This window comes from Streptococcus sp. FSL E2-3488 (assembly GCF_038003585.1).
GTDB lineage: Bacteria > Bacillota > Bacilli > Lactobacillales > Streptococcaceae > Streptococcus > Streptococcus thermophilus.
In genome coordinates, this window is sequence record NZ_JBBOPL010000001.1 from 1,614,800 (window position 1) to 1,730,142 (window position 115,343).

The 115,343-nt window shown below is 38.9% G+C and carries 105 protein-coding genes, 1 other RNA gene, 14 pseudogenes and 1 riboswitch (2 of these 121 running past the window's edge); of the genes and pseudogenes, 24 read left to right on the forward strand and 96 right to left on the reverse strand.

The genetic code is table 11. From position 1 onward, the window contains the following. Together MHH90_RS08295 and MHH90_RS08300 are read right to left on the reverse strand one after the other, a co-directional pair. On the reverse strand, positions 1–90 hold the beginning of the coding sequence (locus MHH90_RS08295; protein WP_084828484.1) for a response regulator transcription factor. 600 nt of this gene lie to the left of the window's left edge; 90 of the gene's 690 nt are visible here — the first part of the coding sequence; it begins with the start codon at positions 88–90; its stop codon lies beyond the left edge, outside the window. A gap of 156 nt (positions 91–246) precedes the next feature. Then, the gene (locus tag MHH90_RS08300) at positions 247–783 is read right to left on the reverse strand and encodes a DUF177 domain-containing protein (RefSeq protein WP_084828483.1); all 537 of its coding nucleotides are present in this window, start codon (positions 781–783) and stop codon (positions 247–249) included. A gap of 296 nt (positions 784–1,079) precedes the next feature. On the opposite strand from MHH90_RS08300, the gene rsmG reads away from it, so the two are divergent. From rsmG to MHH90_RS08315, 3 genes are all read left to right on the forward strand, one after another. Then, a complete protein-coding gene (rsmG, locus tag MHH90_RS08305; RefSeq protein WP_064355625.1) occupies positions 1,080–1,793 on the forward strand; it encodes a 16S rRNA (guanine(527)-N(7))-methyltransferase RsmG in 714 nt (237 codons plus the stop codon). 69 nt (positions 1,794–1,862) lie between these two features. After that, a complete protein-coding gene (locus tag MHH90_RS08310) occupies positions 1,863–3,227 on the forward strand; it encodes a TrkH family potassium uptake protein (RefSeq protein ID WP_081247984.1) in 1,365 nt (454 codons plus the stop codon). Positions 3,228–3,266: 39 nt separating this feature from the next. Continuing rightward, entirely contained in the window at positions 3,267–3,938 is a 672-nt protein-coding gene (locus tag MHH90_RS08315; RefSeq protein ID WP_064355629.1) for a potassium channel family protein, read from the forward strand. Between the two features lie 16 nt (positions 3,939–3,954). Here the strand turns inward: MHH90_RS08315 and MHH90_RS08320 are convergent. The 12 genes and pseudogenes from MHH90_RS08320 to MHH90_RS08375 all read right to left on the reverse strand — a co-directional run. Continuing rightward, positions 3,955–4,125 (reverse strand): annotated as a pseudogene (locus tag MHH90_RS08320) (ascorbate 6-phosphate lactonase); the annotation flags it as partial. Between the two features lie 61 nt (positions 4,126–4,186). Further along, positions 4,187–6,163 (reverse strand): transketolase, encoded by a 1,977-nt coding sequence (tkt, locus tag MHH90_RS08325; protein ID WP_064355631.1) that lies wholly within the window; start codon positions 6,161–6,163, stop codon positions 4,187–4,189. 209 nt (positions 6,164–6,372) lie between these two features. Further along, positions 6,373–7,203, reverse strand: coding sequence for an energy-coupling factor transporter transmembrane component T family protein (locus MHH90_RS08330; RefSeq protein WP_011680733.1), 831 nt, complete (start codon positions 7,201–7,203; stop codon positions 6,373–6,375). Next, positions 7,196–8,872 carry an ABC transporter ATP-binding protein gene (locus tag MHH90_RS08335; protein ID WP_084828482.1) on the reverse strand — a complete coding sequence of 559 codons (1,677 nt, stop codon included), beginning with the start codon at positions 8,870–8,872 and terminating at the stop codon, positions 7,196–7,198. The genes MHH90_RS08330 and MHH90_RS08335 overlap by 8 nt, the downstream gene beginning before the upstream one ends. Before the next feature lie 65 nt (positions 8,873–8,937). After that, on the reverse strand, positions 8,938–9,483 hold the full coding sequence (locus MHH90_RS08340; RefSeq protein ID WP_002946071.1) for an ECF-type riboflavin transporter substrate-binding protein: 546 nt from the start codon (positions 9,481–9,483) through the stop codon (positions 8,938–8,940). Between the two features lie 9 nt (positions 9,484–9,492). Next, a complete protein-coding gene (locus MHH90_RS08345; RefSeq protein ID WP_084828481.1) occupies positions 9,493–10,341 on the reverse strand; it encodes an SAM hydrolase/SAM-dependent halogenase family protein in 849 nt (282 codons plus the stop codon). Between the two features lie 152 nt (positions 10,342–10,493). Continuing rightward, positions 10,494–11,702, reverse strand: coding sequence for a serine/threonine transporter SstT (gene sstT, locus MHH90_RS08350; RefSeq protein ID WP_014621156.1), 1,209 nt, complete (start codon positions 11,700–11,702; stop codon positions 10,494–10,496). A 122-nt stretch (positions 11,703–11,824) separates the two neighbouring features. After that, entirely contained in the window at positions 11,825–12,517 is a 693-nt protein-coding gene (locus MHH90_RS08355) for a methionine ABC transporter permease (protein WP_002949605.1), read from the reverse strand. Beyond that, positions 12,517–13,584, reverse strand: a complete 1,068-nt coding sequence (locus tag MHH90_RS08360) for a methionine ABC transporter ATP-binding protein (RefSeq protein WP_002949604.1) — start codon at positions 13,582–13,584, stop codon at positions 12,517–12,519. Before MHH90_RS08360 ends, MHH90_RS08355 begins: the two co-directional genes overlap by 1 nt. Beyond that, positions 13,577–14,950, reverse strand: a pseudogene (locus MHH90_RS08365) (M20/M25/M40 family metallo-hydrolase). The gene MHH90_RS08360 and the pseudogene MHH90_RS08365 overlap by 8 nt, the downstream one beginning before the upstream one ends. A gap of 61 nt (positions 14,951–15,011) precedes the next feature. After that, entirely contained in the window at positions 15,012–15,914 is a 903-nt protein-coding gene (locus MHH90_RS08370; RefSeq protein WP_340725883.1) for a MetQ/NlpA family ABC transporter substrate-binding protein, read from the reverse strand. 160 nt (positions 15,915–16,074) lie between these two features. Continuing rightward, complete coding sequence (locus tag MHH90_RS08375; RefSeq protein WP_340725884.1) at positions 16,075–16,923, reverse strand: amino acid ABC transporter substrate-binding protein; 849 nt, start codon at positions 16,921–16,923, stop codon at positions 16,075–16,077. Between the two features lie 128 nt (positions 16,924–17,051). On the opposite strand from MHH90_RS08375, the pseudogene MHH90_RS08380 reads away from it, so the two are divergent. After that, positions 17,052–17,407 (forward strand): annotated as a pseudogene (locus MHH90_RS08380) (transposase); the annotation flags it as partial. A gap of 222 nt (positions 17,408–17,629) precedes the next feature. Here the strand turns inward: MHH90_RS08380 and MHH90_RS08385 are convergent. From MHH90_RS08385 to MHH90_RS08400, 4 genes are all read right to left on the reverse strand, one after another. After that, on the reverse strand, positions 17,630–18,838 hold the full coding sequence (locus MHH90_RS08385; protein ID WP_011225463.1) for an MFS transporter: 1,209 nt from the start codon (positions 18,836–18,838) through the stop codon (positions 17,630–17,632). 34 nt (positions 18,839–18,872) lie between these two features. Next, complete coding sequence (locus tag MHH90_RS08390) at positions 18,873–20,510, reverse strand: NUDIX domain-containing protein (protein ID WP_167401419.1); 1,638 nt, start codon at positions 20,508–20,510, stop codon at positions 18,873–18,875. Continuing rightward, on the reverse strand, positions 20,507–23,398 hold the full coding sequence (locus tag MHH90_RS08395) for a non-ribosomal peptide synthetase (RefSeq protein WP_014621152.1): 2,892 nt from the start codon (positions 23,396–23,398) through the stop codon (positions 20,507–20,509). Before MHH90_RS08395 ends, MHH90_RS08390 begins: the two co-directional genes overlap by 4 nt. Before the next feature lie 189 nt (positions 23,399–23,587). Beyond that, on the reverse strand, positions 23,588–24,454 hold the full coding sequence (locus tag MHH90_RS08400; protein ID WP_445330287.1) for an amino acid ABC transporter substrate-binding protein: 867 nt from the start codon (positions 24,452–24,454) through the stop codon (positions 23,588–23,590). A 61-nt stretch (positions 24,455–24,515) separates the two neighbouring features. Here MHH90_RS08400 and MHH90_RS08405 point away from each other — a divergent pair, with 61 nt between their 5' ends. Then, positions 24,516–25,691: an IS256-like element IS1191 family transposase gene (locus MHH90_RS08405; protein ID WP_340725732.1), complete on the forward strand. Its 1,176-nt coding sequence runs from the start codon at positions 24,516–24,518 to the stop codon at positions 25,689–25,691. Between the two features lie 230 nt (positions 25,692–25,921). On the opposite strand, the gene MHH90_RS08410 is transcribed toward MHH90_RS08405, so the two are convergent. The 11 genes from MHH90_RS08410 to MHH90_RS08460 form a co-directional block, all read right to left on the reverse strand. Beyond that, positions 25,922–26,635, reverse strand: coding sequence for an ABC transporter ATP-binding protein (locus MHH90_RS08410; protein ID WP_011225459.1), 714 nt, complete (start codon positions 26,633–26,635; stop codon positions 25,922–25,924). Position 26,636: 1 nt separating this feature from the next. Then, on the reverse strand, positions 26,637–27,416 hold the full coding sequence (locus tag MHH90_RS08415; RefSeq protein WP_014607956.1) for an energy-coupling factor transporter transmembrane component T: 780 nt from the start codon (positions 27,414–27,416) through the stop codon (positions 26,637–26,639). Next, the gene (gene cbiM, locus MHH90_RS08420; protein WP_011680723.1) at positions 27,413–28,390 is read right to left on the reverse strand and encodes a cobalt transporter CbiM; all 978 of its coding nucleotides are present in this window, start codon (positions 28,388–28,390) and stop codon (positions 27,413–27,415) included. Before cbiM ends, MHH90_RS08415 begins: the two co-directional genes overlap by 4 nt. A gap of 3 nt (positions 28,391–28,393) precedes the next feature. After that, entirely contained in the window at positions 28,394–29,233 is an 840-nt protein-coding gene (locus tag MHH90_RS08425) for an urease accessory protein UreD (RefSeq protein WP_232979753.1), read from the reverse strand. Between the two features lies 1 nt (position 29,234). Beyond that, positions 29,235–29,849 carry an urease accessory protein UreG gene (ureG, locus tag MHH90_RS08430; protein WP_002889928.1) on the reverse strand — a complete coding sequence of 205 codons (615 nt, stop codon included), beginning with the start codon at positions 29,847–29,849 and terminating at the stop codon, positions 29,235–29,237. Positions 29,850–29,878: 29 nt separating this feature from the next. After that, positions 29,879–30,592: an urease accessory protein UreF gene (locus MHH90_RS08435; protein WP_002946398.1), complete on the reverse strand. Its 714-nt coding sequence runs from the start codon at positions 30,590–30,592 to the stop codon at positions 29,879–29,881. Continuing rightward, positions 30,582–31,034, reverse strand: coding sequence for an urease accessory protein UreE (gene ureE, locus MHH90_RS08440; protein WP_002949549.1), 453 nt, complete (start codon positions 31,032–31,034; stop codon positions 30,582–30,584). The genes MHH90_RS08435 and ureE overlap by 11 nt, the downstream gene beginning before the upstream one ends. A 139-nt stretch (positions 31,035–31,173) precedes the next feature. Further along, positions 31,174–32,892, reverse strand: a complete 1,719-nt coding sequence (gene ureC, locus MHH90_RS08445; protein WP_084828473.1) for an urease subunit alpha — start codon at positions 32,890–32,892, stop codon at positions 31,174–31,176. 15 nt (positions 32,893–32,907) lie between these two features. After that, on the reverse strand, positions 32,908–33,219 hold the full coding sequence (locus tag MHH90_RS08450; protein ID WP_002886559.1) for an urease subunit beta: 312 nt from the start codon (positions 33,217–33,219) through the stop codon (positions 32,908–32,910). Positions 33,220–33,230: 11 nt separating this feature from the next. Then, positions 33,231–33,533: an urease subunit gamma gene (locus MHH90_RS08455; protein ID WP_002886558.1), complete on the reverse strand. Its 303-nt coding sequence runs from the start codon at positions 33,531–33,533 to the stop codon at positions 33,231–33,233. 24 nt (positions 33,534–33,557) lie between these two features. Next, positions 33,558–34,073, reverse strand: coding sequence for an AmiS/UreI family transporter (locus tag MHH90_RS08460; protein WP_024704185.1), 516 nt, complete (start codon positions 34,071–34,073; stop codon positions 33,558–33,560). Between the two features lie 404 nt (positions 34,074–34,477). Between MHH90_RS08460 and MHH90_RS08465 the strand changes: the two genes are divergently transcribed. From MHH90_RS08465 to MHH90_RS08475, 3 genes are all read left to right on the forward strand, one after another. Beyond that, positions 34,478–34,849 carry a hypothetical protein gene (locus tag MHH90_RS08465; RefSeq protein ID WP_224103195.1) on the forward strand — a complete coding sequence of 124 codons (372 nt, stop codon included), beginning with the start codon at positions 34,478–34,480 and terminating at the stop codon, positions 34,847–34,849. A gap of 224 nt (positions 34,850–35,073) precedes the next feature. Beyond that, positions 35,074–35,376: a hypothetical protein gene (locus MHH90_RS08470; protein WP_224103194.1), complete on the forward strand. Its 303-nt coding sequence runs from the start codon at positions 35,074–35,076 to the stop codon at positions 35,374–35,376. Between the two features lie 240 nt (positions 35,377–35,616). After that, complete coding sequence (locus tag MHH90_RS08475; RefSeq protein ID WP_232557103.1) at positions 35,617–35,901, forward strand: hypothetical protein; 285 nt, start codon at positions 35,617–35,619, stop codon at positions 35,899–35,901. Here the strand turns inward: MHH90_RS08475 and MHH90_RS08480 are convergent. The 9 genes and pseudogenes from MHH90_RS08480 to MHH90_RS08520 form a co-directional block, all read right to left on the reverse strand. Next, on the reverse strand, positions 35,869–36,057 hold the full coding sequence (locus tag MHH90_RS08480; RefSeq protein ID WP_224103239.1) for a DUF805 domain-containing protein: 189 nt from the start codon (positions 36,055–36,057) through the stop codon (positions 35,869–35,871). The two genes, MHH90_RS08475 and MHH90_RS08480, sit on opposite strands and share 33 nt — an antisense overlap. Positions 36,058–36,287: 230 nt before the next feature. Beyond that, positions 36,288–36,856, reverse strand: a pseudogene (locus tag MHH90_RS08485) (ATP-binding cassette domain-containing protein). A gap of 54 nt (positions 36,857–36,910) precedes the next feature. Further along, positions 36,911–37,120, reverse strand: coding sequence for a hypothetical protein (locus MHH90_RS08490; protein ID WP_002946147.1), 210 nt, complete (start codon positions 37,118–37,120; stop codon positions 36,911–36,913). A 342-nt stretch (positions 37,121–37,462) separates the two neighbouring features. Continuing rightward, positions 37,463–37,753, reverse strand: coding sequence for an ABC transporter transmembrane domain-containing protein (locus tag MHH90_RS08495; protein ID WP_194238295.1), 291 nt, complete (start codon positions 37,751–37,753; stop codon positions 37,463–37,465). Continuing rightward, positions 37,738–38,382 (reverse strand): annotated as a pseudogene (locus MHH90_RS08500) (cysteine peptidase family C39 domain-containing protein). Before MHH90_RS08500 ends, MHH90_RS08495 begins: the two are co-directional and overlap by 16 nt. Positions 38,383–38,556: 174 nt before the next feature. Beyond that, positions 38,557–39,456 carry a helix-turn-helix domain-containing protein gene (locus MHH90_RS08505; RefSeq protein WP_340725887.1) on the reverse strand — a complete coding sequence of 300 codons (900 nt, stop codon included), beginning with the start codon at positions 39,454–39,456 and terminating at the stop codon, positions 38,557–38,559. Positions 39,457–39,650: 194 nt separating this feature from the next. Beyond that, positions 39,651–40,301 (reverse strand): phosphatase PAP2 family protein, encoded by a 651-nt coding sequence (locus MHH90_RS08510; RefSeq protein WP_011680719.1) that lies wholly within the window; start codon positions 40,299–40,301, stop codon positions 39,651–39,653. 2 nt (positions 40,302–40,303) lie between these two features. Continuing rightward, positions 40,304–40,861, reverse strand: coding sequence for an ECF transporter S component (locus MHH90_RS08515; RefSeq protein ID WP_011680718.1), 558 nt, complete (start codon positions 40,859–40,861; stop codon positions 40,304–40,306). Positions 40,862–40,942: 81 nt separating this feature from the next. Then, a riboswitch (FMN riboswitch) is annotated at positions 40,943–41,065 on the reverse strand. A gap of 106 nt (positions 41,066–41,171) precedes the next feature. Continuing rightward, positions 41,172–41,711, reverse strand: coding sequence for a tRNA (cytidine(34)-2'-O)-methyltransferase (locus MHH90_RS08520; RefSeq protein WP_372585740.1), 540 nt, complete (start codon positions 41,709–41,711; stop codon positions 41,172–41,174). Positions 41,712–41,970: 259 nt separating this feature from the next. Between MHH90_RS08520 and trkA the strand changes: the two genes are divergently transcribed. Both trkA and MHH90_RS08530 read left to right on the forward strand, forming a co-directional pair. Continuing rightward, positions 41,971–43,320, forward strand: a complete 1,350-nt coding sequence (gene trkA / locus MHH90_RS08525; protein ID WP_014621137.1) for a Trk system potassium transporter TrkA — start codon at positions 41,971–41,973, stop codon at positions 43,318–43,320. A 6-nt stretch (positions 43,321–43,326) separates the two neighbouring features. Beyond that, positions 43,327–44,766, forward strand: coding sequence for a TrkH family potassium uptake protein (locus MHH90_RS08530; protein ID WP_084825761.1), 1,440 nt, complete (start codon positions 43,327–43,329; stop codon positions 44,764–44,766). A gap of 22 nt (positions 44,767–44,788) precedes the next feature. Here MHH90_RS08530 and yidD read toward each other — a convergent pair whose 3' ends face one another. From yidD to MHH90_RS08580, 11 genes and pseudogenes are all read right to left on the reverse strand, one after another. Beyond that, positions 44,789–45,040 (reverse strand): membrane protein insertion efficiency factor YidD, encoded by a 252-nt coding sequence (gene yidD / locus MHH90_RS08535; RefSeq protein ID WP_037623168.1) that lies wholly within the window; start codon positions 45,038–45,040, stop codon positions 44,789–44,791. Continuing rightward, a complete protein-coding gene (locus MHH90_RS08540) occupies positions 45,037–45,762 on the reverse strand; it encodes a pseudouridine synthase (RefSeq protein ID WP_024704178.1) in 726 nt (241 codons plus the stop codon). The genes yidD and MHH90_RS08540 overlap by 4 nt, the downstream gene beginning before the upstream one ends. 92 nt (positions 45,763–45,854) lie before the next feature. After that, positions 45,855–46,436 carry an SMC-Scp complex subunit ScpB gene (scpB, locus tag MHH90_RS08545; RefSeq protein WP_011225441.1) on the reverse strand — a complete coding sequence of 194 codons (582 nt, stop codon included), beginning with the start codon at positions 46,434–46,436 and terminating at the stop codon, positions 45,855–45,857. Further along, entirely contained in the window at positions 46,429–47,142 is a 714-nt protein-coding gene (locus tag MHH90_RS08550) for a segregation/condensation protein A (protein ID WP_011225440.1), read from the reverse strand. Before MHH90_RS08550 ends, scpB begins: the two co-directional genes overlap by 8 nt. Further along, positions 47,142–47,903 carry a site-specific tyrosine recombinase XerD gene (xerD, locus tag MHH90_RS08555; RefSeq protein WP_023909388.1) on the reverse strand — a complete coding sequence of 254 codons (762 nt, stop codon included), beginning with the start codon at positions 47,901–47,903 and terminating at the stop codon, positions 47,142–47,144. Before xerD ends, MHH90_RS08550 begins: the two co-directional genes overlap by 1 nt. Beyond that, positions 47,857–48,339, reverse strand: a complete 483-nt coding sequence (gene cbpB / locus MHH90_RS08560; RefSeq protein WP_002949488.1) for a cyclic-di-AMP-binding protein CbpB — start codon at positions 48,337–48,339, stop codon at positions 47,857–47,859. The genes xerD and cbpB overlap by 47 nt, the downstream gene beginning before the upstream one ends. After that, a complete protein-coding gene (locus MHH90_RS08565) occupies positions 48,336–48,857 on the reverse strand; it encodes a metallophosphoesterase (protein ID WP_011225437.1) in 522 nt (173 codons plus the stop codon). The genes cbpB and MHH90_RS08565 overlap by 4 nt, the downstream gene beginning before the upstream one ends. Then, positions 48,808–48,912, reverse strand: a complete 105-nt coding sequence (locus tag MHH90_RS10300) for a hypothetical protein (RefSeq protein ID WP_370869437.1) — start codon at positions 48,910–48,912, stop codon at positions 48,808–48,810. Before MHH90_RS10300 ends, MHH90_RS08565 begins: the two co-directional genes overlap by 50 nt. Beyond that, a pseudogene (locus MHH90_RS08570) lies at positions 48,875–49,813 on the reverse strand (nucleoside-triphosphate diphosphatase); the annotation flags it as partial. The pseudogene MHH90_RS08570 and the gene MHH90_RS10300, both read right to left, overlap by 38 nt. Continuing rightward, positions 49,806–50,621, reverse strand: a complete 816-nt coding sequence (gene racE, locus MHH90_RS08575) for a glutamate racemase (protein ID WP_002949483.1) — start codon at positions 50,619–50,621, stop codon at positions 49,806–49,808. The pseudogene MHH90_RS08570 and the gene racE, both read right to left, overlap by 8 nt. Positions 50,622–50,686: 65 nt before the next feature. Then, positions 50,687–50,932 (reverse strand): YneF family protein, encoded by a 246-nt coding sequence (locus tag MHH90_RS08580; RefSeq protein ID WP_002949478.1) that lies wholly within the window; start codon positions 50,930–50,932, stop codon positions 50,687–50,689. A gap of 240 nt (positions 50,933–51,172) precedes the next feature. Between MHH90_RS08580 and MHH90_RS08585 the strand changes: the two genes are divergently transcribed. Next, positions 51,173–51,712: a TetR-like C-terminal domain-containing protein gene (locus tag MHH90_RS08585; RefSeq protein WP_014607944.1), complete on the forward strand. Its 540-nt coding sequence runs from the start codon at positions 51,173–51,175 to the stop codon at positions 51,710–51,712. A 28-nt stretch (positions 51,713–51,740) separates the two neighbouring features. Here MHH90_RS08585 and MHH90_RS08590 read toward each other — a convergent pair whose 3' ends face one another. Further along, a complete protein-coding gene (locus tag MHH90_RS08590) occupies positions 51,741–52,994 on the reverse strand; it encodes a diaminopimelate decarboxylase (protein WP_071417480.1) in 1,254 nt (417 codons plus the stop codon). Between the two features lie 246 nt (positions 52,995–53,240). On the opposite strand from MHH90_RS08590, the gene MHH90_RS08595 reads away from it, so the two are divergent. Further along, the gene (locus MHH90_RS08595; RefSeq protein WP_224103192.1) at positions 53,241–53,519 is read left to right on the forward strand and encodes a hypothetical protein; all 279 of its coding nucleotides are present in this window, start codon (positions 53,241–53,243) and stop codon (positions 53,517–53,519) included. 782 nt (positions 53,520–54,301) lie between these two features. Here the strand turns inward: MHH90_RS08595 and MHH90_RS08600 are convergent. The 3 genes from MHH90_RS08600 to MHH90_RS08610 all read right to left on the reverse strand — a co-directional run bounded on the left by MHH90_RS08600 (position 54,302) and on the right by MHH90_RS08610 (position 56,358). Then, a complete protein-coding gene (locus MHH90_RS08600; protein ID WP_002949470.1) occupies positions 54,302–54,991 on the reverse strand; it encodes a Bax inhibitor-1/YccA family protein in 690 nt (229 codons plus the stop codon). 33 nt (positions 54,992–55,024) lie between these two features. Further along, entirely contained in the window at positions 55,025–55,519 is a 495-nt protein-coding gene (locus tag MHH90_RS08605; protein WP_011680712.1) for an HD domain-containing protein, read from the reverse strand. A gap of 101 nt (positions 55,520–55,620) precedes the next feature. Continuing rightward, entirely contained in the window at positions 55,621–56,358 is a 738-nt protein-coding gene (locus tag MHH90_RS08610; RefSeq protein WP_084828462.1) for a TrmH family RNA methyltransferase, read from the reverse strand. 102 nt (positions 56,359–56,460) lie between these two features. Between MHH90_RS08610 and MHH90_RS08615 the strand changes: the two genes are divergently transcribed. Both MHH90_RS08615 and yidC read left to right on the forward strand, forming a co-directional pair. Continuing rightward, positions 56,461–56,739 carry an acylphosphatase gene (locus tag MHH90_RS08615; protein WP_065972893.1) on the forward strand — a complete coding sequence of 93 codons (279 nt, stop codon included), beginning with the start codon at positions 56,461–56,463 and terminating at the stop codon, positions 56,737–56,739. Positions 56,740–56,825: 86 nt separating this feature from the next. After that, positions 56,826–57,743, forward strand: coding sequence for a membrane protein insertase YidC (gene yidC / locus MHH90_RS08620; protein WP_113870437.1), 918 nt, complete (start codon positions 56,826–56,828; stop codon positions 57,741–57,743). A 55-nt stretch (positions 57,744–57,798) separates the two neighbouring features. Here yidC and MHH90_RS10305 read toward each other — a convergent pair. Further along, positions 57,799–57,885, reverse strand: a pseudogene (locus tag MHH90_RS10305) (IS3 family transposase); the annotation flags it as partial. A gap of 33 nt (positions 57,886–57,918) precedes the next feature. Between MHH90_RS10305 and MHH90_RS08625 the strand changes: the two are divergent. Next, positions 57,919–58,766, forward strand: a protein-coding gene (locus MHH90_RS08625) for an IS630 family transposase (RefSeq protein ID WP_340725797.1) whose coding sequence is annotated in 2 segments (ribosomal slippage) — positions 57,919–58,222 and positions 58,222–58,766 — 849 coding nt in all. Because the reading frame shifts where the segments join, the coding sequence is not laid out codon by codon here. Here MHH90_RS08625 and MHH90_RS08630 read toward each other — a convergent pair. The 12 genes and pseudogenes from MHH90_RS08630 to MHH90_RS08685 form a co-directional block, all read right to left on the reverse strand. Next, positions 58,766–59,268: pseudogene (locus tag MHH90_RS08630) on the reverse strand (IS3 family transposase); the annotation flags it as partial. The gene MHH90_RS08625 and the pseudogene MHH90_RS08630 overlap by 1 nt on opposite strands. Before the next feature lie 322 nt (positions 59,269–59,590). Next, positions 59,591–60,073 (reverse strand): transcription elongation factor GreA, encoded by a 483-nt coding sequence (gene greA / locus MHH90_RS08635; RefSeq protein ID WP_011680708.1) that lies wholly within the window; start codon positions 60,071–60,073, stop codon positions 59,591–59,593. A gap of 84 nt (positions 60,074–60,157) precedes the next feature. Continuing rightward, entirely contained in the window at positions 60,158–62,134 is a 1,977-nt protein-coding gene (gene mltG / locus MHH90_RS08640) for an endolytic transglycosylase MltG (RefSeq protein WP_340725890.1), read from the reverse strand. Positions 62,135–62,233: 99 nt separating this feature from the next. After that, positions 62,234–62,701 (reverse strand): GNAT family N-acetyltransferase, encoded by a 468-nt coding sequence (locus MHH90_RS08645; RefSeq protein ID WP_084830494.1) that lies wholly within the window; start codon positions 62,699–62,701, stop codon positions 62,234–62,236. 85 nt (positions 62,702–62,786) lie between these two features. After that, positions 62,787–64,115 (reverse strand): UDP-N-acetylmuramate--L-alanine ligase, encoded by a 1,329-nt coding sequence (gene murC, locus MHH90_RS08650; RefSeq protein ID WP_014607936.1) that lies wholly within the window; start codon positions 64,113–64,115, stop codon positions 62,787–62,789. A gap of 26 nt (positions 64,116–64,141) precedes the next feature. After that, positions 64,142–64,858 (reverse strand): hypothetical protein, encoded by a 717-nt coding sequence (locus MHH90_RS08655; protein WP_011225424.1) that lies wholly within the window; start codon positions 64,856–64,858, stop codon positions 64,142–64,144. 155 nt (positions 64,859–65,013) lie between these two features. Then, complete coding sequence (locus MHH90_RS08660) at positions 65,014–68,109, reverse strand: DEAD/DEAH box helicase (protein ID WP_340725891.1); 3,096 nt, start codon at positions 68,107–68,109, stop codon at positions 65,014–65,016. Between the two features lie 109 nt (positions 68,110–68,218). Next, positions 68,219–70,081 (reverse strand): cell division site-positioning protein MapZ family protein, encoded by a 1,863-nt coding sequence (locus MHH90_RS08665; protein ID WP_113870439.1) that lies wholly within the window; start codon positions 70,079–70,081, stop codon positions 68,219–68,221. 2 nt (positions 70,082–70,083) lie between these two features. Further along, positions 70,084–71,250 (reverse strand): THUMP domain-containing class I SAM-dependent RNA methyltransferase, encoded by a 1,167-nt coding sequence (locus tag MHH90_RS08670; RefSeq protein ID WP_082245768.1) that lies wholly within the window; start codon positions 71,248–71,250, stop codon positions 70,084–70,086. A gap of 149 nt (positions 71,251–71,399) precedes the next feature. Further along, an RNA gene (gene rnpB, locus MHH90_RS08675) (RNase P RNA component class B) lies at positions 71,400–71,768 on the reverse strand. A 15-nt stretch (positions 71,769–71,783) separates the two neighbouring features. After that, positions 71,784–72,116 (reverse strand): cell division regulator GpsB, encoded by a 333-nt coding sequence (gene gpsB, locus MHH90_RS08680; protein ID WP_011680702.1) that lies wholly within the window; start codon positions 72,114–72,116, stop codon positions 71,784–71,786. Between the two features lie 108 nt (positions 72,117–72,224). Then, positions 72,225–72,740, reverse strand: a complete 516-nt coding sequence (locus MHH90_RS08685) for a DUF1273 domain-containing protein (RefSeq protein WP_084828456.1) — start codon at positions 72,738–72,740, stop codon at positions 72,225–72,227. A 76-nt stretch (positions 72,741–72,816) separates the two neighbouring features. Between MHH90_RS08685 and recU the strand changes: the two genes are divergently transcribed. The 3 genes and pseudogenes from recU to MHH90_RS08700 all read left to right on the forward strand — a co-directional run bounded on the left by recU (position 72,817) and on the right by MHH90_RS08700 (position 77,201). Further along, positions 72,817–73,413 (forward strand): Holliday junction resolvase RecU, encoded by a 597-nt coding sequence (gene recU / locus MHH90_RS08690; RefSeq protein ID WP_002949408.1) that lies wholly within the window; start codon positions 72,817–72,819, stop codon positions 73,411–73,413. After that, the gene (gene pbp1a, locus MHH90_RS08695) at positions 73,413–75,743 is read left to right on the forward strand and encodes a penicillin-binding protein PBP1A (RefSeq protein ID WP_113870441.1); all 2,331 of its coding nucleotides are present in this window, start codon (positions 73,413–73,415) and stop codon (positions 75,741–75,743) included. The genes recU and pbp1a overlap by 1 nt, the downstream gene beginning before the upstream one ends. 208 nt (positions 75,744–75,951) lie before the next feature. Next, a pseudogene (locus tag MHH90_RS08700) lies at positions 75,952–77,201 on the forward strand (ISL3 family transposase). A gap of 70 nt (positions 77,202–77,271) precedes the next feature. Here the strand turns inward: MHH90_RS08700 and pepC are convergent. The 7 genes and pseudogenes from pepC to leuS all read right to left on the reverse strand — a co-directional run bounded on the left by pepC (position 77,272) and on the right by leuS (position 86,180). Beyond that, a complete protein-coding gene (gene pepC, locus MHH90_RS08705) occupies positions 77,272–78,609 on the reverse strand; it encodes an aminopeptidase C (protein ID WP_014607929.1) in 1,338 nt (445 codons plus the stop codon). Between the two features lie 101 nt (positions 78,610–78,710). After that, the gene (locus tag MHH90_RS08710) at positions 78,711–79,151 is read right to left on the reverse strand and encodes a DUF805 domain-containing protein (protein WP_011225416.1); all 441 of its coding nucleotides are present in this window, start codon (positions 79,149–79,151) and stop codon (positions 78,711–78,713) included. Positions 79,152–79,166: 15 nt separating this feature from the next. After that, on the reverse strand, positions 79,167–79,988 hold the full coding sequence (gene nadE / locus MHH90_RS08715; RefSeq protein WP_002949400.1) for an ammonia-dependent NAD(+) synthetase: 822 nt from the start codon (positions 79,986–79,988) through the stop codon (positions 79,167–79,169). Positions 79,989–79,999: 11 nt separating this feature from the next. Further along, on the reverse strand, positions 80,000–81,454 hold the full coding sequence (locus tag MHH90_RS08720; protein ID WP_024704170.1) for a nicotinate phosphoribosyltransferase: 1,455 nt from the start codon (positions 81,452–81,454) through the stop codon (positions 80,000–80,002). A gap of 293 nt (positions 81,455–81,747) precedes the next feature. Further along, a pseudogene (locus MHH90_RS08725) lies at positions 81,748–82,981 on the reverse strand (acyl-CoA thioesterase/BAAT N-terminal domain-containing protein). A 44-nt stretch (positions 82,982–83,025) separates the two neighbouring features. Continuing rightward, a pseudogene (locus MHH90_RS08730) lies at positions 83,026–83,497 on the reverse strand (MarR family winged helix-turn-helix transcriptional regulator). Between the two features lie 181 nt (positions 83,498–83,678). Then, positions 83,679–86,180: a leucine--tRNA ligase gene (leuS, locus tag MHH90_RS08735; RefSeq protein WP_340725892.1), complete on the reverse strand. Its 2,502-nt coding sequence runs from the start codon at positions 86,178–86,180 to the stop codon at positions 83,679–83,681. Positions 86,181–86,353: 173 nt separating this feature from the next. Here leuS and MHH90_RS08740 point away from each other — a divergent pair, with 173 nt between their 5' ends. Further along, positions 86,354–87,118, forward strand: coding sequence for a DeoR/GlpR family DNA-binding transcription regulator (locus MHH90_RS08740; RefSeq protein ID WP_014607925.1), 765 nt, complete (start codon positions 86,354–86,356; stop codon positions 87,116–87,118). Next, positions 87,093–87,923, forward strand: a pseudogene (locus MHH90_RS08745) (Cof-type HAD-IIB family hydrolase). Before MHH90_RS08740 ends, MHH90_RS08745 begins: the two are co-directional and overlap by 26 nt. 131 nt (positions 87,924–88,054) lie before the next feature. Here MHH90_RS08745 and MHH90_RS08750 read toward each other — a convergent pair. The 5 genes from MHH90_RS08750 to pbp2a all read right to left on the reverse strand — a co-directional run bounded on the left by MHH90_RS08750 (position 88,055) and on the right by pbp2a (position 92,114). Next, positions 88,055–88,543, reverse strand: a complete 489-nt coding sequence (locus tag MHH90_RS08750) for a phosphatase PAP2 family protein (protein ID WP_340725893.1) — start codon at positions 88,541–88,543, stop codon at positions 88,055–88,057. Positions 88,544–88,664: 121 nt separating this feature from the next. Continuing rightward, on the reverse strand, positions 88,665–89,204 hold the full coding sequence (gene nusG / locus MHH90_RS08755; RefSeq protein ID WP_002883644.1) for a transcription termination/antitermination protein NusG: 540 nt from the start codon (positions 89,202–89,204) through the stop codon (positions 88,665–88,667). Between the two features lie 196 nt (positions 89,205–89,400). Then, positions 89,401–89,577 carry a preprotein translocase subunit SecE gene (gene secE, locus MHH90_RS08760; protein ID WP_011680694.1) on the reverse strand — a complete coding sequence of 59 codons (177 nt, stop codon included), beginning with the start codon at positions 89,575–89,577 and terminating at the stop codon, positions 89,401–89,403. Between the two features lie 8 nt (positions 89,578–89,585). Next, positions 89,586–89,738 carry a 50S ribosomal protein L33 gene (rpmG, locus tag MHH90_RS08765; protein ID WP_002946904.1) on the reverse strand — a complete coding sequence of 51 codons (153 nt, stop codon included), beginning with the start codon at positions 89,736–89,738 and terminating at the stop codon, positions 89,586–89,588. Positions 89,739–89,786: 48 nt separating this feature from the next. Further along, complete coding sequence (pbp2a, locus tag MHH90_RS08770) at positions 89,787–92,114, reverse strand: penicillin-binding protein PBP2A (RefSeq protein ID WP_014607923.1); 2,328 nt, start codon at positions 92,112–92,114, stop codon at positions 89,787–89,789. A gap of 65 nt (positions 92,115–92,179) precedes the next feature. Here pbp2a and MHH90_RS08775 point away from each other — a divergent pair, with 65 nt between their 5' ends. From MHH90_RS08775 to MHH90_RS08790, 4 genes are all read left to right on the forward strand, one after another. Then, a complete protein-coding gene (locus MHH90_RS08775; protein WP_014607922.1) occupies positions 92,180–93,052 on the forward strand; it encodes an RluA family pseudouridine synthase in 873 nt (290 codons plus the stop codon). Between the two features lie 179 nt (positions 93,053–93,231). Further along, the gene (locus tag MHH90_RS08780) at positions 93,232–93,564 is read left to right on the forward strand and encodes a TM2 domain-containing protein (protein ID WP_011680691.1); all 333 of its coding nucleotides are present in this window, start codon (positions 93,232–93,234) and stop codon (positions 93,562–93,564) included. Further along, positions 93,564–93,869 (forward strand): DUF2752 domain-containing protein, encoded by a 306-nt coding sequence (locus MHH90_RS08785; protein WP_014621114.1) that lies wholly within the window; start codon positions 93,564–93,566, stop codon positions 93,867–93,869. Before MHH90_RS08780 ends, MHH90_RS08785 begins: the two co-directional genes overlap by 1 nt. A 509-nt stretch (positions 93,870–94,378) precedes the next feature. After that, complete coding sequence (locus MHH90_RS08790; RefSeq protein ID WP_011680689.1) at positions 94,379–94,687, forward strand: hypothetical protein; 309 nt, start codon at positions 94,379–94,381, stop codon at positions 94,685–94,687. A gap of 219 nt (positions 94,688–94,906) precedes the next feature. On the opposite strand, the pseudogene MHH90_RS08795 reads toward MHH90_RS08790, so the two are convergent. The 18 genes and pseudogenes from MHH90_RS08795 to MHH90_RS08880 all read right to left on the reverse strand — a co-directional run. Then, a pseudogene (locus tag MHH90_RS08795) lies at positions 94,907–96,006 on the reverse strand (IS3 family transposase). A gap of 93 nt (positions 96,007–96,099) precedes the next feature. Then, positions 96,100–97,719 carry a chaperonin GroEL gene (gene groL / locus MHH90_RS08800; RefSeq protein WP_011225399.1) on the reverse strand — a complete coding sequence of 540 codons (1,620 nt, stop codon included), beginning with the start codon at positions 97,717–97,719 and terminating at the stop codon, positions 96,100–96,102. Positions 97,720–97,767: 48 nt separating this feature from the next. Continuing rightward, on the reverse strand, positions 97,768–98,055 hold the full coding sequence (gene groES, locus MHH90_RS08805) for a co-chaperone GroES (RefSeq protein ID WP_014607916.1): 288 nt from the start codon (positions 98,053–98,055) through the stop codon (positions 97,768–97,770). 169 nt (positions 98,056–98,224) lie between these two features. Further along, positions 98,225–99,028 carry an ABC transporter ATP-binding protein gene (locus MHH90_RS08810; protein WP_002949330.1) on the reverse strand — a complete coding sequence of 268 codons (804 nt, stop codon included), beginning with the start codon at positions 99,026–99,028 and terminating at the stop codon, positions 98,225–98,227. Next, a complete protein-coding gene (locus tag MHH90_RS08815) occupies positions 99,028–100,968 on the reverse strand; it encodes an ABC transporter substrate binding protein (protein WP_084828446.1) in 1,941 nt (646 codons plus the stop codon). Before MHH90_RS08815 ends, MHH90_RS08810 begins: the two co-directional genes overlap by 1 nt. 615 nt (positions 100,969–101,583) lie before the next feature. Beyond that, entirely contained in the window at positions 101,584–103,446 is a 1,863-nt protein-coding gene (locus MHH90_RS08820) for a proline--tRNA ligase (protein ID WP_340725895.1), read from the reverse strand. A gap of 70 nt (positions 103,447–103,516) precedes the next feature. Beyond that, entirely contained in the window at positions 103,517–104,779 is a 1,263-nt protein-coding gene (rseP, locus tag MHH90_RS08825; protein ID WP_011680685.1) for an RIP metalloprotease RseP, read from the reverse strand. A gap of 16 nt (positions 104,780–104,795) precedes the next feature. Then, positions 104,796–105,590, reverse strand: coding sequence for a phosphatidate cytidylyltransferase (locus MHH90_RS08830; RefSeq protein WP_011680684.1), 795 nt, complete (start codon positions 105,588–105,590; stop codon positions 104,796–104,798). 12 nt (positions 105,591–105,602) lie between these two features. Continuing rightward, positions 105,603–106,352 carry an isoprenyl transferase gene (locus MHH90_RS08835; protein ID WP_002949314.1) on the reverse strand — a complete coding sequence of 250 codons (750 nt, stop codon included), beginning with the start codon at positions 106,350–106,352 and terminating at the stop codon, positions 105,603–105,605. Positions 106,353–106,480: 128 nt separating this feature from the next. Then, on the reverse strand, positions 106,481–106,819 hold the full coding sequence (locus tag MHH90_RS08840; protein WP_011225395.1) for a preprotein translocase subunit YajC: 339 nt from the start codon (positions 106,817–106,819) through the stop codon (positions 106,481–106,483). 125 nt (positions 106,820–106,944) lie between these two features. After that, a complete protein-coding gene (locus MHH90_RS08845; RefSeq protein ID WP_002949309.1) occupies positions 106,945–107,661 on the reverse strand; it encodes a YebC/PmpR family DNA-binding transcriptional regulator in 717 nt (238 codons plus the stop codon). A gap of 187 nt (positions 107,662–107,848) precedes the next feature. After that, positions 107,849–109,198 carry a glucose-6-phosphate isomerase gene (locus tag MHH90_RS08850; protein WP_011680683.1) on the reverse strand — a complete coding sequence of 450 codons (1,350 nt, stop codon included), beginning with the start codon at positions 109,196–109,198 and terminating at the stop codon, positions 107,849–107,851. Between the two features lie 108 nt (positions 109,199–109,306). Continuing rightward, on the reverse strand, positions 109,307–110,119 hold the full coding sequence (locus MHH90_RS08855) for an endonuclease/exonuclease/phosphatase family protein (RefSeq protein WP_024704165.1): 813 nt from the start codon (positions 110,117–110,119) through the stop codon (positions 109,307–109,309). Positions 110,120–110,219: 100 nt separating this feature from the next. After that, positions 110,220–112,406 (reverse strand): annotated as a pseudogene (locus tag MHH90_RS08860) (PTS transporter subunit IIBC). Between the two features lie 150 nt (positions 112,407–112,556). After that, the gene (locus tag MHH90_RS08865; protein ID WP_014607908.1) at positions 112,557–113,495 is read right to left on the reverse strand and encodes an AEC family transporter; all 939 of its coding nucleotides are present in this window, start codon (positions 113,493–113,495) and stop codon (positions 112,557–112,559) included. A gap of 161 nt (positions 113,496–113,656) precedes the next feature. Further along, positions 113,657–114,469: a metal ABC transporter permease gene (locus tag MHH90_RS08870; RefSeq protein ID WP_233008648.1), complete on the reverse strand. Its 813-nt coding sequence runs from the start codon at positions 114,467–114,469 to the stop codon at positions 113,657–113,659. Further along, positions 114,462–115,169 (reverse strand): metal ABC transporter ATP-binding protein, encoded by a 708-nt coding sequence (locus tag MHH90_RS08875; RefSeq protein ID WP_340725896.1) that lies wholly within the window; start codon positions 115,167–115,169, stop codon positions 114,462–114,464. The genes MHH90_RS08870 and MHH90_RS08875 overlap by 8 nt, the downstream gene beginning before the upstream one ends. 1 nt (position 115,170) lies before the next feature. Further along, on the reverse strand, positions 115,171–115,343 hold the 3' portion of the coding sequence (locus MHH90_RS08880) for a zinc-dependent MarR family transcriptional regulator (RefSeq protein ID WP_340725897.1). It continues 271 nt past the right edge of the window; 173 of the gene's 444 nt are visible here — the last part of the coding sequence; the start codon falls outside the window, past its right edge; its stop codon occupies positions 115,171–115,173.

Below are 115,343 nucleotides of genomic sequence, written 5' to 3' on the forward strand. Positions count from 1 at the left end.
CACAACGTCGTATCCTTCGTGTTGAAGTTCAAGAGAGACAAAACGAGCAAGGTTTCTCTCATCTTCAACAATCAAAATGCGTTTGCTCATAATAAGTATTTACCCTCTTTGTATAAAAAATTTTTTGGCTTCCATTTCCTCAAAAAGTATTTAGGTTTAGCCAATGAATACATCCGAAAATTAGCTTATAATGACAGAATAATACAGATTTTTAAAATTGTCAAACATTTTTAGTTTGTTTTTGAATTAATTGTCATCAAATAGTCCATTCAATTGAGCAAAAGGATTACTTGCCTCTTTCTCCCCTTGTTTAAGAGCTGCAAAATCCTCTTCTGACAAGACTTCCCAGTCATTACCTGAGAGCGAAGTTTGTCCTGATTTCTCTTCAGGTGTCAGCACTCTCAAAGGAATATTAAGAAGAATATTATCTAAAATACTCTCATTAAGGTCAATAGTATCGTCATTCAAGATAAGAACTAGATTTTCCTCGACTAATTCCTTTTGAAGAGCAGCATCCGCCTCTTGTATAAAGGTTTCCGAGACTAGGTAATTGAACCCAAGTGTCGCAGGCTCAAGTGAACGACTAGATGGCAAAGTAATATCATAGCTAAGTTGATAATCTAAGAGATATAAGCCATTATCATAGACTACTTGACCACTTGCTTGAAGTTGTTCAAGATTTAAAACTTGGTCATAGCGTTCTTTAATTGACTCCAACAAAGAAGGTGCTTCATTAAAGGCTAGCCCTTCTGGAGACTTTCTAACTTCTGAAAGATAAATCATTTTCAATCCTCAAATTAAATTTTCCCATAGGAATCTATTTTCAATCCATAAGACCATAATCCCCTATATTCACTTTTCATTAAAGCGAGTAATTATGATTTTAGACTTAATTAACATTATATCAGATTTTTTAAAAAAAATAACAGCTTTAATATTACATAATTTTAAACTTATGAGGTTTTTAGTAGCTTATTAAAAACTGGTTCTTACCTAATCTTAAACAATCTTTTCCATTAGATGAAAGGGATTAATTATGGTAAAATAGGGGCATTGAAACTAGATAAAAGGATTGTAAAATGACACCTGAAGATTTTTACATGGCTTTGAAAGAACTAGGGTTCGATCTTAGCCAAAAACAAAAAGACCAATTCCAACGCTACTTTGAGCTTTTGGTAGAATGGAATGAGAAAATCAACCTTACTGCAATTACAGACAAAGATGAGGTTTTCCTCAAACATTTCTATGATTCTTTGGCTCCTGTTCTTCAAGGGCATATTAAAAATCAAAGTATTCGACTTCTGGATATCGGTGCTGGAGCTGGATTTCCAAGTCTCCCTATTAAAATTCTTTGTCCTAATCTTGATGTGACAATCATTGATTCTCTTAATAAACGCATCACTTTCCTTAACTTCTTGTCTGATGAACTTGGACTTAGCGGTGTTCACTTCTATCACGGACGTGCTGAAGATTTTGGACAAGATAAGGCCTTCCGTGCTCAATTTGATATTGTTACTGCCCGTGCCGTTGCACGTATGCAAATTCTCTCAGAATTAACTATTCCTTTCTTAAAGGTCGGAGGTCAACTTATTGCACTTAAGGCTGCCGCAGCTGACCAAGAGCTAGTCGATGCTAGAAATGCTTTGAACGTTCTTTTTGCTAAACCTATTCTCAACGAAAACTACAAGCTGCCAAATGGTGATGGTCGTAATATTACCATTATCGATAAGAAAAAAGAAACCCCAAACAAGTACCCACGTCGTGCTGGGATTCCTAATAAGAAACCACTATAACGTTTATCCAAGAATGTTTTCTTACTCCTAGGATTCTTATTTCTCCTTATGATAACTCGGAGGTTCTCATTGATAAATCGTCTTTCAGTCACGCAAAAGCTTGTACTCAGCTTTGCCTTTGTCATTATAGTGGGGAGTATTTTACTTAGTCTTCCCATAAGCCATTATGCTAATAGTCCAGAAACAAGCTACCTAGATCATCTCTTCAATGCTGTGTCAATGGTCTGTGTAACTGGGCTTTCCGTTGTTCCTGTCAGCAAGGCTTACAATGGCTTTGGTCAGATTATCTCTATTCTCCTTATACAGACGGGAGGACTTGGACTAGTCTCTCTTATAGCCTTTAGTACCTATACTCTTAAAAATAAATTAGGATTAAGTGATCAAGATCTCCTTCAATCCGCACTTAGTAGGGATAACCAAAAAGATTTGAAAGCTTATCTTTTCAATGTATATAAAATAACTTTTTCTATTGAAGCTTTAGCGGCACTAGTAATTATGACTGATTTTATTCCTCGCTTTGGACTTGGTCATGGCATTTTTAACAGTCTCTTTCTAGCTGTCTCTGCTTTTTGTAACGCTGGCTTTGATAACCTAGGAACTAACAGTTTACAAGATTATGCGACCAATCCAACTATCAACCTCTCTGTGGCTTTTCTTATTATGTCTGGAGGCTTAGGTTTTGCAGTTTGGATTGATTTAATTCAAATGATTAGACGCTATATTAAAGATCGCCCTAGAAACTGGAAATTAGCAAGTAGACCTTTCAGTAATCAAAGTCGTCTTGTGCTTATAAGTACAAGCTGTCTCCTCTTAGGCGGAACCCTACTTGCTTGGTTTTTGGAAATGGATAACTCTAAAACTATCGGTACTCTCAATGTCTGGCAGCAACTTTTGGTAAGTTTCTTTCAGACTGTAACCATGCGTACCGCCGGTTTTGCGACTATTTCCTACACCAATGCTAATTTTACTTCAAACCTTCTTTTTATGATTCAGATGTTTATTGGGGGTGGTCCTGGAGGAACTGCCGGTGGTATCAAGGTAACCACCGCCTCCATCATGTTTCTTCTTTTCAAGTCGGTGCTTTCTGGTAACTCCAGAGTTGTTTTCCGAAATCGTATTATCTCTAATAAAACTGTTATGCAAGCATTCACTGTTATCCTATTTTACCTAATCATGCTCTTAGTCGGCTATGTTATTTTGCTTCAGACTAACCCTACTCTGTCACCACTAGCTCTACTTTTCGAGAGTGTGTCAGCTATTGCTACCGTTGGGGTGTCTATGGATCTGACTTCTAGTCTTAACACCATGGGACGTCTTGTTATCATGGCTCTGATGTTCATTGGCCGTGTCGGACCTATTACTGTTCTCTTGAGCTTGATGACAAAAAAAGAAAAACATGTCTCTTATGCCCCTACTCATATTTCAGTCGGCTAAACTATTTTATTAATTGACAATACTCTGAAAGGATTTTATATGAAAACACAAATTATTGGTGTCCTCGGTTTGGGAATCTTTGGACAAACACTTGCAACCGAACTCTCCTCTTTTGGACAAGATGTCATTGCCTTGGACAACAACTCTACAACAATTGATTTCCTTGCTGATCAAGTGACTAAGGCCGCTGTTGGTGACATTACTGACATTGACTTTCTACGTTCCGCTGGTATCGATACTTGCGATACAGTCGTTATTGCAACTGGAGAACACTTAGAATCTTCTGCACTGGCGCTCCTACATTGTAAAAAACTCGGCATTACAAATATTATCGCCAAAGCTACAAATAACAATTATGAGGAAGTCCTTTACGGAATGGGGGCCAATTTGGTCATCACTCCTGAGCGTAGCACAGCAAAAGACTTGGCTTCAAATATACTTCGCTGTAACATTTCAAGAATTTTTCATTTAGAGGATGACGTGGCTTTAATTGAGTTAAAAATTCCTAATGAATGGGCTGGAAAGTCGTTGCATACTTTAAATCTAAGACAAACTTATAACGTCAATGTTATTGGTTTTAGAAATGAGGAAAATGGTAAGTTAAACACTCACTTTGACCCAATGAATAGACTCCCTAACGAAGGAACTATTCTAGTAGTCTCCGACAATCGAACACTAGAAAAATTCGATTATTTAGGATATTTGAAATAAATTGACTTAGATAGACTAACATTTCTTGAATACCTAGATAGTTATTGTTAGCTACTTCAATATCAAAGTCCTTACCATGTTTTGCAAAGCAGTTAGAGAAATGACAGTCTTCACCATGATAGATTAGGCCACCCAGTGTCTCAAGTACATCCTTAACAGCCCTAGGTGCCCTTTCTCCATTAGACACGTAAAAAAACATTGGTCCTTATAACCAATGTTTTTTAATGTTTCTAAGAATTCAAACTATCTTAGTTCATACCTTTTACTTTTTCAACGATATTTTCTACTGTAAAGCCATATTCTTCAATAATTTTAGCAGCTGGAGCTGAGGCACCAAATGTATCAATTCCAATCACAGCACCGTCTAAACCAACATATTTATACCATGGTAGACTTGCTGCCATTTCGATTGCTACACGACGACGAACTGCATTTGGAAGAACTTCCTCTTTATAGGCTTGATCCTGTGCATCAAAGACATCTGTTGATGGAACACTCACAACACGAACTTTGTAGCCTTCTGATTCCAAAGCTTTTGCTGATGCTACTGCAAGATTTACTTCTGAACCAGAAGCAAGGAGAATAGTATCAAAATCTGCTGCTGTTTCATGAACAACGTAAGCACCTCTTGAAACTTTATCAAAATCTGTTCCTTCTTCAACAGTCAAGTTTTGACGTGTCAAAACAAGCGCCGTAGGTGTTGATTTAGAAGTTACAGCTTGATACCATGCAGCTTGTGTCTCACGCGCGTCTGCTGGACGATAAACATTAAGGTTTGGAATAGCACGAAGTCCAGCTAGATGTTCGATTGGTTCATGGGTTGGGCCATCTTCACCAACTGCAATAGAGTCGTGAGTAAAGACATAAGTAACTGGAAGTCCTTGAAGTGCAGACAAACGAACTGCTGCTTTTACATAGTCTGAGAATACGAAGAAGGTACCACCGTAAACACGAAGTCCACCATGGAGAGACATACCATTCAAGATTGCTCCCATCGCAAACTCACGTACACCAAATTGAATGTTACGGTTAAGACGATGTTCATCATCTTGTAGACCTTCAGATTTAATGTAAGTCATATTTGAGTGAGCCAAATCCGCAGAACCACCTAGGAATGTTGGCACTTTATCAGCAATAGCATTCAAAGCATCTTGACTTGAATTACGAGTTGCTTGTGAATAACCATTTTCAACAGCTGGGAAGTCTGAAGATTGGAATTCAACTGCATCCTTACCTTCAAGAATGCGTGCAAGTTCAGAACCAAGTTCTGGGTAAGATTGTTTGTACTCATCTACCAAAGCAACCCAAGTGTCATAGGCCTGACGACCACGATCAACTGTATTTTCCTTGAAATCAGCATAAACTTCTTTTGGAATTTCAAATGGAGCATGGTTCCAACCCAAGTTTTCTCTTGCAGCTGCTGTTTCATCTGGTCCAAGAGGAGCACCGTGAACACCGTTAGTTCCTTGTTTATTAGGAGCACCATGACCAATGACAGTCTTAACCTCGATCAAAGATGGTTTACCACTTGCTTTTGCACTTTCAATAGCAGCGTTGATAGCTTCAATATCTGTTCCATCTTGAACAAATTCAGTGTTCCAACCATAAGCTTCATAACGTGCACGTACATCTTCAGTAAATGAATCTTTAGTTTCACCGTCAAGATTGATATCATTTGAATCGTACAAGACAATCAATTTATCCAATTTTTGAAGACCAGCGTAAGATGATGCTTCGGCCGAAACGCCTTCCATAAAGCAACCATCCCCCGCAATAACATAAGTATAATGGTCAAAGATTGGGAAGCCTTCCTTGTTGTATCGAGAAGCCAAGAAACGTTCAGCTTGTGCCATACCGACAGCCATAGCAATACCTTGCCCAAGTGGACCTGACGTAGCATCTACACCAACTGTATGGCCAAATTCTGGGTGACCAGGTGTCTTAGAACCCCATTGACGGAATTGTTTAAGCTCTTCAATGCTCAAATCTTTAAATCCTGACAAATGGAGGAGCGCATAAAGAAGCATTGAACCATGACCTGCTGACAAAACAAAACGGTCACGATTAATCCAATTTGGAACTTCAGGATTGACATGCATTTGTCTAGTAAACAAAGTGTAACCCATTGGTGCTGCACCCATTACCACACCAGGGTGGCCAGAGTTAGATTGGTTAATCGCATCTACCCCTAGAAAACGGATAGCATTTACTGAAAGGTTAGACATAATTTCCTCCTTAATAATATCAAGACTCTTTTAGTTACATCAATACACCCTTCATTATATCACAGAAACGTTTTCACAATAAAGTACTTTATCGAAAATTTCATACAAATACCGTTCAAAAATTGGGAATAAAAAACTAAAAAAGCTCTGAAGATACTATAGACATCTCAGAACTCTTTCGTTTATTTAAAACTCACTGAAAGAAAACTTCAAATCCATGGATTGTAAAAACGCCCATGGTTAAGATAAATCAACTCCAGACTAATTCCCAATAAAAGAGTAGCTGATACGATTACAAGATAATCTTGTTTAGTCAAGGATTTGTGTACATACCATGTACGTTTTTTGTATCGACCAAATCGTCGTAACTCCATGGCTGTCGATATGGTATCAATTCGTTCGAGGGATGAAAAAATTAGAGGAAGAACAATTTGGAGATTCCCACGAATACGTTTGACCAATCCCGCCTTTTGCGACAAATCCAAACCACGAGCCTCCTGAGCCTTACGAATCGTAAAGAATTCTTCTTGAACATCTGGAATATAACGCAAGGTTAAACTCACGGAATAGGCAAATTTATAAGGAACCCCAATTTGATTCAGGCTAGCCGCAAACTGACTCGGATGAGTAGTCATGAGAAATAGAATGGCAAGAGGGACCGTTGAAAAATACTTGAGCAATAGATTTGCAAGGTAAAAAAGCTCCTGACTGGTTAGATAGAAACGCCCCCAACCTTCAATAATAACTGTCTTAGCCCTGTAAATTTCTTCACCATAGCCAGGTGCGAAAAGGTAGACCATAAGTAAATTAAAGAGAGCAATTGATCCAATAATCTTAACAACGAAAGAAATATCTCGCCAACGAATCTTGGCCAAGTTAAAGAGATAAATAGAAAGTAAGCCTACTGCTAGAATAAAACGTGGGTCATAGGTTGCCATACAAGCAACTGAAACCAAGATAAAGAAAAGCATCTTACTTGCCCCAGACAAATCATAGAGGAAACCTTGACCTGACTGATAACCAATTAAACGATTAGACATTAGGGCCTCCTTTTTCGATATAATACTGGGTTACTTCTACTGGATTACTTGACAATTTCTGACCCAAAGTATACAGAGATGTCTGCTTGAGATTAGCTGACTCAAGTAAATCCTTCTGATTAAGAATTGTAACAGGATTGTCGTCTGCAATGATTTTCCCCTCAACCACAACGAGACAACGATCGCTATATTCCAACATGAGCTGCATATCATGAGTAATCATCACAATGGTATGACCTTGCTTCTGAAGACTGTCCAAGAAATTCATGATATCTGTGTAAGTCTTGTAATCTTGACCAGCCGTTGGCTCATCCAAGATAATGATTTCAGGTTTCAAAACCAAGATAGATGCAATGGTCACGCGCTTTTTCTGACCAAAGGAAAGCGCAGAAATGGGCCATTTACGAAAACTATATAGGCCACAAGTCTTCAGGACCTCATGAACACGCTCTTCAACCTCAGTCTCTTCAATTCCTCGCAAGCGCAAACCAAGAGCCACCTCATCAAAAATCATAGTTTGGCTAATCATCTGATTTGGGTTTTGCAAAACAAAGCCTATACGCTCTGAACGCTCGGCGATGCTATCCTGACTGATATCCTGACCCTTGTAAGTTAATTTCCCTTGACTAGGGACAAAACCGCATAGAGCTTTAGCAAGCGTCGACTTTCCAGCTCCATTTTTACCGACAATCGCTAGTCGCTCACCTTTTTTCAAGCTAAAAGACATATCCTCTATAATCGCTGGATTATCCCCATAGGAAACGCTAAGCCCCTCAACCTTCAAAATAGAATCACTTGAACTGTCTCTTTTAGCTTTCAAAACGCTATCTGGGATACCTAATCCAGACAAATCCAAAGCATCTAGTTGGCTAAGATTTTGTGCTCTAGTTGTATCAAATCCCAACTGACGTAAAACCGTCACATATAGAGGTTCGCGAATCCCATTTTCCAGTAAGAGAGTACTTGATAAAAGCTCATCTGGGCTACCGTTAAAGAGAAGTTGCCCATCATTGACTAGCAAAATACGGTCAACGGGACGATAAAGAACATCTTCTAGACGGTGCTCAATAAGAATTGTTGTAGCTCCCACCTCCTTGTGGATTTTATCAATGAGGTCAATGGTTTCCTGTCCTGATTTAGGATCTAAATTTGCTAGAGGCTCATCAAATAAAAGAATAGGGCTCTCATCAATCAAGACTCCAGCCAAACTAACTCGTTGTTTTTGGCCACCTGATAAGTCTTGAGGGCGGTGATTAAAAAGAGAAGTCAAGTCTAGACGTTCAGCCCAAAGTGCTACCTTATCCTTCATCTCACTTTGATCAGCACAATCATTCTCCAAAGCAAAAGCCAAATCCTCGGCTACTGTTAGGCCAATAAACTGACCATCTGGATCCTGCAATACCGTAGATACCGACTGTGACTTATCATAGATAGATTGCTTGAAAATATCCTGACCATCTATCCTTACCTGGCCTTTTGCCTGACCTTTATGGATATTAGGTATGATACCATTGAGACACTGAGCAAGGGTCGACTTTCCGCTACCAGAAGGGCCTAAAATGAGCACTTTCTCGCCTTTGGCAATATCAAAGCTGATATCTTTAAGCGTCGCTTCTGCTTGCGCATCATATTGAAATGTAAACTGATTAAAACTAATGTACTTATCCATGTTTCCACTAATAAAGAGAGGAGATATCAAAGCAAACTGACAGTCCCACTCTCCTATGATTCATGCTAGTCTTTGGTAAGACTACCAGATTGTGTACGTGAACTAGCATAGATGGCAAGAAGGAGTGTTCCCCCAATTGCAATTGTAATAAAGTTAGCTACGCCAGCTACAAAACTTTGTGCATAAAGATATGACCAGGCTTGAGCAAATTGGATTTTATCACCGATTGGCGTAACTACACCATAAGCAATAAGCAGTCCTAATGCTTGTGCTAGGTTGAACCAAATCATACTCATTACAGAGAATTTACCCATTGTTACATCATATTTTTTACCAAATAGGCCAATAACAAGACCTGTAATACCACTTGCAAGAACCCAAGCCCATGAGATATTTCCGTATTGAATACCATCTTTAAGCGCATGTCCAATGAAGCCCATAAAGAAACCTGTAATAGGCCCAAAAATCACTGAGAATAGAGCTTGAACAGCATACTGAAGTTGGATGCTGGTATTCCCAAAAATAGGAATATTAACAAACATACCAATGATAATAAAGAGTGCTGCACCGATACCTGTCGCAACTACTGTACGAATTGAATTATTTTTCATAATCTCACTTTAATCTCCTAAACGTTTAATTTCAATGTGCCAGTTAGACCCTACACCAACATTATAGGCCTTGGCAAAAGACCCCTGGTTTATGGCTAGACCGACACGATAGAGGGAATTGATATAAATAATTGGCTGACCTATACGAACATCCGCAAACGATTTCCCATAGGTAACTTGGTTTTGGTAGACCAACATATCATTGTTAAAGATGGTCACCTCGAATCGATCACCAAAGTTTGGTTCTAACGCATAAAAGTCATCACGTGTGATAGAGGTCCAAAGAGAGCCGAAACGGACGTCCAAAATGTCAATCGCACCACGAACTAGATTTTCCTCTATGATGGTTTCAACCACTGGAAACTCTAGAATTTTGTCCACAGGTAACTCAGGACCTACTTCTTCAAAACTGATGTGACCAGAAGCTAATTTTGCACCTGTATAGGCATAAACATCACGACCATGGAAGGTATAAGACAGCTCCGTATTACTACGACGATTCTCAACTTCTGAAATTTCACGGACAGCAACGATACCAACAACCTTCTTGATATAAGAAAGTGTTCCATTGTCTGGTGTGACGATATATTGTCCCGTCTTTGTTAAGGCAACAACACTTTTACGTGATGAGCCTACACCCGGATCAACTACCGAAACAAAGGTTGTTCCCTTTGGCCAGTACTCGACAGTCTGAAACAGACGATAAGAAGCTTCGAAAGTGTTGTAGGGAGTAATGTCATGTGTAAGGTGATGTACTCCCAAACTAGGTTCTTCTTGAAGGGCCACACCAATCATGGCCGAAACAGCACCGTCAACCAAACCAAAGTCTGATTGAAGCACTAATAAATTATTAGTCATAAATGTTTCACCCTTTCTCTTTGAATGGTTTATTATACTATATTTTATGGGCTTTTTAAAGATGATAGATCCTTGAGCTAGCTATAGTCTTTGGCTATGTTTCCCTCTAAAATCAAAAAGTCAGCCCAACAGGCTGACCATGTAGTAGTTATCTAAGATTTCTTCCAACGACTTTTTTCTGCCACTGCTGTAAAAAGAACATCTGTTGACGAGTTGAGAGCTGTTTCACAAGAGTCTTGGATGACACCGACGATAAAGCCGACACCAACAACTTGCATAGCTAAATCATTTGAGATCCCAAAGAGGCTGCATGCTACGGGTACCAAGAGGAGGGAACCTCCTGCAATACCTGAGGCACCGCAAGCAGAAATAGTTGAAACCACACTAAGAATAAAGGCTGTTGCAAAATCAACCTCAATTCCCAAAGTAGTCACTGCAGCAAGCGTCAAAACATTGATTGTCACAGCCGCTCCTGCCATATTAATAGTTGACCCCAAAGGGATAGAAACCAAATAGGTATCAGGATTCAAGCCAAGGTCCTCACACAATTGAAGGTTAACGGGGATATTAGCCGCTGAAGAGCGAGTAAAGAAGGCTGTAATCCCTGAATCTTTCAAGCAACGGAAAACCAATGGGAAAGGATTTTTACCCATCATCACAAATGCAATGATAGGATTAATAACCAAAGCAACAAAGGTCATTGTTCCAACTAAAACAAGGATTAAGACACCATAATCTGCCAAAACACCAACGCCATTCTTAGAAATAGTATCAAAGACAAGACCAAGGATTCCAAATGGCGCTAGATTAATAATCCAACGTACGATTTGAGAAGTTACTTCTGCTAAGGTATGCAGCAATTCTTTAGTGTGCTCACTAGCTGTTCGCATGGCAAAACCAAAAACGACAGACCATACTAAAACACCAATGTAATTGGCTTGAGACAAAGCGTTGATAGGATTGTCTACCATTTTAAGCATCAAATCCTTAAAGACCTCACCGATCCCTTGAGGTGCAGCTGCCTTAGTAGCTGAGGCTGCTCCTAATTTTAAGGAAATTGGAAAAATATAGTGAGAAATAACAGCTGTCAAAGCAGCCGCAAAGGTACCAAAGAGATAAAGCACAATAACTGTCTTCATGTTACTCTGCTGACCTTCACGTGTTTGAGAGAGGGCATTCGCAACCAAAGCGGAAACCAAGAGTGGTGCAATCGCCTTTAATCCACCAACAAACATGTCTCCCAAAAGACCAATAACCGTAATCTTTGGAATCAGTAAACCAAGTATAGCGCCAATTACCACACCAATGGCAATACGCTTAATCAGACTGGTCCTATTCCAAGCTGAAATAAAACGTTTCATAACTAATTAACTCCTTTTTGTGATTAGGGTAACCACAAAGCATTCTACAGTTTCCATATTATGATAAATTACTGAAATCGTCAATATATGAAAAAAGCCTTTGATAAATAGGCTTTCAAATTCTATTTATGACTCAACTTACGGGTCAAGAAATCACCGAGAAACTGAATAAGGAAAATCAAAATCAAAATCAAGAAGGTTGCTAAGATGGTAACTGATGTACTTGAACGATTGTATCCGTAGTAGATGGCGATGTATCCGAGACCACCTGAACCGATAGCTCCAGCCATGGCAGTTTCACCCACAAGGGAAATCAAAGTCACTGTTGATACACGAACCAATTCTGGGAGTCCTTCGCCAAGATAAACCTTAATCGTGTCCCAAAGATTTGCACCACTAGCTTGTGCTGCTTCAATCACTCCACGGTCTAAGTCTGCCAGTACCACCTGTACTTGACGTGCAAAGAATGGGAAGGTTGCAGCTGATAATGGAACCAAAGCCGCTGTCTTACCAAGGTTAGTCCCTACGATAAAGTAAGTGAAGTCTTTCAAAATGGCCAAGAGGATGATGAAAGGAATGGCACGAAAGATTGAAGTAATTTTATCCAAGATTTGGAAAATAAATTTATTTTCAATGACACCGCGAGGACCTGTCAATACTAAGAAGAGACCCATAATGAGACCGAGAAGCCCACCAATGATGAAGGAAATCACAGTCATATAAAGTGTCGCGTAGATGGCATCTGGCCAAGAGTTAGCCCCCTGCATACCGATACGATAAATATCTGGAAAGTTTTGTTGAATCCAATCTGACATTATTGGGCTCCTTTCTTAAGTACTCGCAAGCTAACACCTGCATTTTCAATCGCTTTTAGCGCAGCAATAACCTTATCAGAATCACCATCTAAAACAACGACCAATTCACCAACAGGGGTATCACCGAGAATCTCAACATTTCCATAAAGAATATTACCTGAAACGCCGAAGTCTTTGAAGATTTCCGTCAAAAGGGGTCTATCTGTTGAAGAACCTACATATTTAAGCTGAACAAGAAGTGCAGATGCAGGTAAGTTTTTCACCAAAGGTTGTGCATTAATCTTAGCCAAGGCATCCTCAATCCCTGCTGCAGTTTCAATAAATTCTTGTGTCAAATCCTCTTGTGGGTTTGAGAAGATATCAAGAACACTTCCTTCTTCCAAAAGTTGACCATTTTGCATAACAGCCACACGGTTACAAATGTCTTTAACAATTTGCATTTCGTGGGTGATCATAACCACTGTCAAACCAAGCTTTTTATTCAAATCCTGCAAAAGTGAAAGGATCTGCTTAGTTGTTTTTGGGTCAAGAGCTGAGGTAGACTCATCTGAAATCAAGATTTCAGGATCATTAGCCAAGGCACGGGCAATCGCTACACGTTGTTTTTGACCACCTGACAACTGTGCAGGATAGTTTTCGGCACGATCAGCCAAATCAACCAATTCCAAAAGACCACGAATTTTTTTGTCTTTCTCTTCATTGCTTAGTTTAGAATGACGAAGAGCAAAAGCTACATTTTCATAAGCCGTCTTTTGAGCCATAAGGTTAAAGTGTTGGAAAATCATCCCAATCGTTTGACGTTTCTGGCGCAATTCTTTTGTCGTTAATTGAACCTGACCGTTCTCAAAAGTCACATCTTCACCGATAGTGATTTTACCAGCTGTAGGTACTTGTAAAAGATTGATCGCACGAACAAGAGTAGATTTACCAGCCCCTGAATAGCCAACGATTCCGTAAATATCACCTTTTTCAATCTGGATGGACACATCCTTAACCGCTTGAATAGTGCGACGTTTCTGCGTAAAGGTGATATCAATATTTTTCAAATCAATAATGACATTACTCATAATTTGCGATTAACTCCTTAATTAGTTCAATATGGGTGTAGTAATCTGCTAGGCTAACATTTTCATTCCCACCATGATCTCGACTATTAGCATTTCCTATACCAAAAGCTACCATAGGAACACCCAAAGCCTCGTAAATCATATGCATAGGACCTGTGCCTGCAGCTGTCGGAAGTACAGCGACACCTTCCTCATAAAAGCCTTTTGCCAACTCAATAACGTTGACAATAGCAGGAGCTGACATATCACTACGATAACTTTCTTCACCAAGAGTGAAGGTTCCCTTGATACGGTCAAACCCCTCTTTTTTGAGGTGAGCCTTGATACAATCCAAAACATACTCAGGTGTCAAACCAGGGACCAAGCGCATCTCCATCTTAGCTTTGGCTTGAGCTGGCAGAATGGTCTTAACACCTTGCCCCTGATAACCTGTCGAAATCCCTTCAATAGAAAGAGCTGGCTAAAAATAATACGTTTTTAAGAAAGCACGACGGTCGCTTTCCAAAATTGGTAGTTTTAAGCCATAAATCTTACGGAGGCTATCTGCATTTTCAATGGCGTAAGTCTCGATAAGATCCATTTCACGTTCATTTGGCTGGATAATTTTTCCATAGATACCATCGATAAGAATACGTCCATGATCATCACGCATACTTGAAATAGCATTGAGTAAGTACCAGGAAGCAGATTCAATAACCGCACCAAATTTAGAGTGGATATCAACATCCGCACTCTCGACAGACAAGTCAAAGGTAATAATCCCCTTGTTGCCACCCGTAATTTCTAATTGTCCTTTACTATTTCGATTTCCTTGTTCCCAAACCAATAAGTCTGCTGGGAGAAGGTCATCACGGTATTTTTCTAAATATTTTCCAAGGTCAGTCTAAGCAGACTCCTCAGCCCCCTCCATCATAAAGGTAATATTAACAGGAAGGTCTCTGACCTCGCGAATATACTTACGAAGAGCTGTCAACCGAGCTGTAATATGCCCCTTATCATCATCGACACCACGACCATACATGTAACCCTTACGAACTGTCAAACGGAAAGGATCATCCGTCCATGGTTGATCATTGTCCGCAGGAACAGTGTCATAGTGTTGATAGAAAATAATTGTTTTCGCATCTGGGTTTGGACTCTTGAATTTCGCCAAGACAAAAGGTGCCGCATAGGTCTCGTCAACAGTTACCTCTGCTCCTACACGAGAAAAAATTTCACCGAGGTAAGCAGCAACGTCATAGAGACCAATATTTTGAGCAAAAATAGATTTTTTAGAAATCAAAGTTCTCAAAACTTCAAAATAGTGCTGAGCAACTTCATCATTACGAAACTTTCGTAGCTGCTCTTCTTCACTAGGAAATGCCATCAAATTGACTTCTTCATATACGACAAAATGGTGTGCTCTCACACGCCCTTTCGCCCTTAGCTTATTTCTTTGAATTAGCTTCCAATTGATCTCGTGTTGGTGCACCTTTCCATGCTGGAAGGTCAACTTTGTTAGAAGCATCATAAATGATTTGGGCAACTTCATCATTTTGGTAAGCCTTAATCAAAGTCTTGATAGCATCGGATTTGTTTGATTTTTCCCAATCTTTATTAGCTGCAATGATATTAACCCATTCTTTCAAATCTTGACTTGGATCTTCTTGGAAGAGGGTTGTGTTATAGTCAACATTTTGTTGTTGTGCATATGAGTTGTTAACAACTGCAGCGTCTACTGATGAAAGAGTTTGGGCAGCTTGTTCAGCAGAGATTTCTTTGATCTCCAATTTCTTTGGATTTTCAGAAATATTCTTGATAGTTGCCAATTCGCCATCTTTAACATCCAACTTAAGCAAACCAGCTGTTTGAAGGAGAGTCAAAGCGCGACTTTCGTTTGTACTATCGTTAGGTACTGAGATAGTAGCTCCCTCTGGAAGCTCTTTAACATCCTTATACTTAGCTTTACCGTTTTCAGTTCCTGAGAAAAGGTGGAGTGGGCTAAGGAGTGTATCAGCTACTGGAACGAGATCACCTTTATTTTCTTTGTTCCAGTTGTTCAAGAAATAGATGTGTTGGAAAGCATTAACGTCGATTTCACCATTTTTAAGAGCCTCATTTGGTTGATTATAGTCTGTGAACTCTTTCAAGTCAATTGTAACACCCTTGTCTTTAGCCAATTCTTTGACTTTATCCCACACTGGCTCAGTTGTATCATCCAAAGTCATGATACCAACTGTCAATGTTTTATCATCTTTAGCAGATTTGTTACCACCGGCACCACAAGCAGCCAAGGCTACTATTGAAGCGACTGCCAATCCTGTAATTCCAAGAATTTTTTTAAGTTTCATAACGAACTCCCTTTAATTGTTTTAAGTGTTAAATTATTATCCCATAAGATGAGAATTGTAGCAAATTGTTTATAATTGTATATCTCTATAGCTATTAACTATACCTTGCCCTAGATTTTAATTATATGAAAAAACTGAGAATCAATCCCAGCCTTCTTTATTATTTTTTACTAGGAACTTTCAACGCATCTTCAGCTGGAATATAGTTTTTATTTCCAAGGAATTTTTCAGCCAATTTAGCCAAAGTACCATCTTTTCGGAGTTCTTTCAAACGCTTGTTTACAAATTTTTGAAGGTCTTTTTGATTATCAGCAAACAAGAAGTAAATGTATGGTTGTTGATCAGACTTAAGTTCAATGGTCTTCAAATTACTCAACTTATTATTTTTGATGATTGTATTAACAGTTGGTGCATCAAAAATCTTGAAATCATATTTACCTTCATTCAAACTTGTCAACATTTGTGTAATGTTTTCATTTGTGTAGTTAAGTTCAACTGGCTTGTCTGAATGTTTATCATTAAACTCTGTCAATTGAGTAGCTGTCGTTGTTCCTTGAACAACCTGTGTTGAGTGTCCAGCAATGTCATCGTATTTCTTGATCTCACTATTTTTTGGAACAACCAAAACAGCTGGTGTGGTAGCAATTGGATATGAGAAGAGGTATTTTTGGTCACGTTCTTCTGAGTAAGAGATGTTATTCCCGGCCATTTGGTATTTACCTGCGTCAAGACCTGTAAATACTGAAGACCATTCTGTTTTTTGGAATTTCACTTCATATTTGTCAGAGTCTTTGAAGACTGCTTTAGCCACTTCCACATCGTAACCAGTCAATTCCCCGTTTTCTTCATATGAGAACGGTGCTGTTGTCCCAACAGTGGCAAAGTTAATTGTTTCTTTAGCACCTGAAGATTTAGATGCTTCTTTTGGTGATTTAGATGAACATGCAGCAAGCAAAGCCACTGAAGCAATGGCTACACCCGTAATTCCAAGAATTTTTTTAAGTTTCATAATACTCTCCTTTGAGATTGATTGTTTTTATTGTAACAGAATTCACTAAGCTTAACTAATACTTAAACATAATCAAAGTGATAAGAAAATACTATCACCTAAAAATATCAATTGTTTGACAAAGAGCCGAATTGCTTCGTCTTTCTGAACGCAGACGGGTTGTCTTAAACGACATGGTAGCTCTAGCTCAGCCTTTACCAGAGTATGACATCTTACGGTCAATTCCTGGCATCGCAGAAACCACAGCGACATCTATCATTGGCGAATTGGGAGATATTCGTCGCAGTATACCAATCAAATCAACGCTTTTATTGGCATTGACCTGAGACACTATGAATCTGGGAACTTTCTCGCTAAGGAACACATCACTAAACGAGGGAATCCCTATGCCAGTAAAATCTTGTTCAAGTACATTCACAACATCGCTTCAGCTAGTCATACCAATCCCTGCAATATCGCTGACTTTTATGAGAAACGAACAAGACATTTAGAGCTATTTCTAAACTAATCGGCGACCCATCTACTGTCTCTAAAAAAGTATGTAAACACCTTACCATCAAGGAATCAATCAACACTCAAAATGTGAGGCCCGCCCACTTCTAAAACGATTACCTTATGTGTGTAATGGTTGCCCTAACAAGTATATAAATTGTGACTTTACTAAGCAATTTTACTACGCCATCGGAGCTAAAATTACTCTGAAAATTTACCTCAATCTTTTGCTAAAAATCCTATAAAAGAGAAGCGAAATACCTCCTATAGATAAACCAACGATAACAAAATTAAAGATATTTTTAGGGCTTAAAAGAAAAGTAAATGTCATTGTCCCAATGGGCATAAATAAAATTGCAACAGTAAAAATAATCCCAAAAACTCTACCAAGAAAGACATTATCCACATTCTTTTGGATATATGAAAAAAACTGTAAGTTGAACATAGTCAAAAACAAGTTGAATAAAGCAGGATATAACGCAAGCATATAAGCACTTGGAAAAACACAGTATACCATAGGTGTCAAAGATAGAAAAACACCTGATACTCCAAGATATAAAATCATTGTTTTTATTTTCAAAACTTTATTGAGAATACTGCTTAAAGACGCTCCAATAAGACCACCTACTGCTTCTGCTCCTAGGAAAACACCGTATAAGCCAACGGTAACTCTTGGGAACATCTGATTGCTATATGGTAACAACAGATTATAAGCTGCTAAAAAGAAATTAACAATCGCAGATAAAATAACCAAGTACAAAATTTCCTTTTGACTAGCTAGATACCTTCCTCCTTCAAAAAGATCTGAAAAGATTTTCGATAATGAAAACACCTGTTTCCCAGTACTTTCTTCAAGTATGGGACGAATAAAGAGAATAAGCAACCCAGATGCAATAAATGTTATCCCATCTAGACGTAAAATACCATATAATCCTAGTAAACCGTATAGAGATACCGATACCAGGGGAACAACGACTTTAACTACCGTTATAAACGATTCTAGTAATGAGTTTAGTTTTGAAATATTATCTGCTTCCACCACTTCTTTAGTAAAAGCCTTATAAGCAGGGCCTGAAAATGATGAGAAAAAAGCTAATATAATGTTTGTGATAACCACAGCATAAATCAACCACTGCTGATTAGAAATAAAAGATAAGGCAAGACACAATACTCCGCTTAAAATATCTGTTAAAATGATAATCCGTTTTCTTTGAAAGTTATCAGACAGAACACCACCAAAAAGATTAAAAATCACACTGATGATGTTTTCTAATGTCTGATAAATACCAACTAACATAAGTGACTTAACATTTACACTCGATAAAAAAGTGTTATTCGCAAAGTCAAACATAATATCTCCAACACGAGAAATAATACGGCTCCCTACAAGTAAATATGTATTTTGTTGTTCTTTTTTATTCAAAATAAACTCCTCAGATATTTGTTCATTAGCAGAACTATTCTAACCATTGCTTCGCAATATTATAGTTATCCTCATCCGAAAGAGTGTTTACTTGCTTAGCTATAGCCATTTCTCTATCTTCAATAAACTTCTTAGCTGTATATAGAATGGCTGCCTGGACTAATAAAATATAATTTCCCAAAGCGGAGTTTACTACAAAATTAGTTGGTGTTCCTTGATTTAACAGATAGAAATAGTTGTCTTCACTTTCATATCTAGTGATTAATGAAGTTTCGACTATTTCTTCATATTCATCCAATAAATAGCTATAATTAAATTCATCATCACTAGATGTTGCAGAGACTAGGAAGGTTCCATCTTTGATAGAGCGAAAATCTAAAATATCTAGACTTTTTGAACCGGTCGCACAAAAAATCAAATCAATATTCTTGAAATCTTTTTCTAGCAAAATGTCGCAACCATCACGTACCGCTTGAATAGTTCTCATGCTATCTTTTTCCAGCACCTTCGGTCTAATACCAAGTTCTCTTAATTTGGTACAGATGCCGTAACCGATTTTCCCATATCCAATACAAACCACTTGCATATATTGCATTAATAAATTTTTTTGATGTAATATATAATCTGTCCCAAAAACAATATCCGCACCAACTAAGTAATCCTCATTCTTCTTCAGGGGATTTCTAGCGACAGAAAATAACGGATATTCTATTTGATCAATAACATTCTCATATTTTTGAATCCCATTTTCTGTATCTTCAATGATACACTCGATAGGTAAGTTTGGAATCTGAGCAATTGAGGCAAAATACCCACCAATGTCTAATAAAATTGTTTTACTCTTTATCCCCAGATAATCTACATTAAAATATTCATCCCTTGAAGCTAATGTTAATCTTACCCCCATATTTTCTAGCTTGTGCCATACCATCTTATCAACAGAGTTTGGTTTAGCACACACTAACAAACGATGCCCAAATATTTTTTGCAATGTCATGATAATCGGTATTGTACTTGGAATAATATGTTGTACAGTAATACATGATATGTCTTCAAACGATGCACCTTTCAGCATATTAGATAAAAAACGTTCTTGAGAAGCTGCTTCAAGTTTTTCAATCTTCTTAATGATTTCCTTATAGCCGTCCATGTCCTTTACATTATCTAGCTGAATCCACTCATAGGAACTCGATTCGTTGCTGTCAATTTTCACATCAACCTCATTTTCAATATAAAATAAATATTGCAAGTCATAATGGTAGTGGGAACGCTCATTCTTCAATTTATTTTCTGGTATCTTATGCACAGAAACATTAAAAGGTATCAAGCTATTCAATGGTTCTGCACATTGATACGTCAATATTTCAGAATCTATCCCAGTCTCCTCAAACAGCTCACGTTTCGCTGCATCTAGCGGGTTTCTATCATTTTTATCAATATGCCCCCCAGGCTGTAGGTATCTTTTTAAAATATTATGGTGAACCATCAATAAACGCCTGTTATCTTTTGAAATAACAAATGCTGATGCTGTAAAATGCCCAATGAAATTCTTTCTATTTATCATCTCTTGATCATCTTTTTCATTAAGCTGTACCAAAACGTTATTCAATTTATCCTTTTCCTGAATATTATTCAGTTGGTACCCCTCTACTATATCTTTATAAATACTCATCGGTTTGTCTCCTCATTTTCCAGTCGTTTTTTATCAATTACTTTTAGCTCGAATTTGCTATCTTTATGCATTAAGTCATAAACACTATTACTCAATAACTCAGATTTTATAACTGCGTATGCAAATCGCTCATGTACAAATACATTAATAAAATTTTTATCAAAATCAACATCAATTATATTATTAATAGTATCTTTTAACCTAAATGCTTCGCCAATGAAATTTATTGATAGAGACAGATTATTTAATCGTTCTTGCACTTCTTTAGCACTCATATCATTTCCTAACATTGCAATTTCATAGTAATCAATACCTGTACGATAGATCTCCAAAATTTTGAAATGAGAGTTTTTAAACTCCTCAAAAGTTTCAGTTCGATTTACTTGGAATGGAATTTTCTTGTGAATGTCTCCTATTAAGTCATACGCATCAAACTGTTCATAATCTCTAAAATCCAAAGATAGACCCCCAGATATAGCAGACAGATTATAGTCGCTTAAAATACACTGTGAGATAGCATAAATTGTAAAAAGATATACATCGTCTCCTTTAATATCTTCTGGTAAAGAAACTTGAAAACATTGAACTTCATCATTTAATTTCTCAAACTCAATAGCAGGCTTTATCTTTGGCAATCTAGCAAGAACATCCCCAGAGACATCATTCTGTAACACCTCCCTTTTAAACTGCGAAAAAGCAACCAGTGAACTACTAGGTACTTCATCAATAACTATCTTTTTTTCGTACAGTTGATATACTGTATCTCCAAGTTTATTTAATGATGATGCATCAATAGAATGATATGGAAAATAAAATCTTACTTTTTTATCTCTTGTTCCCACCACAATAATTGGAATAGGAATCACTTCTATATTATCTAATATTCCTTGTAATTCTAACTCTGTTGGTAAATTATTTAGTACAATAATATTAGGTGAGTAATCTCCTTCATTCACAATACCTATGCTAAATCGAGTTTGCTCCTTTTCGACAACAAGTCTAAATATATCAATTTTATAGCTTAAATATTTAATAATATGGTGCAGCTTATTCAATTCTAAATAAGTCACTTCTTCCAGTGCTAAATTAAAACCAATAACACGATTTTGATTGTTTTTATAAAGTCTCTTTTGTGTCGGGCTAGGAGTAATAATATTTTTCAAATAACGATAATTCATTTTTGTGAGATTATACTCTAAATTAACCAAGTCATGTTCTTTAGTAAAACTATCGTTTGGCTCAGTTGAACGTTCTTGAAAAAATGATTTATTTCTAATATAGTCCACAATCGAATCTACACTCTTTAGCCTATAAAAATCATTTTCTTTAATTTCAATATCAAAGATATCCTCAATCTCTAAATAAAATCTAACTAATTCTAACGAATCCAAATCTGTGATATCAACTCTTTCAAATTTAGATAGTACATCTAAAATATTTTTTCTAACATCATCTCCTTGTTGACTTTGTTTTTTATAATAATATATCTCAAGCATTTTTGGAACATCCAACTTTCTATTCTGATTGAGATAATAACTCTCAACTTTAACTACCGTCGGATTTAAGTAACTAGGTAAACCTCTAATAATATCTTCTTTAATATTCAAATCGGCTTCATAAAATACGACAAGTTTCTTCTTATAAAAAACAACTCGTGATGATTTAACTGATTTAAGTTTATCTACAATAGATTTTACCTCATCTAATTCAATACGAATACCATTTACTTGGACTTGGCTATCTATTCTTGAACTAAATACCAAGTTATCTCCTTGGTAATAAACGTAGTCCCCCGTTACATAGTACCTATTTGAACCTATCAACTTAAACTTAGCTTTATTTAATTCGGGTTGTAGTCTATACCCTTCCGTTACTCCATTACCACCAATTAGAAGTTCTGCCATCTTAGAATTCTCTTTTTGAGAAGCTATCTTTAGTTGAACCCCAGGCAAAGGCTTACCAATTGGAACAGTATTATATTTTCTATCTTTCAACTCATAGTAGGTTGCATAAATTGTTGTTTCTGAAGGCCCATATAAATTAAATACTCGACACCCTTGCTGAATAAGCCCTCTCAACCTATTCGCTAATGAACTAGGAAATGTCTCACCTGCTAGACACAACGCTCTTAAATTCTGGAATACTTCTGGCCCACTAATATCAATAATAGTTTCAGCAAAAGACGGAGATAATGATAAATGAGTTATCTTCTTTTTCTCAATTGTTTCTCCTAGTCGAATAATATTCTGAATCCCACCATCGTAACAAACCAAAGTACCACCCGTATATACAGGTGCCAAAATCTCTGTTAATGAAACATCAAAAGTATAGGGAGTTGTAAATAAAAATTTTGATTCGGAAGTAAACTTCACAATTTTATAAAATTCTTTTACAAGCCAATCTATGTTATCATCAGTTAAAAATACTTTTTTAGGAACCCCAGTAGTTCCAGAAGTACAGATAATATGTGCAATTTCATTCTCTTTAGTTGTAGCTACTTCTTGATACTCACTGTAACTTTCTAATTTTTTGGGTAAGAGCAAAAGAGTTACTGAATGATTTTCAAGTTTAACATCCCTATCACTTATCAACACGTCAAAGACAACTTCGCTAATACGTTCTAATGATATTTTGACCTCAAGACTATTTGTTATAGGTAACGGAATTTTACCCGATTTCATTATCCCCAAAACAACTGGTAAAACATACTTATTTTTTTCTATATAAAAAGGTACAGTCTCTTCATCGCTATTGAGTAGTAGCTGCTTAGCAATAAAATTAGACATCACATCTACTTCTTGAAAAGTAAACTCTCCTCCGCTATACATAACAGCAACTTTAGAAGGATATTGTTTCACCGTATCACTAAAAGTTTTTAATATGGTCATTTCTCTTCTCCTTAATTTGATTGATTATGCACTGTCATTCATAATTTATCCACACACAACAATAAGAATTTCAAAAGCAATTTTCAAAGTTGGCAAAAATTTTACCTTTTTCATCATTTCCCTCTTTTATTTATCATATAATAAACAAAGGCTTTTCGTCACCGACTACAGTTGACAAAAGAGACTTTCTTATTTTTTGCTTGGAACTTTCAAAGCATCTTTAGTTGGAATATAATCTTTGTTTCCAAAGAATTTTTCAGCCAACTTAGCCAAAGTACCATCTTTTTGGAGTTCTTCCAAACGTTTGTTTACAAATTTTTGAAGATCTTTTTGATTATCTGCGAACAAGAAGTAGATGTATGGTTGTTCATCAGATTTAAGCTCAATAGTCTTCAAGTTGCTCAATTTATTGTTTTTGATGATTGCATTAACAGTTTGTGCTTCAAAGATCTTGAAGTCATATTTGCCTTCATTCAAATTTGTCAACATTTGTTCAATATTTTCATTTGTGTAGTTAAGTTCAACTGGCTTGTCTGAATGTTTATCATTAAACTCTGTCAATTGAGTAACTGTCGATGTTCCTTGAACAACCTGCGTTGAGTGTCCAGCAATATCATCATATTTCTTAATATTACTATCTTTTGGAACAGTCAAAACAGCTGGTGTGGTAGCAATTGGATATGAGAAGAGATATTTTTGGGCACGTTCTTCTGAATAAGAGATATTGTTCCCAGCCATTTGGTATTTAGCTGAGTCAAGACCTGTAAATACTGAAGACCATTCTGTTTTTTGGAATTTCACTTCATATTTGTCAGAGTTTTTGAAGACTGCTTTAGCCACTTCCACATCGTAACCAGTCAATTCACCGTTTTCTTCATATGAGAACGGTGCTGTTATCCCAACAGTGGCAAAGTTAATTGTTTCTTTAGCACCTGAAGATTTAGATGCTTCTTTTGGTGATTTAGATGAACATGCAGCAAGCAAAGCCACTGAAGCAATGGCTACACCCGTAATTCCAAGAATTTTTTGGTAGTGTAAAATAAGTTGTGTAAACACAAAAAGGAATAAATCCGTTATAGTAGAGTTGCAAAACATTACTAGAAAGAGATTTATTCCTATGACTCAGTTTACCACAGAACTACTTAACTTCCTAGCCCAAAAGCAAGATATTGATGAATTTTTCCGTACTTCTCTTGAAACAGCAATGAATGATCTGCTTCAAGCAGAGTTATCAGCCTTTTTAGGGTATGAACCTTACGATAAATTAGGCTATAATTCTGGGAATAGTCGTAACGGAAGCTATGCACGGAAATTCGAAACCAAATATGGGACTGTTCAGTTGAGTATTCCTAGAGATCGTAATGGGAACTTTAGTCCAGCTTTGCTTCCCGCTTATGGACGTCGAGATGACCACTTGGAAGAGATGGTTATCAAACTCTATCAAACCGGTGTAACGACTCGAGAAATTAGTGATATCATCGAGCGAATGTATGGTCATCACTATAGTCCTGCCACAATTTCTAATATCTCAAAAGCAACTCAGGAGAATGTCGCTACTTTTCATGAGCGAAGCTTAGAAGCCAATTACTCTGTTTTATTTCTTGACGGAACCTATCTCCCCTTAAGACGTGGAACCGTTAGTAAAGAATGTATTCATATCGCACTTGGCATTACACCAGAAGGACAGAAGGCTGTTCTTGGATATGAAATCGCCCCAAATGAAAACAATGCTTCTTGGTCCACCCTGTTAGACAAGCTTCAAAACCAAGGAATCCAACAGGTTTCTCTTGTAGTGACCGATGGCTTCAAGGGGCTTGAACAGATTATCAATCAGGCTTACCCATTAGCTAAACAACAACGTTGCTTAATTCATATTAGTCGAAATCTAGCTAGTAAAGTGAAACGAGCAGATAGAGCGGTTATTCTGGAGCAATTTAAAACGATTTATCGTGCTGAAAATTTAGAAATGGCAGTGCAAATTTTAGAGAACTTTATCGCCGAATGGAAACCAAAGTATAGGAAAGTCATGGAAAGTCTGGAGAATACGGATAATCTTTTAACTTTTTATCAGTTTCCCTACCAGATTTGGCATAGCATTTATTCGACAAACCTCATTGAGTCTCTTAACAAAGAAATCAAACGTCAAACGAAAAAGAAGGTTCTTTTTCCTAACGAGGAGGCTCTGGAACGTTATTTAGTTACCCTGTTTGAAGATTATAATTTCAAGCAAAATCAACGCATCCATAAAGGGTTTGGCCAATGTGCTGACACACTTGAAAGCTTATTTGATTAACATTCTTCAACTCTACTTGAGTGTTTACACATAATTATTGACAGTATCAATTTTTTTAAGTTTCATAATACTCTCCTTTGAGATTGATTTTTTTATTGTAACAGAATTCACTAAGCTTAACTAATACTTAAACATAATCAAAGTGATAAGAAAATACTATCACCTAAAAATATCAATTGTTTGACAAAGAAAAAAGTAGGAAACCTAGAACGATTTCCTACTTATCCTTATTAATAATGTGACAAACGCTCAATTACTTGCTGGTTACTGAGCACTTCCTGGGCAGGAAAGAAATCAGCTTTGCCGTCTTCAAAAAGAAGAACATCAGCCTTTTCGTGATGAAGATGCTTAAAGTGATGAGCAGACATGATAATGGTTTTCCCAGCTGAATGAAGCTCATGTAGAAGTTCCCTAAAAAATTCTTCATATTCTTTAGAAAGATTATTGAAGGGTTCATCAAGAATATACACATCTGGATTAGTTACCATGATACTGGCAAAAGCCACTTTCTTCTTTTCTCCACCAGACAGTTGATAGGGAACGCGATCTCTTAAATCTTCAATTTTAAGCAGGGATAGCGTGTCTTGAACGCGCTGTGACACTTCTTCGGTAAGACCTAGCTGACGTGGACCAAAAGCAATCTCATCATAGACAGTACAATTAAATAACTGACTATCCACATCCTGAAAGAGGATTCCGAGGCGACTATAAAAATCTCGTTTTTGACGTTTGTCCTTCAGCCATTCTTTGAGGTCCTTCCCTAAGAAAAGAATGCGACCAGATTCTTCCTGCTTGAAGCCAGTTAATAAACTGATAAGACTTGATTTTCCAGTCCCATTTTCCCCCATCAACATCACATATTGTCCTTGTCTAATCTCCAAATCAAGACCAGTAAAGACCTTTTTTTGTTCATAGGCACAGGCCACTTGTTTCAATTGAAACATCTCATCCTCCTAACATAATCTGTCCTAAAATCACTGCTACTAGACCTATCAAGGCCAGCCAGTCCTTCCATGTGAATGACTGTGATGACTTGACATACTCACCAACAAAGCAACGTGCTTCCATGGCTTGAGTCAGTTCCTCACCATAGCGTATAGCTTTAAGGTATAAAATTCCCCAGATATTACTTCCAATCCGGAAACGATGGTTGCCGCCAAAGCTTCGTGCTTCAATCCCTTTGAGCAAATCCATTAATTGTTTTCCAAAGACATCGATATATTTTATGGTGATATCTAACTGGAGCAGAACAAGATCAGGAAAATGCAACCCTTTTAATGCCACTAGCATCTCACTTATTGTACTTGTCTCTGAATAATAAGCAATGGCTACGGCAATCAAAGGAAGTCTAAAAAGAAAGAGCGATTGACCTCCGCTAAGTAAGAGATGCGGTAGATAAAGAACTAAAGGGAAGATCAACAACACTACAGTTTTTTTCAAAGTTCTTACTAAAACAGAATGCGGTAAAAAAGCCACGCCAGCTCCTAAAAACAAGGCTATAATCCACAAAACTGTGAGATTTCGGCTAATTCCCACTGAAACAAGTAAGAAAAAGAGAAGTAAAACCTTAGCTGTTGGATGAAAGACTGATGCTACTTTTAAAGGATGCGTTTCAAACTTTTGAAGAAGAGCTTCCAGATGGTGACGATTCCGGATAAGAAAGTTATTTCTACCGACTTTAGTGACTACTGGGCGCTCTTCCGACATCCAATCTGGCAGAATCATTTTTCAATCTTTCTACCGAAAATCAAGCGATAGAGGATGAAGAAAATCAAAACAGCAGAGGCAGCACTCAGGATATAACCCAAAATTTCTGGAATGCCTGCGATACTATAATCTGGAAAAAGGGCATTGAATGAAAAACCATTCAACATTCCTTTTGGCGCTTGGGCTTCCACATGGTAATGAGACAATTTTTCTACTAACTCTTTGACATCCCATTCTGCAAAAGCTGTTCCCGTCGCCAATAAACCAAGTGGCGTTAGGATAATTAAGGCTAGGATAAAGAGCAATAAAGGACGTAGTTTTTTAGTCGTTATTTCCTGAGTATTATCAATATTCAAACGTTCAATGAATTCTTGAACACCGGCTGTGAAAAATCCTTCTACCAAGCCGATAAGCAGGTGAGTCAAGCCCATTACTGGAAGCGTCACTCTCAAAGGGTATGGATTGTAAAGCGGATTACCACTGCTATCTTTAAAGAGAATCGGTTGAATTCCTAGTAAAACCGCAACAGTCAGGGCCGCAACTACAATTCCAATATAACCTCCAAAAAAGCTAGCAATTATCCTATTCTTTGTCCACTTATTCAAGAGTTTATAAACAGCATAACCCACAAATGGCATGACAACAGCCATACAAAAGGCATTCGCACCAAAGGCCAAAATCCCACCATCACCAAATAGCAAAGCCTGCATAGCTAGAGCCACACTAACTGCTAAACAGGAGGCCCAAGGTCCTAACAATATAGCAATTAGCACTGCCCCAACAGCATGGGCACTCGTTCCACCTGGGGCTGGAAGATTAAACATCATGATAAGGAAGGACAAGGAAGTCCCGATTCCCAACATAGGAATCGTTTTTTTATCAGTGTTAACCTTTACCTTCACTTCCTTGACAGCCTTATACCAAATAGGCAACATAACTGCCCCCATTGCCGCACAAGTCATAGGGCTTAGGTAATTTTCAGGAATATGCATTTTTTATCTCCTCATATCATTTTTTCTCAAATCCAAAGGGGTTAATCCATGTATTTCTTGTCTAAAATAGTCTGCACAAGAATAAATGATGCGACGATTATCCTCAGCAGTTTTTCCTAAGATACGTAACACCAAACCTGAGATATCTAAGGATGAAATGGCAAAATCAGACTCAAGATTTAGCCCTTCTAAGTGCTTCTGCAAAGCCTTAACAAAAGCCTCGTCAATATTTGGGGACACCATTATCAAGCTATTGTAATTACGCCATCCTTCAAAATAACCAAGTTTAAACATATCTTGTTTCTCAGGCTCTAAGAGAGTCTGATCGCTATAAACAAGCTCATTATCTTGGTAAATTTGTGTCAAATTACGAAAATAATGGTATTGAAACGGTAAATCCTCATGAGACCAACCTGCCGTTACACCATCTGAATAAATCAAGTGGGCAGACTTATCCATATCAATACGACTTGTTTGGAAATAGCGTGATTTTAAATATGGAATAACTTCATCAGCCATGTACTCCAAATAACTATTTTCTTCAAGTGTGATAGACGTATTCTGTTGTGTCAACTGTCCTTTCTCACACTTGTAAACATAGGTAGGTGTTTGAGTTGTCACCAAGGCATGAGCATCTTTATTAACATCAATGGTCACTTGATACTGCTCACCCTCGACAAAACCCCCACCCATATTAATGAGGAAATAGTAAGGAACGCCATTGGCATCTGAATTATCTGCCGATACTCGAGAGTTACCTTCTTGATATTTCTTGTGGGAAATTGTACGACCATTTCGATTTGAAAATCCAAGATGGACAAAGCCATCGTAAACTTGTGTCATCTTACAAGTCCTCTAGTAGGAAATTCTTACGAATCCATTCTTCTACTTCCTTAACATTGTCATCATTATTCAAATTTGTGAAAATGAAAGAATCTTCGTTACGGAAATGAAGGGTATCTTCACGCATACGATCTAGGTTGGCTCCAACATAAGGTGCAAGGTCAGTCTTATTGATCAAGAACAAATCACTCTTAATCATCCCTTGACCAGCCTTACGTGGGATTTTTTCACCCTGAGCAACGTCAATAATATAAATGGTAAAATCAACCAAATCAGGGCTGAAGGTCGCAGCCAAGTTGTCTCCACCACTTTCAAGGAAAATAACATCCAAATCATGATTAAAGCGCTCTTGAAGAGTTTCAATCGCTTCAAAGTTCATAGAGGCATCCTCACGAATCGCAGTATGAGGACATCCACCAGTTTCTACACCAATGATACGGTCTTCGTCTAAGCTTGAATTTTTAGCCAAGAAAAGGGCATCTTCTTTTGTATAGATATCGTTAGTAATAACTGCTAAATTTAAGTCAGACATACGTCGTGTAAGACGCTCAAGCAAAAGGGTTTTACCTGAACCAACAGGTCCACCAACTCCAATAATTACAGTACGTTTTGTCATTGTTTTTTCCTCTCAACCTTGTTGATATTTTAGGACATGAATAGGCGGAATACCTGTGTTTCATGTTTCATCTGAGCTAATTCAAGACCAGGCGTATTGGCCCCAAGGTAGGACGCATCCAATTCTTGAATTTCTTGTGTCATTTTTTCTAATTGCGAAAAGCTACGTAAAACAATCTCCTGTCCAGCAAACTGTCCAAGGGGAATGGCACGCACAGCATTTTGAACCATCGTCGAAATCACGCTATAACCATAAAGTGCTATGGCTTCATTACATCCCAAGCCCTTGTTAAACACATAGAGCGCAAAGACAATAGCTGGATTGCCGAAGGCCACACCCTTACGTATTTTAGACTGATAGTCATCCAATACCGGAATAGCATGAAGCCTTTGAATGAGTCGAAGCATTTGTTTAGCAATCATTTTAGTCCCCTGTCTTGTTTCACGCGCTTGCGTTGAAACTGTCAAGACCTTATCATAATACCAAACCTGGTCTATGTTATCTGTAACCATAGCATCATAAACCAGTTTGATTACAAGACCTTCACCATATTTAAACTGACTGGCTAAATAGGCTTCTTGCCACTCTTCGTAACCTTTATCATCTGTTACAGTGTCTTCACGCAGATAATTTTCCATCCCAAATGAGTGGTTAAATGATCCAATTGGAAAGGTTGAATCGACAATTTGCACAATTTCAAGATAATCTTGCAAAGATACATTAGCAAAGGGATTAATGTTCATGGGCAGTTAAATTCACATGGCGTAGGGGTTTATCAAGGACCACTTCTTCAATCGTGTAGGCAATCTCTTTTTGAGTCAAGACTTGCTCTACAACTGGGTCAACCTCTAAATAAATCTTGGCATCTTTCACCTCAATCGGTTTATGAGTATTCCCAAGAATGTGAGCTGTGATTCCCATTTCATCCATATCTTTAGGTGAGATGACAATCAAATCCTGTGACTCAACACCAATAGCTAGGACATGGTGATCATCGATAAAAAAGGCAGATCCATTTTGCAATTTTTGTCCCTTATCAAGACGAATACCAAATTCATTCCCATGATCACTCTTCACACGAATAATTTTTTTGTTAAGATCGTCACTCGAAAGAATGACTGTTTCAATATGGTATTTGTCCACATCGATATCCTTAACAAGAGCATCTACTTTTGTAAAAATCATACTTTTTCCTTTTCTATTACATTTTAAAAGTCTAGCATCAGACTCATATAGCAACCTAATAAGTGCTAAAAACGTTATGGCTGTAAAATACAAAAGAGGTTGGAGGAAAAAATCCAGCCTCATGTATATAGCGTTTTCCTTAGAACAAGAAATAACGTTGAGACAATGATGTCGTATGGATTGGCTCACAAGTAACCAACTCATCATCAATAAAGACATCAAAGGTCTGTGGATCGATACGGATTGTTTTTGGAGCGTAGTCATTAAGCTTCATATCACGCTTAGTCAAGTTACGCGTATTCTTAACAGGAAGAACAATCTTATTCAAACCAATTTCTTCTTTGATACCGTGATCATAAGCATATTGAGAGACAAATGTAAGATTTGTTTTATGAACCGCTTGACCATAAGCACCATATAATTTACGCATGATACGTGGTTGAGGTGTTGGAAGACTTGAACCAGCGTCACCCATAACACCATAAGTTAACATACCACCCTTAAGCACCAACTTAGGTTTTGCACCAAATTGTGCTGGTTCCCAGATAACCAAATCTGCAAATTTACCAACTTCTACAGAACCGATATAGTCTGCAATACCATTGGTGATGGCAGGGTTAATTGTATATTTAGCCACGTAACGTTTAATACGGTTATTATCGTTAAACTCTGAATCTCCCTCAAGTGGACCACGCTGAGCCTTCATCTTATCAGCTAGTTGCCAACAACGCATTGCTACTTCACCGACACGTCCCATTGCCATGGCGTCTGAAGTCATGATACTAAGGGCTCCCATATCGTGAAGAACATCTTCTGCAGCCACAGTTTGTTTACGAACACGTGATTCGGCAAAAGATACGTCTTCTGGGATTTTTGGATCCAAGTGGTGACAAACCATAACCATATCTAACAACTCACCAATAGCATTTGTAGTATATGGGTTAGTTGGGTTAGTTGATGATGGCAAAATATTTTCCTTACCTACAAAAACCATAATATCTGGAGCGTGCCCACCACCAGAACCTTCGGTATGGAAGGTATGAACGGTACGACCTTGGAAAGATTCCAAAGTATTTTCCATAAATCCACCCTCATTCAAAGAGTCGGTGTGGACCGCAAAAGAAACATCGTATTTATCCGCAACTTTAAGGGAATTATCAATTCCTGCGTAAGTCGCACCCCAGTCCTCGTGTGTCTTAATTCCTGCTGCACCAGCTTTAATTTGCTCTTCAACCACTTCAGTCTCAGAACCAACACCTTTGGCAAGGAAACCAAAGTTAGCAGGCATATCATCAACAGCTTGCAACATACGAGTAATATGGAATTTACCAGGTGTACATGTTGTTGCATTACTACCGTCAGCGGGACCAGTACCACCACCAAAGAGGGTCGTAATTCCATTATCCAAACCAAATTCAGGAAGGTCAGCAGAAATATAATGTACGTGGAGGTCAATACCACCAGCAGTCACAATCAAACCTTCTGCAGCAATGGCTTCTGTACTAGCACCCACAACAAAGTCCACATTGTCCATTGTATCTGGGTTACCACCGCGACCAATAGCAACAATCTTACCATCACGAATACCGATATCTGCTTTAATAATACCTGTATAGTCAATGATGGTTGCACCTGTAATAATGGTATCAACAACTGATGGATTGTCACGTGTTTCCGTAGCACTAACACCCATACCATCACGCAAAACTTTACCGCCACCGAACTTAGATTCCTGTCCATAAACAGTAAAGTCTTTTTCAATGGCTGCAAAAAGATTGGTGTCTCCAAGACGTACACTATCCCCTACAGTTGGTCCATAGTGTTGAGCATACTCTTCACGATCCATTTTAAAACTCATCGATTTGTCCTCTTTCTAGTCTAAGAAACCATTGACCTTGTTATTGAAACCAAAAATACGACGTTTCCCTCCAAAGTCAATAAGTTGTACTGTTTTCGTTTCACCTGGCTCAAAACGAATGGCTGTACCTGCTGGAATATCTAGACGTTTGCCTCGCGCCTTTTCACGATCAAATTGAAGACCAGCTTCGTTTGCTTCATAAAAATGGTAGTGAGAACCCACTTGAGCAGCACGGTCACCCACATTTTTCACTTCAAGACTAATGGCTTCATAACCACCGTTATAATCAATTGGCTCACTCGCCACATGGTATTCACCTGGAATCATTACATTTCTCCTTACTGAATAGGATCATGAACAGTAACCAGTTTTGTACTGTCCGTAAAAGTAGCTTCAACTTGAATCATTGGAATCATTTCTGCAATACCTTCCATAACATCTTCACGTGTTAAGAGATTGCGAGCTTCATCCATCAATTGGGCAACAGTTTTACCTTCTCTTGCACCTTCAAGCACATAGTCAGTGATTAAAGCAACTGCTTCTGGATGATTCAATTTGATTCCTTTGTCTTTACGTCGTTGAGCAATCATAGCCGCAAGGCTAATCATCATTTTTTCCTGCTCGCGCATTGTCAATTGCATCGTTTTTCCTCCTTAAATCAATGCTTACCACTTGCCCCAAAGCATCAAAAGCCCTGGAATCCAAGCTGTTACAATTCCTTCAAAAATAGCTAGGTAAGGGACAAATTTTCCTAGATTCTTCTTAAGATTAATTTCAATAAAGGCAGTTAGCCATAGGACACCCCACAAGAACCAAATAATACCATACCAAGCATTACCACCGTATCCAGATGTTAAGCAAAGAATCCCTGCTGGTATCGTATTAATTGCCACAAATAAACTAAACCACCCATACAAACGTTGATCAAAATCGAAAATCGTATTGATTGCTGAGTAAAGATAGGTGAAAGCAAATAAAAGACCAGTAGCGCTACCATAAAACCATTCAGCACCTTGCCCTGTACAAGCTCCGTAAGCAATGACAATAATGTTGAGAATCAAACCCAGACCACCCGTAAAGATATTCATGACAACATTTGATTTATCAGGAATACCCTCTAAACGATGGAGTCCATTACTCATCAAAACCATACCAACATAGAGTAGGATGACACCTAACATAAGAACCTCCTAAGTTTTTTTATGTTAATATCATACTACTTTGAAAACACATGTCAACGAATTTTCAGAAATTTTGCAACATTTAGATAGCAGTCAATCTAACATATAGTGTCAAAAAATGACATCACCTTTGGTGATCCTCGATAGAAGTCCTTTGCTCAATCCCAGATAAACAAACAGTTAATCTCTAAAAAACTATCTTTAGCATTTGACAGTTTCTGACAATATAGCCCGTACAATCTATCATTCAATGTGAGAATAATATTTTTTACTCACCTATTTTTCCAACTCATTCTCCAGACCTAAGTCCATAGAACTATTTTTAGTAATTTTACAGTTGGGTGACAAAATTGAACATTTTTTATAATAAAGTCTTTTTTGGACTAACATCCAAAAGGAGAATTATGATGGAAACAAATAACTATACTACTAATTTACAGCTAGTCTCCCAGGAATATCCCGACGAAAAGACTAGTCTTCAAACCAAAACCAAGAAACTCTTGGAATATTTTTCACCAAAAGACATTTGGAAAATTAAGGGACTGATTTTCGCCTGTCTCGTGGCCTGCTTCCTATATGTCACTTACTTGACCCATTTTTCCTTTGCCTTTCCAGCAATCGTTGTCTTGATAAGTACGATTGAACTGGGCTGTCGTCTATTAGGTGGAAAAGCAAAGGGAAAGCGACTTGAATCGGCAATACTTATGGTCACTAGTCTACTACAAGGTTTACAAATTAGTCTTTGGGGTCTGCACGACAACTGGGAGAGCGCTTAGATTCTTTGCCTTCATGCGAGTATCCTCCTTTACTTAATGGGCACGTACTGGACAAAGTAGCCAAGACCGTTTGGGAATTATGGTTTGGCTAGATCTCATTATACACTAGCTGCATCTTCTCACTGAAATATTTCTTTATCGGAACCTGGACACTACTCTATAAAACAGCACCTAAACAAGAGCTCTCTGAAGAAGAAAAACACGCAGTTCAGAACCACAAATGGATGATTCTCATTAGTATCATGATTGCCTTGATACTGACGGGATTCGCTGCTAGTCAGCTTAGTCAGGTCTTGCCTGCTTTCGGACAACTTTGGCAACAGTTCTTCCATACACTTGCTACTCTACTTGATTTCACTATCACCTTCAAGGATAACGGATTATTATTCTCTCGTTTAATAACCAGTATCCCTCTGGCTCAGGACTTTTTGCTCAACTTATTGCAACCTATTTGGCAAAAGAAAAGCTACTTAGTCAAAAACGATTTGAAGGCCGTCTTAAAGCAACCCGTCAGTTTCCAAAAGTAGCAGCTTATATCGTACTCGGAAGCCTCTGCCTTACTTATGCCCTATTCATATTAACTGCCACTAGTCAAATGTGAGAACTCCTTTCTCTCAACCAAGTCAACATTCCAGCCCATCAAGCCTCACATATTGCTGTTCAGGGCTTCTGGCAATTAGTTCGAGTCTCTACCCTTAACTTGGGAATCCTAGCTGGACTTTACATTTTTTCTAAAGAAAACTTCTTCACCCACAAGGGGCCTCCGTTTGTTGAGTACCCTACTCTTTACTTTTGCTAGCCTCTTTGCCCTTATCGCCGGCTGGAAACTCTTTGGCGTTTATATAGCACTCTATGGTGTAACGCCACATCGCTTACTATCAGGTTGGTTTGTCACAGTACTCTTTATTTGGTGTGTCCTAACACTTATTAGACTTTATAAACCTATCCAGGCGACCCGTCTCGCTGTATTTTATGCAACTATCAGCTTCACCCTCGTTAGCCTCTTAGGTAGCTTTATTTTAGGCGTACATTACCCAAAGAGCTACCGTTAAAGGAGTTGCCTTTAAAACAATCCAAGCAACATTGAAATTGGCATCACGTAGACGACGAATCTGCATAGAAATGGTAGGAAGCGCCGTTGCTGCTATAAATAGAATGAAATCCGTCAATGTAAATCCAGCAGCTTTTATTTGCCCAAGCAAGTACATCAGTAGGAAAACCAAGCTACCGATAACGCCATTAATCAGGACAACCCGTCAATAGTCTAATCGTTTTGTACGACCATAAAAATCGAGATAGTCTAACCAAAAATTTTTATATGCCTCTAACATGTTTACACCTCTTAATAGTATGCCCCCAGTATACTACATAAAGAAGACGGCTGCAAGATTTGAAATTTTAGATTCCTTAATTTTTCTATATAAATAGGAAGATGATTTTAAATGAACTGGAATGGATTGAAGTTGGGACTAGCTGCTTCAAGCTTCCCATTTGCCATAGTCACTACACGACTGACATGTTGGTAGACACTGCTACGGTGAGCAATGAAAATCATTGTTTGTGTCAGTTCAGAAAGATTGGCCATTACTCTACTTTCAGTTTTCCTGTCCAGACCACTTGTAGCTTCATCAAAAATCAAGATTGGTTGATTGGACAAGAGAGCCCTTGCTATAGCTAATCTTTGTTTTTGACCGCCAGACAGACCTCCGTCTTCAGATACTTGGGTCTGAAAACCTAGGGGCATCTTTTGAATATCAGCCAAAATATCGACTTGTTCACAGACTTTCAGAATAAGATGCTCATCAACTTCTCCTTCAAGGACTAACAATAGATTTTCTAATATTGTTCCCGTAAACACATGGTCTGTTGTGGAACATAGGTCACCAGCTGGCGCAACTCCGCTTGGCTAATAGAAGCTTTATCTATGATTACATGACCACTAGATTTTGTGTAATAACCTGACAAAATCTTCGCTAAAGTTGTTTTCCCAGAACTACTCTGACCCATGAGGGCGATTTTCTCTCCCTTATTAATCGTCAAATCAATATTATGAAGTGTCTCTTATTGGTATCTGAAACGATGACTAACACCTTTTAAGTCTAATTGTTTAAAGGATAAATCTTTGAGTTGACCTTTTTCTTCCTTATTCACAACATAAACTTCTTGAAGACAATTATTGGCTACCTTGGCTTGCTGAATCTTAGATTGAAGATAGATAATATTAATTAAAGGAGTCGTAAAATAATTAAGCAACATACTATAGGTAATCAACTGACCAGCAGATAGTTGCCCTTACATAACCAATTGTGCCCCATACCATAAGATAAAGACATTGGAAACTAACTGAACCTCTGTTTTTAAGCCATCCTGAGTTAATTTCTACTTGGCCTCAGACAAAGATTTCTTCAAGTAGTCATGGAATTTCACCTCAATTTCTTGCTAACGTCTCTCTTTAACTCTTAAAGATTTTAAAGTTTCAATACCACGTAAATCATCAATAATAGCAGTATTGACCTGACTATTTGCCTCCATTAATTGATAATTTTCCTTCTCAAAAAGCTTATAAAAGGCCAGAATAATCAAAACATAAAGAGGAACTAAAAGTTGAGGTCATCAAAAAAAGAGAACGGTTTGTAAAATAAGGGCGACAGCTAAAGTTATCACAATGGTGACATCTAGGAAAATCGATAAGATTGTTGAAGCTAGAGCATCGATAATAGTGTTGGCATCTCCAAAACATGACGTGATTTCACCAGTACGACGTGAACCGAAGAAACTAATGGGCAAAGAAAGGACATGCTTGATATAAGGAAGGATAACAGAAATGGAGAAGTAATTACCCAATCGATGTAGAAGATAATCTTTGAAAAAAGTGAAGACTTGTTGGGCTAGATAGGCGAGCACAAACCGAGAGAAATCACAATCAGAAGAGAATAGTCTTCTTGAGGAATCAAGCGGTCTATAATAGACTGCAAATAATAAGAACCAATAATATTAACAAGGGTCACCAGAAAGCTCAGCAAGACGATGACTGCTATCAAACTTTTACGACGAAATAAAATTGGTAAAAACGAAAGAAGACCAGGTACCTCTTCCTTATATTTAATGTAGTTTTCTCCTGGTTCAAAAAATAGAGCAACCCTTGTCCATTCCTTGTCAAAATCCTCTAGGGACAATTTAATGACATTCTTGCTAGGATCTGGATCACCAATTACAACCTGCCCCTTGTCCTTACCAAATAATGTATAATAATGTTGAATACCACCATCCCTAACCACATGTATAATAAAAGGGGAAGATAGGTTTTCTTATTTAAACAAGTCTAAATCTGCACGAATGGCCTGAGTTTCAAACCCCAACTGCTTGCCCGCTTCAACCAAACCAAGCGCAGAAGTTCCTTCACGAGAAGTCTGAGCTAACTCCCGCAAATAAGCCAAACTATAGGATGAACCATAGTGCTTGAGAATCATAGCTAAGGCAGCTACCCCACAATCACGCTGAACAACCTGTGAAATATATGGACATTTTGGCATGATGGCTCCTTATTAAAGACATCCTGCAAAATAAGGCAAGATAGCAATAAGTAGTGAAAATAGTACAAATATTTTCAGGGTTTTCAAAATATAACTCCTTTTAACTATTATTTATATTTCTATAGTACATATTTAACCCTAAAAAAAATAGTGACATTTATGTCACCACCATTTCTATAAACCATCTGCCAATTTTCCTGCCTTTATACTTTCCTCTAAAACCGAGTCTTCCAAAACGGAAGCAAACACTATGGCCTTATCATAATTCTCTGCAGCCTCTTTCTTGTTTTCTTTATGCAGAAGTTCATATTTAGCCTTAAGTACAAAAACACTAGGCTTGTAGCTATATAATTGTGATTTTTCTATGACAGCTAAGGCTTTATCCACAACTGTTAAGAAGTCTGAGAAGGAATTGTGAAAAATCTTTAAAGCAGCAATAGCCATCAAATCATTAAATAAAACAATATTGTAAACATCATCTGTCCAAATTTCCTGATTTAATACTCTCTTTATAATTCTTTCAAATAGTTTTTTGTCATACTGTTTTCTCCCATAAAGATGAAAGAAATAATAGTCAATGACTAATAAATCGTTAGTTGAGAATTTCCTCTTCCTTTTGACTTGTTCAAACAAGTCTTCATATATCTCCTCAACTTTTGGACTCTCCTCCCAGCTAGTAAAACTCAATATATTTTCGAGAATGTCTAAAGTTAATAATTCTTCTTCTGGAAGAATATCAAAAAATTTCTCATAGACTTCCTCAATCAAAGTAAGTTTAGACTTTATTCTGTCAGGGTTTCTGTACGTTGAAAACTTAATCAAACGATTCTTCATTTCATAATATTCGTCAGGAATGGTAATATTGTCTTGATCCAATAACTCTGTCATACTTTTTCCTAAACGTTTAGCAATATACGATAATCTATCTAAAGACGGGAGAGACTCCCCCTTTTCAATACGAATTAACTGGCGAACAGTCAATTCCGCACCATCTAAACATAGCACTTCACGTGACATCTGTTGGCGTTCACGCTCAGTTTTGATTCTTAGTCCAATGCTGTCTTTTAAGTTCAAGAGAATCTCCTTTATATCAAAACTTTAAAAATATTATATCACAATTGTAATATATTTAATATATAGTTAATTATTTTTTAACAGAATATTAGTCTTAAATACGATATTTTTATACATTAATAACAAAATAATGTTTTTATAAGATAAATCTTGATTATCCAACAAAAATATGCAGTTCAGAACTGCATATTGTTTTATTTCTGTTTGCTTTGAAATCGCCATTCAAAGCGAATACGGTCATAAGTTGGATAGACAGCATTAAGCAAGCCAAACGCTAGGATAAAGCCAGCTAAAACATCAGTTGGATAATGAACACCTACATAAATACGCGAAAGTCCAACAAGGAAAATCAGAAGCCCAGTAATAGCATAAACTACTATTTTAGATTCTTTTTTCTCCAAACGCTGAGCAAGGACAATGGCAATTGCTCCAAGAATCATAAATGTCCCCAAAGAATGACCACTAGGGAAAGAATAATCACTAGCATGCACTAAATGCGTAATTGATGGGCGCTGACGCTGATAAATATACTTCAAACTTACAATCAAGATACTAGCGAGAAGCCCACTGGCTCCCACAAAGATAGCTTCTGATTTATACTGACGTAGATAAAGCCAGATGACTGCTACGATTGCAATAATAGCCTGTATAGGCGTATTCCCAAGAATGGTAATTGTTTTAAAGAAGCGTGTCAGTCCTGCTGGTAAGTCTCCTCGAACCCTAGTTTGTATGCTGCTATCAAATTCTGTCAAGGCTTCAGGGTAGAACTTAACCATGTAACCGAGAATAACAAATAACAAAAAGGCAAAGGAAGCGTAAATATAATGTGTGTATTTGTGTTTCATATTTATAATTTTACTAGTATAGACTTAAGCGGGGCATAAATAAGAGCAAAAGCTACTGAAAAAATCAAGCCTTCCAGTAAGTTAAAAGGTACTACCATAGCGAAAAGGTATTTATAAAGACCTATGAATTGCGCAATATCAAAGTTAGAAAATTTAGCATAGAGTGGTACTGCATAAATGTAGTTAAGAACAACCATGGCAACTGTAAGCAAAATCGTTCCTAAAACAGAACCAAGAATATAATTCTTGCTTGTTTGATTTTTCTTCCAAAAATAGCTTAGGCCCCAAACAAAGACTCCTAGAGCAACAAAATTCATAGGAAGCCCAATCATTGATCCTGGGCCACCATTGTTTAGTAAGAGCTTTAACAATGAACGAAGCAAGAGAACACCAATAGCACTCTTAAAATCAAAGATAACCAAGGCGATAAGAGCAGGAAGGATTGAAAAATCAACCTTCAAAAAGTCTGCTGCTGGAATCAATGGAAATGAAAAATAAAGCAACAAGAATGAAACTGCAGATAAAATGGCAATGTAAGCCAATTTATGTGTGTTTGTCATAAAAAAATTCCTCCAAATTTTAACAATTTGAAAGAAGTTCCCAATGGATTTGCCTATGCCAAAAAAAGCCTACGCAAAAAGACTGGTCTTCTTCCATCCAGACTATACTGTCGGTTGAGGAATTACACCTCATCAGCTTGCGCTCGCGGACTTATCCAAAGAATCACCGCCGGTCGGGAGTTTCACCCTGCCCCGAAGACCCTTTAAGGATAACACAAAAAAACCTTGGTGACAAGGTTCTTAATTTATGGATTTCTAATTTGTTGATAGTCAATAACTATACTTATTCTTTTAAGACAACATGAAGTATCTATTTTAATTTATCATGATGGTAGCGGTGACTCAGCTCCAACCCCTCAAACTGCTGCTGACGAAGAGCTTCATAGACAATCATACAAACCGTATTTGAGACATTAAGACTACGGACATGTTCATCATTCATAGGAATACGAATAGCTTTTTCAGGATGCTCACGCATAAAGTCCTCAGGTAGGCCTGTATCCTCACGACCAAACATAAAATAGTGATCCTCACCATCAGCATAGACCTCTTCTGAATACGTCTTATCCGCAAACTTCGTTACTAGATGCAAACGACCAGCATGATTTTTAGACATAAAATCAGCCAAATTGTCATAATAAGTGATATCAAGCTTATCCCAATAGTCCAGGCCTGCGCGCTTCATCTTCTTGTCATCAATTGGAAACCCCATAGGTCGAATGATGTGGAGGGGGCTATTGGTTGCTGCGCAGGTACGTGCAATATTTCCAGTGTTTTGTGGAATACGGGGCTCAAACAAGACAATATGATTACGTGACATCTGACTTCTCCTAGACATAAAAAATGCCATGTCGCCCGGAGTCAAGCTCAGCAGACGACATGGTTATGGACATTCATTAGCTTAAATCATGACAGGTTAGATTTAAAATAGTGAATGGTTGAGTATATTTTAGCACTTTAGCTGTAAAAGTCAACACTATTAGTAGAAAAAAAATTAATATTTTTAACTTCATCACCTTTTTTACAGGAATAACCTATAAAGCTGGCTGAAAAGGATGATTTTTCGGCCAGAATAAAGTATCATAGTAATGATTATTTGGAGGTAACTCATGCGTATTATTGTCGTAGGTGCTGGTAAAGTCGGTACGGCACTCTGTCGTTCTCTTGTTGATGAGAAGCACGACGTTATTTTAATTGAAGAAAAGGAAGAGGTCCTCAAACGCATCAGTAAACGCTACGATGTTATGGGCTTTGCTGGAAATGGGGCAAATTTCAAGATTTTGGAACAAGCCGAGGTTAATAACTGCGATGTCTTTATCGCCATGACTGATAAAGATGAAGTAAACATGATATCAGCAGTTCTGGCAAAACAAATGGGTGCAAAAGAAACTATCGTTCGTGTACGTAACCCAGAATATTCTAATACTTATTTCAAAGACAAAAACTTCCTCGGATTCTCATTAGTAGTTAACCCTGAACTTTTAACTGCTCGCTATATTGCCAATACCGTTGAATTTCCAAACGCTCTATCAGTTGAAACCTTTGCTAATGGACGGGTTATCCTTATGGCATTTAGGGTCACTGAGACAAGCCGATTGTCCGGTATGACAATGGAACAATTTCGTAAGAAATTCGGTAACATCTTGGTTTGTATGATTGATCGTCAAGGCGACCTCACCATTCCATATGGGAATGCTACCATGCAAGCTGGGGATAAGATCTATGTAACTGGGAAACGTGTTGACATGGCACTTTTCCACAGTTATATTAAACCAAAAAGCATCAAAAAACTTTTGTTGATTGGTGCTGGACGTATCTCCTACTACTTACTAAATATCTTGAAAAACAACCGTATTAAGGTCAAATTGATTGAACAGAAAATGGACCGTGCGCAAACCTTTAGTCAAGTATTCCCTGAAGTTTCCGTTATCTTAGGAGATGGTACTGCTAAAGACCTTCTTCTTGAAGAGAGCGCAGCTAGTTATGATGCTGTTGCTACTCTAACTGGAGTAGATGAGGAAAATATCATCACCTCTATGTTCCTTGAAAGTCTTGGTGTCCATAAAAATATTACCAAGGTCAACCGTACCAGTCTTTTAGAGATTGTCGATACACGTGAGACAACAACAATTGTCACTCCTAAGAGTATTGCTGTTGATACCGTTATGCACTTTGTTCGTGGTCACTATAACGCCAAAGATTCTAGTCTTGACGCGCTTCACCACGTAGCTAATGGCCGTATCGAGACCCTACAATTCCAAATTAAGGAAAACAATAAAATTGCTGGGAAGAAACTTTCTGAACTTAAATTCGCTCATGGTGTCCTTATTGCTGCTATCATCCGTAATGGAAAAGCCATCGTCCCAACTGGAGAAGATAAATTGGCAATTGGCGATAAAATCGTGGTCGTTACTCTCTTGCAAAACGTAACCCACATTTACGACTTATTGAAGAGGTAGGCTGCCATGAATCGATCTATTGTCCGTTTTCTTATTTCTAAACTGCTCCTCATTGAAGCTGGACTCTTAGTTGTACCTCTTATCGTGGCTCTTATTTATCAAGAAGATGCCAAGGTATTTACCAGCATTTTGGGGACTATGGCGATCCTCCTTTTTATCGGAGTGCTTGGTACTCTCTTTAAACCTAAGAACTACCGCATTTACACCAAAGAAGGAATGCTCATTGTAGCCCTCTGTTGGGTACTTTGGTCCTTCTTTGGGGGATTACCGTTTGTTTTTGCCGGGCAAATCCCAAGTGTCATCGATGCCTTCTTCGAAATGAGCTCAGGTTTCACAACTACAGGGGCTACTATTCTCACAGATACTGGGGTCTTGACCCATTCTCTCCTCTTCTGGCGAAGCTTCGCTCACCTAATTGGAGGGATGGGGGTGCTGGTCTTTGCTCTAGCCATCATGAACAACAGTAAAAATGTTCATCATGAGGTTATGCGTGCAGAGGTGCCTGGTCCAGTCTTTGGTAAGGTCGTTGCCAAGCTCAAAAATACAGCTCAGATTTTGTACATCATCTATCTGGGCATGTTTGTGATCTTTGCTATGATTCTATGGATTTGTGGCATGCCACTCTTTGATAGTATTGTCATTGCGATGGGAGGTGCTGGTACCGGTGGATTTGCAGTCTATAATGACTCTATTGCCCACTATAACAGCGATTTAATTACTTATGTGGTTACAGTTGGTACCCTACTATTTGGCGTTAACTTCAACTTGTACTTCTATATCCTGCTTCGCAAAATCAGATTCTTCTTCCAAGATGAAGAGCTACGTACCTATCTTACGATTATTGCGGTATCAACAAGTTTAATTATCCTCAATATTTTTGGAATTTACCACAGTTTAGCTAACTCGTTTAAATACTCATTCTTTGAAGTGTCAACGATTATCACAACGACGGGATTTGGCCTAACAGATATTACCAAATGGCCACTATTTTCTCAGTACATCCTGCTTCTCCTGATGTTTATCGGGGGATCAGCTGGTTCTACAGCTGGTGGCTTCAAGGTTATCCGTGCTATGATTATTGCTAAAATTGCACGTAATCAGACCTTAGCTAGCCTCTATCCTAACCGTATCCTATCTCTACACATTAATGGAAGTGTTCTTGATAAAGAAACACAGCATAGCGTTCTTAAATATTTGGCTGTATATGTGTTGATCATACTAAGTCTAGTTACAATCCTGTCCTTGGATAATCAAAATTTCTTGATTGTGACAAGTGCTGCCGCTTCAACATTTAACAATATTGGACCTTTACTTGGAACAACTGATAGCTTCGCTATTTTTAGTCCTTTGTCTAAGCTAATCATGGGATTTGCTATGATTGCTGGACGTTTGGAAATCTATCCTTTATTGCTCCTATTCCTACCAAAAACATGGTCAAAAATTTAAGCATAAAAAAGCTCCCTTGGATTCAATTGTCCAAAGGAGTTTTTTTACGTTTTAGGCTAAAATAATCTGGTACTGGGTCGTCACCAGTCTCTGATAGGGGATGGCATCTTAAGATACGGGCGATTCCCATAAGAACTCCCTTTAAACCATGTTTTTCTATTGCTTGAATCATATAGACTGAGCAAGTTGGACGAAAACGACAAGACGGTGGAAACAGGGGAGAAAGCCATCTCTGATAAGCCTTTACTAACGCAATCAGAAACTTCTTCATCATTTAACCTTGTTAACAGCAATGTTATGAAGCTGACTAATTTCTTTTTTGCTTAGACGGCGTGACTCTCCTGGACGTAGTCCTGTCAAATCTAGGGTACCAAAACGGGTACGTGACAACTTATCAACAATCAAACCTACTGATTCAAACATTTTCTTAACCTGATGGTTTCGCCCTTCATGAATCGTCAACTCGACGACTGATCGGTTCTTTTCATGATCCACCTTGATAATATTGTAATGGGCCGGCTGAGTTTTTTTACCATCAATCACCACACCACGAGTCAAAGGACGAAGATTTTCCTTGGTCGCAATACCTTTAACACGCGCCAAATAAACCTTATCAATCTCATTACGTGGGTGAATCATTTTATCGGTAAAGTCACCATCATTTGTTAAAATAAGAAGGCCAGTCGTATCCCAATCAAGACGACCAACAGGATAGATACGTTCCTTAACATGGGGCATTAGATCAATAACCGTCTTACGGTTTTTCTCATCAGATACTGAAGAAATAACCCCACGTGGTTTATTAAGAAGGTAGTATACCTTTTCTTCATTATAAATTGGGCTTCCATTTACCTCGACAATGTCGCCATTTTTGACAATTGTTGCCAATTCCATAACGGTCTTACCGTTTAAAGTCACACGGCCTTCTTTAATCAATTCCTCAGCTTTACGACGACTAGCCACACCAGCGTGGGCGATATATTTATTAATTCGCATTCTTTTTTCTACAGCTTCAGCTGTATCCTTTCTACCTAGCATTTCTGCTATGTTTCTTAATTTTTAATGATTAGTTTCAACAAGGTTTACTCTTAATTGTCCAAATCCTCAAGATCTTCTGGAGCATCCTCCCTAAATAGGCTCGTTTCTTGCTCTTCAAGTTCTAGTTGATCAATGGCCACAAGTTCGTCTAAACTGTTAATTCCTATATAATCCAAGAAATAATCAGTTGTCGCATATAGGTTGGGACGACCCACAGCATCCTTTTTACCAGCCTCTCGAATGAGACCAAAAGCCTGAAGCTTGGCAATAGCACCACTGGAATTGACACCTCGAATATCATCAACTTCAGCGCGAGTAATGGGCTGTTTATAAGCAACTATAGAAAGTACCTCGAGACTCGCTCGGGATAGACTTTGGTTGATTGGCGTTTTAGAATAGTCACGCAGAAGACATGCAAAATCAGGCTTAGTCACGATCTTATAGGTATTTGACGATTCCAATAAACAAAGTGCTGTGTCCTCATCTGCCTCATACTTGGCTTGCAATTTTTCTAAGGACTGAGTCAGTCCCGTCACTGGTATTTCCAAGAGCTGTGCCATAGTCCTTAGACTAAGACCATCTTCACCAGCTACAAAAAGTAGGGCTTCTAATCGTGCTAAGTGACTACTCATTCGTCCATTCCTTTCTTAGAGTAATTGTTCCAAAAATTGTTTCCTGCTGTACCGAGATTCGATGTATCTTAATTAATTCAAGAGTTGCCAAAAAGAGTGTAATCACTTGATTCATATCCTTAGCATCTGAAAAAAGCTCATCTAAAAACAATTTATTTTTCGCACTAAAGGCCTCCTCAATGATTAACATCATGTCTTCAATCTTATAATCATCACGTGCAATAGTCGTGTGTCTTCGACGAATTTCTTCTTGCTTTTCAGCCATGATTTTTGAAAAAGCCAAGAAAATATCTTGAATCGTCTTATCCTGATTCAGCGTCACATCTTCATAAACTAATTCTACTTTTGGTTTTGAAAAATACTGAGCTCGCACTTCATGCTTCTTAGCCAACACTTGACTAGCTGCTTTGAAGTGTGCATATTCTTCTAGCTGACTCAAGAGCTCTAGTTCTGGATCATCCGCTTCAGGCTCATCCTCTACAACTGTCGGCAATAGTTTTCGACTCTTAATCAACATGAGCTGGCTAGCCATAAGCATATATTCCCCAGCAACCTCTAGCTTCATAGCTTGCAAGGTCGCCAAATAAGCCAAGTATTGCTCGATGACCTCAACAATGGGAACATCGTAAATGTCTACTTCATACTTAGAAACCAGATGGAGCAACAAATCCAGTGGCCCCTCAAAATCTTTTAACTTAATATCCATTAGGCTTTATAGTATTTCTCCAAGGTCACTGGACTTTTTAGCCCAAGTAAACGAGCAAGTTCAAAGGCGCCCGTTCCCTTTTCAATCTGTCTAAGGATATATTGCTGGCGCAAGACTTGAGCAGTTACCCCCGATAAGCCGCATCCACCAACATAAGATTGAATCTGCTTATACAGCCACTGACGGGTAAAAGCCTTACTCAAAATTAATCCCTGACTATTGTCATTTTTAATCCCAAATAAGAGCTCTTTCAAAGCTCCATCCAGTCTGAGAACACGCTTAGTACTTCCCTTAGCCACGGTTACAACACCAAAATCCAAGTCGATATCTTCCCATTTCAGCTCCAAGATTTCCGAAGGTAAGAGTCCTAACTCTAGAATAAACAGACAAGCCAGTTTACCGGGCCCTTCTTGTCCCTCATATAGCGACGACAAATCAAAGATTTCTAACTCTTCTTGCTGAGAAGGGAGTGGTGCAGTCTCTGACAGTTTAAAAAACTCCTCTAGCTCACCCTTTTGATAAAGGTAAAGCAAAAACTGATTAACAGCCGAGCGCTTACGTTTTTGCACAGAAGGCTTCCACTCCTTAAGTTGATTTTCATAAAGCTTGAGACTGGTTTGATCTACTCGTCCTGGAAGACAGTTTACAAACTGCTTAAGATCATAAGCATAAGCTTGTTTTGAGCTATCAGAAATGGTCTTCCTAGCTAGAAAATTAGTTATCTGAGTTGTTAGTTGTTTTTGGAATGATGATATAGTCATGTGTAAAGTCATGTAAGAGGCTATTAACTGCCTTGAGAATTGATTTTCGTGTAATAATTCCTTTAAAAATGCCTTGGCTGTCAACTACTGCAAGGAAAGGATTATCAACCAGCTTATGCATTACCTCACTTAGATTAGCATCATCTTTCACTGTTGCCACAACATCTGAAGTCATCGGTCCGATATCGCGATTAACCATCTCCCACTCTTGCAAGTTATGTTCATCTTGGTAACGCTTGATATCCGCCAAAGATATTGTCCCAAGATAATGCTTGTCCTTAGTCAAAACGGGCACACGTGAATAACCATTGCTTGTCAAAAGCAAAACCACATGATCAGCGTTATGGCTATCAATAAAAATAGTAACTTGATCTGATGGGATCAAATAGTTGTCTAAGTGAGCCAACAAAAAATCTTCAAATTCTTTAGCAATCATCGTTCAAATTCCTGTGTAAGTTCTGAATAAAGTTCATGGTCACGTGTATAATATTCCACACGAATCTTTGCATCGTTTATAATCACCTTAGCATAGAGTTTCTCATGGATTGGGCCACGTGGCTGTGAAATAGAACCTGGATTGATATACACTGTCTTACCATTTCGCCAAGCTGCTGCCACATGTAAATGCCCATATAGACAGATATCAGCATCCTCTTGTTGTGCCCAAAGATCCAACTTGTCCCAGGTAAAATTAATCCCAAAGAGATGACCATGCGTTTGCGCAATAATCACATCACCAAGTTTCACGACCAAACGTTCTGGATAACCTGAATCATAGTCACAGTTACCACGAACCACATGGATACCTTCCCAAACAGAATCACTTGATTCTAACTCAGAATCTCCATTATGGAAAATGGCATCTACCTTCCCTTGATAACGTTTTTTTATGTCTACTACAATATCACGTTCTCCATGAGAGTCGCTCATTACGATTATTGTTTGTTCTGCCATGCTGGGAATACCTCCATAAGTTTCTTAACAGCTTGTCCACGGTGAGATTGTTCATCTTTTTCCTCTGTAGAAAGCTCTGCTGCTGTCCTACCCGTATTACCAACTAAGAAAAGGGGATCATAACCAAAACCATTGTCACCTTTAGGTTCTCGACCAATATAACCTTTCCAGTCTGCATCAACAACCAAACTATCACGTCCAGGTGCTGCAACAACTAAGGTTGTATGGAACTGGGCAGAGCGTTTGCTATCATCAAGTACCATGGCAAGTTCATGCAGTAACTTAGCATTATTTTCAGCATCGGTAGCTTCTGGACCCGCAAAACGAGCAGACCACACACCTGGCAAACCTCCAAGAACATCTACCTGCAAACCTGAATCATCTGAAAGAACCATCTTCCCAGTTAATTTCGAAATAGTTTCCGCCTTCAAGCGTGCATTTTCTTCAAAGGTCATACCAGTTTCAGCAACCTCAGGAAGATCTGGATAATCATTAAGATTTTCTACCTTAATACCAAGCTTTCCAAAGAGTTTCCGAAACTCCTTGGTTTTTCCTTCGTTGCGTGTCGCAATCAACAAAACATCACCAAAGTCTGATTTATTATCAGAACCAAAGAAATCATCCAAGGAGACACCTTCTCTAGGTACGTGGACATAGAGAAGCTTATCCCCTTCACTTACAAGCAAAGTTCCTTGATGTTGCGTAACGACCAAGTCTCGACCAAGCTCCTCTTTCAAACAATCCAAAATAAAAGACACTAAGCGAAGATCCGAAGAGTGTTTAACAACATGTAACTGAAAACCACTAACATCCAAGGTGCTAGTCAAGCCCTGAAAAAAGTCAACATATTGTTCATAGGCCTCATCATCACCAAAACATGTCAAGTGATTATAGCTTCCAAAACTAGCCAAGTACCAGTCTTGATCATCCTTATATTCAAAAATTGATTTAGTCATTTTCTAACTCCTTATCCAAATCTACATGTTGGACAGTAACTTCCTCACCCAGCCACTGCTCAGCAATTTCTTTAAAACCAAGCACACTAGCTGTGGTGTAGTATTCTTCCGTCTTGTCTTTGACCTCACGACTACGGTTAATTTCAAAGTAATTGAGCAAGACAGAAACATCACGAACAGTTTCAGCTCCGCTATCAATTAATTTGACACTTAGCCCCATAACATTCTGAATAATCGGGCGTAAAAGTGGGTAGTGGGTGCAACCCAAAACCAAGGTATCTACCCTATCAACTAAAGGAGCCATGCTTTCATAGACAATCTTTTTAGCCACACTTGAATTAATTTCATTTGATTCAACAATTGGGGCAAAACGGGGACAGGACAAACTCAGGACATTCATTTGTGGGGCCAGACGCTTAATTTTTTGCTCATAGATATTAGACGAAATTGTCATAGGAGTACCAATGACACCAATTTGACCAGACCGGCTAGACTTAATGGCAGCACTAGAACCAGGCAAAACCACACCTAGTACTGGAATGTCCAAAGCCTCTTTAATTTCCTCCCAAACCACTGCTGTCGCCGTATTGCAAGCAATAACAATCATCTTTACGTCTTTAGTCAGGAGAAATTTAACCAACTGCCAGGTATACTCTCTGATTTGTCCTGCTGGTCTGGGGCCATATGGAGCCCTAGCAGAATCACCAATATAAACAATGGACTCGTGAGGCAACTGACGTTTAAGTTCACGTACTACCGTCAGGCCTCCGACACCAGAATCCAAAAATCCTATAGGTCGATTATCCATCTTGCCTCCTTATCCCCTTACATTACATGTAAAAAGCTGAGATTCACGTCCCAGCTCCCCCACCATTATTTTTTCTTGCTATTTGCAAGTGCTTGTTTTTGTTGTTTAATAATCTGATTATATGTTTGACGCACTTTAGCTTCATTAGGCTTTTGGCCTGCTGCCGACATCATTGTACGAACAGCGTCCACATTCAAACGAGGATTTTCAGCTAATTCTTTCTCAATTTGTTTGCGGGAAAAATATGCGCCTCCGTAGAAGCCACCCAAAAGGGCTACAAAAACAAGAATAATCCAAAGGACGGTGTTCATAAATTTAATTCTCCTATAACGTTGATTTACCTTATATTATAGCAAAAATAGGCCTTACTGACAAACAAGACGTTAGTTTCTTAACGAGTCCGCAAAAAAATTACTTATCTAAAATACTGATAAAATGAGAGTTTCAGCTTCTTTTTCTTACAACTGCGAAATACTTGTAAGATTTCAGGGAAAAAATTAGGTTTTTATATAAGTCTTGAAATTATTATGTTTATATAAAGGGGCTTACTTATGCTAAAGGAAGCAACTATTTCCAAACAAAAAATTGTCAATACATTTACTGAACTCTCAGAAGAGAGTTCACTCGAACAAATCAACACCACAGACATCATCAAAAAAGTAAGTCTCAGCAGACCAACCTTCTACTACTATTCAAATCAAGATAACTTGGTTGAAACTACCTTGTCTAAGATTTTAGATAAAGTTTCAAGTATTCTGCAAAAGTATATGACCTATCAAAAAGGTGTTCTAACCGAGATGCTACGATATCTTAAGGAAAATCATAAGCTCTGTCGCACATTAATGACACATATCCCAAACATCAATGAATTGATTTGTGAGTTCATTATCGAGACCATCCTTAACTATGATATTGAAAATGTCACAGAACTTATGGAAAGAAGCTATCATATTCCAGTCAAGTATTCTTCGGAAGTTTACGTCATTACCATTGTTACCATTTTGGCACTCTGGCTAAAGGAAGGCTGCATTGAATCTCCAGAAGGGACGGCCAATACACTTCTTGAAGCGGTTATTATTAAAGCAAAATAAGCTAGACCTCCTAGGTCTAGCTTTTTTGTTAAATTTCAAAATCAAATCCGTCAAGTGTCGCAAAATAATCATTCATAGTCTCTGCACGACGAATCATTCGCGCTGTTCCATCTTCTTGATAGAGGATTTCTGCCGAACGAAGACGGCCATTATAGTTATAACCCATTGAAAAACCATGGGCACCAGTATCATGGATAACCAAGGTATCCCCAATACGAGCCTCAGGCAATTCACGGTTCTTAGCAAACTTGTCATTGTTTTCACAAAGCGAACCTGTGACATCAACCACTTGAATATCACCATTTGGATTAGTCATATTAGTAATGTGGTGGTAGGCATCGTACATTGCTGGGCGAAGCAAGTTAACTGCAGAAGCATCAACACCAACATAACGTCGATAAGTATCCTTAATATGGAGAACCTTAGTAACAAGGAGTCCGTGTGGCGCTGTCATGAAACGACCAAGTTCAGTGTAAATACTGATATCCCCAAGATCATTTGGAACAAGGATTTCATCAAATTTAGTATGAACACCTTCACCGATAGCAGCAATATCGTTTTGCTTGTTCGCTGGCGTGTAGTCTACCCCAACACCACCTGATAAGTTGATAAAGTCAAGGCTGATACCAAGCTCATTCTTGATTTCTACAGCCAATTCAAAGAGTTGAGCAGCCAAGGTTGGATAGTACTCATTCGTTACTGTATTTGACGCCAAGAAGGCATGCAAACCGAATGATTTCACCCCTTTTTCTTTAAGGTAGGCATAACCTTTGAAAAGTTGCTCCTTAGTCATTCCAAATTTAGATTCTTCAGGATGATCCATAATATCTGTACCAAGTAAGAAGACACCACCTGGGTTAAAGCGTAAAGAAAGCGTTTCAGGAATCCCTGCAGACTCTTCCAAGAAGAAAATATCTTCGTAAGCATCAAGGTTAATTATCGCATTGATATCACGCGCGTAAACAAATTCTTCTGCTCGTGTATCATTAGACGTAAAACTAATAGCAGTACTATCAAAACCAACTTTGTTACTCATGACAAGCTCTGTATCAGTCGCACAATCTACACCGCACCCTTCTTCCTTCAAGATTCTGAGAATTGCTGGATTAGGTGTTGCCTTTACAGCAAAGAATTCTTTAAAACCAGGATTCCATGAAAAGGCTGCATTAACTGCACGCGCTGTTTCACGAATACCTTTTTCATCGTAAAGGTGGAAAGGTGTTGGAAATTCTGCAGTGATTTGATCGAGTTTATCCGCCGTAATAAAGGGTGTTTTTGTCATTTTATTCTCCATTTTTTACAATAGTAACCTTATTATAGCATAAGAAAAGGCTTGAAATCCAAATTTCTAATAATCTCAAGGGATATTTCATAATACAATAGACGTGTCAACTTAATGAAATAATGGGAATTATGTATAAAAAAATATCTTTATTCTGGGGCGATTTCTCTAATAGCCGTTTTTACATTGTCAGCATGTGCCAAACCAAAACTCGATTTTAAGCTTTCTGTTAACGACATTATCTATATGTCTAGAAGAGCCCTCAAACTTAAAGATGATCAGACCTTGGTTGAAGCCTCATTCAAACGTGAGCAAATTTCTGAAGATATGAAAAATGAGCTAAAAACATCTACTAAACAATTTTACCTCAAAGATGAGGATGGTAAAAAAGTCACAGCAAGTAAGATTGACAAAGATGACCTACCTACTCTCCTCACCAAAAATAATAACGTAGAAAATGCTACAGATGACTTTGGAAAAGTTGAAGCTAATGACTACAAGACCAGTCTCTCTTTTTCGAAGTGAACAACGATTAAAAATATAAACTCTATTTTAAATCAAAAGATGGAAAGACAGAGGGGCAGACGGTTTCAACTAGTCCAAAAAATTTCGATGGTCAAACAACTACCAATGTTAAAAAAGATATTGATGCTTATTTTAACGCAGTTCTTCTAGGTGGAGAAAGTAAAAATTACAATAAATTTGTTTCTACTGACCTAGGCAAGGCTAAGAGTGAACTTAGTCAATATTTCTCAGATAGTCTTCAATATAGCTATGATTAAACTGATCATATCAAACCAACTGGAGATGAAATTCCAAAAGTTTTCGGATGGACTCAAACTTCTAACCGTGAACGGGGTAGTTACTCTGTTGACAACATTTTCGTTACTAAAGATAAGACGGAGTTTAACATTGACATGTCAACTATCAGTATGAGAGCTGCAGACGATGCATATGTGGCTAACCATCCAAGGCTTATTGACGATCTTAAAAACTACCTACAAAGCAATGGTGCTAACGCTGGAAATCGCGACCAATTGACTAGACAATACTGCATGGAAACTTATTTACCTAATTCAATCAAAAAAAGTAAGTCCATCAGTAGCATAGACAGACGAAATAAATATCTTTAAGGATTGCTCAGTTGAACTCACTAAGAAAGACGATAAGTAGGCCTTTTCCGATAAAGATGGCTAGGTCGAAAAATGAGATTACTATCTACTCTCCTACACCTATACAGGTCAACAAGAAACAATTACAAAAAACGTTAAACACAAAAAAATCAGCCGAATGGCTGATTTTTTTAACTAGTCACGCCTCGCAAAGATTCGCAAGATATTCAAGAACAAGTTAATAAAATCCAAGTAAAGACTAAGCGCCATAGAAATCGCCCATCCATCTGTGACTTGACCATTAGTACTATAATAAACCTTTTTAATTAACTGATTGTCATAAGCAATTAAACCAGAGAAAATGAGAACTGATACAATACTAATCACAAAACTCATCGTGCTACTTGCAAAGAAAATATTAACTAAGCTAGCCACAATGATTCCAATCAAAGCTGCCATAAGAAATTTGACCATTCCTGACAAGTCACGCTTAATAGAAACTCCGATAAGTGCCATGACAAAGAAGACAATGGCAGTACTTAGGAAAGCTTGGAAAACAATAGCTTGCGTATATTGAACGATGATAAAACTAAGTGTAAAGCCATTCAGAGCAGAATAAACTAAGAATAAAGGCAGAGCCGCAGGCGTATTTCTTCTTGCAGCACCACTAGCCAAAAAAACCAAGGCTAACTCAACAAAAATAGCTGCCATATAGATCCAAGAATAATTCATGAGAATGTTGACAAAAAGATGAGAGAGAGGGAATAACATCAGATAAGAAATGACTGCTGAAAGCCCTACCCCAATACCAACAAGGCCATAAATCTTCCCGAAAAAGCGATTTAATCCTGCATCACTAGTTGTATAAATTGCATTTGATTTCATAAATATCTCCTGAGTTTAATAAATTAATTGTGGCTACTTTGTAGAGTATTGCGACGGAAAAAACTTACTATTTTTAATGCGATTTCGTAAAGGTGTCACTGCTTCTTTAACAGCCCAGTACTTATCCACCATGGTAACGATATAAGATTCCTTATACTTCGGCGGTGCAATAGTTGCTCCCCACATATGTTTGAGGATGATATCCTCTTCTTTTTTGTTTAAATTAACAAGCTTTCTAGCATTACGAACAGCAATCCGTGGGTGCACCCAAGCATGACTCTTATTAAATTTGGTTACTCGCCAATCATAATAGAAAAAATCATGCAAGAGACCACCTCGGGCAGTGCTCTCAGCATCCCAACCTAATTTTTTAGCAATCTTGTAGCTGGTGTAACTAACATTAACCGAGTGTTCCAAACGTGTCGAATGATAATGTTGGACAATCCCATCCAATTTTTGAAAACGTGGGTGTGAAATCAAATGTCCAACAACTTCCATGAATTCTTTATCATCTTCTGGTCGATTCATAATAATACCTCATGAATGTTTCTAATACTTCTTCATTATATCACTAGAGCTTAAATTTATCTTAAAAGGCGAATGTTTCTCAATAAAATCATCCTTAGGACCTAGAGACTAAACATGAGAATCCCTGCAGCAACAGCAACATTAAGACTCTCTGCCTGGCCTGGCATGTTAATATGTACCAGTTGATTAGCGGACTCAGCCATTTCCTTACTGATTCCCTGACCTTCATTTCCCATCACTAGGGCAAAATTACCGTCTGTCTTAACTGCTTTATAGTCAACGGAAACCTCTGAGAGAGTCGTTGCCAAGACTGGTAAATCTTGTTTTTTACAAGTTTCAACCATCTCAAGAATTGGTCCACGGTAGATTGGCAGATGAAAATGACTTCCCTGCATAGAACGTAAGGTCTTCTGATTATAAATATCAGCGGATTTATCTGATAAAAAGACCCCATCATAATCTGCAGCATCTGCTGTTCGAATCATTGTCCCAACATTACCAGGATCCTGAACATCCTCCAATAGCAGATACTTCCCTGAAAGAGGGTCTGGCAAAGCTTGAGTTTGTTTAGCAACTTCTGCAACAATCCCTTGAGGCGTCTGAGTTTCACAGAGCTCCTTAAGAACCTCCGGACTAACCAACTTAACCTTAGACATATTAGCTACACGGTCAGCCATCTCCTCAAGCACAAAAATTTGAAGAATATGCGCACCACTTGCCTTTGCTTCCTCGAAGAGATGCCATCCTTCTATAAGATAACTGGTTTTACGGTGCTTGCGTTGCAACAATTTTCTAGCAGTCTTGATACTAGCATTTTGCTTTGATTGAATGACTTCCATACACTCATTGTAGCAGAAATTCCTTGATAAATCTAGGACTTGACCGACTTTATAGTAAGGATTATACTGAAAGAAAGAATTTTCAAAAGGAGGTCATGGCCCATGCAAAAAGTAAGATTATTAGTCTCAGGAAGAGTCCAAGGTGTTGGTTTTCGTTATTCAACCTATGCATTAGCACTCGAAATTGGAGATATTTACGGTCGAGTCTGGAACAACGATAATGGAACTGTTGAAATTCTAGCGCAATCAGATAAACCTGCTAAGTTAGCTAAGTTTATCCAAGAAGTTCGAAAAGGACCTTCAAAATGGTCTAATGTAACCTATGTTGATGTAACCATGGCTAACTTCTCAAATTACAGTGATTTTCGCATGGCGAATTAAGATGATGCCTCCGTTTTTAGCTTGTTCTCTTCCTTAAAAAAGGGTAAAATAGACAAGTATAACTAAAAAACAAAAGGAATGATATTGTGAATAAAATTCAAAAACGTCTAGCCCTTATGGGGCTTGCTGCCAGCATGCTTCTCTTCCTATCAGGATGTGTGAGCCTTGATAAGTCTGGTAATCCCACTGGCTGGGTCTGGAACCTACTTGGTCGTCCTATGAGCCACATCATCACCTACTTCGCAAACAATCTTGGTTTGGGATTTGGTCTTGGTATTATCTTCGTAACTATCATTGTTCGTTCGATTATATTACCACTTGGTCTTCACCAATCTCGTAGTGCAGCCTACCAATCAGCAAAACGTGAGTACCTAGCCCCTATCTTGGAACCAATAAACGAACGTTTGCGTAACGCTAAAACTCAAGAAGAAAAAATGGCTGCTCAATCTGAACTCATGCAAGCTCAACGTGAAAACGGTCTTAGCTTGATGGGCGGTATTGGCTGTCTTCCTCTATTGATTCAGTTTCCATTCTTCTCAGCGCTTTACTATGCAGCACGTTACACTCCTGGTGTACTCAAGGATGACTTCCTCTGGTTTAACCTCGGTCATCGTGACTTCCCATTGATTATCATCATTGCCGCTCTTTACTATTTCCAATCTTGGTTGTCTATTCAACAAGTTCCTGAGGAGCAACGTAAGCAAATGGCGGCGACTATGTACAGCATGCCAATCATGATGATTTTCTTTGGTATTAGCTCACCTGCAGCCGTAATCCTTTACTGGTTAGTTGGTGGTATCTTCTCTATTATCCAGCAGTTGATTACTAACTATATCATCAAACCTCGCTTAAAAGAGAAAGTTGCTGAAGAGTTCAAAAAGAATCCTCCAAAAGCCCCTCGTACAATACCAAACAAGCGTAAAGATGTTACTCCAAAAAATACCCAAGCAATTGCAAATAAAGCCAAAAAAAACCGTAACGCTGGTAAGCAAAATCGTAAATAAGCTACAAAAACACTCTTGGAAGAGTATACTGATTCCAAAAAGTTAGACAATTAATTTACACAAAGGACTTAGTTCTGTATTGCACAGAAATAAGTCCTTTTAGTTTTACCTTGATTAGTTTGTTATTGTATAGTAAAATGAAACAAAAATAGTACATTTGTGGTATAATGTACTTATGGCATATTCATTAGATTTTCGTAAAAAAGTTCTCGCATACTGTGAGAAAACCGGCAGTATTACTGAAGCATCTGTTGTTTTCGATATTTCCCGCAACACCATCTATCAATGGCTAAAATTAAAGGAGACTACAGGCGAGCTTCATCACCAAGTTAAGGGAACCAAACCGAGAAAAGTTGATAGAGAAAAATTAAAGAACTATCTTGATGCTCATCCAGATGCTTTTTTGACTGAAATAGCTTCTGAATTTGGCTGTCATCCAACAGCTATTCATTACGCTCTCAAAGCTATGGGATATACTCGAAAAAAAAGAGCTGTACCTACTATGAACAAGACCCTGAGAAAGTAAATCAGTTCCTTAAAGAATTTAATAACTTAAGTCACTTGACACCTGTTTATATTGACGAGACAGGGTTTGAGACATATTTTCATCGAGAATATGGTCGATCTTTGAAAGGTCAGTTGATCACTGGTCAGGTCTCTGGAAGAAGATTCCAGCGGCTATCTTTAGTCGCAGGTCTTATAAACGGTGAGATTATAGCCCCAATGACCTACAAAGAAACCATGACTAGTGACTTTTTCGAAGCTTGGTTTAAAACATTCTTACTACCCACTTTAGATAAACCATCTGTTATCATTATGGACAATGCAAGGTTTCATAGGATGAATAAGCTAAAAGAGTTATGCAAGGAGCAGGGTCATAGACTTTTACCACTTCCTCCTTACTCACCTGAGTATAATCCCATTGAGAAAACATGGGCTCAAATTAAAAAACACCTCAGAAAAGTATTGCCAAATTGCGATACTTTTCTTGAGGCACTTTTGTCCTGTCCTTGTTTCAATTAACTATAATAATCAATATAGTCTACAATAGCTTGTTCCAATTGCTCAAGTGAGTGAAACGTCTTCTCGTAACCATAAAACATCTCAGACTTAAGAATGCCAAAGAAGGACTCCATCATACCATTGTCTAGACTATTTCCCTTACGTGACATGGACGGTTGGATTCCTTTACCCTCTAAAAAATGATGATAGAAATCATGTTGACATTGCCATCCCTGGTCACTATGGAGAATTGTATTTTCGTAATGCTCCTCTGTAAAAGCTTGTTCTAGCATAGCTTTCACTTGTACTAAATTCGGCGACCTAGAAAGATTATAAGCGACGATTTCACTATTGAAGCCATCTAATACTGGTGATAAATAGAGCTTTTGGCTGCTTGCTGGAATTGCAAACTCTGTCACATCCGTATAACACTTTTCCATTGGTTTAGAGCTTTCAAATTGACGTTGAATAGGTTATCTGCTTTCTTGCCAACTTCTCCTTGGTATGAAGAATACTTGCGTTTACCCCCCCATTTTAGGTACTCTTCCTCTTGTCTTCTCAATTCATATATTTGAACTTTATCTTCATAAGCTAATTTCATAATAAAACACCCCAAAAGGTAGATTGTTTCTGTCTAACTTTTGGGGTTTAGTTCAAAAAACTTCAAGAGTGTTTTCTTATAGATAAACTAAGACTAACCTAGCTCCTATTATCTCTGGTAACTAAAAAAGGAGTGAGACAGAACAAATGTTCTGCCTCACTCCCACAAGGATCAAAAAGCTACTACACCATGTAGGTATTTCGATGTTTATTCAAATGCTAGACAATTTTGTCCTAACATTTGCTTAGGATGTTTTTTCTACACTAAGGATTTCAACAGAGTAGCTACCTGCTGGTGATTCGATAGCTACTTTATCTCCAACTTTCTTACCAATCAAGGCTTGAGCAATTGGGCTTTCATTTGAAATTTTACCTGAGAAAATATCAGCACCGGCTGCACCAACGATATGGTAAGTATCTTTGTCGCTTGTACCAACTTCTTGCACAACAACTGTTTTACCAATCGCAACTTCGTCATTAGCAACAGCATCACTATCAACGATTTCTGCGTAACGAATCTTTGTTTCAAGAATTTGAATTTGACCTTCAACAAAGGCTTGCTCATCTTTAGCCGCCTCATACTCAGAGTTTTCTGAAAGGTCACCATAAGAACGGGCAATCTTGATGCGTTCTACAACTTCCGGACGACGTACGAGTTTGTACTCCTCCAATTCTGCTTCAAGTTGTTTTTTTTCTGCTAGGGTCATTACATATGTTTTTTCTGCCATTTTTTTCTCTTTCCTATTTTTTTAGCCAGTTGGTTTGAAATCAAACTCAGTAGTCAGTTACTGAATTTTAATTAACCAATCAGACTATTTATCTTTTAGTTTGCTATTAATATAAGATTCAACATTATGCTGGTGCTTTTCATAGCTCTCAGCAAAATAGACATTACCAGTTGATACATCCGCAACAAAGTACATGTACTTGGTAGAAGATGGATTGATAACCGCTTCTATTGCCGACAGACTAGGACTATCTACAGGACCAGGCATCAACCCTTTATGAACATAATCATTATAAGGGGAGTCAATATTCGTATCAATCGTTGCATCTTCTTTCAAGGTCGTTTCTTGACCAAGTTTTCCAAGAGCATAAAGAACCGCGATATTACTTTGCAGGGCCATGTCTGAATTAAGACGATTATAGAAAACGCTAGCAATGTTTTTACGGTCATCATCAGTTGCTCCCTCTTTTTCAACAAGAGAAGCTAGAGTCAAGATTTCATTAACGTTGTGGTTACTTGATGAAATTGTTGCATAGTATGGTGATAGGTGGGTGTCCATCGTAGATAGCATTTCCTCTGCCAAAGATTCCACCGTCGTATCGTCATGAATATTATAAGTCGCTGGAAACAGATACCCCTCTAGGACATACTTAGCATCTGTAGAATTCGGAAGGTTTGCCAACAAGGTTGGGTACTTCGCTTTCATCTTAGTAATGAAATCATCATCCTTCATAAGTTTCAAGAAGTCTTTTTCCTTAAGTCCAGTAGATGAATGTTTACCTTTTTTAGCTGATGAATTAACTTCAACCGCCTTGGCGATTTTCTCAATGGTGTATCCTTCTTTAACCAAGACTGTACCCAGAGATGGTTCCTGAGGCTTATCACTTCCTTTTTTCTGAAGTGCCTCAATAATTTCATCCATAGTCATACTAGGCTGAAGGTTATAGTAACCACTTTTTAGATTTGAAATGTTCTTAAACTTGGTATAGTAATTAAAGACTTTACCAGATTTAATGACACCAGCTGATTCCAACAACTGACCGATGTAACTGCTACCTGAATTTTCAGGAATTTCAACACTAATAAACTTAGTCGACTTGACATCTTTTGCACCAACTGCATCACTAACATATCGATAACCAAAGAATCCAGCTAATGATAAGATAAGAATCAAGAAGACAATGATGTTTCTTGCAACTCGTCCTGCACGACGATTATTTTTAATGAGTTTTTGATTTCGGTTGGAGCGTGAAATCGGTTCTTCGTTGATGATTCCGTCCTGTTTAACATCTTTTGGCGAAGACTTTTTCTTCTTCACTTTCTTACGTTTCTTTTTGTTAGATTTTTCAGAGGCTGCTGCTAAAGCAATACTCTCATCACCCTCATTGCCATCAGTTACTAGATCTGACTGAACTCTTACTGGTTCAGAGTGATTACTTACTGTATGATGTTCCCGCAAAAATGCTTCTTTTTGACGTTCTGATGTCATCTTGGACACCAATTCTTTAGGATTCGTGTAGATAGCTTCTTTAGCCTTAGCTTCAATAAGCTCCTTAGCAACATCTGCAGGAATATATTTTTCCTCTGATTCCGCGTTAAGACTAGTTTCCCAAACTGGACGTTTAAAACGACGTTTCAATATTTCAGTCTCCTGAGGAATACTTAAATTTTTCTCCTTATCAACTTGCTCTTTAGGACTTGATATTACGTTTGAATGGACATCAGGGGCTGAAGAATCAGCTTGAGAATTAGAAGACAAGTCAACACTATATTGAAAATCTCGAACCGTCTCAGAAGTCATAGTTTTAGCTATAGCACTATGAGCAACAGAATGAGAACTCAAATTTTGGTTACTTACTTTATTTGACGCTGATCCAGAATCTATTGCATGGCTATCAGCTGACATTGAAAGTGGTGTCTCGGGAACAGCTGCACTTTTTTTATGCTCCTCCTCACGAAGAGAACGGAGCCGTGTCGCTTCTTGTAAATCTCGAAGAATCTGATTTTTAAAGCTTAGGCTATCTTCAGCAGATTCCGAGTATTCATTATGCTTGTCCGTCAAGGCATACCTCCTCTATAGTAACAAACGCCATTATATCTTAAAAAACCAGTTAATGCAAATCAATTGGTTCTTTGTCACAGTAACGTAACACTGGTATTACTAGCCTTCTGGGTTCTCCCAGACCATATTATACCAAATACTATCGCCATGGTTTGATTTGGACTCACCTTCGTCAATGAAACCATTCATCTCATAGTAGGTAATCAGGTAATCATGACAAGTCAAGCTAATCCCTTGACGTTTTTGAGCAATAGCCAGGTCTTTAAAAGCTGCAATCAAGGATGTTCCAACACCTTGCCTTTTAAAGTCTTTGGAGATAGATAAACTAGTAACCGCGATATAGCCTCCTTGACTAGCATTAGGAGTTACCTTGTAGAACAAGTCATCTGTAAGATATCGTTCCGAAATCACAGGTCCTTCGATATAATCAGCTACAGTGCCATCAATTTCAGCAATTAGGAAAGTATCGCAAATTGTCTCTAAACGCTCTGCAAGAGCCTCTGGTGTAGCAGCCTCTTCAGGCGAAAAATTTATCTTGTTCGATACGAACAACATCAGTCCAATCATTCGTTCTAGCGTGTCGAATAATCATCTAAGATTCCTTTCTATCCAAGAGAAAGAGCCGAGCGAAATCGCTACAGCCCTTAATATATTACATGTGGGTTTGCAAGCTTGCTAGGAGCTCTTCAAATGAACGTTCATAAAGTTGGATGTCCCCAGCTCCCATAAAGACATAGACAGCATTGTCATGGTCAAGGAGAGGTGAAACATTCTCAACTGTAACCACTTTGGCAGGTTTATTGATCTTAGCGGCAAGATCTTCAACCTTTACATCACCGTGGTCAACTTCACGCGCAGAACCATAAATTTGTGCCAGATAGACAGCATCCGCTTCATTTAAAGCCTCAGCAAAGTCATCAAGAAGAGCAATGGTACGGGTAAAAGTATGTGGTTGGAAAATAGCAACGATCTCTTTAGATGGGTACTTTTGACGTGCTGCATCTAGTGTTGCAATAATTTCAGTTGGGTGGTGAGCAAAGTCATCGATGATAACAGTATCACTAATAATTTTCTCTGTGAAACGACGTTTAACCCCTGAGAAAGTTTTTAGATGTTCAGCAACTAAGGCCATGTCAAAACCAGCTACATACAAGTTAGCAATAACCGCAGTTGCATTCAAGATATTGTGACGACCATAAGCTGGTACATGGAATTCCCCTATGATTTGTCCATCATGCTTCACCTTGAAGTTAGACCCCGTGGTTGTACGAATAATATCTGTTGCCATGAAGTCATCATTTTCTTCAAATCCATAATAATAGATTGGTGCATTGGATGTAATTTTACGGAGGTTAGAATCCTCACCGTAAACAAAGAGCCCTTTTTGTACTTGCTTTGCATAATCATCGAATGCTGAGAAAACATCATCAATACTTGTAAAGTAATCTGGATGGTCAAAGTCAATGTTAGTGATAATTGAGTAAGCAGGATGGTACGGCATGAAATGACGTTCATATTCATCTGCTTCAAAGACAAAGTATTGCGCATTGGCAGAACCACGTCCTGTTCCATCACCGATAAGGTATGACGTATCTGTGATGTTTTTCATAGAGTGTGACAAGAGTCCTGTCGTAGAGGTCTTACCATGTGCACCAGCCACACCAAAGCTAGTGAACTGATTCATGAAATGACCCAAAAATTCATGGTAACGCTTGAACTTATAACCATTTTTAATGGCATAAGCAATTTCAACGTTGTTATCTTCACGAAAAGCATTCCCAGCAATCAATTCAACATCTTCAGTGATGTTTTTTTCATCGAAAGGAAGGATTGGAATGCCCGCTTGCTCAAGACCACGTTGAGTGAAGTAGTATTTTTCCACATCGGAACCTTGAACCTTGTGTCCCATTTGATGGAGCATCAAAGCCAAAGCCGACATACCAGATCCTTTAATTCCAATAAAATGATAAGTTTTTGACATAGTTTCTCCTTGCAATCAAACTGCGATTAATTTGCATCTTCTAAATGCGTCAAATTTAGTTCTTGAGCAATTCGGTGTTCACGGTGAATTTGACGTTCTGTGTAATTATAAACCTGGCTACGTTTCAAGAAGTCATAGCTATTTTTCTTGACGTTCTTACGAGATGGATTACTAGGTTGTTGATAAGTTGGAGCCACTTCTGCCAAGATATAAGTATCTTGTTTCAGACGATTTGCCAAGTGATGGATTTTTGAGTGTTTACCATTTGGTGCTAATGTTCTCTTAATAGCACTTACAGGAGCTCCCAAGATAGACGTCATCACTGGCTCCTTATCTGTCGTTACAGCAACTGCCTCAACAGTAGCCTCAAAGCTTGGCTTATTTTCTACCTTAGGCTTAGCAGCTAGTGAACGGATATTCGTAGATTTAGTTGATTGAGCTTCTTGGCGTAGGTATTTTTGGCGTTTATCACGTACGTCACGCTTCGCCTTTTCACGGGCTTCTTCAGCATAAGTCATTCCATCCTCTTGTGTTTCAGCTCGGTCTGGAGCCTGCTTACGTTTATGAGGCTTAGCTGACAAGAAATCATGGTTCAGAAAGAAATCGTTATAGTCCTTATCCTGATAAGGACCACGGATATTAGTGATTAAATCTTCATTTTCGTATAAACGCATAGAGATAGGTTCTTGCAAGCAAGATTCTCCGTCCGGAATCAACGGAAATTGTCGTCTTTGGCGATGCATAAAAGACTTCCTTTCGTTTTCGAGATGATGCGTATCTTAATATAAACAATCGGGAATGGGGAGATACGTCTTGCAATATTCTATTATATCCTAATTCAAAAGATTTGCCTAGTGTCATTTTTATATCTTAGTATTCCAATATTAAATATAACAGATTAAGATATTGCAATACCAAGAATTTCTTTAATATCCTCAACTGTCATGCTAGCACAGCTTTCATTGCCATCTAATACTGTTGTAACGAGATTTTTCTTACCTTCTTGAAGCTCAAGAATCTTCTCTTCGATAGTACCTCTTGTAATCAAACGGAAAACTTCGACATCTTGTTTCTGACCTATACGATGAGCACGACTAATAGCCTGCATTTCCACCGCTGGATTCCACCAAAGGTCAATCAGAATAACTGTATCAGCACCAGTCAAGTTGAGTCCTACCCCCCCTGCTTTTAAAGAAATCAAAAAGGCATCTCGACTCCCCTGATTGAAGGCTCTGGTCATCTCATGACGACTATCAGATGGGGTCGACCCTGTTAGCTTATAAGAGGAAATACCTAACTCTTGTAAAAGTTCCTCTGTAATATCTAACATCCCACGAAATTGTGAAAAAATAAGGACACGATGGTCTGATTCCTTAATTTGACTAAGTAGGTCTCTAAGACTATCTAATTTCCCACTATCACCAGCGTAATCCATAAAGAGGGCTGGCGTGTCACAGATTTGGCGTAAGCGGGTAATTCCTGACAAGATTTCCACCTTACGACGATTAATTTCCTGATCACTTGCTGAAATTAAACCTTGTTGCATCTGTTGCAATTGTGCTAAATAAATAGCCTTTTGACTATCCGACAATTCACTTTGGTGCGTAATTTCAATCAGGTCCGGTAAATCAGGAAGAACCTCATCTTTTTTACGTCTAAGAATAAATGGAGTAATGTACCGGGCCACTTCCATAGGTGTTAGCTTAAGAAAAGTTTTCTTAGCTGGTAAAAGCCCCGGTAAAACAATCTGGAAAATAGACCAAATCTCCAACAAATGATTTTCAATAGGCGTTCCAGATAGAGCTAGGCAATGCGGAACAGAAAAATCACGTAAATATTGAGCAATCTTCGTCTGAGTATTCTTCATGACCTGTGCCTCATCTAGAATGAGATAATCATACTGACCAGCCTTATAAACATCAAAATCCTGACGGAATGAAGCATAGCTAGTAATAATAATCTGATGGTCTTCTGCAATGATCTCATCACGTTTTGGCTTAAGTCCATAAGAAACTGCTACATCTAACTGAGGAGCAAATTTTTTAAATTCATCCTGCCAATTGTAAATTAAACTCGATGGCGATAGAACCAAGACTCGTTGTCCATCCTCTAAATGTGCAGAAAGATAAGCAATGGTCTGTAAAGTTTTCCCCAACCCCATATCGTCGGCTAAAATACCACCAAAACCATAGTGATGCAACATTGATAGCCATTGAACTCCTCTTTCTTGGTAAGGACGAAGGTTAACTTCTACATGATAGGATGGCAGGTCGAACGTTTCCGGTTTTCTCAAATGTTGCGCTAGCTGTTGAAAATCTTCTGAAAAACGAACAGAATCATTTTCTGAAAGAGAGTCCATCAATTGATAGGCGGCTAATTGATGGAGTTCTAGATGCCCTTCCCCCGAATAACGGGCCCTCAAAGTTCTTAGACTCTCACTGATACGTTGTGTCCCCTCATCAAAGACAATCAACTGACCACTACGATTAACAAAGTAGGGCGCTCTGTCCATCAAAGCTTCTAAAGCATGATCCACATCCCCATCATCGAGACTTGAAAAATCAAACGAAATATCTAATAGATTTCCTTGACGCTCTACCTGAATTTGTGGACTCTGTTCAACACGTAAGTCACGCAACTCCTGTCCAATAAGAACTGGCCCTGCATTTTCAAAAGCTGGTAGAGTATTTATAAAGAAATCATAGAGCTCTTGATTGCTATTTAAGCGTTTAGATGACTGAAAATCAGGGGTAAATCCATGTTTAACCATCAAACGAAAAATAGCCTGTTCATTACGATAGTTACTAGTAAAGCCTAAATGACTTAACTCATAACGATTATCCACAACATATCCATCAAAATCAAAAGCCAATGTGAGCACAACCTCGCGTTCACCTTTCAAATCAAAGCGAAATCTCGGGGTGAAATCTTTGATATTAAACGCTTTTGGGGCTTTAACCGGTCCCATAGTCTTAAAATCAGAAAGACTAGCAGCTAAGATAGCTTGTTCTTCTAGATTAAAACTGACATGTTTATTCAAATTACTTCCGATAGGGAGAGAACGTAAGCCAAGCAAAATTTTTTGCTGTTTTCTATTAAGACGATAGAAAACACCCTGATAAAAGATAATACGATTATTAAAAAATGTTTGGCTATTTTTCTCAGCAACAGTCAATTCAATCATTTTGGGCTCGACACAAATATCAAACGAGAAAAGATTGGCTTTAGCAGTCAAGTCCTCTACCAAAAAGCTGCGATATTCAATACCTTCCCATTCAAACCTGAAGCCATCCAAATCTTGCATCAACCTCAATCCCTCCTCAAAAAAACCATAGGGGAGACTAAGGTGTCGTGCATTATTCGGTAAAATAAAGGTTAAATTTGTTTTGGCTTCATCTGGAATCATCCGTCCTAAAAAGTCTAAAAATGCTTGTGAAGCCTGGTCGAACTGAATGAGTGATAGAGGTTCATAGTAATTCTTACCTATCTGATAATAGCCTTCAGTCTCTATAAGCTTGAGGAAGGCTGGGATATCTCGAACAACGTAAGAACGTTCGTCCGGTAAGCGACGTAAACGTAAACTCCACCAAATCTCTGAACCAAAGGTAGATTCCTCTCCCTCTACCGTGAGGCTATATCTAACTGTATCATCCTCATTCAGAGAAAGGCTCTCTAAAAATAAACCACCAAAAGAACGCCCCCGCTCTTGGTCCTGGGCGGACTCTTGTTTCTCCTCTAATTTTGCTAAGAGACGCTGGCCCTCCTTAGCATTTTTTAGATAATACTCAACCGCTGCCAAATGGGAGCAATAGCCTTTTTGAGCGAAAAAATCACAGTCACACATGATTTCAGAATCATCGAGTGCATAAATTAAATGATGTTGGCCAACTGTCGTGTCCAACTGAGTTTCTGAGACCTGACTAATGGCAATTAAACCCTTTTCAAAAAGTTTAATTCCCTCATTACGGACTCTACCCGGCATCAATTTCGCCATAGTATTCACCCCTATCTTATCCCCCTATTATAGCACAAAACTCTTATAAACTCGGACTTCACCAAGATAAAACAAAAAAACACTCCCTAGGGAGTGTCGTCGATTTTTATTAATAATCAAGTTTATCTGAGTGACCTGAACCATTGCCTACAAAGTAACCTGTCTTACAGTTGATACTAAAGAGATAAGTTCCATCTGGAAGGTACATGTTGTAGTAACCATTTCCGTTGATGATGTTGACTGGCTCAAGGATAAAGTTATCTCCTGAGAAGTACCCACGTGAGTGAGATGTTGCAATAATCTTATCAAGAACACCATTAGCCCAAGTCCAAGCTGGATTACTTGTATCCGCTACTACGTTTGCATTATAAGGCACACGAGAGCGATCACGTTGAAGGATAGATGGATTGTAATTCATGATGCCACGTGTCACAACTGTTGAAGTTGCAGCTGTACCACTAGAAACTCCACCAGCCGCACCTGTTACACCTGAATTAGCTGCTCCAGATGTGTTATCTCCCGAAGGAGTAGCAGTATTAACACTTTCAGAAGCTGTCACTGCAGACGTTGCACTTGCAGCCTTACCCTTTTCTTCAAGCTGTGTTTTACCGCCCTTAATGACTTCTTGGATAATGCTATCAAGACTAGCATTGCCAGTATTTGTTACACGTTCTGAAAGATCATTAAAGTTTGCATCAGATTTAACTGAGATAGAGGCATTATAGCTACCGTCTACAAGAGCATCTGATTCATACTTACTATTGACTTTTTCAATAGCTTCGATTTGTTTCTTCAAGTTATCGTATTTGGTCTTAGCTGCATCATAATACTTGGTTTTTTCCAATTTTTTAAGTAGTTTTTCCAAGTCTGATAGCTTACCAAATTGATCATTAGCTAGTTTTGTTTGCTCATCATCTGTGAAGAAATTCTTATACATGTCTTCGAAGGCTTTATTATCAGAAGCTGATGCGCCCTTGCTTGATGATGATATCACTGCTGAAGAAGCAGTGCTTGTAGTTTTCGCAGATTGGCTATGTGTTACTTTATAAAGAGCATAGCTCCCACCAATTATAGCTAGAGCAAGAACCGTGAGAGCACCTATAACAACACCCTTACGGCGATAAACTGGAATATCACCATCAAAGACACCTTTATGAGATGGAGAAATATACCCTGAAGAGATTTTATCTTCTGCTGATGGACGACTAACTGTCATAGACACTTTTGGTGTCGCTTTTGCTTCATCAGCTTTAACTCCTGTTGCACCAGCAACTGTTGTGGCAATAGCTTCTGAGTCGATTGTTTCTGAGACTTCAACATCTTCCAACAGAGGTTTAGAAGCTTGTGGTTCAGAAGCCTCGTCATCAGCAGGTAAAGTACTTTCTGGTTCCGGATCATCAACATTGTCTACCATAGCAGTGTTATCAACTTGTTGATTAGTTGAGGTAGTCGTCGCAGCAAGGGCTTCACCAAGATCGAATTTTTCTGTTTCTGACGTGATAAAACGATCAGCATTAGTTGATGTTATGATGGTTTCAGAGCTTTCACTTTCTGGTTTCACAGTGATTTCAGAGTCAACAGGAGCTTGAGTATCATCTGCCTTAGTTTCAGTTGTGCCAAAACCAGATGTAATAGGTGTTACTGTTTCGTCAGCAGTCGTTGAGTTAGTTGACTCATTAGCCAATGTTTGACCAATCAAACCTGAATCAGCAAATTCCTGACGTTGCTTTTGAATGAAGGCATCCAAGGGTGATGTATCGCCATCTGCTTCAATTTTCTTTGAGAATTTTTGTGAGGTAACTTCTTCACGATGTTGCTTAATATACTTATCCAAAATACTATCTGTTTCGGTTACACCAGCATTAATCTCAGCTTCTTTGCGGACAGCCTCACCGACTGTCATTTCCTTGGCATCTTGGAAATCTAACTCTTGGCTTTCTTCATAGCCATTTTGTGTTTTATCTTCTGACACGTTTAATTTACCTTTCTAGCCTCAGAACGGCGAACACGCTCTCCAAAATATTGATACAAATCAACGCGAAGTGTTCCGTTATAAAGCTTACGTTTTTTATCAGCTTTCATGCCGTATTTACTTTCAAATTGTTCATCACTGGTCAAGATAAACTTGCTCCACGTTTTAAGCGGCGCAAAAGTTTGACCCATTTCATTATACAAGATATCCACGGCCTTGTCATCCAACAAGCGCTCCCCATAAGGAGGATTTGAAATAATGACACCGTTTATTTTATCTGTTTTCAAGTCCTGTAAACGCATTTGTTTGAATTTAACAACATCTTCAAGACCAGCTTCGCGAGCATTAGCCTTAGCAATCTCAACCATACGGCTATCAATATCACACCCCATAATGTCTAATGCAACATCGTAATTTGCCTTGCTATCAGCTTCATCTCGTACTGACTGTACTAAATCTTTACCCACCCAATTCCATGCCTCAAAAGCAAAATCACGATTAAAACCTGGTGCAATATTCATTCCAATCATAGCAGCTTCAATACAGAAGGTCCCCGAACCACAAGTTGGATCAATCAAAGGTTTGTCAGGATACCAGTTGCTAAGTTCAAGAATAGCAGCTGCCATATTTTCTTTAATAGGTGCCCCACCTTTATCAGTACGATAACCACGCTTAAAAAGACTATCGCCTGTAGTATCAATTAAAACAGTAGCCTTATCCTTTAAGATTGAAACTTCAATCTTAAATTCCGCACCTGTTTCTTGAAGAGGTACTCCTTCCGGACGGTGAAAATACTTCTGTAGTTTTTTAACGACAGCTTTTTTAGAAATCGCCTGAACAGACGGCTCATTATGAAGCTTTGATTTAACACATTTAGCTTTTGAAATTGGGAACTTTGCACCTAAGGGAAGATAATTTTCCCAGTCCAAGGCAAAAACTCCCTGAAAAAGCTCCTCAAAAGTACGGGCTGGAAACTCACCCACCACAATCTTGATACGGTCTGCAGCTCTCAACCAAAGGTTAGTTTCAACAATTGCACGAACATCACCTTGGAAACGAACCTTACCATTTTCAACCTGGGTCTCATACCCCAACTCACGTAGTTCACGTCCAACCACAGCTTCAAGTCCGGCTGCAGCAGTTGCAACTAATGTAAATGTTTCTTTCATTGTCATCCTTTTACCTAATTATTACGAGTACAAATTTCCCTAAGCTATAGCTTATTATTCACTCTTGCCCTTAGATGGTAGACGCAAAAGAGACGATTCTTGCTAAAAGAAGGCTGAGACATGTGTCCCAGCCCCACCTATATGCAATTTTCTATAAGCCATGTTCTGTTCCAGAAGTGACTAGGTAACCACTTCCTTCGATAATCATCTGTCTACTGCATAGCAGTCAGAATGGTCCGTTCGTTTCCGGCCATCCCGTGCCCCTACCAAAGTTTGGGTTGCTAGCTTGAGGGGTTTACCGCGTTCCACTTTTTAGGTTTCCCTAAAAACTCCGTCACTGTGGCACTTTCAGAGCTACTAAAACCTATCCGAAGACTTAGCCGGTTCGCTCGCCGTAACTTGAAAATCAAGTCCCTAGGCTTATTGATTCACCTAGCACAAACACTACTGGCATCACAGCCAGTGCTAGCATGGACTTTCCTCATGGAAGACTTGCAACCATGCGATTATCCGAAAATTGCACAAAACCAGTTTTATTCGACGATTTGTTTTCCAAAGACCTCTTTTTCCAAACGACTGATACGTTTTAAGATATCATAGTTTGAAGCCGAAGCAATATTGCCAGTGGCATGTGATGGTTCACTTGTCGCACTTGCATATGCGGGACGGCTTGCAGAAGCCGATGTCACCTTAGCCTTCAGTTTTGCATTTTCTTCTTGCAATTCCTTAACTAGAGCAATGTAGACAGTGTAATCTTGGATCACATCATCTAGAAACTCATCAACTTCTGTTTTATCGTATCCACGCATGCTTGTTTTAAATTCTTGTTCGTAGATTTTCTTGGGCGTTAAATTAATCTTAGCCATTATTCTTCTCCAATACTTGTCTTATCTAACTTACTAATACTTTACAGTCTATTGTTTTCATGATACAGAAAAAAATATAAAAATGCAAGTTTAAAACGCAATTATATCCTATTCCGACATGACTTCATTGAGGTCATCAAAAGTCAATCGAAATAAGGGATAATCACTTGCATCTATTATCATATTGTAAAAATATTTTAAATTTGTTTCATTTTCAGGCTCATAAAATAAATAAGCTTGGTCTGTATTATCGATGAGAAACTGATTAAATTGTTTGAACTGAGCTGGCGATTGATAAGCTGGAAAACTATACTTTACGAAATCAACTTGTTTAAAGGCTGCCAATTTTTCTTGGTTAGCTTCACTCCAATTCTGACCGTGTGTTTCAAATGGAAATAACGTCGCTAACTTCAAAGGGTAGTCTTTCTGAAGTTCCTTAGCCACTTCTAGCGCCCAAAATTCAAAACCAAGGTTCCCAGTAAAAATCATCCAATCCACACCTTTATCTAAAAAGCGTTTAAGATCACGTTTGATTGCTTTCTTAATGATGTTTACCTTAGGATCCTTGTCTTTAAAAACACCAAGTTCAAAGCTCTTATAGCCCGTTATGAGTAGTGATGTCATTTATTGTTTTCCTCGCTCATTTTATGGTATAATAAAATAGTCTTTATGCATATCTTATAAATAAGAAGGGAAAGAAATGGTAAACTATCCCCATCAGATATCTCGTAAGATAGCACAAGTACGTACTAAAAAATCTAATAGAGTTGACTTTGCCAATCGGGGGATGAACTTTGAATCTGCTATTAATGCGACTAATGATTACTATTTGTCGCGTGGCTTAGCCGTTATTCATAAGAAACCTACACCGGTTCAGATCGTCAAAGTCGATTATCCAAAACGCTCACGAGCAAAGATTGTAGAAGCTTACTTTAGGCAAGCCTCAACTACTGACTACTCTGGCGTTTACAAAGGATACTATATTGATTTTGAAGCCAAAGAGACACGGCAAAAGACATCTATGCCTATGAAAAACTTTCATGCGCATCAAATTAAGCACATGTCTCAGGTCATCAATCAAGATGGAATCTGCTTCGTGCTACTCCACTTTTCAACGCTTAAGGAAACCTACCTTCTGCCTGCCAAAGACTTAATCGCTTTTTATCAAATTGATAAGGGGACAAAATCAATGCCTCTTGATTATATCAAAAAAAGAGGTTATGCAATCGCAGAATCAGCTTATCCTCAAGTTCCTTATTTAGAGATCATTGAAAAATTATTAGGTGGTAACACATAATGGCTAAATTTAATTTCAGCAACTTTAAAGAATCACTTAACGGTTCAACTAAACGTGCTAAAAACACACAGGTTAAACGTTCAGATTCTTCTCGCTATAGCAAAGGAAAACGCTCAACTGCTTCAGATCAAAATTTAGGATGGCGTATTGCAAAATACGCTTTTATTGGACTACTCACTTTCTTTGTAATCTGTGTCATCGCTGGTGGTGGACTCTTTGCTTACTATGTTAGCAGTGTTCCTAAACTTACCGAGAACAAGTTGCAATCAACAAACTCAAGTAGGATTTACGATGGTAATGGTAGTCTTATTGCTGACTTGGGATCCGAAAAACGTGAAAGTGCATCAACAGATGAGATTCCTATAATCCTAGTCAATGCAATTACCTCTATCGAGGATAAGCGTTTCTTTACCCATCGCGGCATTGACGTTTATCGTATTATGGGAGCCGCTATTAACAACCTTCGCCATAACAGCACTCAAGGGGGATCTACACTTGACCAACAGTTGATTAAGTTAGCCTACTTCTCAACTAATACATCAGACCAAACCCTTAAACGTAAGTCACAAGAAATATGGTTATCTCTCCAAATGGAGCGTCAGTATACTAAACAAGAAATCTTGACCTTCTACGTTAATAAGGTTTATATGGGTAATGGTTACTACGGTATGAAGACCGCAGCTAAATCTTATTTTGGTAAAGAATTAGGTGACCTCTCAGTTGCCCAAGCAGCTCTTCTTGCTGGTATCCCACAAGCACCAACACAATATGATCCTTATACTAATCCAGATGCTGCCAAAGAACGTCGTAACACTGTTCTTGATGAAATGTATGAAGACAAGAATATTTCTAAAGAAGAGTACGAGCAAGCTAAAGCAACTGATGTATCAGATGGCCTTCTTCCACTTACGAAGAAAGCTAGCTATGAGCCATACTTAGATAACTACATCAAACAAGTTATTGAACAGGTATCTACCGATGCCAACGCTGATATTTACTCAGCAGGTCTCGACGTCTACACTAACCTTAATCCAGATATTCAAAAATATATCTGGAACGTCTATAATACTAACGACTACGTATACTATCCAAACGATAGTCTCCAAGTTGCTTCTACTATTATTGATGTTACTAATGGTCGTGTCGTTGCCCAATTGGGTTCACGTCACCAAGACGAAAACATTGCACTTGGTACCAACCAAGCTGTTCAAACAGACCGTGACTGGGGTTCTGCAATGAAACCAATCACTGACTATGCTCCTGCTATTGAAAAAGGTGTTTATACAAACACTGGTACGACTGTTTACGATAATCCTTACAATTTCCCAGGTTCCTCAACGCCAGTTTACAACTGGGACCGTAAGTATTACGGAAGCATTTCATTGACTTATGCGCTTCAACAATCACGTAACGTAACAGCTGTTAAAGCTCTTCAGGCGGTTGGTTTGGAATATGCACAGTCCTTCTTGAAAGATTTGGGTATTGAGTATCCAGAAATGTATTACTCAAATGCCATCTCATCTTCAACAACATCGTCAGATCCTAAGTACGGTGCATCAAGCGAGAAAATGGCTGCGGCCTATGCTGCCTTTGCAAATGGCGGTACTTACTATAAACCATCTTACATTAAATCAATCAAATTTGAAGACGGTTCAACAAAATCATTTGATTCTAAAGGTGTCGAGGCCATGTCGCCACAAACAGCTTACATGATGTCAAGCATGTTGAAACAAGTAATGACAGGTGGTTCAGCGACTGAAGCTTATGTCCCTGGTACATTCAATGCTGGTAAGACTGGTACATCTAACTATGATGACGATGAATACTACAAGGTACAAAAAGAAAGTGGCGTCTATGCTTATCTTATGGTTCCAGATGAATCTTTCGTTGGTTACAATACTAAGTATGCAATGGCGATTTGGACAGGTTACAAAAACCGTAAAACACCACTTCATGATTCAGACCTTGACATTGCTAAACAAATCTACGGTGTAACAAGTAGATACCTCAACCAGATGTATGGTGCAGGTTCGAAAGATTTCGATATGCCTAGTGGTGTTTACAACAATGGTAGTTACGTCTTCCTAACTGGTTCGTCAACGTCAAATGTTTATACCGGATCACTAGGAACATCTAGCTCATCATCAAGTTCGGATTATGGTAAAAGTAGTGACTCATCAAGTTCGGATTATGGTAAAAGTAGTGACTCATCAAGTTCACAAGATAGTCAACAGTATGGCCCAGATGCATCAACAAATCCTTCAACATCGGGTTCTAACGGTGCTGAGAATTCAAATTCAAACACTTCTACTTCTACAGTAGATGAGTAAAAAGGAATTGAAAAGAGTTATCCATTAGATAGCTCTTTTTACAACCATAAATTTTAATGAAGTCAACTAAAAACACTGGAATTCTATGGCTCTATAATTTCTGTAGTGGGTAAAACTACTGTAGAGATTATAGAGCTTTTTGAGTGTACACTAAAAGTCCCATAAGAACTATAATGAAAAGTGACAAAACTACCATTAGGAAGAACTTATGAGACCTATTAAGAATACCACAGAATTAATCGGAATTAAAGACCAAAATATCAAGATTTCACTTGTTTTTGAAACTGATACTCATATCGAGATTCAAGCAAAACTCGATTACCCTGCACCATCATGTCCTCACTGCCATGGAAAGATGATCAAGTACGACTTTCAAAAGCCTTCTAAAATCCCTCTTCTCGAGCAAGCGGGAACGCCAACTCTACTACGTCTGAAAAAACGTCGTTTCCAGTGTAAAAGTTGTAGAAGAGTCACGGTAGCTGAGACATCTATCGTTGAGAAAAACTGCCAAATCTCCAATCTAGTCCGACAAAAAGTTACACAGCTTCTAACTGAGAAGGTGTCACTAACTGATATTGCAAGAAGACTTCGCGTGTCGACGTCCACTGTCTATCGTAAGCTTGATCAGTTCACTTTCAAGGAACATTATGACAAACTCCCTGCTGTTATGTCCTGGGATGAGTTTGGGTTCAAGAAAGGGGAATTGGCTTTTGTGGCGCAGAATTATGAGACAAACCAACTCATAACCATCCTTGATAATCGCCGCCAAACTACTATACGAAACTACTTTTTGAAGTATCCATTGAAAGTCCGGCAACAGGTACAGTTTATCACGATGGATATGTCTGGAGCTTATATTCCACTGGCTCGCAAGCTCTTTCCAAACGCAAAAATCGTTCTTGATCGTTTCCACATCATCCAGCACCTTGGACGTGCCTTTTTAAAGACTAGAATTGCAATTATGAACCAGTTCGATAAGAAGTCACTACCCTATCGAGCCTTGAAAAATCACTGGCGACTCTTCCAAAAGGACAGCTGTAAGTTATCTCTCAACTCTTTCTATTCAAAGACTTTCCGCCAAACTTTAGCACCACATGAAGTTGTTAAGAAGACACTAGTCTTTTCAAAAGAGCTTACTGACTACTATACACTTTATCAGCTTTTGCTTTTTCACTTTCAGGAGAAGAGAGTAGGTGAGTTCTTTGACCTGATAGAGGAAAATAGAAGCAAGGTCAATCACTATTTTCAAACGGTCTTTAGGACTTTTCTTAGACACAAGCAATACATCCAAAATGCACTAGAAACAGACTATTCAAACGCAAAACTTGAAGCGACTAATAAGTTAATTAAAGACATTAAACGCTTGGGCTTCGGTTTTAGAAACTTCATCAACTTTAAGAAACGTGTCTTCATCACACTGAACATACATAAAAAGAGGACCTATCCGGTCCTCTCTAGATGTTAGCTTTTCGTCACCCACTACAGTTGACAAAGAGCCAATTCTATCCAGTGTTTTTGAAATATCCTCTTATTTTGAAGCAAGAGATCCCATTGGGTCCCAAGGCGCAAGCACTTGTGGATCTGCTTCATAGGCAGCCAACTCTTCAGCTGTAAGGAAATCTTTGCGAACAACGATTTGATATGTATATTCATCCATCCAAGCATCAGAAGCAACAAAGTACCCCTTTTGTCCAACCTTATCTCCCCAAGAGTTTTCAATCTTCCATTTAATTGGTTTACCATCAGCATCCAGATCAACACCTGTCAATACCATGGCATGGGTCATGAGAGATTCACTGTAGTCTAAACGTCCAGCCTTGTCTTGAGTCCAGTTAATATCCATGCTAGCTGTAAAGTCGTAAACATTAGTTGCAAGAATACCTTTTTGACGGTCCGAAACCTGACCAACATCTGAACCAAACCATACACTCTCTCCTGCCTTCATCTGTGCAATAGCAAGCTCTTTGAATCGGTCCATTGGCAGGTTAATATAACGAACACTTGGCGCACCTACAACATTTCCCAACATCTCAACCGTGTAAGATTTTCCGTAAGGTTTATCAGCTGTTGGAGCGTTGATAACTGATACATAGTCGCTGAGTTTAAGGCCAACATATTTTTCAAAGAAGGCCCGTGGCGTGATACCCTTCTCAGATCGATAGTTATCATCTTTATCTCGATAGGCAAAATCAAACTGACGTGGTGGCAAGCCAAGGGTCATGGCAAGATAATTGAAGATTTCTTGAAGGAACTCCTCCTTTTTAGCTTGAACAGCAGCCTGATCAGCACCACTGGCAATCAAATCGCGCAAGATTTGGGCATCTTGACGAAGGAGTTTATTAAGGTATTGATTAAGCTCACGACTATTGCTTGAAGCTACAGATTCTGGATATACTGATTTTGGTACAACACCATATTTTTCAAAGAGTGATACGACCATATCCCATTGTCCACCATCTTGTTGAGGGGTATCCAAAAGGAATTTAACCTTACGACTACCAATTTCTTGATCTGCTGTAGCAATAATTTGTTCCAAGAACCAGTTTGATTTTTCATATTTATCCCAGAAAAATGTGTGGGCTTGAGAAAGCTCGAAACTTTCCAATTTGAAGTCTGAAATCAATTTATGGCGGAAAGTATTAAGGGCCGCAAACATCCAGCAACGACCTGAAGCTTTTTGGTTAGACACCTCATCTTTAGTCAAATCAATTGAGAAAACAAAATCATTTTCCACTTCTGATTGACGTGTCTCGATAGATTTAAGCAAGCCGTTATGGGTTACTGCATTTTCAATAGCGCCATACTTGGCATTGGCCTCATAATCTGCAAATAGTTTTTCTGTGAAATCTGTTGATAGTGAAGTCATAAGATTCCTCCTTTTAAGACTTATTACTATCTATTTTATCACTAATTTCTGAAAATTCAATTTAAAAATACCCCTAGGTTAAACCTAGGGGTACGACAATCTTATTCAACTTTATCAAAAAGCGTTTCAGGTGCTGGTTTAGTTGGCTGACATGACATGACAATGAGTACAATACTTCCAATGAATGAGAAGAAAGTCAAGATTGGTACAAGCCCTATACAACTTAGAAGCCCCCAAGCCGGATGAATACCTGCATCTCGCAAACGACGAAATTGAAGGGACAGTTGTGGAATTAATATGATCAATCCAAAAATCATTATTGGTGACATATATTTCAAAATCATTTTTTGTATTTCAGTTGAGTCATTTAATATCGCTGGGTTATGAGACACATTACTGAAGAAAGGAATGAGAACAAAACCTACTACAAGGATAGTACTAATGATGACATTAATCAAGTAAACCCACCAGTAGTCTGGGCGTGTCGAACGTCCACTAAAATCAAAGGCACGCTTCCAAAAATCAATATAAGCTTTAATCATAAATCATTTCTCTTATTATTTCCAAAAATCATCAAAAATGGTGATTGGCAAGTGACGTTTGTGTTGACCTTTACGCCACCAAGTCTCAATCGTTTCCTGAGCTTTGGCTGATACTTCCTTGCCTTCAAGGTAATCATCAATCTCATGATAGGTCACTCCCAATGCCACTTCGTCAGCAATTCCTGGTTTATCTTCTTCCAGGTCAGCTGTTGGTACTTTTTCATAAAGGGCTTTATCAGCACCAAGCTCTGCAAGAAGGGCAGCGCCTTGACGCTTGTTTAGACGAAAGAGTGGCAGGATATCCGCACCACCATCACCAAATTTTGTGAAGAACCCTGTAAGGTTTTCAGCGGCGTGGTCTGTCCCAATAACTGCTCCACTATTTTCACCAGCAACCGCATATTGGGTTATCATACGTTGGCGGGCCTTGATATTTCCCTTATTAAAGTCAGATACGTTTACACCTGCCTTGGCCAGTTCAGCAACCTGACCATCAACAGCTTCTTTAATGTTAATCGTAAGACTTACATCTGGCTTGATAAAAGCTAGGGCACGTTGGGCATCGTCTTCATCTGCTTGAACTCCATATGGTAAACGAATAGCGATAAACTGATAGTCTTTTTCTGTCTCTGCACGAAGTTCTTCAACTGCAAGTTGCGCAAGACGACCAGCCAATGTAGAATCCTGACCTCCTGAAATCCCTAAAACATATGTTTTAAGGAATGGATGTTTGATCATGTAGGCCTTCAAAAAATCAACGGATTTTCGAATCTCTTCCTTCGGATTAATGCTAGGTTTAACTCCTAGTTGAGCAATAATAGTTTCTTGCAAAGTCATATTTTCTCCTTTTACTCTGACAAGTCATGGGCTTTCTTACGCATATTATCAATCAAGGTCATCTTGTGATCCCAGACATCTTTGGCCAAGTCAACTGGATAATCTTGGGGGTTAAGAACGCGCTTGTACTCATTCCAAAGCTCATCCAATTTCTTAGTCGCATAGTTCTTGATTTCATCAAGACTTGGCAAATCATAGATTAGTTGCCCCTTGTCGTAGATTGGGACCAAAAGTGGCACCGCATCAAAATCGCGGACAGTCTTGTTAATGTAGGTGTAAGTCGGGTGGAACATGTTAATTTCTTCTAAAGCATTAACATCCGTGTCTGCGAAGGTGATATAGTCACCTTCTGATTTCCCCTTAGCACGGCTCGTAATACGCCACACTTGCTTCTTACCTGGTGTCGAAACCTTCTCAGCGTTGTTGGACAACTTGATGGTATCCTGCATGACTCCCCGATCATTCTCGATTGAGACAATTTTGTAGACCGCACCCAAGGCTGGTTGATCATAGGCTGTGATAAGATTAGTACCAACACCCCAAACATCAATCTTGGCCTTCTGCATTTTCAAGTTAAGAATGGTATTTTCATCAAGGTCATTTGAAGCGTAAATCTTAGCATCAGGGAAACCAGCCGCATCTAGTTGCTTACGGACCTGCTTAGACAGATAAGCCAAGTCACCTGAATCAAGACGAACACCCAAGAAGTTGATCTTATCACCTAGCTCTTTAGCCACACGGATAGCATTTGGAACACCAATCTTAAGGGTATCATAGGTATCCACAAGAAATATGCAGTCTTTATGAGTAGATGCATAGGCTTTAAAGGCATCATAATCGTTTCCATAAGCTTGAACAAGGGCATGGGCATGAGTACCTGAAACAGGAATACCGAAAATCTTACCTGCACGTACATTTGAAGTTGCGTCAGCACCACCAATCACGGCTGCACGCGTCCCCCATATTGCTGCATCCATCTCTTGGGCACGACGTGTCCCAAATTCCAACAGAGGAGCATCCTCAATAACAGAACGAATACGAGCTGCCTTAGTCGCAATAAGAATCTGGTAATTAAGGATATTCAGTAGGGCAGTCTCTACTAACTGACACTGAGCCAAGGGACCTTCCACTTGAAAAATCGGTTCATTAGCAAATACCAAATCACCCTCAAGGGCTGAATTAATAGTCAACTCGAGTTTTAGATTGGCCAGATAGTCCAGAAAATCCTTCGGATAGCCTAAATCCTTCAGATAAGCAATATCAGTTTCTGAAAAAGTCAGATTTTCAAGATAGTTGACAATACGCTCCAGACCTGCGAACACAGCAAAGCCATTTTTAAACGGAAGTTGACGGAAATAAACTTCAAAAACGGCCTTTTTATTGTGAATACCTTGGTTGAAGTAGACCTGCATCATATTGATTTGATACAAGTCCGTGTGCAAGGTTAAACTATCATCTTTATACAAGGATTTCCTCCAATCGAATAGGTACTTATTTTTTGTTATTAATAGCTTGTTTATGCTGACTATTATAGCATTTTTGAGCAATTGTCTCCACATTTCAGAAAGTTAAATATTGTTTGGATTTTCCGATTTTTCTAATGGTTCTTTTGACGAAAAAGAGTAGCCTTGATGGACTACTCTTCATTTCTATTCATATCCTTAGGTTACTGATAGGCTCGTCTACGTGTATGGACTTACCAACCAGAACTGTGTTTTTATCTTAGTTGGGACTATTATAGCATATTTATAATCTTCTTTTATTGCTTTTTCAAATGCCTATCAAAAAAATGAATCGTAGCCAACCAAAAATCCTCACTCTCTTTCATCAGTAAACGCCAATCTTTTCGATAACGATGATTTGGTTGATAAGCCACCGTCAACATGTGACCTGTTTCATGATATTTTTTAAATGTAATGTAGTGTCCTTTATAATGTGAGACAATATCATCAATTGCTGACGAAGCATCCCATATTTCATCAACGGTACTTTCGAGCAACAAGATTGGTGAATGCATTTGACCAATATCTATCCTAGCAGAGCAATCTTTAGGGAAATCTTTTCTAAAAAGTTTACTGAACAAATAATCTCTAAATCGAAACTTTTGATAGGGAAGTTCTTTTTGCAAATGCGTCCAATAAGAAGTATGAGAGTTCCATTTCCCTATTATTCCTTCATACACCACATCAGAGGGGGAATTTAGTACCAAGCATTGAACGTCATTAAAAATGCTCTCCTCAGCTAAAACTAACTCTGCTCCTTTAGACCGTCCATAGATTCCAATTCTTTCACTATCTACTTGAGGGTACTGACATAGATAACTCTTTGCCTCCACAAGGCACTCTAAAGGAATACGTTTCAAATGTTTTGGCAACCTCTCTAAACCAAAGTAGGCAATTGCTAAACAAATATAACCTCTAGAAGAGAGAAGCTGAGCTATATTCTGTGCCTTTTCAATCCTTCCTTCACTACCGCTCACAATAATCAATGCTTGGTGTTTTGATTGCCTTTTTATCATAAAAGAGTCTCCCTTGAAAATGTTTCCCGTAAATATCTTGATGACTAATTTGCGAACTCATATAATGTCTTGTGAAAGTTCTCTCTGCAATGACAGTATTTCCTTGCATAATTTTGATTCCCACAAAAAAATGATCTAATAAGGGAATTTTAGAAAGAGAGTTTGGAAGTTTCTTTCTCTTATTGGTCAAGGGCTTGGCATTAAAAAATAGTCCCATTGTTGAAATACCTTCATACGAACCAGAACAAGATGGGGTTTGTGAGATATTAATAATACCATTCGTATCTGATACAAAAGTCGCTGTTGATTTCCATAAAACATCATGAGCTAAACGCATGGGAGGATTGATACAATAATAATCAGATAGAAACATTTCGACTCGCTATGTTTCTATTGGTTTTAAGTCATTGATGACAATATTAAAAGATTCATCTGCTAACTCAGACGCTGAGATAAGTTCAATTTGCATATTCATATCTTCCTCTTTTTGTTAATATGATTAACAATATGGTTTTAAAATTACCGTGATTTTTTCCACGGTAATTCTCGCCACACCTGTTCAACATCATCCAGCAGTTTCATAACCATTTGAAGGTCCTCCTCACTATAGTTTCTTAAAATTGAAAAAATGGCTTTTTCAATATGTTCTTGCTGCTCTTTATGGATGTTAAAAACCTCAACCCCTTTTTTAGATAATATCAGATATTTATTTTTTTCATTATCCTGTGCAAATTCAAAAGAAACGAGGTTTTTCTTGATTAAACGTCTAACACTCTGAGTGACGGCACTCCTTGATACTTCAAGCAACCCAGATAATTTCACTAGATTCACAGGCTGATTCCGACCTATTAGGTCAATCAAACGGACTTCATTAATAGTGTGGATTGATTTATCAATACTTATTCCTATGCTGGTCCTTTTTCAACCGTTCAAAGGCTAAAGCAAAGCTATTAAAACATTTATTAAACTTATGCAGTTCTTTCTTATTCATAGTTTCCTTCTTTTTGTTAATGGTATTACAAAATATCGTTTTCTTGTCAAGAAGAGTAAAAAATCCTCCAGAGTCTAACTCTAGAGGATTCATTTCTTATCCCACAACAATATAAATGGAGTTTAGTTAGCTCAAACAGTTTGGGGAACTGTTTAAGGTTGCAAATCAGCAAACAAATTGGTTATTTCACAACAATGTTCACAAGCTTGTTCGGTACCGCAATTACTTTCACGATTTCCTTGCCATCAATCTCTGCTTTGACTTTTTCGTCAGCCAGAGCCACTTCTTGCAATTCTTCGCGTGAAAGGTCTTTAGCGACCATGAGTTTAGCACGGACTTTTCCTTTGATTTGGACGACGATTTCGATTTCGTCTTCAACTAATTTGCTTTCGTCCCAAGTTGGCCAAGCCACATAAGAGATTGACTCACCTGTTGCTGTAAGAGTTTGCCAGAGTTCTTCTGCCAAGTGAGGTGCAAATGGGGCAATCAATTGGACAAAGCCTTTGGCATAATCCACATAGAGTTTGTCTTCCTTGTTAGCCGCGTTAACAAAGACCATGAGTTGAGCAATGGCTGTGTTGAATTTCATCAACTCAATTTGCTCAGTGACGGATTTAACGGTTTCGTTATAAACTTTGTCAAGACCACCATTATTTTCCGCAACGATTTCTTTACTTGTAATCAAACGGTAAACACGATCAAGGAATTTACGACTTCCCTCCAAGCCTTCTTCTGACCAAGCGATAGAAGCATCGAGTGGTCCCATGAACATTTCATAGACACGAAGGGTATCAGCACCATATTGTTCCACCACATCGTCTGGGTTAACCACGTTCTTGAGGGATTTAGACATCTTGGCTGGTGCTTGCTCCAACTCTTCTCCTGTTTCCACATGGAAGAAGGAACCATCACGTTTTTCAACCTTGTCAGTCGCCACAAGAGCACCACGGTGGTCACGGTAGCTTGTTCCCAAGATCATTCCTTGGTTAAAGAGTTTTTGGAATGGTTCTTTAGTTGGAACGACACCGAGGTCATAGAGGAATTTGTGCCAGAAACGAGCGTAAAGCAAGTGAAGAACGGCGTGTTCTGCACCACCCACGTAGATATCGACTGGCAACCATTGTTTGAGGAGGTCCTCATCTGCCAATTTTTCTGTGTTATGTGGGTCGATATAGCGAAGGTAGTACCAGCTTGAACCTGCCCATTGTGGCATGGTGTTGGTTTCACGACGACCTTTGACCCCATCTTCACGAGTCACTTCAAGCCAGTCTGTCAAGTTAGCCAATGGACTTTCACCAGTACCTGAAGGACGGATGTCCTTGGTTACTGGCAAGACAAGTGGCAATTCGCTTTCTGGAACGGCTGTTGAAGTGCCATCTTCCCAATGAATGATTGGGATTGGTTCACCCCAGTAACGTTGACGGCTAAAGAGCCAGTCGCGGAGACGGTAAGTGATTTTTTCTTGACCAAAGCCTTTTTCTTCCAACCAAGCTACAATTTTAGCAATAGCTTCTTCTTTGTTAAGCCCGTTCAAGAAGTCAGAGTTGACATGAGGACCGTCTTCTGTGTAAGCTGCTTCTTCAACGTTGCCACCTTCAAGTACTTCTACGATTGGAAGACCAAACTGTTTAGCAAATTCCCAGTCACGCTCATCGTGAGCAGGTACGGCCATAACTGCACCTGTTCCGTAGCTAGCGAGAACGTAGTCCGCAATCCAGATTGGAATTTCTCTACCGTTAACAGGGTTTATAGCATAAGCTCCAGTCCAAACCCCTGTTTTTTCCTTGGCAAGGTCGGTACGAGCCAAGTCTGATTTAAGGCTAGCTTGGTGTTTGTAGTTAGCTACAGCCTCAGCTTGTTCAGGACTTGTGATAGCATCTACTAAGTCATGCTCAGGCGCCAAAACAGTGAAAGTCGCACCGAAAAGGGTATCCGGACGTGTCGTAAAGACGGTGAATTCCTTGTCAGTACCTTTCACTTTGAAGGTGACATTGGCACCAGTTGATTTACCAATCCAGTTGCGTTGCATGTCCTTGATAGACTCTGGCCAATCCAACTCATCCAAGTCATTGAGCAATCGCTCTGCATAAGCAGTGATTTTAAGCATCCATTGGCGCATTGGTTTACGGACAACTGGATAGCCACCACGCTCAGAAGTTCCGTCCGGAAGGACTTCTTCATTGGCGATAGCTGTTCCTAGTTCCTCAACCCAGTTTACTGGTACTTCCGCCTCATAAGCCAAACCTTTTTCGTAAAGCTTGGTGAAAATCCACTGCGTCCACTTATAGTAGTTTGGATCTGTTGTGTTGATTTCACGATCCCAGTCGTAAGAGAAGCCAAGCGCGTTGATTTGACGTTTGAAGTTGGCAATATTTTCCGCTGTAAAGTCAGCTGGATCATTACCAGTATCCATAGCATATTGCTCTGCAGGCAAACCAAAAGCATCCCATCCCATTGGGTGAAGGACGTTATAGCCTTGGGCACGCTTGAAACGGCTAAGGATATCTGTCGCTGTGTAGCCTTCTGGGTGTCCTACGTGAAGACCCGCTCCAGATGGGTAAGGGAACATGTCAAGCGCATAAAACTTAGGTTTTGAAGCATCTGTTCCTGTCTGAAATGTATGATGGTCAGCCCAGTATTTTTGCCACTTAGGCTCGATTTCTTTATGATTGTAAAAACTCATGGTTTCTCTCCAATATTCGTAATGCTTCTATTATAGCATTTTTGAAGGATTTTTAAAGATAGTAAGAGAAGTTTACGAGGTAACTTGAACCTGGCTTAGTTTGCGTTTTTTTGCATTTTTATATACAAAAAACGTAAAAAGATACTATACTAATATCAGAAAGCAGGTGACTCATGTATCAGGAACAACGATTTGAGAGAATTTTGATGCTCTTGGAAGAGCGAGGAAACCTATCTGTCAAAGAAATGGTTGATGAATTAGGAGTTTCCAAAGATACTGTCAGAAGAGATTTTTATTGTCTCAGCCAGAGGAATCTGGCTCAACGTACCCATGGCGGTATTCTTCCAGTTAAAAACACCAGTGTTCTTTGCTTCCAAGAACGTCAGAAAGGACTCACAGAAGATAAGAAAAAAATGGCAGACCTGGCGCTTAGCTTCATCAAAGAACAATCTCTACTTTTTTTCGATGTTTCTACCTTGATGCTTGAAGTTTCACAAAAATTAACTAAGAACGTCACTGTTTACTCCCACTCCTTGGATAATGCCTTGGTCCTAAGTGGTAAGGAAGGGATTGATTTTCATCTCTTGGGAGGCAAATTCTACACTAAAAACCGCTTCTACTACTCGATTCACGAAGCACAGATCTTGCAACATCTACAATTTGACTTAGCCTTCTTTGGAGTGGCTAGTCTCAGTCAAGGATTGGTTAGCTTTGAAGATAAAGAAGACGTTGCCGTCAAACAGCTAGCCTTGCAAGCTACTAGAACTAAGATACTTATTGCTGAATCTGACAAATATGAAAAGCATTCCAAATATATCTTGGGTAAACTTGAGGACTTTGACTATTGGATTACAGATAAGGAGCCTGAGTCTGATATAGTTGAAACACTTAAAGATAAAGTAATAATCTTATATGATGGAAAGGATAGCGATTATTAGTAAAATTCGTTTGATTATCAGCGATATTGATGGGACTATTCTCACTAGTAACCACCAGGTAGATGATCAACTGATTGAAGTCATGCCAGAGCTTGAAAAGGCGAAGATACCTTTTGTTTTAGCTTCTGTCCATTCTCCACTAGGAATGCAACCAATTGCTCATAAACTAGGACTTCATGACAATCCTATCACCTGCTACAACGGGGCCTAGTACTTGAGGATGATCGTACTATCATAGAACATCCTGTGGATAAATCCGAAACTCGAATATTTATTAACTACTTATCCACAGACTATCCAAGTGTTTCTGTGAATATCCACTCTGGCAAGGATTGGATTACCAACCAACTAAACAAATGGTCTCAGTTGGAAGCAAGTATCACAGGTGAATCTCCTATTATTAAGGAACTCCAAGACACTGTCTCAGATTCAAAGCCTTCTATCCACAAGCTATTGTTGATTGATGAGCCTGAAGTTTATCCAGGACCTCCACCAAAAACTCCTAAGCATGGGTTTTCCACAGACAGTCTTCTACTTATCCAAAGATAACTACTTAGAAGTCACTGCCAAGCACGTTTCTAAAGAACATGCTCTCCTTGAGGTTGCCAAATATTATGACATTCCTCTTGAACAGATTATGACTATTGGTGATAATTTCAACGATAGTCCTATGCTCGCTCTGGCTAGCCTAGGAGTTGCTATGGTCAATGCACCTGAGGGAGTCAAGAAGTCTGAAAATCTAGTGACTGCCTCAAATGATCAACATGGAGTAACACAAGCTATCATAGAGCATGTTTTAAACTAGGCCAATATCGAATGGTGGGAACAACCTTTAATCGCCAACTCGAATTTTAGAACAAGAGAAAAGGTCCCCAAAGGGTCCTTTTCTTTTTTCAATGAAAAAAGCCCTCCTCTCTCGAAGAAGACCAAAAATTTCTAAAGGTAAAGAAGGAGGCCAACAAGAATTCCAATGACATAGCCTGCCAAAACATCACTAGGATAATGAACACCACCTAGCACGCGCAAGATAGCCAAAATTGCTGCGAGAAAAAGCATAGTCCCACCTAGCCACGGATTAAACAATAAGGTAAACATGGCAATGGTCGTTGCTGAAAAAACATGACGGCTAGGAAATGACTTGCCAAGACTATCCTTTTTAATAAGAGGCTGAATGTCCCAGGTCTGATAAGGGCGTGGGCGATTATAAAGGCTACGACCAAGAGAAAGCAGAAAAAAGCCTTCTCCCATAATAAGCACTGTCGTAAAAAGAACAAACCAGCCATGCCTCAGCCAAACCAAAATAAGAAATATAGGAAAAAGCAGGTAAAAAGTCCTTGTTATAGCCTTGTTCAATCCTCCCAAGACCTTAGCATAAGGACGCAATGGACCGCTAATCTTATCGTAAAATTGTTTATAATTCATCATCCGTTAGAAAAAGGGAGTGACACAGAACTAAATTTAAAAATCTAGATTCTAGTCTCTCCCCCATGTTTAATGAGATAGTCTTACGAGGTTGAAGCTCCTGGTTCCAACCTTTTTGACTATTTTAAAGTTCAGCGATTTGGTAGAGTTCAAGCTCAGCAGCTGTTTCTGAACCAAACATGTTAATCATGATTTTAACCTTGTTGTTTTCAATTTCGACAACACGGCCTTCTTGCCCCATAAAGGCACCATCGATGATTTGAACCACGTCACCAACCTTGATATTCGTATCAAAGACATCAACTGTTTGACCCATTGAAATCAAGATTTGACGGATTTCTTCTTCCAAAAGTGGTGTTGGTTTAGAACGGTTTCCGTGTGAACCAACGAAACCAGTAACGTTTGGAGTATTACGAACAACAAACCATGCTTCGTCTGTCATTACCATCTCAACAAGAACGTAACCAGGGAAGCGGTTTTCTTCCACTTCTTTAACTTTACCGTTTTTCTCAACATTGACAGTTTGAGTTGGGATTTCAACACGCAAGATATTTTCAAGCATGTTATAAGTTTGAGCTCGTTGCAAAAGATTTTCTTTAACTTTATTTTCGTATCCTGAATACGTTTGAAGGACGAACCAGCCCTTGTCGAATGAATCTAGCATTTTAGGATTCCTTTCTTTGTTCTAAATGACATTTAAACATGACCATCAATATTCGAGGCGCAAGCGTTAAATGTAAATGAATGCCTATGTTTTAATTCAAAGCGTAATAAAAAAGCCTGGAGGCCCTTGTTCTCGCTTTTATCTGCATTTATTATAACAAAAAAGAGCAAGCATGCCCACTCTTTTTATGTTTTCTTTAGAAAAAGTTAATCAGTGCTGACATAGTGCGACTCAACAATTCATCAAACGCATAGATGATGACAGTGAAGAATGCAGTATACTCAAGAACTGAACTAAAATCGTGCCAGCGTTGTTTACGCTCTGGCCAAGTCGTGTCTTTCAAGACTTTGAAAATACTTCCGGTTTGTCTCACGGTGTCTCCTATCTTGTTTCTTTATGCAAGGTATATTTTTTACAATTTTTGCAAAACTTGTTCACTTCTAGTCGTGTTGGTTTGGGAGTGCTACTAACACTAATCGAGTAGTTTCGGTTCCCACAATCTGCACACGCTAGGCTTGCTTTTTTCTGTGCCATAACGCCTCCGTTCTTTTTATCTTACCACTTTTAAACTTAATTGACAAGCTATCTGAATAGACCTGAGAAGGAGTCTGAGAGCTTATCCCATAGGCTGCTTGCTTGATCTTTTACATCATTGACAACGTCTGAAGCCTTGTCTGTCCATGACTTATTATTGCTATTACGTGAATCGTTTGGATTTGCTGTATAATCTAAGGTTTGACCATCAGCCGCATAGGCATTTTCAACGGTAAACTCATTACCTGGTGTATTTGGCAAAACATCTGCAGCGATATAGCTGAAAATAGTTGAAGCCGTTCCTGAGCTTGCTCCTGTTAAGTAGTGATTCTCGTCAGTCTTATCAAAACCAATCCAAGTCGTTATAACCACATCAGGAGTATAGCCAATTACCCACTGGTCACTGGTCAAATCTTTGTTAAACTCGGCCTGAACAGTACCTGTCTTACCTGCCATAGTGTAACCCGTGTAGTTGGCATTAACAGCGGAACCATTTGAGAAGGTACCGAGCATCATGCTAGTCATCTGGTTAGCTACAGACTGGCTGATAATACGTTTAGACTTCTTACTATGGGTAGCAATGATATCACCACTAGCATTTTCAATTTTAGTGATAAAATAAGCTGTATTCATCTCCCCACCATTGGCAAAGGTCGCATAAGCCTGAGCCATTTGTAGAGGACTAGCTGTCACACCACCACCGAGTGCAATCCCTAATTCTTCTGGAACATTATCAAAGTTAAGACCAAATTTCTGACCGTAACTAATCCCTTTTTGTATACCGATTTGGTTAAAGAGATAAACTGCCGGAATATTGTAAGAGTTGGCCAAAGCTTGATACATGGGCACATCATCAGTCTCAATACCACCATAGTTGGTTGGGGTATAGCCATTGTAATCAATTGGCGTATTAGGTAGGTCCTTATTGATGCTCCACCCTGAAGCCAGAGCTGGAGCATAAACCACCAAAGGTTTGATTGTCGAACCAGGACTACGCTTCCCTTGGGTCGCATAGTTGAAATTACGGAAGGTTGTATCACCTGTACCACCTACACGACCTACCAAACCACGAACCGCTCCAGTTGATGGATCAAGTGCTACACTAGCTGACTGGGCTGTGCTACCATCACTTTCTGACGTGGGAAAGAGATAACTATTTTCATAAGTCTGCTGCATATTAGCCTGTGAGTTGGCATCCATCTCTGTATAGATTTTGTAGCCATTTTTAACAATTTCATCCTCACTCAAGCCATAAGTCTTAGTAGCTTCTTCAATGACAGCATCAAAGTAAGACGGATACCTATAGTCATCACCAGTCCCTTGATAAGTATCAACCAAGCGACTAGCCATATCAACTCCAGCTGCACTATCAGCATCAGCTTGACTCAACTTCTCATCATCTACCATATTGGCAAGGACAGTGTTTCGGCGGTTGGTTGCATTTTGGATATTATCAATCGGATTGTAAATTTCAGGTCCCTTAAGCATACCTGCAAGTGTCGCTGCCTCATCCACCGTTAGATTGGCAGCACTTGTCCCAAAGTATTTTTGGCTGGCGTCTTCAACACCCCAAACACCGTTTCCGAAGTAGGCATTATTGAGATACATGGTAAGGATTTCTTGCTTGCTGTATTTCTTGGTTAGTTCCAAAGAAAGAAAGAATTCCTTGGCCTTACGAGTTACTGTCTGTTCCTGAGTCAAAAAGGCATTTTTAGCCAACTGTTGTGTGATGGTCGAACCACCACCAAATCGGCCCATAGAAACAATGGCTAGGAGGAAACGTTTGACGTTAATCCCACTATTTTTGTAAAAGGTACGATCCTCCGTTGCAATGACGGCATTTTCTAAGCTATCACTAATAGCATCTAGCTCCACATAGGTCCCTTTTTGCCCTGACAGTGAACCAGCTTGATTGCCTTCTTTGTCATAGATAACCGTAGTAGCCTTCAAGGCATCCTGAAGATCTGAGACATTGGTCGTCTTAGCGATATAGAAGAGATAGGAGCCTACTGTCAGAACCAACACGGCTACCAAGATAAAGAGAATTTTACCAATATGATAGCGACGCCAGAAACGGCGAATAGGATTTCTTGGCGAAAGAGTGAACTTGCTCAAGAAAGCCCGAACCTTACCTAAGGGTTTGGTCGTGTCAATAGGTTTCTTTTGCTTAGAACGTTGGTAACGTGAAGTCTCTTGGCTTTCTCGTGACATGTCAAGTTCTTCAACGGCTTGTTCAACTTCATCAGGCTTCTTGGCAAAAAGACCTTTTATCCTATCTTGTAAATCCTTCGATTTTCCAGCAGGCTGGGATTCCTTACCCTTCCCGCTAGTTTCTTCTTTAAAAAGTTTGTTTTTTAGATTATCAAAAAGTGTCATAAACCTATTATACCAAGTTTTTACAGGTTCTGTCCTCTTCTAAACGTTCATGATATAATGAAACTATGACTTTACACGTAGAAATTATCAATCCCTACCCTGCAACAACTGTCAAAGAATTACTAGAAACCAAACTCCTCATTCCTCGTAAGATTCGTCATTTCCTACGCACGAAAAAACATGTCCTTATCAATGGAGAAACTATTAATTGGCAGAGTCCTGTTAAAGAAGGTGATAGGATTAGCCTGACCTTTGACACAGAGGACTATCCTAATAAAACTATCCCTATGGGAGATGCCAATTTGGTAAAGCCTCTCTATGAGGATTCGCATATCATCGTGGTCAATAAGCCTGAAGGAATGAAGACGCATGGCAATAAACCCACAGAAATCGCTCTTCTTAACCATGTTTCGGCTTATTGTGGGCAAACCTGTTACGTCGTTCATCGACTAGATATGGAAACTAGTGGAGCTGTGCTTTTCGCTAAAAATCCGTTTATCCTGCCAATTCTTAACCGGCTTTTAGAAGATAAGATGATTCAGCGTCAATACTGGGCATTGACTGAAGGTAAATTTCAGACCAAGAAAACTGTTTATAAGGACAAGATTGGACGCGACCGCCACGATCGTAGAAAACGGGTGGTGGATCCTCGAAAAGGGCAGAGTGCGTATACAACCGTCACACGTCTCAAAACCTTTGAAGGAGCCAGTCTGGTCAACTGCCAACTAAAAACCGGCCGAACTCACCAAATTCGTGTGCATCTGTCCCATCACGGTCATGCTATTCTGGGGGACCCACTTTACAGTCATCAGCCAGCATCTAGACTCATGCTACACGCCCACTCCCTTAGCTTCACTCACCCCTTAACACTCGAAAAAGTCACTGTTAAGGTTAAATCAGAAAGTTTTGAACAAGTGTTGAGAAATCACAAATCATAAAAGCAAACTCACTCTCAAACATAGTGCGAAAGGATTATCCTAATGATCTTCTCGTTATAAGACAGCGGAACCTTGCAAATAAGTTGCTTTTATTGATTTCGAAAGCCTTGACTACCTTGAATCTCCTTTACATTATGTTATCCTTTACGTATAATTTAAAATTTTAGGAGTATTTAATTATGAATCTGGTCGATCAATGGCTAGCAATTAACGCTAAGTATTTCCCAACAGAACAAGTTCAGTACATCCGCCAACGTCTTGAGGCACTTCCTGAACAGCAACTTTCACTGCTTTACTCAATCAGCTTCCAAGATCCTACGATGATGCTCGTCATCTCACTCTTTGGTGGTTCTCTTGGAATCGACCGCTTTATGTTGGGGCAAGTTGGTCTTGGTATCGGTAAACTTTTGACATGTGGTGGTTGTGGTATCTGGTCAATCGTTGACTGGTTTCTCATCATGGATGCTACTCGCCAATCAAACGCTCAAAAACTTTTTGCTGTTATTGGGTAATGAAAAACTATTTCACACGCTTGTGGGCCTACCACCAGCATTTTTTTAGATTATATCTCTTAGTTTTAATGGCAATTTATGGAGTCTACCTTTTACATCTCCCAACACCACTCAACCTTATCCTAAAACCATTTGGACTCAAGGGGTGGAGCGCAGGTCTGACACGCGCTAGTGTTAGACTCTTACACCTAGATTGGCAAGGAGCCTGGGACTATAATCCACTGATATATCCTCTAGTGGTCTATATCTTAACCTATTTCTTTCTCTTTCCCATCTTTAGTGACAAAAAGATTATAGAGAAATAAACTGTCCTATCCAACTCCCATTGCATATCCCTTACACTATTGCTATAATTGTAAGCATCAAAATTTATAATCGAAACAAATGGAGTTTAACTATATGAAACAACAAGATTGGATTGATTTTTTCCAAGCAGTCCACGGACGTAATCCAAGTATCCAAGAAATGGCTGAAGCAGCCAATCGAGGCGAATTTGTCTGAGAAACTCCCAAACAAACTGTCAAAGCAACAAAAAAACTCTCACAAAAAGAGACTGTAGAAAAGACGCAAAACTCAGAAACTGTTGAACATACAGAACCTGAACCATCAGCAGAGACTGTAGAAACTGTCAAAAATGATGTTGACAATTATGATGTCACTGAAGAATCCTTGGATGATTCTAGTATCGATGAAAGACAAACTTTCCAAACTCCTAACATAGGTCAAGAAGCTCCAACAGCCAACTTTCAAGAACAAATAAATCCAATACAAGACACTACTAATAAGCCTTTAAATTCCTTTGCCTAACAAGCTCATGCAAGCTTCCCACAAACAAACAGCACTTCTTAATGAGGCTTGGAAGAAGCCAGAAAAGAAATCTCAAACAAACCTCATCATGATAGCCATCGCTACCATACCAGTTATCCTTTGGACTCTTGGATGGTTCTTACTTGGAGTTATTGGAGACGATTCTAGCATGGGATTAGGTTTGACATTTTGGACTTTGATTGTGGGTCTACCAGCAATCATTATTGACATCCTACCAGCACTTCTAAACAAAACAGAAAAGAAATGGCTAATCTTTCTTTTCTCAATACTGTTAAGCTGGACTTTCATTGGATAGATCATCTTGCTTATTATTTCTATCAATACGAATAAGGAAGCAGAACGCACTAGATAGCAACAAATTATGATGCAGATGTCAGGTAAACAAGGAAGTTCTGATATGTTTAACCCTTTTCATTAATTAACAATAACTAATAAAAAAAAAAAACTCAGAAAAAGTTTTGTACTGACCCCAAAAAATTAGACAACTAATTTATCCAAAGGATTTAGTTCTGTATTACACAGAACTAAGTCCTTTTAATTTTACCTTAATGCGTTTGTTGTTGTAATAATCAATATAGTCTACAATAGCTTGTTCCTATTGCTCAAGTGAGTGAAACGTCTTCTCGTAACCATAAAATATCTCAGACTTAAGAATGCCAAAGAAGGACTCCATCATACCATTATCTGGACTATTTTTCCCCTTACGTGACATGGACGGTTGGGTCCCTTTATCCTCTAAAAATTGATGATAATACTGATGTTGGTATTGTCAACCTTGGTCACTAAGGTCATCTGCTTTCTTGCCAACTTCTCCTTGGTATGAAGAATACTTGCGTTTACGACGAATTTGGGAACTTAAACCAAGGAGCTTCATCAGACGTTGGACCTTCTTCTGGTTCACTACAAAACCACGATTCCTCAATTCAAGAGTTATTCGACGATATCCGTAATTTCCCCTATGTTCATCATAAATGGCTTGTATTTCCACTTTGATAGATTGATTTTTATCTACTTGATTCAGTTTCTTTAAGTGCTAATAATAGGTTGAACGAGCAAGTTTGATAATGTTTAGAAGGATATCTAAAGGAAACTCTGTTACTAATCCTTGAACAATTTCTGTTTTTCTTCTTGCTCCCTTTCGTCCCTCAATCGGAGTTCTCTCAACTTTTTTAGAATAGCATTCTCCACTCTCAGGTACTCATTTTCTGCTTGAAGACGTTCTAACTCTGTCATCTCTTCAGGTTTCTTCTTTGGCTTACTCCCCATTTTAGGTACTCTCCCTCTTCTTTTCTCAAGAAAAGTATACCCATTTTTCTTGTATTGTGCTATCTAATTGTTAAGCAACCCTTAATTTGAGAGGCCATAGTCCAGGCAAACACTTTGTTGAGAACAATCTTCAAGTAGCACTTTATCAATCATTTCTTGTTTTAATTCTGGTGAATAGTAACGATTCTTACCTTTCTTGATAATTTCTATTCCGTAACGTTCAATCAATCTCGTCATATATCTTAATCCAGAAGCATCCACACCAAATCGTTTTGAAAGTTGGTTGAAGGTTTGACCTTGATTTCTCAATTCATATATTTGAACTTTATCTTCATAAGTTAGTTTCATAATAAAAACACCCCAAAAGTTAGATTTTTTTGTCTAACTTTTGGGGTGCAGTTTATTTCTCGACTTCTCCTAGGTTTTTTTCTTTCTTAAATCTTAGTAACCCATCATTCCTGGATCCGTAGCTGGCGCTGCTGGAGCCTTTTGTTCAGGTTTGTCGGCAACGACTGCTTCTGTTGTCAAGATAAGACTAGCTACTGAAGCAGCATTTTGAAGGGCTGAACGTGTTACCTTAACTGGGTCAATGATTCCTGATTCAACCATATCTACCCATTCGCCATTGGCAGCGTTAAATCCTGTACCAACTGGGCTATTCTTCAATTTATCAATGATAACTGAACCTTCATAACCGGCATTATAAGCAATTTGACGAACAGGTTCTTCCAAGGCACGTAGGACAATATTACGTCCTGTAGCATCGTCACCTTCAAGATCAAGTTCAGCAACCTTAGCAATGACGTTAACTAGGGCTGTACCACCACCAGCTACTATACCTTCTTCGACAGCGGCACGAGTAGCATTAAGAGCATCTTCGATACGAAGTTTCATTTCTTTAAGAGCTGTTTCTGTGGCTGCACCAACCTTAATAACTGCAACACCACCTGACAATTTAGCCAAACGCTCTTGAAGTTTTTCACGGTCAAATTCAGATGTTGTTGTTTCCAATTGAGATTTAATGAGGTTAACACGGTTAGCAATTGCTTCTGCGCTTCCTGCTCCTTCAACGATAACTGTACTATCCTTATCCACAGTTACTTTCGAAGCCTGACCAAGTGATTCCATAGTTGCATCCTTAAGTTCAAGACCAAGATCCTCAGTAATAACAGTTGCTCCAGTCAATACAGCAATATCTTCCAACATCGCTTTACGACGGTCACCAAAGCCAGGCGCCTTAACAGCAACGACATTGAAGGTTCCACGAATTTTGTTAAGAACAAGTGTTGGAAGAGCTTCACCAGCCACGTCGTCAGCAATAATCAAAAGTGGACGACTGGTCTTAAGCACTTCTTCCAAGAGTGGAAGAATATCTTGGATATTTGAAATTTTCTTGTCAGTCACAAGAATATATGGATTTTCAAGATCTGCGACCATTTTTTCATTATCAGTAACCATGTACTGAGAAAGATATCCACGGTCAAATTGCATACCTTCAACCACTTCGAGTTCTGTCTCCATACCACGAGACTCTTCAATAGTGATAACACCATCATTACCAACGCGTTCCATTGCTTCTGAAATGTATTCACCAACTTTTTCAGAGCGAGATGAAACCGCAGCAACTTGAGCAATAGCTTCCTTATTAGCAACTGGTTGAGCAATGACTTTAAGCTCTTCCACAGCTGCAGCTACAGCTGCTTCAATCCCACGACGGATACCGATTGGATTAGCACCAGCTGTTACATTTTTTAGCCCCTCACGAACAATAGCTTGTGTCAAAACAGTGGCTGTAGTTGTTCCGTCACCGGCAATATCATTAGTTTTTGAAGCCACTTCGCTGACGAGCTTGGCACCCATATTTTCAAAATGATCTTCAAGTTCAATTTCTTTAGCAATTGTCACACCATCATTAGTGATAAGTGGTGAACCAAAAGCCTTTTCCAAAACAACATTACGACCTTTAGGGCCAAGCGTTACCTTAACGGTATCAGCTAAAGTATCAACACCACGAACCATTGCTGCACGTGCATCTGATGAAAATTTAATATCTTTTGCCATAATTACTCACTCCTTCTTTATCTTAATTTATATCTGATTAGCAAGAATTTAAGCTAGGACTGCTAAAATATCTGCTTCACGGATAATTGAAACGTAATCTTCTCCGTCTTTAACACTGATACCTGTACCATTTTCAACAAGGACCTTATCGCCTACTGCAATACTAGGTGCAATCAATTCCCCAGTAAGAGTACGGGTACCTTCACCTACCGCCAAGACCTCTGCAGTCTTAGTTGTTTCATGACTAGCTCCTGCCAATACAAAGCCACTAGCTGTTTTTTCTTCTGTTTCTTCAAAACGGACGATGATACGATCGCCCAATGGTTTTAATGCCATACCAATTACCTCCAAAAATGTTATTTAGATTAGCAACGTTTAAAATGTTGTTTTAGCACTCACGATAGACAACTGCTAATCTATATTTTCATTTTAGCACTTAGTCAAAAATAGTCAAGAAAAAACTATCCAAAATCTAAACTTTGGATAGTTTTTTTTTTCTAGTATATTAACCGAGTACCAAGGCATCGTCATTGAGAACTTGTCCACTATTTTTGTGGAAGAGGGCCATAAGCTCTGCAACAGTGAGGTTTTTCTTTTTTTCACCTTGCACATCTACGACGATCTTACCATGATAGAGCATAACTAAACGGTTTCCATATTCGATAGCATGTTCCATATTGTGGGTAATCATAAGAGTTGTCAACTTTTGTTCTTCAACAATCTTACGCGTCAAATTCATGACCATGTCACTTGTCTTAGGATCCAGTGCTGCTGTATGTTCATCTAGCAGCAAAATCTTTGGACGAACCAAGGTCGCCATAGCAAGCGTCAAGGCCTGACGTTGTCCACCTGACAAGAAATTAGCATCAGTCTTCATACGATTCTCAAGACCAAGACCAAGATCTACCAAGGCTTCCTTGAATATTTGACGTTCACTTTCAGTGATAGACTTTTTAAAGAAGCTACGTTTCTTGCCACGACGATAGGCGATTGCCATATTTTCTTCGATAGAAAGGTTTGTCGCTGTACCCATTCGAGGATCTTGGAAAACACGGCTAATGTCTTTAGAGCGCTCATCTACAGATGCTTTCTTAATAGATTGACCGTCCAACAAGATATCCCCCTCATCAATGCTGAGAACACCAGCAATTGAATTCATCAAGGTTGACTTACCAGCACCGTTTCCCCCGATGACAGAGATAAAATCTCCCTGTTCAATGTCGAGATCTAAACCACGCAGGACGTGATTTTCATTGACTGTGCCTTTTTCAAAAGTTTTATGAATCTGTTGTAAACTAAGTAAAGCCACTACTTGTCACCTCCTGGAGTCAAGGATTTGTTAGGATTGATTTTCAATTTTTGTCGTACTTCAGGCACATAAAGGATGATAGCAAGCAAGATAGCTGAAGCTAATTTCAGCATTTGAGCATCAACGTTCATGGCAAGGATCATAACCAAGACCAAACGGTAGAGAACAGCTCCGACAACAATTGACCAAAGACGTTTGCCAAGTGGTAAATACTTAACGATAACCTCAGCCAAGATGATTGCAGCCAAGCCATTTACGATTGTACCTGTACCCATATTCATATCCGCATAGCCATTATTTTGAGCTAGGAGAGCACCTGATAGGGCAATCAAACCATTGGAAATCATGTAACCAAGAATCTTCATACGATCAACCTTGATACCATTAGCTTCTCCCATGGCAAGATTATCACCTGTTGCACGAAGAGCAAGTCCAACCTGTGTATTAAGGAGAACAACCAACATAAACACTACAAGACTAACGAAGATTAGTCCTAATAGAATCACACCACTCAGCTTAGACAATCCAAGCCCCATCACCATAGTCACTAGCGTATTATGTCCTGAAAGAGAGATATTGGCACTTCCGAGAACCAAAAGGTTAACTGAATAGAGCCCTGTTAGGGTAATAATCCCTGTTAATAGTGCTGGTATCTTCATTTTCGTATGCATAAAGCCAGACACAGCACCTGCAAACATACCAGCTACAAAACCACCTAGAGTTGCAAAGATTGGGTTGATACCACGGATAATCATGATAGTTGTCGTTGCAGCACCAAGTGGAAAGGTTCCCTCAGCTGTCAAATCGGCAAGGTCCAAAATACGGAAGGTAATGAAGACCCCAATAGCCATAATCGCCCAGAGAAGTCCCTGAGAAATGGATGTTAGAACCACATTTGAAAAGCCATTCTTAGATGACTTATTCACCTTAAGCTTAATGACACCCTTATCTTTTTTGGCAATCGGTTTGTCATCTTTCGTTGATACTTTAGATTCCTCATCACTAATGCTAGAAACATCAATGCCAAGTTCTTTAGCCATATCATGATTAACCACAACATTTAGAGTTTTAGGGTACTCCGCATCAATGTCCTTAACTTTCTCACCTCGCAGAACACGACCTGCTAACTTACCTGTTTGACGACCAAGCGCTTCATAGTTGGTTCCATAAGTGAATAGGACACCTTTTTCTACACTACCAGCATCACTACCAACAACAGGAACTTTAGTCTCTTTAGAAAGGTCTACCAAGGTATTAATGGCACTAACAATGGTATTGTCAGTCGGAATAAAAATGACTTCGGTCTGACTCATCAAGCTTTTGGCTGTATCTTGAATATCGTTGGTTGATGAAATCCCCTTAATAACCGTTTCAATACCAGCTTCCTTAAAGTATCTCTTGGCTTCTTCAACCTGAACTTCTGAGTTACGCTCACTGGTCGTATACATAATCCCAACTTTTTTAGTGTTTGGAAAGACCTTTTTCAACAATTCAACCTGTTTATTGATAGGAGACATGTCACTTGTCCCCGTCACATTTCCACCAACATTGTCCATAGATTTAACCAACTTAGCTGAGACAGGATCCGTCACTGCCGTAAAGAGAATTGGCTTACCTTTTGTCAAACTGCTTAATGACTGAGCTGCTGGGGTTGCGATAGCCAACATGACATCATTATCTTCAATAAGCGACTGAGAAATCGTCTGCAAGTTAGACTGATCTCCTTGTGCATTCTGATAATCGATTTTAATGTTCCTACCATCGACATACCCTTCCTCTTTGAGTTCTTCAATGAACCCTTTACGTGTCGCTGACAAGGAAGGATGCTCTACATATTGGAGAACACCGATGTGAACTAAATCTTTGTTAGAAGCATTGGAGCATGCAACCAAGATGGCAGCTGTTATAACAGCCATCATACTGACCAAGAATTTCTTCATCTTGTACACCTCTGTTTTTTTATTTTATCTATTTCCAATTTCCTTTTATGTTCTTCTGAAGCATTGGAGGCACAGGGAAAACAACAGTTTCATTGCCCATGAAAAATCCTCAAGTCTTCAAGAGCATCCCCAAGTGATACAATCACTTTATTTATCACGTCAAAAGTAAGCTAAATCTTGCTGTTTAAAGAACAATTCTAGCTTAGAATGAGAAATTAAAAATAGACCACGGCATGGAAAAACCAGCTAGGACAGACCCAACTGGTTCTCTGCATCTTGACTAGCACAAGCTAGCTTATGTCACCGGTTAGACCTCTTCATCTAATCGGCTAATCCATCACAAAATGCTTTAGCTTCATAGATACAAACTTATTGACGCTTGTATCTTGAAACACAAACGCCCTATCTAAAGAAACTAAAGTAATAACAAGCTTTAAGATTTCCCCAGTGGGTAGATTTGTCAAGCATGTAATGCCTCCGTAGTTAAGATAGATTTAAGTTTACACTATTTAGACAATTCTGTCAAATTGGAATTTATCTCCTTTTTCTCAATTAATCTTTGTCGTTTAAAAAGAAAAATCTCTTCCCGCCTCTGCAAGAAAAGATTTTTTAGTATTAAGCATCTTGTTCAGTTGTTAAGATAGCAAGTGTTTCAATCAAATTATCTGCGTTCACTTCAATAGTGTCACCAGTTGCCTTGATTTTAACTTCGACAATACCTTCACTTGCCTTTTTACCAACCGTCACACGAATTGGAAGCCCGATAAGGTCACTATCAGAGAATTTAGAACCAACACGCTCATTACGGTCATCTATCAAAACATCGTAACCTTCAGCCGCAAGAGCAGCTTCCAAACGATCTGTCAATGCATTAGCTTCCTCGTCCTTTGTGTTAACTGTAATCAAGTGAACATCATAAGGTGCCAATTCTTTAGGGAAATTAATACCCCAAGCATAACGGTATTGACCTTTTGGTGTTTTGTTGACAAAGAGACGTGCATGTTGCTCAATAACAGCTGATAAGATACGGCTTACACCGATACCGTAACATCCCATGATAATTGGAACTGCGCGACCATTTTCGTCAAGAACGTTAGCACCCATACTTTCAGAGTAACGTGTACCAAGTTTAAAGATATGACCAATCTCGATACCACGCGCAAACTGAAGGACACCTTGACCGTCTGGCGAAATCTCACCTTCTTTAACTTTACGAATATCCACGTATTCTGCCTTGAAGTCACGCTCTGGGTTAACCCCTGTCAAGTGATAACCATCTTCATTGGCTCCAACAACAGCATTAGCCACGTCTTGAACCTTACGGTCTGCAATGATACGAACATTTTCAGGAAGATTAACTGGACCAAGAGAACCGAAGTTAGCACCAAAGACTTGACGCGCTTCATCTTCTGTAGCTGGTTTAAGGAAGTCAGCTGCAAGGTAGTTTTTCAACTTCACATCGTTAACTTGATCATTACCAACAAGAAGAGCCACTACTGGTTCGTCATCAGCAGTGAAAAGCAAAGTCTTAATCGTTTGTTCTTCTGGAATATTCAAGAAAGCAGCGACATCGTCAATTGACTTGCAACCTGGTGTTTCAACTCGTGAAACTTCTTCTTGAGTCACAACCTTAGTCGCTGGTATGTAGGCGTTTGTTGCCATCTCAAGGTTAGCTGCATAACTTGACTCTGTAGAATATGCAATCGTATCTTCACCAGCTACCAACCACGAGGTCAATTCATTCTTGATTTCTTCCATGACATCTTCTGGAATATCATCCAATGAAGCAATTGACTTATCAAGAACTACCCAACGATTAAGGTCCGTACGCTCAGGAGTGACAGCCATAAATTCTTGGGAATCCTTACCGCCCATAGCACCACCATCACCGATGATAGCCTTAAACTCAAGGCCAGCACGTGTAAAGATAGCTTCATAGGCCTTACGATAGTCTTCGTAAGTTACATCCAAATCTTCGTAGTTTTGGTGGAAACTATAAGCATCCTTCATGATAAATTCACGCGTACGAAGAAGACCATTACGAGGACGTTTTTCATCACGATATTTAGATTGGATTTGATAAAGGTTAAGTGGCAATTGTTTGTATGATTTAACCGCATCACGAACCAAGACTGTAAAAGTTTCTTCGTGAGTTGGACCGAGAATAAAGTCAGAGTTATCACGATTTTTTAGTTTATAAAGGTCTTCACCATAAGTTTCATAACGACCAGATTCACGCCACAAATCTGCTGTCAAAAGCGCTGGCGCCAACATTTCAACCGCACCGATTTTTTCAAACTCCTCACGCATGATGGTTTTAAATTTCTCGATAGCACGATTTGCCAATGGCATATAAGCATAAATACCAGCAGAGACCTGACGCACGTAACCCGCACGTACCATAAGGGCATGACTAATAACTTGAGCATCACTTGGCATTTCACGAAGTGTTGGAATCAACATTTTACTTTGTTTCATTATTTACATACTAAGGAGGCTAGCCCGTGGGTCAAGTTCCTTAGACTTCCTTTCATTTCTTTGTTTCTAATTAAAAGAAAGCACGCATAATATCATTCCAAGTTACTGCAATCATAAGGACAACCATGACCGCAACACCTGCGAGTGTGATATAGCTTTCAATTTCTTGATTAAGTGGTTTACGACGAATAGCTTCAATAATATTCATAACAATTTTACCACCGTCAAGGGCTGGAATTGGAATAAGATTGAAAATCCCTAAGTTGATAGAGAGCATTCCCATAAGGTCAAGAATGGAAATCAACCCACTTTCTGAGGCTTGTGCAGACATCTGGAACATAGCAACCGGTCCACCAAGCTTGTTCAAGCTAAAGTTGGTAATGAGCCCTTTGAGCGTAGCGAGGATTGCCGTCGCACCTTCCCAAGCCATTTGGAAACCACCAAAAATCTTATCTTTAAGACCTGTCTTTAAGACAGGAGAGACACCTAAAAAGTAGCTCCCTTGGCTCTCTTGGGGTTTAACAGAAATAGTTTCTTCCTGACCATTACTTCTCTTAACCGTCACAGAAAGGCTGTCGCCTTTCGAGAATTTTTGGGTATTCTCTCTCAATGCTTCTTTCAAGCTGTCCCAGTCAGTAACCTTGTCCTTGTTAATGGCCACGATGGCATCACCAGTTTTCAAACCTGACACCTGGGCAGCACCACCATTAGCCACCTGGATAAGGTTGGTCGACGTATCTTGAACACCACCTTGAACAAAGGCAAGGATAATAAAGACCAAGACCCCAAGAATAAAGTTGTTCATAGGACCAGCAAAATTGGTAATTAAACGTCCCCAAATGCTAGCATTTTGATATTGGACATCCTTAGGAGCAATACGAAGCTCCGTACCGTCTTCCTCAACGATAGTGGCATCATGGTCAACCTCATAGGTCTTGGTCTCACCTAGGACAAGACCTGTAATAGTTAACTTATCTTCCAAATCATAGGCAGTAACGTTCATAGGCAAAGCCGTCTGGTCAACCTGACGATCTGAAAGATTGATACGTCTCACTTTGCCATCTTTTCCAAGCGTTAGGCTAGCAGGACTCCCCGTTTTAATCTCAGTTGTATCTTCACCCCAACCAGCCATACGCACATAACCACCCAAAGGAAGGATACGAATAGTATAAACGGTACCATCCTTACCAGTGTGTGCAAAAATTTTAGGACCCATCCCAATGGCAAATTCACGCACCAGAATGCCTGATCGTTTGGCAAAGAAGAAATGGCCAAACTCATGGAAGACGACAATCACACAGAAAATCAGTAAAAAAGTAATAATAGCTTTCATTTAGACACCACCACCCTTAAAAAAGTCCTAGTAAGTGCATGATTGGGAAAACGAAAATCCAGCTATCACAACGGTCTAATATGCCACCGTGTCCAGGAATAAGGTTACCTGAGTCTTTAACACCAAAGTGTCGTTTAATAGCTGATTCAACCAAGTCACCAAATTGACCGAAGATACTAAAGAGAATCGTACAGCTAAGCAACCAGAAGAAACTATGGGGTGCATAGACATTATGATTAATCAACCCAAAGAGTAGTGCTACAATGATTGCTGATAATATACCACCAACACTACCTTCAATGGTTTTATTAGGTGATACTTTTGGCAATAACTTTTTTTGACCAAATCGACGACCAAAGAGATAGGCACCAATGTCCGTCGCCCAAACAATGAAGAGGGCAAATAAAACTTTTTCCCAGCTATCCAAACGTGCTGCAATGAGATTTTGGAAACCAAAACCAACATAAAAGGCAGAAGTGATTGGATATACCGCATCATCAAAAGAATAGTGGTCGCTATTAAGTACAGTTCCTGCTAAAATCAAAAAAGAAATAATAGCAAAACCTGTCACACTGGCATCTGTCGGAAGACTGTTAAAATAATGGTCAATGGGCACTACTAAAATAAAGGCTGCCAACATAGACAAAACACCTTCGATAGAGAACATCTCCAAGTGCTTCATCCGAAGCATCTCAGACACTGCAATCATGGCCATAGCCCCAACCAAAAGCTGGAAAGGAAGACCACCGATAAAGAGCAATGGGAGGAAAATGGCTGCTGCCACACCCCCACCAATTAAACGTTCTTGCATGAGAGGTCCTTTCTAGACACCACCGAAGCGACGGTGACGTTTATTGTAGTCAGAGATAGCTTGATGTAGTCCCTGCTGATCAAAGTCTGGCCAGAAAACATCTGTGAAGTAAAACTCACTATAGGCAGATTGCCAAGGCAAGAAATTACTAAGACGAAGTTCGCCACTCGTACGGATAATTAAATCTGGATCACGATAAAGGTATGGCAGCTTATCTGTCATCAAATGCTTAGCAATGAGGTCTTCATCAATAGCTTCAGGTCTGAGTCTCCCTATTTCAACCTCTTTAGCAATAGCTTGAACAGCCGATACAATCTCCGCACGACCACCGTAGTTCAATGCAAAATTAAGTATCAAACCGGAATTATGTTTCGTCTGCTCTACTGCCTTTTCAAGAGCATCTAAGGTTTCCTTAGGTAGGCGACTATTATCTCCGATTGTCAAAATGCGAACATTGTTTTTGTCTAATTCTGGTACATACTTGTTAAAAAATTCAACTGGCAAATTCATGATAAATTTAACTTCATCTTGTGGACGTGACCAGTTTTCAGTTGAGAAAGCATAGACTGTCAATACCTTAACTCCAAGTTGTGACGCTTCGATGGTTACCTTTTGCAAGGCATCCATCCCAGCCTTATGTCCCATCACACGCGGTTGTAGACGCTTTTTAGCCCAACGGCCATTTCCATCCATAATAATACCGATATGATTAGGAATATTGTCTAAAACCTCTTGATGAGATTTTTTTCTAAATTTAAACATGAAATATCCTCTAAATATAGTTTATCCTTTATTCTACCACATTTTAAAGGGTTCTGAACAGTATTTAATACCAAGGAGATTAGAATATGCAAAAAGACCAGGATTTAACCTAGCCTAAAATACACATCTTACTTTTCATCAGCAGACTCAATTGCTGAATCTTCTTCAACAATTGTCTCTTTAACAGTCTCTGCTGTTTCTGTACTTGGTGCTGGCGTGATCACTTTCATGATTGAACGGCTCAAGTCAAAAGTCAAGAAAACACCTTCCGCATCCAAGACGATACGATTATTTTCTTTATCAATTTCGTCAACAATGGCAATCAAACCACCAATTGTTTCGACTTCCGCACCCTTAGCGAGACCTGCAAAACGATCTTCTTGAGCCTTCGCCTGACGGCGACGGCTAAACACCACATAACCAACAATTGCAACAGCATAAATGACCAACAATAGCATCATATTCATATTTCGTGTTCCTCCAATAATTCACTTGGCTTCTACTATATCAGATTACGTCAGGACAAACAAGGCAGATCCTTAACCAGACCACAGAAAAACACTTTCTACAAGACAGAAAATGTTTAATGAGATTACATATCTGCTACATTGTGATAAACCTTTTGAACATCATCATCCGCTTCAAGAGCATCAATAAGTCCTTTGAACGTCTCAAGGTCTTCACCTTCAAGAGTAACCTCAGTTTGTGGAATCATTTCAAGTTCTGTCACTTGGAACTCTTCCTGACCGTTAGCACGGAGAGCTTCCAACGCCTTGTGAAGGTCAGTTGGTTCTGTATAAACAGTGATTGTTCCATCTTCTGCTTCTACATCTTCAACGTCTACATCTGCTTCAAGCAATTGCTCAAAGATAGCATCTGCGTCTTCGCCAGCAAATACAATGACACCTTTTTTATCAAACATGTATGATACTGAACCTGAAGCACCCATATTACCACCATTTTTACCAAATGCAGTACGTACATTGGCAGCTGTACGGTTAACGTTTGAAGTTAAAGTATCTACAATGATCATAGAACCGTTAGGTCCAAATCCCTCATAACGCCCCTCAACGAAAGTTTCATCTGTGTTACCTTTAGCCTTATCAATAGCCTTATCAATAACATGTTTTGGCACTTGCGCTTGTTTAGCACGTTCCAAAACAAATTTCAAAGCTGAGTTTGACTCTGGATCTGGTTCACCTTGTTTAGCAGCTACATAGATTTCAACACCAAACTTAGCATAAATCTTTGAGTTAGCACCATCTTTAGCAGTTTTCTTAGCAACGATATTAGCCCATTTACGTCCCATTGGATTCACCTCTTCTAAGAGATGTTATAACATCTCTGATTTGTTTTTTCTTTTTTGAAAATAGCAGAACCCGCTAAATTCACAATCCCTTACATTATAGCACTTTGACTGCCGTTAGTAAAATTGAAATAAAGACGAAGTGCTAATAACAGAAAAAAGACCAGCCAAAGCTGATCCTATCTGAGAATTACAAGCGAGCGTTAAGTTCTGCTCCAAGTTCTTCAAATCCTGGTTTACCAAGAAGGGCGAACATATTTTTCTTGTAAGCTTCTACACCTGGTTGGTTAAATGGATTAACAGCATTCAAGTATCCTGAAAGTGCGATAGCAAGCTCAAAGAAGTAGATGATATAACCCAATGTAAAGGCATCTTGTTCAGGGATAGTAATGAACATGTTAGGCACGTCACCATCTGTATGAGCAAGAAGAACACCGTCTGTTGCTTTCTTGTTAACAAAGTCAACATCTTTGCCTTGGAGGTAACCCAGTCCATCAAGGTCTTCAGCCAATTCAGGAATAACAACGTTTTTACGTGGTTTGTCTACACGAACAACAGTTTCAAATAGATTACGTGTACCTTCTTGGATAAATTGGCCAAGAGAGTGCAAGTCAGTTGAGAAGTTTGCTGAGGTTGGGTAGATACCTCTTTGGTCTTTACCTTCTGACTCACCAGCCAATTGTTTCCACCACTCAGCGAAGTATTGAAGTGATGGTTCGTAGTTTGCCAAGATTTCAGTTGTGTAACCTTTACGGTAAAGGATGTTACGAATTGCAGCGTATTGGTAAGCTTCATTTTCAGAGATTTTAGATGAAGAGTACTCTTTACGTGCAGCGTTAGCACCTTCCATGAGGGCTTTGATATCAGCCCCTGAAACTGCAATTGGCAATAGACCTACAGCTGTCAATACTGAGAAGCGTCCACCGATATCATCTGGAACAACAAATGTTTCCCAACCGTTAGCGTCTGCTTCAACCTTAACAGCACCTTTTTGGCGGTCAGTTGTTGCGTAGATACGTTTGTTAGCTTCTTCTTGACCGTATTTCTTAACAAGAAGTTCCTTGAACAAACGGAAAGCGATAGCTGGTTCAGTTGTTGTTCCTGATTTAGAGATAACGTTAACTGAGAAATCTTTACCTTCAACATACTCAAGCAAGTCAGCGAGGTAAGTTGATGAAATAGAGTTCCCAGCATAAACGATTTGTGGTGCTTTACGTTCTTCTTTTGTTTGAAGGTTAGCAAAGTGATTGCTCAAGAAGTCAATAGCTGCTTTAGCACCAAGGTAAGAACCACCGATACCGATAACAACCAAAACGTCGCTTTCTTCTTTGATTTTTTCAGCAGCTTTCAAAATACGATCAAACTCTTCACGATCGTAGTTCTCTGGAAGGTCACGCCATCCAAGGAAGTCAGCACCTGGGCCTGTTCCTTTGCGGATCATTTCGTCTGCTACTGTTACTTGTGCTTGAAGGTTATCTACTTCGTGTGGTGCTACAAATTTATCCAAAACTTTTGAATAGTCAAATTTAATATGAGCCATTAGTCTCTCCTTATAAAAATTCAATTACAGCTTCTAGTTTACTCTTTTATTTATCTTTTGACAATGTTTTTTTACCCTCATTAGGTCATGATAGGTTACAGTTACTATTTAAATGTAAGGTCCTGCTTCAAGGCCATAATGATCACTTACTAGAGATTGATTGTTCCCATCAAAAATGACACTAAGGCGATTTACTGCCCACTCTTGGCTTGCAAAAACATAGTCAATACGTAAAGGTTCTTCATTACCTTTCCAACCATCGATACCAGGTCCAACTGTATAGCTTCCATTTGTTTTTTGAGCCACTTGGAAGCTATCCTGAAGTTTGAGCGGACTGGCTAATATAGTTTGGTAACCTTCTCGACCTGCTGGGTTATTAAAGTCCCCTGCTAGGATAATAGGTTTGCCAATAGATTGGAAACGTTCCTCAATGCGTGCCCACTCTTCTTGGAAACCTTTATCCCACCATGAAAGATGGATACTAGCAACAGCAACTTCTCGGCCATCTACAGTCGTCTCAGCCACTGCCACACGGCGTGTATGATAGTCTGTTGGATCATCAACATCTGAAACTAAAATTTCGCTAGCTGTCAATGGTTGGCGTGACAAGACAGCAACACCTTCATTAAGGTGGTCATAACCAATGTGATTATAAGCCCACGTCCAATGATATTGAAGTCCCTCTTCAGCTAATTTTTCCACAAGCAAACGGACAAAGTGATCTTGGTGGATTGATGTTGCTGATGGTAGCACATGATAGTAAGCATCCGTTTCTACAGCTGCCGTCTCTATTTCCTGATTAACTTCTTGGAAACAAATGATATCATATTGAGCCTTAAGGATTTGTTCCTTTAGGGTTTGGAATTTTCCTTCTGCATCTTCTTCCATCCAACTATGGGTATTTAAGGTTAGAAATTTCATAATCTTATCCTTTATCTGACACTTACATATAGAAATGACAACAAGGTCTTTTACAAACAAGACAGCCCCTGGGCTGTCTGCTTGATTATTATTTAACAAATTAAAGTTCTACTTTTGCAACTGGAGCATTAGCTACCAATTTTCCTGTATGTTCTACTTTAACTGATTTAATCGCGTCTGTATTGGTGAAGACAACTACTGTTGAAGTTTCACGTCCAGCTTCACGGATAGCTGCAAGATCTGCTTCCACTAAGAGATCACCAGCAGCAACAGTTTGTCCTTCAGTAACTTTAACCTCAAATGGTTTACCTTCAAGACTAACAGTATCAAGTCCTATGTGAACCAAAACTTCAAGTCCATTATCTGATACCAAACCAAGAGCATGTTTAGTTGGGAAGATGCTTGAAACTTTACCAGCTAATGGAGAAACAATCTTACCGTTTTCTGGTTCTACAGCGAAACCATCACCCATCATTCTTTGTGAAAATACTGGATCTTTTACATCTTCAATGTTGATAACTTGACCGTCTGCAACTGAGTGAACATCTTCAGTCACACCTTTGAATTGAGCTTCTGCTTTTTGAACAGCAGTCACTTGACTTGGAAGTGTTTCAGGGATAACTTCACCTGAATCAAGTACGTCTTGGATATCAGATTTCAAGATGTCAACTTTATGACCGTAGATATCTTGGACACCTTGGCCTTTAATAACAAGACCCTTAGGCACCTTCAGCTTTCCATTGTTCTTCAGTTCCGACTTTTTCAGCATTTTTAACAGTAACACGGAGACGAGTCATACATGCATCAACATCGACAATGTTAGCACGTCCACCAAGAAGGTTGATGATGTTTATAACTTGTGAGCTTGCTGAGCTTGTTCCAGCACCTGCTGATCCAGCAGATTCTGAAGAATCGTCATTTTGTTCATAGTTACCATTACGTCCTGGTGTTGCGTAATCAAATTTCTTAATCATGAAGTTTGCAATGAAGAACATGATAACACCAAAGAGTACAGTTACCCAAATGAAGTTAATGATATCCATCGCCAAACCAGCGTTAATAGCGAAAGGTGTACGTGTCAAGAATTCGATAGAACCGAATGAGTGAACACGGAGGTGAACGATGTCAGCCATTGCAAAGGCAGCACCTTGTACAAATGCGTAAATGATGTAAAGTGGAGTAGCTACGAACATGAACATGTACTCGATAGGTTCTGTTACCCCTGTCAAGAATGTTGCAAGCACAGTTGCAGTCAACATACCTTTATACTGATGTTTCTTATCATCATCAACGTTACGGTAGATAGCTACCACCATACCCATCAAGATACCAAATGAACCAATCATTTGACCAACTTTGAAACGAGCTGGTGTATAGGCTTCAAGAAGGTGTCTATATTGATATGGATGCGCACCTTTAAGGTTAGCAAGGTCAGTAACCCATGCGAGCCAGAGTGGCTCTTGACCCAAAACTTTAGTACCTTTTGCAGCACCAGTCAAGACTTCATAAGTACCACCCAATTGAGTGTAGTTAATTGGAATAGTCAACATGTGGTGGAGACCAAACGGCAAGAGAAGACGTTCCAATGTACCGAACAAGAACGGTGCCAAAATTGGAGCATTTTCTTTCGAGTTGGCAATCCACATACCAAAACCGTTAATTCAAGATTGGATAACTGGCCATACAATAGCAAGAACGATGGCTGCAATAGCTGAACGAAGAATAACTACGAATGGTACGAAACGTTTACCATTGAAGAATGATAAAGCTTCTGGCAATTTACGGAAGTTATAGTATTTGTTGTAAGCAGTAGCTCCGATGAAACCAGAGATGATACCTACAAATACAACCCATGTTAAGGGCTAGAGCTTCCAAAACACTGATGAAGTAGTCAGACACCTTGATTGATTTGACCAAGAAGTGTGTGAACTGTAGCACCCTTATCAGCAAGAATATCTGAAGTAACACCAAAGATTGAACCAGTCAAGCGGTTAATCAAGATAAATGCAAAACCTGCTGCAAAAGTACCTCCTGCACGTTCCTTAGCCCAACTACCACCAATGGCAAGGGCAAACAAGATGTGAAGGTTACCGATAATCCCCCAACCAATTTGCTCAAGAAATCCACCTGTAATAACGAGTGGTGCCGCGTTTGGATTAATCATGGCAATCGTTTTACCGATAGAGATCATAAGACCTGCTGCTGGCATAACCGCGATAACAACCATGAGGGCCTTACCAAACTTTTGCCAGAAATCAAAGCCAAAGTTTTCTTTTAGCTTATTCATTTCATTTCCTCCCATATTTGATGCGAGCGTTTGCATAGATTATATAATCTTTATAGCACTTTTTGATAATTTGTAAAGCGTTTTCTTAAACTTTTTTGATTTTTTTACAAAAAGAGGCCACCAGAAAAAACTGGATGACTCAGACATTTATTAGGCCATCAAAACCATGAGAATTGGGATAACGATCATGGTCGCGAGGGTAGTCTCAGTCACCATGATAGCAGCGTAATCACTATCAGCTCCGTAGAGTTTAGCAACCACAGGTGCATTGGTCATGACAGGCATAGCCGACTGGATGATAAAAACTTGCTTCATCAAAGTTGGTAAGGAGGACCAATAAACGATTGCAGCCATCAAAACCGGGGCAACCACAAAGCGTCCTAGCAGAATTAATACCTGGTCTTTTTTCAGAACCAACTGCTTCACTCCTGCATTAGACACTGACAAACCGATAAAAATCATAGATAAAGGAGTTGTTAAACTACCTAAATACTGCAAATCACTGGTTAAAAATGTCGGTAACTGAATATGAAGAATAACGATAATAAGACCTATGATAAAACCCATAAGAGGGAGAGAAAAAATCTTATTTAAACTAGTTTTTAAATCAAACTCAGCTTCTCCTTCACCATCTCGCTGGATGAGATAGGTCCCCAAGGTCCAGAAAAAAGTCGTATTACACATGTAATAGATCAGAACATAGGGAATACTAGCATCTCCAAAAAGAGCTTGGTTGATTGGTAGTCCCACGAAGATCGTATTAGAATTAAAAAACATGGAAATAAAGAGTCCACGACGATCCTGTCTGACTGCAAAAATCCTAGCCACTGCTGTTGCAATTCCAAACAAAATCACCATAGACAGAGCAGGAAAACGTAATTCTGGCAACATCTTAAGCAGGTCTGCTGCTGTGAAACGCTGCGTGATGGTATAAAGCATATAGCAGGGCAAGGCAATTTGGGTGACCATCTTAGCAATTAGGCCACGCGACTTGTCATCAAACCAGCCTTTTTCCCCCATGACGAAGCCCACTAAAATCATACCCAGGATGACTAGAATTCCAGATATACTTGTTAAAAAGATTTCCATATTTTCTCCTTTTTGTTTTTGCTACGATTTATGACAGACAATAGCAGAGTCTGACTGATTTTTTCTGACTAGAAATCTACCATTATTTTTAACTCAAATCTAAAAAACCACTTTAGTATATCACAAAAAGAGCTCGATTTCTCAAGCTCCTTTTCTATTATTTACTCTGCTTTTAAGAGAGGCCTAAAGATTGATACCAGACCAAAGAAGGCGATGAAGATAAGAGTAATGGTCGCACTAGCTGGTGTTTCCCAATAATAGGAAATAAAGATACCAGAGAGCATTCCAACCAAACCAATACTAATAGCCCAGAAAATAACAGACTTGAAGGTCTGACCTATTTTCATACCAATAGCTGCTGGGAGAATCATGATGGTAGAAACCAAAAGTGTTCCTGCTGCTGGAATCATCAGGGCAATCGCTATCCCTGTCACAATATTGAAGAGGAGCGACATGAGACGTACTGGCAAGCCATCTACATGAGCAGTGTCTTCGTCAAAAGTCAAAAGATACATAGGACGAATAAAGAGGAGAGTCAAGATCAGTACAATAGCCGCAATCACAAAGAGAGCATGCACCTGCTCAGAGCTAATCGTGATAATAGAACCGAAAAGATAGCTATCCAAACTCATACTACTGCTACCCGCCTTGTTACTAAGAATAAGAGCCACTGCCAATCCCATTGACATGAGGATAGCTGTTGAAATCTCCATATAATGCTTGTAACTGACCCTGAGGTATTCCAAAACTAAAGCAGCAATAACCACAACCACAAGGGTCATCCAAGTGGTTGATTGTCCCAAGAAAATTCCAACAGCCACCCCAGCTAGGGACACGTGACTCAAAGTATCGCTCATCAGACTCTGACGACGAAGAATTAAGAAGAGTCCCAAAATTGGCGAAAAGATACTGATAGCAATCACGGCGAGAATAGCACGTTGCATAAAATCATAGGATAATAATTCACTAATCATGTTTGTGCTCCTCTCCATCCTTTTCATGGATATTGAAACAACGCCAAGGCAATTTCTGGTTACGAACCAGGTGAATATTACGGTCTGTGTACTCCTTGACTTCCTCTGGGTCATGGGTAATCATTAAGACAGACTTGCCATGATTATGAGCAGAGTGGTGCATGAGTTCGTAAAAGGTATTGGCTGTCCCTGCATCCATCCCTGTCGTTGGCTCATCCAAAACAAAGATATCAGGATCTAAAGCGAAAATACGAGCAATGACAGCACGTTGCTTTTGACCACCTGAGAGATGTCCAATCTGCTTGTAACGATTTTCCCACATACCTACAGACTCTAGAGCACGTTGAACATGCTCTAAGTCATGTTTGTTCAAACGACGGAACCACCCCTTATGGGGGTAGCGACCTGACTTGACAAACTCATAAACAGTACTTGGGAATCCTGCATTAAAGCTGGCAATTTGCTGTGGTAGATAGGCCATGCGAAGCTTCCTACCATCTTTGTTAATATCAGAAATCGTCACAATCCCCTTCTTAGGCTTGAGAATTCCTAGGGTAGCCTTAATAAGCGTTGACTTGGCAGCTCCATTTTCCCCAGTCAGGGTCACAAACTCCCCAGAATCCAAATGATAGTGAATATTGTCCAGAACGGGCTCCGCATCATACTGGAAGCTCAGACCTTCAACTGTAATATAACGCATCTTATTCCTCTATTTTTTTTGCTAATTTTATCAAGAAACGGCCAATAACCTGACGCTCTTGATGATCAAACTGATCCAATACAGACCGATAAACCCCAAGGGTCTCTTGGTGGTGTTCCTTATGCTCTTGGGCAATAGGTTGAGCTTCTTGTGTCAAGACGAAATAGGTCACGC

What these genes read in the sequence shown, in the direction of transcription:
- MHH90_RS08300 (WP_084828483.1), bottom strand. Translation starts at nt 783, where the DNA reads ATGATTTATCTTTCAGAAGTTAGAAAGTCTCCAGAAGGGCTAGCCTTT.
- rsmG (WP_064355625.1), top strand. Translation starts at nt 1,080, where the DNA reads ATGACACCTGAAGATTTTTACATGGCTTTGAAAGAACTAGGGTTCGAT.
- MHH90_RS08315 (WP_064355629.1), top strand. Translation starts at nt 3,267, where the DNA reads ATGAAAACACAAATTATTGGTGTCCTCGGTTTGGGAATCTTTGGACAA.
- tkt (WP_064355631.1), bottom strand. Translation starts at nt 6,163, where the DNA reads ATGTCTAACCTTTCAGTAAATGCTATCCGTTTTCTAGGGGTAGATGCG.
- MHH90_RS08330 (WP_011680733.1), bottom strand. Translation starts at nt 7,203, where the DNA reads ATGTCTAATCGTTTAATTGGTTATCAGTCAGGTCAAGGTTTCCTCTAT.
- MHH90_RS08335 (WP_084828482.1), bottom strand. Translation starts at nt 8,872, where the DNA reads ATGGATAAGTACATTAGTTTTAATCAGTTTACATTTCAATATGATGCG.
- MHH90_RS08340 (WP_002946071.1), bottom strand. Translation starts at nt 9,483, where the DNA reads ATGAAAAATAATTCAATTCGTACAGTAGTTGCGACAGGTATCGGTGCA.
- MHH90_RS08345 (WP_084828481.1), bottom strand. Translation starts at nt 10,341, where the DNA reads ATGACTAATAATTTATTAGTGCTTCAATCAGACTTTGGTTTGGTTGAC.
- sstT (WP_014621156.1), bottom strand. Translation starts at nt 11,702, where the DNA reads ATGAAACGTTTTATTTCAGCTTGGAATAGGACCAGTCTGATTAAGCGT.
- MHH90_RS08355 (WP_002949605.1), bottom strand. Translation starts at nt 12,517, where the DNA reads ATGTCAGATTGGATTCAACAAAACTTTCCAGATATTTATCGTATCGGT.
- MHH90_RS08360 (WP_002949604.1), bottom strand. Translation starts at nt 13,584, where the DNA reads ATGAGTAATGTCATTATTGATTTGAAAAATATTGATATCACCTTTACG.
- MHH90_RS08370 (WP_340725883.1), bottom strand. Translation starts at nt 15,914, where the DNA reads ATGAAACTTAAAAAAATTCTTGGAATTACAGGATTGGCAGTCGCTTCA.
- MHH90_RS08375 (WP_340725884.1), bottom strand. Translation starts at nt 16,923, where the DNA reads ATGAAACTTAAAAAAATTCTTGGAATTACGGGTGTAGCCATTGCTTCA.
- MHH90_RS08390 (WP_167401419.1), bottom strand. Translation starts at nt 20,510, where the DNA reads ATGAGTATTTATAAAGATATAGTAGAGGGGTACCAACTGAATAATATT.
- MHH90_RS08395 (WP_014621152.1), bottom strand. Translation starts at nt 23,398, where the DNA reads ATGACCATATTAAAAACTTTTAGTGATACGGTGAAACAATATCCTTCT.
- MHH90_RS08405 (WP_340725732.1), top strand. Translation starts at nt 24,516, where the DNA reads ATGACTCAGTTTACCACAGAACTACTTAACTTCCTAGCCCAAAAGCAA.
- MHH90_RS08410 (WP_011225459.1), bottom strand. Translation starts at nt 26,635, where the DNA reads ATGTTTCAATTGAAACAAGTGGCCTGTGCCTATGAACAAAAAAAGGTC.
- MHH90_RS08415 (WP_014607956.1), bottom strand. Translation starts at nt 27,416, where the DNA reads ATGATTCTGCCAGATTGGATGTCGGAAGAGCGCCCAGTAGTCACTAAA.
- cbiM (WP_011680723.1), bottom strand. Translation starts at nt 28,390, where the DNA reads ATGCATATTCCTGAAAATTACCTAAGCCCTATGACTTGTGCGGCAATG.
- MHH90_RS08425 (WP_232979753.1), bottom strand. Translation starts at nt 29,233, where the DNA reads ATGACACAAGTTTACGATGGCTTTGTCCATCTTGGATTTTCAAATCGA.
- ureG (WP_002889928.1), bottom strand. Translation starts at nt 29,849, where the DNA reads ATGACAAAACGTACTGTAATTATTGGAGTTGGTGGACCTGTTGGTTCA.
- MHH90_RS08435 (WP_002946398.1), bottom strand. Translation starts at nt 30,592, where the DNA reads ATGAACATTAATCCCTTTGCTAATGTATCTTTGCAAGATTATCTTGAA.
- ureE (WP_002949549.1), bottom strand. Translation starts at nt 31,034, where the DNA reads ATGATTTTTACAAAAGTAGATGCTCTTGTTAAGGATATCGATGTGGAC.
- ureC (WP_084828473.1), bottom strand. Translation starts at nt 32,892, where the DNA reads ATGAGTTTTAAAATGGATCGTGAAGAGTATGCTCAACACTATGGACCA.
- MHH90_RS08450 (WP_002886559.1), bottom strand. Translation starts at nt 33,219, where the DNA reads ATGATTCCAGGTGAATACCATGTGGCGAGTGAGCCAATTGATTATAAC.
- MHH90_RS08455 (WP_002886558.1), bottom strand. Translation starts at nt 33,533, where the DNA reads ATGCAATTGACAATGCGCGAGCAGGAAAAAATGATGATTAGCCTTGCG.
- MHH90_RS08460 (WP_024704185.1), bottom strand. Translation starts at nt 34,073, where the DNA reads ATGTTAGGTGTCATCCTACTCTATGTTGGTATGGTTTTGATGAGTAAT.
- MHH90_RS08465 (WP_224103195.1), top strand. Translation starts at nt 34,478, where the DNA reads ATGATGGAAACAAATAACTATACTACTAATTTACAGCTAGTCTCCCAG.
- MHH90_RS08470 (WP_224103194.1), top strand. Translation starts at nt 35,074, where the DNA reads ATGATTCTCATTAGTATCATGATTGCCTTGATACTGACGGGATTCGCT.
- MHH90_RS08480 (WP_224103239.1), bottom strand. Translation starts at nt 36,057, where the DNA reads ATGTACTTGCTTGGGCAAATAAAAGCTGCTGGATTTACATTGACGGAT.
- MHH90_RS08510 (WP_011680719.1), bottom strand. Translation starts at nt 40,301, where the DNA reads ATGAAACACAAATACACACATTATATTTACGCTTCCTTTGCCTTTTTG.
- MHH90_RS08515 (WP_011680718.1), bottom strand. Translation starts at nt 40,861, where the DNA reads ATGACAAACACACATAAATTGGCTTACATTGCCATTTTATCTGCAGTT.
- MHH90_RS08520 (WP_372585740.1), bottom strand. Translation starts at nt 41,711, where the DNA reads ATGGCATTTTTTATGTCTAGGAGAAGTCAGATGTCACGTAATCATATT.
- trkA (WP_014621137.1), top strand. Translation starts at nt 41,971, where the DNA reads ATGCGTATTATTGTCGTAGGTGCTGGTAAAGTCGGTACGGCACTCTGT.
- MHH90_RS08530 (WP_084825761.1), top strand. Translation starts at nt 43,327, where the DNA reads ATGAATCGATCTATTGTCCGTTTTCTTATTTCTAAACTGCTCCTCATT.
- yidD (WP_037623168.1), bottom strand. Translation starts at nt 45,040, where the DNA reads ATGATGAAGAAGTTTCTGATTGCGTTAGTAAAGGCTTATCAGAGATGG.
- MHH90_RS08540 (WP_024704178.1), bottom strand. Translation starts at nt 45,762, where the DNA reads ATGCGAATTAATAAATATATCGCCCACGCTGGTGTGGCTAGTCGTCGT.
- scpB (WP_011225441.1), bottom strand. Translation starts at nt 46,436, where the DNA reads ATGAGTAGTCACTTAGCACGATTAGAAGCCCTACTTTTTGTAGCTGGT.
- MHH90_RS08550 (WP_011225440.1), bottom strand. Translation starts at nt 47,142, where the DNA reads ATGGATATTAAGTTAAAAGATTTTGAGGGGCCACTGGATTTGTTGCTC.
- xerD (WP_023909388.1), bottom strand. Translation starts at nt 47,903, where the DNA reads ATGACTATATCATCATTCCAAAAACAACTAACAACTCAGATAACTAAT.
- cbpB (WP_002949488.1), bottom strand. Translation starts at nt 48,339, where the DNA reads ATGATTGCTAAAGAATTTGAAGATTTTTTGTTGGCTCACTTAGACAAC.
- MHH90_RS08565 (WP_011225437.1), bottom strand. Translation starts at nt 48,857, where the DNA reads ATGGCAGAACAAACAATAATCGTAATGAGCGACTCTCATGGAGAACGT.
- MHH90_RS10300 (WP_370869437.1), bottom strand. Translation starts at nt 48,912, where the DNA reads ATGAACAATCTCACCGTGGACAAGCTGTTAAGAAACTTATGGAGGTAT.
- racE (WP_002949483.1), bottom strand. Translation starts at nt 50,621, where the DNA reads ATGGATAATCGACCTATAGGATTTTTGGATTCTGGTGTCGGAGGCCTG.
- MHH90_RS08580 (WP_002949478.1), bottom strand. Translation starts at nt 50,932, where the DNA reads ATGAACACCGTCCTTTGGATTATTCTTGTTTTTGTAGCCCTTTTGGGT.
- MHH90_RS08585 (WP_014607944.1), top strand. Translation starts at nt 51,173, where the DNA reads ATGCTAAAGGAAGCAACTATTTCCAAACAAAAAATTGTCAATACATTT.
- MHH90_RS08590 (WP_071417480.1), bottom strand. Translation starts at nt 52,994, where the DNA reads ATGACAAAAACACCCTTTATTACGGCGGATAAACTCGATCAAATCACT.
- MHH90_RS08595 (WP_224103192.1), top strand. Translation starts at nt 53,241, where the DNA reads ATGTCTAGAAGAGCCCTCAAACTTAAAGATGATCAGACCTTGGTTGAA.
- MHH90_RS08600 (WP_002949470.1), bottom strand. Translation starts at nt 54,991, where the DNA reads ATGAAATCAAATGCAATTTATACAACTAGTGATGCAGGATTAAATCGC.
- MHH90_RS08605 (WP_011680712.1), bottom strand. Translation starts at nt 55,519, where the DNA reads ATGAATCGACCAGAAGATGATAAAGAATTCATGGAAGTTGTTGGACAT.
- MHH90_RS08610 (WP_084828462.1), bottom strand. Translation starts at nt 56,358, where the DNA reads ATGGAAGTCATTCAATCAAAGCAAAATGCTAGTATCAAGACTGCTAGA.
- MHH90_RS08615 (WP_065972893.1), top strand. Translation starts at nt 56,461, where the DNA reads ATGCAAAAAGTAAGATTATTAGTCTCAGGAAGAGTCCAAGGTGTTGGT.
- greA (WP_011680708.1), bottom strand. Translation starts at nt 60,073, where the DNA reads ATGGCAGAAAAAACATATGTAATGACCCTAGCAGAAAAAAAACAACTT.
- MHH90_RS08645 (WP_084830494.1), bottom strand. Translation starts at nt 62,701, where the DNA reads ATGATTGGACTGATGTTGTTCGTATCGAACAAGATAAATTTTTCGCCT.
- murC (WP_014607936.1), bottom strand. Translation starts at nt 64,115, where the DNA reads ATGTCAAAAACTTATCATTTTATTGGAATTAAAGGATCTGGTATGTCG.
- MHH90_RS08655 (WP_011225424.1), bottom strand. Translation starts at nt 64,858, where the DNA reads ATGCATCGCCAAAGACGACAATTTCCGTTGATTCCGGACGGAGAATCT.
- MHH90_RS08660 (WP_340725891.1), bottom strand. Translation starts at nt 68,109, where the DNA reads ATGGCGAAATTGATGCCGGGTAGAGTCCGTAATGAGGGAATTAAACTT.
- MHH90_RS08670 (WP_082245768.1), bottom strand. Translation starts at nt 71,250, where the DNA reads ATGAAAGAAACATTTACATTAGTTGCAACTGCTGCAGCCGGACTTGAA.
- gpsB (WP_011680702.1), bottom strand. Translation starts at nt 72,116, where the DNA reads ATGGCTAAGATTAATTTAACGCCCAAGAAAATCTACGAACAAGAATTT.
- MHH90_RS08685 (WP_084828456.1), bottom strand. Translation starts at nt 72,740, where the DNA reads ATGACATCACTACTCATAACGGGCTATAAGAGCTTTGAACTTGGTGTT.
- recU (WP_002949408.1), top strand. Translation starts at nt 72,817, where the DNA reads ATGGTAAACTATCCCCATCAGATATCTCGTAAGATAGCACAAGTACGT.
- pbp1a (WP_113870441.1), top strand. Translation starts at nt 73,413, where the DNA reads ATGGCTAAATTTAATTTCAGCAACTTTAAAGAATCACTTAACGGTTCA.
- pepC (WP_014607929.1), bottom strand. Translation starts at nt 78,609, where the DNA reads ATGACTTCACTATCAACAGATTTCACAGAAAAACTATTTGCAGATTAT.
- MHH90_RS08710 (WP_011225416.1), bottom strand. Translation starts at nt 79,151, where the DNA reads ATGATTAAAGCTTATATTGATTTTTGGAAGCGTGCCTTTGATTTTAGT.
- nadE (WP_002949400.1), bottom strand. Translation starts at nt 79,988, where the DNA reads ATGACTTTGCAAGAAACTATTATTGCTCAACTAGGAGTTAAACCTAGC.
- leuS (WP_340725892.1), bottom strand. Translation starts at nt 86,180, where the DNA reads ATGAGTTTTTACAATCATAAAGAAATCGAGCCTAAGTGGCAAAAATAC.
- MHH90_RS08740 (WP_014607925.1), top strand. Translation starts at nt 86,354, where the DNA reads ATGTATCAGGAACAACGATTTGAGAGAATTTTGATGCTCTTGGAAGAG.
- MHH90_RS08750 (WP_340725893.1), bottom strand. Translation starts at nt 88,543, where the DNA reads ATGATGAATTATAAACAATTTTACGATAAGATTAGCGGTCCATTGCGT.
- nusG (WP_002883644.1), bottom strand. Translation starts at nt 89,204, where the DNA reads ATGCTAGATTCATTCGACAAGGGCTGGTTCGTCCTTCAAACGTATTCA.
- rpmG (WP_002946904.1), bottom strand. Translation starts at nt 89,738, where the DNA reads ATGGCACAGAAAAAAGCAAGCCTAGCGTGTGCAGATTGTGGGAACCGA.
- pbp2a (WP_014607923.1), bottom strand. Translation starts at nt 92,114, where the DNA reads ATGACACTTTTTGATAATCTAAAAAACAAACTTTTTAAAGAAGAAACT.
- MHH90_RS08775 (WP_014607922.1), top strand. Translation starts at nt 92,180, where the DNA reads ATGACTTTACACGTAGAAATTATCAATCCCTACCCTGCAACAACTGTC.
- MHH90_RS08780 (WP_011680691.1), top strand. Translation starts at nt 93,232, where the DNA reads ATGAATCTGGTCGATCAATGGCTAGCAATTAACGCTAAGTATTTCCCA.
- MHH90_RS08785 (WP_014621114.1), top strand. Translation starts at nt 93,564, where the DNA reads ATGAAAAACTATTTCACACGCTTGTGGGCCTACCACCAGCATTTTTTT.
- MHH90_RS08790 (WP_011680689.1), top strand. Translation starts at nt 94,379, where the DNA reads ATGCAAGCTTCCCACAAACAAACAGCACTTCTTAATGAGGCTTGGAAG.
- groL (WP_011225399.1), bottom strand. Translation starts at nt 97,719, where the DNA reads ATGGCAAAAGATATTAAATTTTCATCAGATGCACGTGCAGCAATGGTT.
- groES (WP_014607916.1), bottom strand. Translation starts at nt 98,055, where the DNA reads ATGGCATTAAAACCATTGGGCGATCGTATCATCGTCCGTTTTGAAGAA.
- MHH90_RS08815 (WP_084828446.1), bottom strand. Translation starts at nt 100,968, where the DNA reads ATGAAGAAATTCTTGGTCAGTATGATGGCTGTTATAACAGCTGCCATC.
- MHH90_RS08820 (WP_340725895.1), bottom strand. Translation starts at nt 103,446, where the DNA reads ATGAAACAAAGTAAAATGTTGATTCCAACACTTCGTGAAATGCCAAGT.
- rseP (WP_011680685.1), bottom strand. Translation starts at nt 104,779, where the DNA reads ATGAAAGCTATTATTACTTTTTTACTGATTTTCTGTGTGATTGTCGTC.
- MHH90_RS08830 (WP_011680684.1), bottom strand. Translation starts at nt 105,590, where the DNA reads ATGCAAGAACGTTTAATTGGTGGGGGTGTGGCAGCAGCCATTTTCCTC.
- MHH90_RS08835 (WP_002949314.1), bottom strand. Translation starts at nt 106,352, where the DNA reads ATGTTTAAATTTAGAAAAAAATCTCATCAAGAGGTTTTAGACAATATT.
- MHH90_RS08840 (WP_011225395.1), bottom strand. Translation starts at nt 106,819, where the DNA reads ATGAATATGATGCTATTGTTGGTCATTTATGCTGTTGCAATTGTTGGT.
- MHH90_RS08845 (WP_002949309.1), bottom strand. Translation starts at nt 107,661, where the DNA reads ATGGGACGTAAATGGGCTAATATCGTTGCTAAGAAAACTGCTAAAGAT.
- MHH90_RS08850 (WP_011680683.1), bottom strand. Translation starts at nt 109,198, where the DNA reads ATGGCTCATATTAAATTTGACTATTCAAAAGTTTTGGATAAATTTGTA.
- MHH90_RS08855 (WP_024704165.1), bottom strand. Translation starts at nt 110,119, where the DNA reads ATGAAATTTCTAACCTTAAATACCCATAGTTGGATGGAAGAAGATGCA.
- MHH90_RS08865 (WP_014607908.1), bottom strand. Translation starts at nt 113,495, where the DNA reads ATGGAAATCTTTTTAACAAGTATATCTGGAATTCTAGTCATCCTGGGT.
- MHH90_RS08870 (WP_233008648.1), bottom strand. Translation starts at nt 114,469, where the DNA reads ATGATTAGTGAATTATTATCCTATGATTTTATGCAACGTGCTATTCTC.
- MHH90_RS08875 (WP_340725896.1), bottom strand. Translation starts at nt 115,169, where the DNA reads ATGCGTTATATTACAGTTGAAGGTCTGAGCTTCCAGTATGATGCGGAG.